The sequence below is a fragment of the Candidatus Izimaplasma bacterium HR1 genome, assembly GCA_000755705.1.
Taxonomy (GTDB): Bacteria; Bacillota_I; Bacilli_A; order Izemoplasmatales; family Izemoplasmataceae; genus Xianfuyuplasma.
This window is the reverse complement of the sequence record CP009415.1, coordinates 692,058-807,400: the sequence shown is the minus strand read 5'-3', so window position 1 is coordinate 807,400 and position 115,343 is coordinate 692,058. Positions and strand designations below refer to the sequence as shown.

At 31.2% G+C, this 115,343-nt stretch carries 98 protein-coding genes and 1 other annotated feature (1 of these 99 only partly in view); of the genes, 17 read left to right on the top strand and 81 right to left on the bottom strand.

From position 1 onward, the window contains the following. Positions 1 to 1,190: the end of a hypothetical protein gene (locus KQ51_RS04030; RefSeq protein WP_038469204.1), read on the top strand. 1,324 nt of this gene lie to the left of the window's left edge; only the last 1,190 of its 2,514 coding nucleotides appear in the window; its start codon lies beyond the left edge, outside the window; it ends in the stop codon at positions 1,188 to 1,190. Positions 1,191 to 1,266: 76 nt separating this feature from the next. Here the strand turns inward: KQ51_RS04030 and KQ51_RS04025 are convergent, their stop codons facing one another. Genes KQ51_RS04025 through KQ51_RS04015 form a run of 3 tightly spaced genes read right to left on the bottom strand, consistent with a single transcriptional unit; the run spans position 1,267 to position 5,455 of the window. Continuing rightward, positions 1,267 to 2,169 (bottom strand): 3'-5' exoribonuclease YhaM family protein, encoded by a 903-nt coding sequence (locus KQ51_RS04025; RefSeq protein WP_052609164.1) that lies wholly within the window; start codon positions 2,167 to 2,169, stop codon positions 1,267 to 1,269. Between the two features lie 9 nt (positions 2,170 to 2,178). Next, the gene (gene pulA, locus KQ51_RS04020) at positions 2,179 to 4,278 is read right to left on the bottom strand and encodes a type I pullulanase (RefSeq protein ID WP_038469201.1); all 2,100 of its coding nucleotides are present in this window, start codon (positions 4,276 to 4,278) and stop codon (positions 2,179 to 2,181) included. Then, positions 4,271 to 5,455: a CCA tRNA nucleotidyltransferase gene (locus KQ51_RS04015; protein WP_052609162.1), complete on the bottom strand. Its 1,185-nt coding sequence runs from the start codon at positions 5,453 to 5,455 to the stop codon at positions 4,271 to 4,273. Before KQ51_RS04015 ends, pulA begins: the two co-directional genes overlap by 8 nt. Positions 5,456 to 5,554: 99 nt before the next feature. Here KQ51_RS04015 and KQ51_RS04010 point away from each other — a divergent pair, with 99 nt between their 5' ends. Continuing rightward, on the top strand, positions 5,555 to 6,166 hold the full coding sequence (locus KQ51_RS04010; RefSeq protein ID WP_052609159.1) for a YigZ family protein: 612 nt from the start codon (positions 5,555 to 5,557) through the stop codon (positions 6,164 to 6,166). Between the two features lie 25 nt (positions 6,167 to 6,191). Here KQ51_RS04010 and KQ51_RS04005 read toward each other — a convergent pair whose 3' ends face one another. Together KQ51_RS04005 and KQ51_RS04000 are read right to left on the bottom strand one after the other, a co-directional pair. After that, complete coding sequence (locus tag KQ51_RS04005; RefSeq protein ID WP_038469198.1) at positions 6,192 to 6,416, bottom strand: DUF1146 family protein; 225 nt, start codon at positions 6,414 to 6,416, stop codon at positions 6,192 to 6,194. Between the two features lie 9 nt (positions 6,417 to 6,425). Next, positions 6,426 to 6,860, bottom strand: a complete 435-nt coding sequence (locus tag KQ51_RS04000; RefSeq protein ID WP_038469195.1) for a NusG domain II-containing protein — start codon at positions 6,858 to 6,860, stop codon at positions 6,426 to 6,428. Positions 6,861 to 7,142: 282 nt separating this feature from the next. Here KQ51_RS04000 and KQ51_RS03995 point away from each other — a divergent pair, with 282 nt between their 5' ends. Beyond that, on the top strand, positions 7,143 to 7,982 hold the full coding sequence (locus KQ51_RS03995) for a rhodanese-like domain-containing protein (protein ID WP_038469192.1): 840 nt from the start codon (positions 7,143 to 7,145) through the stop codon (positions 7,980 to 7,982). 169 nt (positions 7,983 to 8,151) lie between these two features. Here the strand turns inward: KQ51_RS03995 and KQ51_RS03990 are convergent, their stop codons facing one another. From KQ51_RS03990 to KQ51_RS03955, 8 genes are read right to left on the bottom strand one after another with little or no spacing between them, the layout of a single operon-like run. Beyond that, positions 8,152 to 8,463: a (Fe-S)-binding protein gene (locus tag KQ51_RS03990; RefSeq protein ID WP_052609157.1), complete on the bottom strand. Its 312-nt coding sequence runs from the start codon at positions 8,461 to 8,463 to the stop codon at positions 8,152 to 8,154. Further along, a complete protein-coding gene (locus KQ51_RS03985; RefSeq protein WP_038469190.1) occupies positions 8,463 to 9,074 on the bottom strand; it encodes an electron transport complex protein RnfA in 612 nt (203 codons plus the stop codon). The genes KQ51_RS03990 and KQ51_RS03985 overlap by 1 nt, the downstream gene beginning before the upstream one ends. After that, positions 9,075 to 9,719 (bottom strand): electron transport complex subunit RsxE, encoded by a 645-nt coding sequence (gene rsxE / locus KQ51_RS03980; RefSeq protein WP_038469187.1) that lies wholly within the window; start codon positions 9,717 to 9,719, stop codon positions 9,075 to 9,077. Next, complete coding sequence (locus KQ51_RS03975; RefSeq protein WP_038469185.1) at positions 9,719 to 11,728, bottom strand: FMN-binding protein; 2,010 nt, start codon at positions 11,726 to 11,728, stop codon at positions 9,719 to 9,721. The genes rsxE and KQ51_RS03975 overlap by 1 nt, the downstream gene beginning before the upstream one ends. After that, entirely contained in the window at positions 11,728 to 12,831 is a 1,104-nt protein-coding gene (locus tag KQ51_RS03970; protein WP_038469182.1) for an RnfABCDGE type electron transport complex subunit D, read from the bottom strand. The genes KQ51_RS03975 and KQ51_RS03970 overlap by 1 nt, the downstream gene beginning before the upstream one ends. Before the next feature lie 11 nt (positions 12,832 to 12,842). Then, positions 12,843 to 14,063: a 4Fe-4S dicluster domain-containing protein gene (locus tag KQ51_RS03965; RefSeq protein WP_038469180.1), complete on the bottom strand. Its 1,221-nt coding sequence runs from the start codon at positions 14,061 to 14,063 to the stop codon at positions 12,843 to 12,845. Between the two features lie 11 nt (positions 14,064 to 14,074). Further along, a complete protein-coding gene (locus KQ51_RS03960; protein WP_038469177.1) occupies positions 14,075 to 15,763 on the bottom strand; it encodes a [Fe-Fe] hydrogenase large subunit C-terminal domain-containing protein in 1,689 nt (562 codons plus the stop codon). Positions 15,764 to 15,774: 11 nt separating this feature from the next. Beyond that, positions 15,775 to 16,128, bottom strand: coding sequence for an NADH-ubiquinone oxidoreductase-F iron-sulfur binding region domain-containing protein (locus KQ51_RS03955; RefSeq protein ID WP_038469174.1), 354 nt, complete (start codon positions 16,126 to 16,128; stop codon positions 15,775 to 15,777). 174 nt (positions 16,129 to 16,302) lie between these two features. Here KQ51_RS03955 and KQ51_RS03950 point away from each other — a divergent pair, with 174 nt between their 5' ends. From KQ51_RS03950 to KQ51_RS03930, 5 genes are all read left to right on the top strand, one after another. Then, entirely contained in the window at positions 16,303 to 17,109 is an 807-nt protein-coding gene (locus tag KQ51_RS03950) for a hypothetical protein (protein ID WP_038469171.1), read from the top strand. A gap of 94 nt (positions 17,110 to 17,203) precedes the next feature. Beyond that, entirely contained in the window at positions 17,204 to 17,881 is a 678-nt protein-coding gene (locus KQ51_RS03945) for a hypothetical protein (protein ID WP_038469169.1), read from the top strand. Between the two features lie 80 nt (positions 17,882 to 17,961). After that, entirely contained in the window at positions 17,962 to 19,284 is a 1,323-nt protein-coding gene (locus KQ51_RS03940) for an FAD:protein FMN transferase (RefSeq protein WP_038469167.1), read from the top strand. Between the two features lie 295 nt (positions 19,285 to 19,579). Continuing rightward, entirely contained in the window at positions 19,580 to 20,719 is a 1,140-nt protein-coding gene (locus KQ51_RS03935; RefSeq protein WP_038469163.1) for a hypothetical protein, read from the top strand. 155 nt (positions 20,720 to 20,874) lie between these two features. Then, positions 20,875 to 21,366, top strand: coding sequence for a Gx transporter family protein (locus KQ51_RS03930; RefSeq protein ID WP_038469160.1), 492 nt, complete (start codon positions 20,875 to 20,877; stop codon positions 21,364 to 21,366). 31 nt (positions 21,367 to 21,397) lie between these two features. Here KQ51_RS03930 and KQ51_RS03925 read toward each other — a convergent pair whose 3' ends face one another. From KQ51_RS03925 to KQ51_RS09390, 25 genes are all read right to left on the bottom strand, one after another. Further along, positions 21,398 to 22,264 (bottom strand): DegV family protein, encoded by an 867-nt coding sequence (locus tag KQ51_RS03925; protein WP_038469157.1) that lies wholly within the window; start codon positions 22,262 to 22,264, stop codon positions 21,398 to 21,400. Then, positions 22,257 to 22,691: a hypothetical protein gene (locus KQ51_RS03920; protein ID WP_038469154.1), complete on the bottom strand. Its 435-nt coding sequence runs from the start codon at positions 22,689 to 22,691 to the stop codon at positions 22,257 to 22,259. Before KQ51_RS03920 ends, KQ51_RS03925 begins: the two co-directional genes overlap by 8 nt. A 3-nt stretch (positions 22,692 to 22,694) precedes the next feature. Continuing rightward, the gene (locus KQ51_RS03915) at positions 22,695 to 23,018 is read right to left on the bottom strand and encodes a PadR family transcriptional regulator (protein WP_038469151.1); all 324 of its coding nucleotides are present in this window, start codon (positions 23,016 to 23,018) and stop codon (positions 22,695 to 22,697) included. Positions 23,019 to 23,098: 80 nt separating this feature from the next. After that, the gene (locus KQ51_RS03910) at positions 23,099 to 23,536 is read right to left on the bottom strand and encodes a MarR family winged helix-turn-helix transcriptional regulator (RefSeq protein WP_038469149.1); all 438 of its coding nucleotides are present in this window, start codon (positions 23,534 to 23,536) and stop codon (positions 23,099 to 23,101) included. An 11-nt stretch (positions 23,537 to 23,547) separates the two neighbouring features. Then, positions 23,548 to 24,399, bottom strand: coding sequence for a DegV family protein (locus tag KQ51_RS03905; RefSeq protein WP_038469146.1), 852 nt, complete (start codon positions 24,397 to 24,399; stop codon positions 23,548 to 23,550). A 76-nt stretch (positions 24,400 to 24,475) separates the two neighbouring features. Then, complete coding sequence (gltA, locus tag KQ51_RS03900; RefSeq protein ID WP_052609454.1) at positions 24,476 to 25,852, bottom strand: NADPH-dependent glutamate synthase; 1,377 nt, start codon at positions 25,850 to 25,852, stop codon at positions 24,476 to 24,478. Next, on the bottom strand, positions 25,849 to 26,664 hold the full coding sequence (locus KQ51_RS03895; RefSeq protein WP_038469144.1) for a sulfide/dihydroorotate dehydrogenase-like FAD/NAD-binding protein: 816 nt from the start codon (positions 26,662 to 26,664) through the stop codon (positions 25,849 to 25,851). Before KQ51_RS03895 ends, gltA begins: the two co-directional genes overlap by 4 nt. Before the next feature lie 109 nt (positions 26,665 to 26,773). After that, entirely contained in the window at positions 26,774 to 27,970 is a 1,197-nt protein-coding gene (locus tag KQ51_RS03890) for an MFS transporter (protein WP_038469142.1), read from the bottom strand. Then, complete coding sequence (locus tag KQ51_RS03885; RefSeq protein ID WP_038469139.1) at positions 27,957 to 28,274, bottom strand: zinc ribbon domain-containing protein; 318 nt, start codon at positions 28,272 to 28,274, stop codon at positions 27,957 to 27,959. Before KQ51_RS03885 ends, KQ51_RS03890 begins: the two co-directional genes overlap by 14 nt. A gap of 101 nt (positions 28,275 to 28,375) precedes the next feature. After that, positions 28,376 to 28,612, bottom strand: a complete 237-nt coding sequence (locus KQ51_RS03880; protein WP_038469135.1) for a Smr/MutS family protein — start codon at positions 28,610 to 28,612, stop codon at positions 28,376 to 28,378. Next, positions 28,596 to 29,699 (bottom strand): 4Fe-4S dicluster domain-containing protein, encoded by a 1,104-nt coding sequence (locus tag KQ51_RS03875; RefSeq protein ID WP_038469133.1) that lies wholly within the window; start codon positions 29,697 to 29,699, stop codon positions 28,596 to 28,598. The genes KQ51_RS03880 and KQ51_RS03875 overlap by 17 nt, the downstream gene beginning before the upstream one ends. 67 nt (positions 29,700 to 29,766) lie before the next feature. Beyond that, positions 29,767 to 30,936, bottom strand: a complete 1,170-nt coding sequence (gene trpB, locus KQ51_RS03870) for a tryptophan synthase subunit beta (protein WP_038469130.1) — start codon at positions 30,934 to 30,936, stop codon at positions 29,767 to 29,769. 119 nt (positions 30,937 to 31,055) lie between these two features. Next, positions 31,056 to 31,283: a binding site (T-box leader), on the bottom strand. A 113-nt stretch (positions 31,284 to 31,396) separates the two neighbouring features. Next, the gene (locus tag KQ51_RS03865) at positions 31,397 to 32,314 is read right to left on the bottom strand and encodes an NAD(P)-dependent oxidoreductase (protein ID WP_052609154.1); all 918 of its coding nucleotides are present in this window, start codon (positions 32,312 to 32,314) and stop codon (positions 31,397 to 31,399) included. Between the two features lie 11 nt (positions 32,315 to 32,325). Continuing rightward, complete coding sequence (locus KQ51_RS03860) at positions 32,326 to 33,201, bottom strand: radical SAM protein (RefSeq protein WP_038469126.1); 876 nt, start codon at positions 33,199 to 33,201, stop codon at positions 32,326 to 32,328. Next, entirely contained in the window at positions 33,202 to 34,197 is a 996-nt protein-coding gene (locus tag KQ51_RS03855; protein WP_038469123.1) for a phosphotransferase enzyme family protein, read from the bottom strand. Between the two features lie 117 nt (positions 34,198 to 34,314). Beyond that, the gene (locus KQ51_RS03850) at positions 34,315 to 35,943 is read right to left on the bottom strand and encodes a CotH kinase family protein (protein ID WP_038469120.1); all 1,629 of its coding nucleotides are present in this window, start codon (positions 35,941 to 35,943) and stop codon (positions 34,315 to 34,317) included. Further along, positions 35,943 to 36,623, bottom strand: coding sequence for an MgtC/SapB family protein (locus KQ51_RS03845; protein ID WP_038469117.1), 681 nt, complete (start codon positions 36,621 to 36,623; stop codon positions 35,943 to 35,945). Before KQ51_RS03845 ends, KQ51_RS03850 begins: the two co-directional genes overlap by 1 nt. Before the next feature lie 9 nt (positions 36,624 to 36,632). Then, positions 36,633 to 37,310: a polyphosphate polymerase domain-containing protein gene (locus KQ51_RS03840; protein WP_038469114.1), complete on the bottom strand. Its 678-nt coding sequence runs from the start codon at positions 37,308 to 37,310 to the stop codon at positions 36,633 to 36,635. Between the two features lie 26 nt (positions 37,311 to 37,336). Continuing rightward, positions 37,337 to 39,685, bottom strand: a complete 2,349-nt coding sequence (locus tag KQ51_RS03835; RefSeq protein WP_052609152.1) for a helicase C-terminal domain-containing protein — start codon at positions 39,683 to 39,685, stop codon at positions 37,337 to 37,339. A gap of 16 nt (positions 39,686 to 39,701) precedes the next feature. Next, positions 39,702 to 40,358: a class I SAM-dependent methyltransferase gene (locus KQ51_RS03830; RefSeq protein ID WP_052609150.1), complete on the bottom strand. Its 657-nt coding sequence runs from the start codon at positions 40,356 to 40,358 to the stop codon at positions 39,702 to 39,704. Beyond that, positions 40,342 to 40,830 carry an LURP-one-related/scramblase family protein gene (locus KQ51_RS03825; protein ID WP_038469111.1) on the bottom strand — a complete coding sequence of 163 codons (489 nt, stop codon included), beginning with the start codon at positions 40,828 to 40,830 and terminating at the stop codon, positions 40,342 to 40,344. Before KQ51_RS03825 ends, KQ51_RS03830 begins: the two co-directional genes overlap by 17 nt. A gap of 9 nt (positions 40,831 to 40,839) precedes the next feature. Continuing rightward, positions 40,840 to 41,313 carry a hypothetical protein gene (locus tag KQ51_RS03820; RefSeq protein WP_038469109.1) on the bottom strand — a complete coding sequence of 158 codons (474 nt, stop codon included), beginning with the start codon at positions 41,311 to 41,313 and terminating at the stop codon, positions 40,840 to 40,842. A gap of 10 nt (positions 41,314 to 41,323) precedes the next feature. After that, positions 41,324 to 42,493 (bottom strand): ATP-dependent nuclease, encoded by a 1,170-nt coding sequence (locus tag KQ51_RS03815; RefSeq protein WP_038469106.1) that lies wholly within the window; start codon positions 42,491 to 42,493, stop codon positions 41,324 to 41,326. Positions 42,494 to 42,551: 58 nt separating this feature from the next. Further along, positions 42,552 to 44,987 (bottom strand): ABC transporter ATP-binding protein/permease, encoded by a 2,436-nt coding sequence (locus KQ51_RS09395; protein WP_052609148.1) that lies wholly within the window; start codon positions 44,985 to 44,987, stop codon positions 42,552 to 42,554. Between the two features lie 8 nt (positions 44,988 to 44,995). After that, complete coding sequence (locus KQ51_RS09390; protein WP_052609146.1) at positions 44,996 to 47,257, bottom strand: ABC transporter ATP-binding protein; 2,262 nt, start codon at positions 47,255 to 47,257, stop codon at positions 44,996 to 44,998. Between the two features lie 201 nt (positions 47,258 to 47,458). Between KQ51_RS09390 and KQ51_RS09640 the strand changes: the two genes are divergently transcribed. Further along, complete coding sequence (locus KQ51_RS09640; RefSeq protein ID WP_052609144.1) at positions 47,459 to 49,480, top strand: HD-GYP domain-containing protein; 2,022 nt, start codon at positions 47,459 to 47,461, stop codon at positions 49,478 to 49,480. 93 nt (positions 49,481 to 49,573) lie between these two features. Here KQ51_RS09640 and htpG read toward each other — a convergent pair whose 3' ends face one another. Further along, a complete protein-coding gene (htpG, locus tag KQ51_RS03795; protein WP_038469103.1) occupies positions 49,574 to 51,463 on the bottom strand; it encodes a molecular chaperone HtpG in 1,890 nt (629 codons plus the stop codon). 1,842 nt (positions 51,464 to 53,305) lie between these two features. Here htpG and KQ51_RS03790 point away from each other — a divergent pair. Further along, on the top strand, positions 53,306 to 53,509 hold the full coding sequence (locus tag KQ51_RS03790; RefSeq protein WP_038469099.1) for a hypothetical protein: 204 nt from the start codon (positions 53,306 to 53,308) through the stop codon (positions 53,507 to 53,509). Positions 53,510 to 53,543: 34 nt separating this feature from the next. On the opposite strand, the gene KQ51_RS03785 is transcribed toward KQ51_RS03790, so the two are convergent. The 4 genes from KQ51_RS03785 to KQ51_RS03770 all read right to left on the bottom strand — a co-directional run bounded on the left by KQ51_RS03785 (position 53,544) and on the right by KQ51_RS03770 (position 56,771). Further along, positions 53,544 to 54,113 (bottom strand): hypothetical protein, encoded by a 570-nt coding sequence (locus KQ51_RS03785; RefSeq protein WP_038469097.1) that lies wholly within the window; start codon positions 54,111 to 54,113, stop codon positions 53,544 to 53,546. Positions 54,114 to 54,202: 89 nt separating this feature from the next. Further along, a complete protein-coding gene (locus tag KQ51_RS03780) occupies positions 54,203 to 54,901 on the bottom strand; it encodes a hypothetical protein (protein ID WP_038469095.1) in 699 nt (232 codons plus the stop codon). Positions 54,902 to 54,911: 10 nt separating this feature from the next. After that, complete coding sequence (locus tag KQ51_RS03775; RefSeq protein ID WP_038469093.1) at positions 54,912 to 55,607, bottom strand: hypothetical protein; 696 nt, start codon at positions 55,605 to 55,607, stop codon at positions 54,912 to 54,914. Positions 55,608 to 55,616: 9 nt separating this feature from the next. Continuing rightward, complete coding sequence (locus KQ51_RS03770; protein WP_038469090.1) at positions 55,617 to 56,771, bottom strand: SPFH domain-containing protein; 1,155 nt, start codon at positions 56,769 to 56,771, stop codon at positions 55,617 to 55,619. Positions 56,772 to 56,986: 215 nt separating this feature from the next. Between KQ51_RS03770 and KQ51_RS03765 the strand changes: the two genes are divergently transcribed. After that, positions 56,987 to 57,853: a phosphatase PAP2 family protein gene (locus KQ51_RS03765; RefSeq protein ID WP_038469087.1), complete on the top strand. Its 867-nt coding sequence runs from the start codon at positions 56,987 to 56,989 to the stop codon at positions 57,851 to 57,853. Between the two features lie 11 nt (positions 57,854 to 57,864). After that, a complete protein-coding gene (locus KQ51_RS03760; protein ID WP_038469084.1) occupies positions 57,865 to 58,488 on the top strand; it encodes a rhomboid family intramembrane serine protease in 624 nt (207 codons plus the stop codon). A gap of 54 nt (positions 58,489 to 58,542) precedes the next feature. Here KQ51_RS03760 and KQ51_RS03755 read toward each other — a convergent pair whose 3' ends face one another. The 4 genes from KQ51_RS03755 to KQ51_RS03740 all read right to left on the bottom strand — a co-directional run bounded on the left by KQ51_RS03755 (position 58,543) and on the right by KQ51_RS03740 (position 61,932). Continuing rightward, positions 58,543 to 59,247 (bottom strand): tyrosine-protein phosphatase, encoded by a 705-nt coding sequence (locus KQ51_RS03755; protein ID WP_038469081.1) that lies wholly within the window; start codon positions 59,245 to 59,247, stop codon positions 58,543 to 58,545. A 39-nt stretch (positions 59,248 to 59,286) separates the two neighbouring features. Continuing rightward, on the bottom strand, positions 59,287 to 59,955 hold the full coding sequence (locus KQ51_RS03750) for a CpsD/CapB family tyrosine-protein kinase (protein WP_052609142.1): 669 nt from the start codon (positions 59,953 to 59,955) through the stop codon (positions 59,287 to 59,289). Position 59,956: 1 nt separating this feature from the next. Beyond that, the gene (locus tag KQ51_RS03745; RefSeq protein ID WP_038469076.1) at positions 59,957 to 60,655 is read right to left on the bottom strand and encodes a YveK family protein; all 699 of its coding nucleotides are present in this window, start codon (positions 60,653 to 60,655) and stop codon (positions 59,957 to 59,959) included. Between the two features lie 173 nt (positions 60,656 to 60,828). Next, positions 60,829 to 61,932 carry an Ldh family oxidoreductase gene (locus KQ51_RS03740; RefSeq protein ID WP_198763745.1) on the bottom strand — a complete coding sequence of 368 codons (1,104 nt, stop codon included), beginning with the start codon at positions 61,930 to 61,932 and terminating at the stop codon, positions 60,829 to 60,831. Between the two features lie 117 nt (positions 61,933 to 62,049). Here KQ51_RS03740 and mscL point away from each other — a divergent pair, with 117 nt between their 5' ends. After that, a complete protein-coding gene (mscL, locus tag KQ51_RS03735) occupies positions 62,050 to 62,502 on the top strand; it encodes a large conductance mechanosensitive channel protein MscL (RefSeq protein ID WP_038469073.1) in 453 nt (150 codons plus the stop codon). 77 nt (positions 62,503 to 62,579) lie between these two features. Beyond that, positions 62,580 to 63,461 carry a type I phosphomannose isomerase catalytic subunit gene (locus KQ51_RS03730; protein WP_038469070.1) on the top strand — a complete coding sequence of 294 codons (882 nt, stop codon included), beginning with the start codon at positions 62,580 to 62,582 and terminating at the stop codon, positions 63,459 to 63,461. 48 nt (positions 63,462 to 63,509) lie between these two features. Here KQ51_RS03730 and KQ51_RS03725 read toward each other — a convergent pair whose 3' ends face one another. The 26 genes from KQ51_RS03725 to KQ51_RS03600 form a co-directional block, all read right to left on the bottom strand. Next, positions 63,510 to 66,464 (bottom strand): hypothetical protein, encoded by a 2,955-nt coding sequence (locus KQ51_RS03725; RefSeq protein WP_038469067.1) that lies wholly within the window; start codon positions 66,462 to 66,464, stop codon positions 63,510 to 63,512. Positions 66,465 to 66,555: 91 nt separating this feature from the next. Beyond that, on the bottom strand, positions 66,556 to 67,455 hold the full coding sequence (locus KQ51_RS03720) for a hypothetical protein (RefSeq protein ID WP_038469064.1): 900 nt from the start codon (positions 67,453 to 67,455) through the stop codon (positions 66,556 to 66,558). 81 nt (positions 67,456 to 67,536) lie between these two features. Continuing rightward, positions 67,537 to 68,403, bottom strand: coding sequence for a glucose-1-phosphate thymidylyltransferase RfbA (gene rfbA / locus KQ51_RS03715; protein ID WP_038469061.1), 867 nt, complete (start codon positions 68,401 to 68,403; stop codon positions 67,537 to 67,539). A gap of 82 nt (positions 68,404 to 68,485) precedes the next feature. Then, a complete protein-coding gene (locus KQ51_RS03710; protein WP_038469059.1) occupies positions 68,486 to 70,408 on the bottom strand; it encodes an NAD-dependent epimerase/dehydratase family protein in 1,923 nt (640 codons plus the stop codon). A 75-nt stretch (positions 70,409 to 70,483) separates the two neighbouring features. Further along, a complete protein-coding gene (locus KQ51_RS03705; protein WP_038469057.1) occupies positions 70,484 to 71,752 on the bottom strand; it encodes an amidohydrolase in 1,269 nt (422 codons plus the stop codon). A gap of 26 nt (positions 71,753 to 71,778) precedes the next feature. Then, entirely contained in the window at positions 71,779 to 73,317 is a 1,539-nt protein-coding gene (locus KQ51_RS03700) for an oligosaccharide flippase family protein (RefSeq protein ID WP_038469054.1), read from the bottom strand. Further along, positions 73,310 to 74,341 carry a hypothetical protein gene (locus tag KQ51_RS03695; RefSeq protein ID WP_144242081.1) on the bottom strand — a complete coding sequence of 344 codons (1,032 nt, stop codon included), beginning with the start codon at positions 74,339 to 74,341 and terminating at the stop codon, positions 73,310 to 73,312. The genes KQ51_RS03700 and KQ51_RS03695 overlap by 8 nt, the downstream gene beginning before the upstream one ends. Positions 74,342 to 74,540: 199 nt before the next feature. Continuing rightward, positions 74,541 to 75,509 carry a hypothetical protein gene (locus KQ51_RS03690; RefSeq protein ID WP_038469049.1) on the bottom strand — a complete coding sequence of 323 codons (969 nt, stop codon included), beginning with the start codon at positions 75,507 to 75,509 and terminating at the stop codon, positions 74,541 to 74,543. A 97-nt stretch (positions 75,510 to 75,606) separates the two neighbouring features. Continuing rightward, the gene (gene wecB, locus KQ51_RS03685) at positions 75,607 to 76,722 is read right to left on the bottom strand and encodes a non-hydrolyzing UDP-N-acetylglucosamine 2-epimerase (RefSeq protein WP_038469047.1); all 1,116 of its coding nucleotides are present in this window, start codon (positions 76,720 to 76,722) and stop codon (positions 75,607 to 75,609) included. A 2-nt stretch (positions 76,723 to 76,724) separates the two neighbouring features. Continuing rightward, positions 76,725 to 77,828, bottom strand: a complete 1,104-nt coding sequence (locus KQ51_RS03680; RefSeq protein ID WP_038469045.1) for a polysaccharide biosynthesis C-terminal domain-containing protein — start codon at positions 77,826 to 77,828, stop codon at positions 76,725 to 76,727. Further along, the gene (locus tag KQ51_RS03675) at positions 77,825 to 78,847 is read right to left on the bottom strand and encodes a polysaccharide biosynthesis protein (protein ID WP_038469042.1); all 1,023 of its coding nucleotides are present in this window, start codon (positions 78,845 to 78,847) and stop codon (positions 77,825 to 77,827) included. The genes KQ51_RS03680 and KQ51_RS03675 overlap by 4 nt, the downstream gene beginning before the upstream one ends. 2 nt (positions 78,848 to 78,849) lie before the next feature. Then, positions 78,850 to 80,067: a glycosyltransferase family 4 protein gene (locus tag KQ51_RS03670; protein WP_038469040.1), complete on the bottom strand. Its 1,218-nt coding sequence runs from the start codon at positions 80,065 to 80,067 to the stop codon at positions 78,850 to 78,852. A gap of 10 nt (positions 80,068 to 80,077) precedes the next feature. Continuing rightward, on the bottom strand, positions 80,078 to 80,947 hold the full coding sequence (locus KQ51_RS03665) for a fumarate hydratase (protein WP_038469038.1): 870 nt from the start codon (positions 80,945 to 80,947) through the stop codon (positions 80,078 to 80,080). A gap of 2 nt (positions 80,948 to 80,949) precedes the next feature. Further along, positions 80,950 to 81,453: a fumarate hydratase C-terminal domain-containing protein gene (locus KQ51_RS03660; RefSeq protein WP_038469036.1), complete on the bottom strand. Its 504-nt coding sequence runs from the start codon at positions 81,451 to 81,453 to the stop codon at positions 80,950 to 80,952. 18 nt (positions 81,454 to 81,471) lie between these two features. Further along, the gene (locus tag KQ51_RS03655) at positions 81,472 to 82,608 is read right to left on the bottom strand and encodes an HpcH/HpaI aldolase/citrate lyase family protein (protein WP_038469033.1); all 1,137 of its coding nucleotides are present in this window, start codon (positions 82,606 to 82,608) and stop codon (positions 81,472 to 81,474) included. 18 nt (positions 82,609 to 82,626) lie between these two features. Continuing rightward, entirely contained in the window at positions 82,627 to 83,523 is an 897-nt protein-coding gene (locus tag KQ51_RS03650) for a hypothetical protein (RefSeq protein WP_038469030.1), read from the bottom strand. Then, positions 83,510 to 84,667 (bottom strand): phosphonopyruvate decarboxylase, encoded by a 1,158-nt coding sequence (gene aepY, locus KQ51_RS03645; protein ID WP_038469027.1) that lies wholly within the window; start codon positions 84,665 to 84,667, stop codon positions 83,510 to 83,512. Before aepY ends, KQ51_RS03650 begins: the two co-directional genes overlap by 14 nt. Next, positions 84,664 to 85,632 carry an aldo/keto reductase family protein gene (locus KQ51_RS03640; RefSeq protein WP_038469024.1) on the bottom strand — a complete coding sequence of 323 codons (969 nt, stop codon included), beginning with the start codon at positions 85,630 to 85,632 and terminating at the stop codon, positions 84,664 to 84,666. The genes aepY and KQ51_RS03640 overlap by 4 nt, the downstream gene beginning before the upstream one ends. After that, positions 85,625 to 87,007: an MmgE/PrpD family protein gene (locus tag KQ51_RS03635; RefSeq protein ID WP_038469022.1), complete on the bottom strand. Its 1,383-nt coding sequence runs from the start codon at positions 87,005 to 87,007 to the stop codon at positions 85,625 to 85,627. Before KQ51_RS03635 ends, KQ51_RS03640 begins: the two co-directional genes overlap by 8 nt. After that, a complete protein-coding gene (locus KQ51_RS03630) occupies positions 87,004 to 88,263 on the bottom strand; it encodes an ATP-grasp domain-containing protein (protein WP_038469019.1) in 1,260 nt (419 codons plus the stop codon). Before KQ51_RS03630 ends, KQ51_RS03635 begins: the two co-directional genes overlap by 4 nt. 14 nt (positions 88,264 to 88,277) lie before the next feature. Beyond that, positions 88,278 to 88,844 carry a sugar transferase gene (locus tag KQ51_RS03625; protein WP_038469016.1) on the bottom strand — a complete coding sequence of 189 codons (567 nt, stop codon included), beginning with the start codon at positions 88,842 to 88,844 and terminating at the stop codon, positions 88,278 to 88,280. After that, positions 88,837 to 89,970 carry a DegT/DnrJ/EryC1/StrS family aminotransferase gene (locus KQ51_RS03620; protein ID WP_038469014.1) on the bottom strand — a complete coding sequence of 378 codons (1,134 nt, stop codon included), beginning with the start codon at positions 89,968 to 89,970 and terminating at the stop codon, positions 88,837 to 88,839. The genes KQ51_RS03625 and KQ51_RS03620 overlap by 8 nt, the downstream gene beginning before the upstream one ends. Positions 89,971 to 89,981: 11 nt before the next feature. After that, positions 89,982 to 90,599, bottom strand: coding sequence for a winged helix-turn-helix domain-containing protein (locus KQ51_RS03615; RefSeq protein ID WP_038469011.1), 618 nt, complete (start codon positions 90,597 to 90,599; stop codon positions 89,982 to 89,984). Between the two features lie 112 nt (positions 90,600 to 90,711). Further along, positions 90,712 to 92,583, bottom strand: coding sequence for a polysaccharide biosynthesis protein (locus tag KQ51_RS03610; RefSeq protein ID WP_052609138.1), 1,872 nt, complete (start codon positions 92,581 to 92,583; stop codon positions 90,712 to 90,714). 68 nt (positions 92,584 to 92,651) lie between these two features. Continuing rightward, positions 92,652 to 93,950, bottom strand: a complete 1,299-nt coding sequence (locus KQ51_RS03605) for a hypothetical protein (RefSeq protein WP_038469010.1) — start codon at positions 93,948 to 93,950, stop codon at positions 92,652 to 92,654. 176 nt (positions 93,951 to 94,126) lie between these two features. Further along, positions 94,127 to 95,200, bottom strand: a complete 1,074-nt coding sequence (locus KQ51_RS03600) for a hypothetical protein (protein WP_038469007.1) — start codon at positions 95,198 to 95,200, stop codon at positions 94,127 to 94,129. A 409-nt stretch (positions 95,201 to 95,609) separates the two neighbouring features. Here KQ51_RS03600 and KQ51_RS03595 point away from each other — a divergent pair, with 409 nt between their 5' ends. Further along, the gene (locus KQ51_RS03595; RefSeq protein WP_038469004.1) at positions 95,610 to 101,621 is read left to right on the top strand and encodes a DUF5011 domain-containing protein; all 6,012 of its coding nucleotides are present in this window, start codon (positions 95,610 to 95,612) and stop codon (positions 101,619 to 101,621) included. 68 nt (positions 101,622 to 101,689) lie between these two features. Here KQ51_RS03595 and KQ51_RS03590 read toward each other — a convergent pair whose 3' ends face one another. Both KQ51_RS03590 and KQ51_RS03585 read right to left on the bottom strand, forming a co-directional pair. After that, on the bottom strand, positions 101,690 to 101,911 hold the full coding sequence (locus KQ51_RS03590; protein WP_038469002.1) for a hypothetical protein: 222 nt from the start codon (positions 101,909 to 101,911) through the stop codon (positions 101,690 to 101,692). 271 nt (positions 101,912 to 102,182) lie between these two features. Beyond that, the gene (locus KQ51_RS03585; protein WP_038468999.1) at positions 102,183 to 106,325 is read right to left on the bottom strand and encodes a hypothetical protein; all 4,143 of its coding nucleotides are present in this window, start codon (positions 106,323 to 106,325) and stop codon (positions 102,183 to 102,185) included. A gap of 163 nt (positions 106,326 to 106,488) precedes the next feature. Between KQ51_RS03585 and KQ51_RS03580 the strand changes: the two genes are divergently transcribed. Then, the gene (locus tag KQ51_RS03580) at positions 106,489 to 108,867 is read left to right on the top strand and encodes an ABC transporter permease (protein WP_038468996.1); all 2,379 of its coding nucleotides are present in this window, start codon (positions 106,489 to 106,491) and stop codon (positions 108,865 to 108,867) included. Positions 108,868 to 108,888: 21 nt separating this feature from the next. Here the strand turns inward: KQ51_RS03580 and KQ51_RS03575 are convergent, their stop codons facing one another. Then, complete coding sequence (locus tag KQ51_RS03575) at positions 108,889 to 109,365, bottom strand: glutathione peroxidase (protein ID WP_038471665.1); 477 nt, start codon at positions 109,363 to 109,365, stop codon at positions 108,889 to 108,891. Between the two features lie 194 nt (positions 109,366 to 109,559). Here KQ51_RS03575 and KQ51_RS03570 point away from each other — a divergent pair, with 194 nt between their 5' ends. Beyond that, on the top strand, positions 109,560 to 110,177 hold the full coding sequence (locus KQ51_RS03570; protein ID WP_038468992.1) for a TetR/AcrR family transcriptional regulator: 618 nt from the start codon (positions 109,560 to 109,562) through the stop codon (positions 110,175 to 110,177). Positions 110,178 to 110,222: 45 nt separating this feature from the next. Here the strand turns inward: KQ51_RS03570 and KQ51_RS03565 are convergent, their stop codons facing one another. The 5 genes from KQ51_RS03565 to KQ51_RS03545 all read right to left on the bottom strand — a co-directional run bounded on the left by KQ51_RS03565 (position 110,223) and on the right by KQ51_RS03545 (position 115,301). Continuing rightward, complete coding sequence (locus KQ51_RS03565; RefSeq protein WP_038468990.1) at positions 110,223 to 110,555, bottom strand: hypothetical protein; 333 nt, start codon at positions 110,553 to 110,555, stop codon at positions 110,223 to 110,225. Between the two features lie 164 nt (positions 110,556 to 110,719). Continuing rightward, entirely contained in the window at positions 110,720 to 111,823 is a 1,104-nt protein-coding gene (locus KQ51_RS09380) for a DUF1700 domain-containing protein (protein ID WP_052609136.1), read from the bottom strand. After that, positions 111,813 to 112,136 (bottom strand): PadR family transcriptional regulator, encoded by a 324-nt coding sequence (locus KQ51_RS03555; RefSeq protein WP_038468987.1) that lies wholly within the window; start codon positions 112,134 to 112,136, stop codon positions 111,813 to 111,815. The genes KQ51_RS09380 and KQ51_RS03555 overlap by 11 nt, the downstream gene beginning before the upstream one ends. Positions 112,137 to 112,242: 106 nt before the next feature. Continuing rightward, entirely contained in the window at positions 112,243 to 113,097 is an 855-nt protein-coding gene (locus KQ51_RS03550) for a DegV family protein (RefSeq protein ID WP_038468985.1), read from the bottom strand. 71 nt (positions 113,098 to 113,168) lie between these two features. Next, complete coding sequence (locus tag KQ51_RS03545; protein WP_038468982.1) at positions 113,169 to 115,301, bottom strand: GGDEF domain-containing phosphodiesterase; 2,133 nt, start codon at positions 115,299 to 115,301, stop codon at positions 113,169 to 113,171. Between the last annotated feature and the right edge of the window lie 42 nt (positions 115,302 to 115,343).

The following is a 115,343-nucleotide window of genomic DNA, read 5'->3' as shown; positions in this document are numbered from 1 at the left end:
ATATGATGAAAACAATCATGTTATTAAATAGTGATGCTTATACTGAAATCTACGAAGGTGAAACTGATTACTTAAATAGTAGTAACGAAACTATCGTAGGACATAGAGACGAATTCCGTACAATGAAAACTGCATTTGGTAGTGGAGCTTATGCTTCTTATGGATTTGACAATAGTATTTATTCATGGGATGAATTCTTAATCTTAGCATTTGGTGCTGATAATGAGAATGATGCAATCTTCAACTTATTCGTATTAGGTAATTTACAAGCTTACTTAGTAGGAGATACTGTTGATTATGCTAAAGCTGCTAATTTAATCCAAACTCAAGTTGATGAATATTTCAATCTAGATATCGTTCACTTATTAGTTTATACTGATATGGATAATGATTTAACACCTGATGAATTTAATGATTATGTTGATGGTTTAACAGGACAAGATTTATTAGATTATGAAGCAATTAAAAATGAAGTTGAAAGTGTTATCGAAGATAAATTAGATGACGAAATGAATTTCTCTGAAATCGTTGATGAGTTCAATGACAGTTTAATTGGTGATACTGAAAATCCTTGGGCTAATGCTAAAGCATACGGATTCCATATCTTAACTCAAGATTTAAGTTCAACTGATAGTTTAACTAACATTAACACAACTAGCTATGATGAAGACTTTGTAGCTGCTGTTAAAGACTTATATGATGAATATGTATTCTTATTAGGTGCTAGTGCAACTGACGTTGATGAATTATATGATGATGAATTAATCCAAACAAACTTCGGTTTACATTACTTATACTCAGAACAAGGAAGTGCATTTGAAATGCCTACTGCTGTTTATAGTGAAAGTGATGATTTAGATAGTGAATACCCAATTGAAGCAAATGGAGATACTTTAATTCCTAATGCAATTCAAGTAGGTCTTTATATCGAAATTGAAACTGCTGATCAATTAGGTAAAGCTACAGATGCTAAATTACCTACATCTGTTTATCAAGCTATTGATGCATTCTATGGAGCAACTTATGATTCTTATTATTCTTCAGGATATTATCAAGTTGTAGCTGCACAATACATCTTAGATAACAATGGTACTTATGGAACAAATAATACTGATAGCATCGCTTATTTAAATGATGTAATCGGAGTATTACTAGATTCAACATTCCCAGAAGGATTTATTGTTGATTAATTAACTAAAAACCTCAATTAATTTTGAGGTTTTTTTTATACAATATTATAAAAAAAAGACCTTTTAAAGGTCTTTTCTATAGTTTTGATTTATAGTATCTTTCACGGTCTAAGACAGGGATAGAAGGTGTGAATTCACCTGGTTCTATTTGTTCTAGAGTTTCTTTTAAAACTGTCATTTTAGAATCAATATTATCAATAAAGTGAAGAATTAATGCTTCAGGAATATTTGTTTTCTTTGGACTACCATAATTACCATAGTAATGATGAGATAAAATCATGTGTTGAAGTAATAATACTTCTTCTTTTTTTAAGTGTCCTAATTCATAAGCTACTAATTCAATTTCTTTTACACCCATTGTAATATGTCCAAGTAATTTACCTTCTTTGGTATATTCTGGACCAGCGTAGTTCGATAGCTCTTCTACTTTTAAAACGTCATGAAGTAAGATACCAGCGATTAATAGATCTTTATTTAGGAATGGGTAAACATCCATAAATCCATCAATTAACTTCATCATTGTTGAAGTATGATAGCTTAATCCACCAATATACGCATGATGGAATTTTGTTGCTGCTGGATAAAGATAAAAATCTCTTTCATGTTTTTTGTAGATTGTATCTACTACTTCTTTAATAACTGGGTTTTCGATTTGTTTTACATATTTCTCAATAATAGTTTTCGATTCAACTGAATCGACTGGACTATACTCATAGAAAGTACTCATTAATTCTTGGCGTCTTTCAAAAGCAATCTCGCTATCATCAATATGTGTAAACTCTAAAACTTCTAATTGCTCTTTTTCTTTGAAGATGATTGGTTGACATTTAAACTCATAAATTGAACCAACATCTAGTTTTGAGTTTTCATCTACTCGTAATGTGTAACCTTCTTTATTCTCTGCTGTAACACGTAATGTATTTGTATCATATGATGTACTATTTACTGTTTCTAATTTTGCATAAAACGATTGTTCCATACACTTCACCTATTTTCTTTTTAATATGTATGTTGTGATTTCATCTACGTTTATTTTAGCTAATAAACGACGTGATTTCTTACGACCATCAAAGATTAAATTGTATCTTCCTTCTAAGTCAATTGTTTCTTTTTCTTGATTATTTTTGAAGATAACAATTATATCATTTTCAACATCTTTTAATTTATAAATAATGGTTCCTGATTCTAAGCAATGAATCTCAATGTAATCCCTAATTTTTGAAGGAGCAGTTAAGCGGAATAAATCATATTTCTTTCTAATTCGGATTAACTCTTTGATTACTTCAATATCACGCATATTTTCATCAACTAGATTCCAATCAACTAGGTTAATTTTATCTGGTGATTTATAAGAGTTTTCTACACCTTGTTTAGTTCTATAAAACTCCTGTCCACAATGAATAAATGGAACACCTTGCGAAAGGATAACCATTGCTGTAGCTAGTCTTTGACGTTTTTTAATTTCGTCTTCTTTAACATCTACTCCTAAAGCACCAATTGCCTTATCGTAGAATGAGTTATTATCATGACATTCAACATAATTAATTGATTGTGATGGATAACGGAATAAGAATTTATGGTTTGCGCTACCAAGAATTATATTTTTAATATCATCTAATTTAGCATTAGAACCAAGGGCATAACCTTTTTGTTTTGAATCAAAAGTTGCACCTTTAATAAGTTCTCTTGTTTTATCATTGAAATGTCCAATGTTAAATAACAAATGTTTATTATACATATGAGCGCTTCGTTCATAACCAATTTCAGTTGGCATTCTCCAACCTTCACCATAAACGATTATATCTTTTCTAAAACGGTCTAGTTTTTGACGTAAGGTATTCATTGTTTTAATATCAATTAATCCCATTAAATCAAATCTAAAGCCATCTACTTTGTATTCTTTTGCCCAGTACATAACGCTATCAATGATAAACTTTCGAACCATTTTTCTTTCTGTAGCTAGATCATTTCCACAACCAGAGCTATCAGTCATTAATCCTTGTTCGTCAAAACGATATCCGTAACCTGGAATGATTTTCTCAAAAGCAAACCATTTGTGATCAAAGACATGATTAAAGACAACATCCATAACTACTCTTAAATGATTTTTATGTAAGTTATCAATTAGTTCTCTTAACTCATTGATTCGGGCGTAAGGATCGTCAGGATCAGTACTAAACCATCCTTCAGGTACATTATATTGTTCAGGGTTGTAACCCCAATTATAATGTTTTGTTGGATCAGATTCATCTACTCCACCAAAATCATAAATAGGTAATAACTGAACATGGGTAATTCCTAAATCGATTAAATAATCTAATCCAGCTTTATTTCCTTGTTTAGTTGTTAACCCTGGCTCTGTGTAAGATTTATATAAACCGGGATATGTTGCATTTGTCGAATCACTAATCGTAAAATCTCTAACATGTGATTCATAGATTACGGCATCATTCGGTACACCACTAAATTTAGGTCTTTGTTGACGCATTTTATATAGTTTAGCAGGGTCGATAACATAACTATATTCAGCGTTAGCATTTGAACTAATTCCGTATGGATCTACTAATGTATGTTCTTTACCATTTACGTAACTGATATAACGGTATTTATAACCTTCATAATCACCGCGTAAACGTAAATACCAAACACCCTGATTATCATATTCCATTGGAACTATTTCGCTTGCACCTTGTTTATCAACTAATTCTAGTTTCATATACTTAGCTACCGGTGTCCAAATTTTAAATTTAGTACGGTCTCTTCGATAACTAGAACCTAAATCAGTATTTTCGTAATAATAAATATCATCGAATAATTCAGTGCGAACTATTTTCCCTGTGAATAACTCACTAGATTCATTATTATCATCAAAAATATGATACATATGATTTAATAAAATGTACCCGTCAAATCTTGTTATATACTTTCTTTCGTTCCCTAATAACTCTGTAGAGATGATTTCTAAATCAATCTCTTCATCATTCCCGATTACTTTAAATGATTTTACAAAGTCATCACGGTATTTATTGGGAACAATTACCGTTATTTGACTAAAATCATCTAAGTACGAATAAAATTTGCTACTCATTGAGATCTCCCATTTCTTTTTGTAATTCTGCTACTCTTCTTAAAGAGAATTGTTTTAATACTTCATACTCGTTAGGCATTATACCCATAATTACATTATAAAGCAAGTCATCAATTACTAAACTAATTAATCTTCGGTTATTCATCGTTGTTAGAGCTAAGATGTCTTGTCCTTTGAATTTAAGATCACATACATCCATTACTGGCATATCTTTGTACATGTCCATAATAAATTGCTTTTGATCTTTATATCCTAGTAAGACATTGATTCTGTTTGTAAGTAAACATGGATCTAATTTATTTGAAAATAGTATATATTTATTAAATTCGTTTTCTTTTGTTACTTCATGTAAGTTAACTACCTGTTTAATAAGTCGGTAGTTGTTATTACTAAAACGCCAAGTATCTTCTAAATCTCCTAAAATGTCAGAGATAATAAACACTTCTAAAGGATAGACAAATTCTTTTATGTTACTGATGTATTCTAAACCTTTATCTATACCGTATAACTCTTCACTAATACCTGTTTTGACTAAATATTTAATAGCTTTCTTTTGATAATCACCATTAAATATTTTGTCCAGTTCAACCATAATTCTCTCGATTGTTACAGTCTTTACTAAATGTTTTAAAGAAGTTATTGCGGCTAAGGTTTCTAATTCAATATCAAAACCTAGTTTACTGACAAAACGAAAAGCTCGTAATATTCTAAGGGCATCTTCATTAAGTCTTTCTTTAGGGTCATTGATTGTTCTTATAATTTTATCTTCAATATCTTTTAAACCATTAAATTTATCATTGATATTTTCATTTTCATCCATATATAATGCATTCATAGTAAAATCACGACGTTTAATATCATCAAAGACTTCTTTAGAAAAAGATACGTCTTTAGGATAACGATGTTTAGCGTATTCACCCTCTAAACGAAATGTCGTTACTTCATATTTATGATCATCAATTATAACTGTAACTCCTCCAAATTTTCTACCAGTATTTTTGACATTTTCAAATACTTCATCTACTTCTTCAGGAGTTGCACTTGTTGTTATATCGATATCATCTGATTTCAAGCCTATGACTTTGTCTCTAACATAACCACCAACGATATATGCGTCATAGCCTTTAGACTTTAATCTTTTTAAGATTCCTTTTGCATTTTCAAAATATCTATTCACTTAAATCACCAATAAAAATTATACTATACATATAGAAAGATTTCCACAAATAGCGTATTTTTTTCTTTTAAGAAGTGTTATACTTAAATCGGTGATTTGATGAGAAGTGTAAAAGAAACTATTAGTAGCGAAACAGTCATAAACAAGAGTAGCTTTATCTGTTATTTAACACCTGTAGGTAGTGTTAAAACAGTAAATTCTATCCTTAAGGAATTACGTTCTGAACATCCTAATGCAAATCATCATTGCTACGCATATATTATTGGTAAGAATCAAGAAATCCAAAAATATAGTGATGACGGAGAACCAAGTAAGACTGCCGGTATGCCAATGATTGAAGTTTTAAAGAAACAACAACTCACAAATATTCTTGCTGTAACGGTTAGGTATTTTGGTGGTATAAAATTAGGTGCGGGTGGACTTGTTAGAGCTTATACTAAAAGTGTAAGTGAAACAGTTATTGAAGCCACTTTTACCATTTTAGTACAATACACCAAAATGAATATAATTATCCCGTTTGATCAAATTGGAAATGTGGAGAAATACCTGAGAGATAGTTACCACCTTATTAATACTGAATATACTAATGAAGTAATTTATACGATTGAATTGAAAAGTGAAAATTTAGCGAAAATGAAAAACACTATTACTGAACACACTAAAGGTGTTGCTAAATATAAGTATATTGATGAGTACGAAAGATACGAATAAAAAAAGCAGACAATTTGTCTGCTTTTTAATTGGTTAAATTTATTGATAATTCAATAACATGCATTAATGATCTTGTTAGTAAGTATGTAAATATAACAACAACAAAGAAATATAATAATTGCATTCGTCTTGGTTGTGTTCCTTTCTTAAACAATTTATCGAATTGAAGTGTATTAAGAAGTTGTAGATTAATAACTAAAAAGATAAAGAATAATCCTAATTCAAATAGTGTTAATAACAGATCGTTCATAAGCGTCTCCTAACTAGTTGTATCATCAACTGGTGGTAATACATAAGCTCCAGTTTCAATAGCAATTACGATATTATTTGGAAGGCAAGTTAGAGGGTATAAAGTTGAGTTTGTCCACCCTTGAGTTTGACAAATATGTTTTGGACTTTCCTCATCAATTACCTTTACTCTATTATTATCATATTTAATGATTACTCCGTATGGATTAGATCCTTCAACATGAAAAATAAATTCATCCTCATCAATCTCAATAATTCTAGTATTATCGAAGATTTTATAAGAACCATCTTCTAATTTAATCTCTAATATCTTTGTACTGTTATAGTAAACAGCTGCAACACCATCTTCGATTGTGTTCTCACTATTTAGCTGTCTAAATATTAACCAACTACTTAATGCAGCAATTAATATAACAGTAATTAATATAATATCTGATTTCTTCATATAATCACCTTTTTATTTTGTCATTATATTATAACATATCTATAAGATAAGAAGAAAGAATTCGAATAACAAACACACTTTTTTTATTTTCTTTATTTACTTTACTTTTTTAATACATTTAGTTCTTATACTAACTTTATATTAATTTAATTTTTTTTATTTAGAATATTCATTAACGGCTTTATTAAAGGGTTTCGTATTAACTGAAAACATTGACATTTAGTAAACAAACTATTATAATTATAGAGAATTAAAAAAAATAATATTAGGAGGAATTTTTTAATGAAAAAGTTATTAGCATTATTTGCTGCTATCGCTTTAACACTTACATTAACTGCATGTGGTGGAGAAGCAAAATTACCTGCACAAGGTGAAATTGATATGACAAATGTTGATGAGTACTTAAACAGAGAAAACGTACAATACGTTGACTTAAGAAACTTTGATGACAAATTAAACAAAGGGTATATCGCAGGATTCGAATTTATTCCATTCTTCGATTACTTACAAGCTGAAGGAATCATTACTGGACAAGGTGACACTACTGCTGTTGGTGATGCAACTAGATTAGAAGCTTTATTTGATAAAGACGCTGAAGCAATTTTCTTAATGTGTCAATCAGGAGGACGTGCTGGTTGGGTTAAAGCTGCTTTAGAATCATTAGATTATACTAACGTTTATAACGTTACAGGATTTGGAACTTACGAAGGTAACAACGTTGTTACTGGAGACGGATCTTACGTATTAGAAAACGAAGTATATGGTACTTACACTCCTGGTGTATATGTTGCTTCTGCTCCTGCAGATTCACACGGGAATGTTTACTTTGTAGTATTAACTATTAGCGCTAACGGTGGAATCGAAGCTTTATACATTGATTCAGCTGTTCCGGGTGAAGAAGGTTCTACAAAACAAACTTTAGGTGATGCTTACAACATGGTTGCATTTAGTGATCCTACTGCAATCGCTGAATGGTATGTTCAAGCAAACACTTTATCTGCTGCAATCGTTGCAAACCAAGGTTTCGACGCTGCATGGGCTACTGATGGTTTAGCTGGAGTATCAATCGGATATGACGAAATTGAAGTAGCATTCAATGCTGCATTAGTTTTAGCTGAATAATTACTAACTTAAACACAAAACTAAAAGAGAAACTTAATTGTTTCTCTTTTTTCTATGATTTTTTTAGTTCTAAGCAATTCTAAGGCTATACTATCAATCTATACTCATATGCGAAGTAAATCAAATATAAGGTAAAAAAAAGAACGTTCAAATGAACGTTCTTTTACTATTACATTTTAACTTTTATTGCATCTACTCCATTAGCATCGTTATCATATGTTTCTAAGAACTCTGCGATATCTTCTCTCATTTCTGCTGTACCTGGTTTGCATTGTGATAATTTAGAATCTTCATTAAGAATAGCTTGTGCCATTGCTTTACAACCGGGATTACCACATAAACCACAGTTTTGGTTTGGTAGTAAATCAACGATTCCTTGTAGTCTAGGATCTTCTTCTACATGAAGGGCAACACTTGCTCCCCATAGTAATAAGGCTAAGACAACACTAACGACAGCAGCTAAAATAATTACATATACCATTATACAATTCCTCCAAATCCAACGAAGATCATAGCCATGATGAAGGCAGTGATTAACGCGATTGGAATACCTTGCCAGTTACGTTTGATTGGATAAGCAGCCATTTCTTCACGGATAGCACTGAATAAGAATATTACAAGTGCATAACCGATTGAAATACCTAAAGCATAAACAGTTGCTTCAAAGAATGTTGGAACTTGTCCTGCAGCCATTAAGATTTTACTTGAACCTGTACCATTAACAGTAACATCAATTGCTACCCCTAATACCGCACAGTTAGTTGTAATTAATGGTAAGTAAACTCCAAGTGCACTGTAAACAGTAGCACTAAATCTTTTGATAACCATTTCTACTAGTTGAACAAATGAAGCGATTACTAAGATAAATACGATTGTTGATAGATATTCAATACCGTTAGGTACTAATACTTTATGATAAATTACATAAGCAATCATTGTACTTAATGTGATTACGAATGTTACAGCCATACCCATTGATAAAGCACTTGATTTCTTAGTTGAAACTCCTAAGAATGGACAAAGACCATAAAACTGGTTTAATACAACGTTACTAACGAAGATTGCACCAAATGCGATTGCGAGAACACTCATCTATGCCACCTCCTGTTGTTGTTTGTCTTCTTTGTTAAAGCGGATCTTATTAACTTGTGCTACTAAGATTCCGAATACCAAGAATGCACCAGCTGGAGCTACTAAAATTGAAATTTGATACGTTTCAGGGATTAATTGTAATGCTAAGTCTCCCCAAATTGTAATAGAACCTGAACCTAGTAATTCACGGAAGAACGCAATTAATACGATACCTCCTGTAAATCCTAAAGCCATTCCAAGTCCATCAGCCATTGATTTAACTGGACCATTTTTAGAAGCAAATGCTTCTGCACGTCCTAAAATTAAACAGTTAACTACGATTAAACTTAAGAATGTTCCTAGTGATGCTGCTAAATCTGGTACAAATGCATTCATTAACATTTCTAATACTGTAACTAATGAAGCGATTACTACGATATAAATCGGAATACGTACTTCATTTGGTACAAAGTCTCTAATTAATGAAATTATTAAGTTTGATAATACTAATACGAATATAACACCCGCACCCATTCCAAGTGCATTCTCAACACTACCTGTTACAGCAAGTGTTGGACACATTCCAAGGAATTGGACAAATGTTGGATTTTGCTTGAAGAATCCAGCTGTGAACACTTCTTTTAATGATTTTGGTTTTCTAGCCATTAAGAAGCACCTCCTACTGAATTGTCTGTGTGGAATTTAAGAATTTGATATACACTATCGATTAAACCGAAGTGAGTATCGTCTCCACCTGTTGTTGTTGATACACCTGAAACTGCATCAATGTCTGTTGAAGTACCAAATGTCGGATCTGTAGCTGGTGTGTAATTAGCAACAAATGTTCCATCATCTAAGCCTTCAAAGTTTAGAAGCCAATCACTTGTTCTAAAGTCATCACCTTCGCTACCATCATAGAAACCAAATCCAGCATTAATCCAAGTTTCGTCTCCTGAGTAAACATTAATTTTTACAGTTGTTCCTGTTAAATCAACACCAATTGTATATAGTATGTCTGAATTGTTTCCAACATATTTTCCGGCATATACATATCCAAGTAATGCTGCTTCTGCATCATATGCTTCATATACATTAACAATTCCGTTTTTATAAGTATAATCACTGTAGATAGTTGTGAATGAAACTGCATCAGGGAATGCTGGAAGTAAATTAGCATCAGCTATTACAACGTCATCACGTAAAGGATATTTCTCATCGTGGTATGTTCCTACTTGATTTAAAGTAGCTTCGATACTAGCGATTTGTGTTTCATATCCTACTATTACATCTAAAGTTATATCTTCAGTTACTGTTAAACCTACGATTTCATCTGCGAAATAATCAGTTCCATCAAATACTGTTGGATCAGTAATTAACAATTCAGAATCTAACAACACTAAATCTGTAGTTTCTAGAACTCTTAAACCTGTATAGTTACCATCAGGATCAACTCCGACTAAGAATTGAATAAATGTTGGACCGTTATTGTAGGCTCCTAAAGTATTAACGTAGTAAACAGTTCCTAAGATATTTCCTAAGTCATCTTTAACATCATAAATGTTTGAGATATTTAAGTTTGCTACTTTTTGTTCTTTTACATCTTCAATTACTGTATTATCTGTAAACTCTACTGATAATTGTTCTTGGTAGATATCTAGTAATTCTAATGTTGTATAACGAATGATTCCCATGTATTCTCCTTGATGGAAAATTGAGATTCGTTGCATTGCATCTTGCCAAGTACTATATGAAGTTGTAGCTCCACCTAAATCATCAAATGCACCTTCGAATAAGAAGTCTTGATTTTCACCTTCTAATTGTGCCCATCTTGCAGAATCTAAAATTACTCCACCCCAATCAGCGGTATCGCTATTTTTAGTTGCTTGGAAGTTGAATACTGTATTATCAGCTAAATCAACAACTAAGAATACTTCTGCGTCTGGTTTATATGATTCATATACTTCAAAGTAAACAGCGTATTCAGTAGTACCGTCAGTTGCTGTATAAGCTCTGTCGATTTCAAAATCTTCTAAAGATTTGAATCCTGTAACTACCATCTCTTCGACTACGAATGAATCTCCAAGTACACCATTTGTAAATATTTTGTCTTTATCTGCTTGTGATAATTCTGGGAATACTCCAGCTGAAGCATGAAAAGCTTGAACATCAGCAAATGATTGTTTCCAAGCACTTGTTGTTACTGAAGCACCGGTTAAACCATCAAATCCACCATTACCAACAGCTTCTAATAGTAATCCAGGGAATTGTGTCCAGTTTGCAGAATCTGCAATTTGTGCACCATAACCTGCTGTATCATTTTGTGATATTGTTTTGTATCCTGTGATTGTTCCTTGGTTGTCTAAACCAACAACATATGTAATATCAGAACTAAATCCTCTAAATACTACAGTATAGACTATACCAACTAAGATGTCTCCATTCTTAATCTCTTTCGCACCAGTGATTGGTGAACCAGAGAAATCAAATTCTGAATCTATTACATCCCAGGTAGTACCTGTAATAGCAGGGAATACTTCTTCGACTGCAGCTTGTATTTCTAATCTTTGTCTTTCATCTATAATCGGGGTAGTTAGGTCTTCTACAAAGTAAACAGCAACACTACTTAAGATTACTACTAATGAAAGCATAAATACGATTTTCAATCCTTTAAACATTAGAATAACCCTCCCATCAATGCTGTCGCATTAAATAGTTCAATAAATCGACCTTGAAGGATAAATCCTAAAACAAGTCCAGTTAAAATTACAACAAAGAGTGAAATAACCACTGTTTTAATAAATGTTGATTTGTTAGAACGTTTAACTGTTCTATTTAGGAATGGTGTAATCATATTACCGAATAATACGGCAAATACAATACCTTCTGGGTTTGTACCAAGTACACGAACAGCCATTGTAAGAATCGCAATTACTACTGCATAAATGATTTTAGTTTCCCTAGAAGTTGGACTAGATATTGTTTCACTTATTAAGAAGACAGCCCCGAAGAGGGTTAATCCTGTTAACAAGTTAACTAATGTATAAACTAACATACCGTTTAAATCAAAGTTAACAAAACCAATTCCTAAACTAATTAAGATAACTGATAATACGAATACTCCACTACTTCTTAAATCAACAACTTTGTTGATTAATAAGTAGATGAATAAAATGATTAGTAGAACGGCAGCTGTACTACCGATAGCTACTGCTTCGTAGTTACCAACTAATAAATTAGCTAAATTGAAGTTTGAAGCTCCACCAGCTAATGCATCTTTCAACATTAATAACGGAGTTCCTTCAACGATCATTTGGCTAGCAAATGAGATATTCGCAAATAAGACACCGACTAATACTGGATTAAAGATGTAATATCCATATCCACCAAAGACGATTTTACCAGCGTAAACACCAACTACAACTGCTAATACTAATACGTAAATAGGTGTAACTGTAGGTAATAATAATGCGATTAATAATCCTGTGTTGATTGGATCAACAAGTCTTTTATATTTTGTAAATTCTTGGGCTTTACCTTCTGTTAATGCATAAAGCAGTTCAAGTAAGACACTTACTCCAACTCCGACAGCTAACATTAGGAAAGATTTGAATAATTCATCTGGCGCCCATTGTGCACCTTCCTCAAGTAGAGGTATAAATGCTCTGGTAAAGATTGCTCCTAGAGAAACGATGATAAGTGAGATGTGAAGTGTTAAGAGTTTTTTGTATGAACGTTCTTGATTTGTTTTAATAGGAGGTTTTTTCGTAGTAAATTCCATATGTATATCTCCTATCCGACACGACGTTTAGCACGTCGTACCCATTCTAGTACGTTTATTTTTGAAGGACATACGTAAGTACAAAGTCCACACTCAATACATTCACTTGTATTTAAATCAACGATACGTGCATTAACATTTCTTAACTCAGCATCCATGATGTTTTGTGGTAAGATTCCTGCTGGACATACGTCGTTACAGTCACCACATTTGATACACACTTCTTCTTCATCTTCTCTAATAACACCAACGTTAACACTGTCAACGCTTGATGTAATACTAAATTCATCTGTCTCTAATTGGTATCCCGTTAAGAATGAACCAATGTGTAAGTTTAAGCTATCTGTGATTTGGTAGTTTTGTAAATCTTCTACGATATCAGTGAATAACGTTCCTAATCTAACTTCATATAATGCATTTGCTTTAAATGCATCTCCGGTTACAGCAATTTGGCGTTTAGTGAAAGGCAAGCTATTTACTACTGCGTCGTATGTTGCTTTAGCAGCACAAACTGTAGTATATATAACACCGTCATCTAATAAGTTATTAGTAAGAGGTTTCTTAATAAGTTTTCTGATTAGTTTATAATCATCGCCTTGCATTTTTTTAGAATTGATTGTAATAATCTCAATTCCTTTATCGACTGTTGCTTTTCCTAAATTATATAATGTTTCTTCATCCATAAATTTATCAACGATTAAGTACAAGTTTTCGGTATGAGCAGCTCGTCCTAATAATTTAATACCAAGAGCGATTTCTTCTGCGCTTTTCTTGATGTACTCATAATCAGTTGAGATAAATGGTTCATTTGTATATGTAGCGTTTATTACGATGTAGTTAACTGGTTTGTTGAAATCAACATCAGTGTATAAACCATCAACACTGATTTGATTAACACTCATTTCTTCTAAACGGTTTTTAATTTCAGATGGACTAGCATCTAAAGTTAAATCTTTATATTTTACAGTTGAATAGTTGTAGTCATTTTCAATAATGACATGATCAATTTTTTTACCGAAACGATCTTCTAATTCTATAAATCCTTCAACAGTTCCACTTACTGTTGAAATAACTGGTGTTTTGAATTTTCCATTATACTTATCGGCAATTACTTGTCCGACTTTAACTTCTTCAGATTGCTCAACTAGAACGTTGGCAATTTTAGAAGTTCTATCAGTTAATGGGATATATACTTTTCTAGGATCTAGAAATTGTTTATTTTCCGTTATCATAAAAACACCTTCTATTCTTTCGTGAACTCTTTTTGTGAGTAGGTAGTGTGGATTAAGTCTTTTAGTTCTTCACTATAAGTTTCAGTAACTAACTTATTGTGAGTAGGATTTGATAGTTCTAGTTCGTCGTTTTGGTGTAATGCTTTAGCTCTTAGTTTGATTACTTCTTCAATTGGTAATGAATTGAATGGCATTCCGCCACCATTGATACATCCACCTGGACAAGTCATCATTTCAACTAAGTGATATTGTTTCTTAGAAGCTATTTTAGCAAACATTTCTTTGAATGCTGCACCACCATGACAGATAGCAACATTTAATTTGTTTCCTGCGATAACTACTTGAGCTTCTTTGATCATTCCAACTGCTTCATTGAATTTTTCGCCTCTTACTACTTTGAAGTTAATTCCTTCAAGTGGTTTAGAGTCTAATAATTCTGATACTGCGTTTAGGGTAGAAATTAATGCTCCATGTTTTACAAGTGGAGTTTTTTCACCAGTTAATTCGTTTTTATATTCTTTGTTTTCTAGTTTTTTGTAATTAATGTTTTTGCGTTTTAATAGTTTAGCTAATTCACGAACAGTTAGAACATAATCAACTTCGTTATTAAGTTCATCTCTTGTAATTTCGTTTTTCTTAGAAGTACAAGTATCGATTGTCACAACTTTTACATTGTCTTTTACTAATTTTTCTTTTAGTAAAGCAGCTTGTAATGTATGTGGTGATTTAACTGTTGATAAATTATCTAATAGTTCTGGTTTGTATAACTCTAGGTAACGATTAGTTGCAGGACAAGTTGAAGTGATTACTGGGAAGTTTTTACTGTTTTCTAATCTAGTAATAACTTCTTTTGCTGTTGCATAACTTTGCATATCTGTTCCAAAGTCTAAAGTTGTTACCTGATTGAATCCTACTAGTTCTAAAGCACTAATTGTTTTACCGAACGTTTCATCAACATCAGTATCTAAGTCATAACCAAATTCTTCTGCTAATGCGCTATTAGCTAGAGTATTGATTTGAGCAATAACTTTAGTGTCTTTATCGCGTAGTAATGCTTCAACTTCTTTTGTATGATCAGTTTCAAATAACGTACCTGTTGGGCATGCTTTAACACATTGGCCACAGAAAGTACAACCTGCTTCATCAAATGCTAATCCTGGAGTTGGACTTACGATAGGATTAATTCCATCTTCGTCTCTAAATTTTAATACTTTTGCTGTAACTACGTTTGTACAAACAGCAACACATCGTTTACATAAAACACATTTTGATTGATCTTGTGATATTCCACTTCCATATATCTGTTCAGGATTTCTTCCTATTCCTGGTCCAAATTCTTCAAATGTAACATCGAACTCTTTTAATAAGTCGTAGAACTCACATTGTCCATCTTTTGGACATCTCCAACAATCGAAGCGATGTCGAGATGCTAAAAGCTGTAATGTAGCTCTTCTTGAATTGATGACTTTTTCAGAGTCTGTAGCAATAACCATTCCGTTTTTAATTTCTGTGTTACAAGAAGATACTAAGTCTTGTTCACCTTCTACTTCAACAACACAAATACGGCAAAATCCAATTTCATTTATTTCTTCTAAAAAACATAATCTTGGAATTTCTATACCGATGCTTTCAGCAGCTTTAAGGATGGTTGTACCACTTTTGACTTTGACAATTTCACCATTGATAGTAACTTTAGCCATTTTGCTCCTCCTTAATATTTCTTAACCGGGTTGTATAAAATGTTGTAGCTGTTTTCTAGAACAACTTCCATGTTTTTACCAATGTCCAACCCTACACTGCATCGGCTTGCTCGTAAATTATATACGATTCGCTCTATTTCTTTTAAAGTTTTCAAGGTCGCCTCACCTTGAATATATTGTTCAAATAATGATTCTAACTTAACGACACCATCGCGACATGGTATACATTTCCCACATATTTCCGGATGCGTTGATTCTAAGTATGATTTAACATTACTAAATAGTTCTTCTCTATCTAGTTTTGTATCAGCATCGAGAATCCATTTTTCGAACAAAACATTTACTTCTTGAGACTTACTTGTCATTGCGTTCACCTCTTTTCGCGTAATAAAAAAATATAACCTATTTAATTATAACAAAAGGCATTTCAAAAGTGAATATAATTTTATTATATTATTTAGAAATCTTTTGATATAATATTATATACAATTCTGTATAATTTGTTATAATAAAAAACGGCAGTATTAGGAGGCGTTTTTATGAGAAACATATTAATAATTTTGGCATTATCATTGCTAGCTATTACCTTAGGTTCTTGTGAGCAAACTGAGGAACCATTAGTTATAACTGCAGAAAGTGAAATTTCTATGGAAAATCTAGATTTATACCTTTTTAGAGATGATGTTCAATACATCGATCTAAGAAACTTTGAATCTTCATTTAAATACGGAATCATTGAAGGCTTTGATGTTATACCTTTCTTTGATTATTTAGACTTCCGTGCTTTTAATCGCGATCGTACATATGAATTTGACCCTGACCAAATTTTAGATGAGCGAATCTTATTAAGACTTTTCGAACCTGAAAAAGCAATCTTCTTATATGCTGATGGTTGTATTAGAAGTGGTTATTTAAAAGACGTATTAAACTACTTGGGTTACGAAAGAGTATTTGTAATTGGTGGTTACTATGAGTATTTAGGAGAACACGTTATTGGAGGTTCTGGACACTACAATATTGGTAATACCTTCTATGATACTTATATTGATGAGACTAATGATTTAACATATGTTATGTATGGTGACTTCGATGTGGCAAATAATATTACCTATATTAGATTTGATATTTTGAATGACGAGAATATTTCAGTAAGATATGATGTTGAAATGAACATGGATTCTACATTGACCATTGTTGAGAACTTTCTTACTGATGAAATATACAACTTTAATGAAGTTTATGAGGACATCTATGATCACGACACGCTTTTATATCTTCTACTTGGTTCTGAATGGAATAGTTTAGAGAGTCTTGTAGCGCTATTAGAACTTGAATATATAGATTAATTATTATGCAAATTTGTATTGCTTTATAAATTAATATTTTATATAATAAGAAAGAGATTTTAAGTCGATAATAATTTGAGAGGATGAATATTAAATGAAAAGAATAGTTTTATTGATTGCTGCAGTCTTAGTTGTAGTAAGTTTAAGTGCTTGTGAGGACATTTGTGTTGGACCTGAGTGTTTAGGTGAAGTTGGTGCAGGAGAATCTGATGGTTACTCAAATGGACAAGGGGAAGCAGTTCCTTTCGTTCATCTAAATGGTGAAGGTCACGAAGTTGATATGAACGCATACGTTTTAATGGAATATAATAAGTTAGCTGATTATGTAATTTATCAATTAACATACTTATCATGTACTTGTCGTGATGGTGACGTTAACTTCTGGAATACAGTATATGTACAAATTAATAAAGGTACCAATGATATTAGATTAATTTCTTGGCACTATGATTTTAACTCAAAAGGTGACGAAGGTCATTACTTAGCTGGAGCTTGGGGAGACTCAAGTGGAGCTGCTGAACAAGGTGGAATTACTTTAGAAGATCTTGAAGAAGGATACTTCCCATGGTTCTTAGAAAAAACTTTGGCAGATTTAGACGGTATGGTTGTCGCTACTAATGGTACATTACATGGTATGACAAATGCAGGAGCTGTTGATTTTACTGAAACTAATGGTTGGGACGTTGATGATTTCTCAGCAAGTACAGTAAGTACTAATAACTTCTTAAGAGTTATGATTGAGTTATTAAGATATCACGAAGCAAATTATTAAAAATAAAAACTGGGAAACCAGTTTTTTTATTTACAGAGATATATAAAATTGTTATAATCTCTCTTGAAAGGATGAATGACATGAAAAAAATAATAACATTAATTTTAACATTACTTATTACTTTAGTACTCAGTGCTTGTAATAATGGTGATATAACTTTTACTCTTCAAGGCGAAACTCAAGTTAACTACACATTGAATGAAGAGTATGAAGAATCAGGATTCGTCGCTTTAGAAGGTAATACAGATTTAAGTGAATATGTAACTATAACACACACAATAGATACTGAAGTTGCAGCTGATTATTTAGTAACCTATTCTCTTGACTATAATGGCCAAACAAAAATCTTACAAAGAAAGATTATGTACCGTGAAGATGGTTGTTTAGTTATTAATGATACTGGTACAACACAGTGTACTGTTAATTACTCTCAGTATTTACATACATATATCAAACTAAGCATTTTTTACGAAGGTGATGAATACAATAATCAATCAAAAACTATTTTCGAAAATGTCGAAAACATCATAAGTGATTATCATAACCTAAGTGATAAATATGAATTATATGATGGGTTTATTAACGTAAAAACTATTAATGATAACCCAACCCAAACTCATACTATCGATGAAAGACTATTTGATATGATCCAGTTTACACTTGATCATCAAGATGAAGTGAATAACCTATTTAACTTAGCACTCGGACCCGTCTTACAAGTATGGCATGATTATCGTGAATTAGCTGATCCATTCTCAAATGCAGCTTTGGAAATTCCAGCTATGTCATTATTAAATGAAATGAATCAATATACTGATTCAAGTAAAATAGTTTTAGATGATGAGAATTATACAATTACAATGGAAGAGAATATGAGTATTGATTTAGGTGGAATGTCAAAAGGATATATTTCGAATATTTTAGTAGGGTATTTAGATTCATTAAATCTAAGTGCATATTTACTTAATAACGGAAACTCTAATATCTCAATTGGTGGAACTCATCCAATCAGAGATCATGGTAAATTCATCTTAGCAGCAACAGACCCTTCCGGACAAAAGTACCCTGGTTACGCAACAATATTACTAGGTGATGGAGATCAACTTGTTACTAGTGGTGATTACCAACAATACTTTACAGTTGATGGTGAACTTTACCATCACATCATTAATCCTAATACGTTAATGCCTGAAAGATATAGCAGATCTGTTAGTATAGTTGTTAATGGTGATGCTGGACTAGCCGATTTATACAGTACAGCAATCTTTACCATGAGTATTGAAGATGGTATTGAATTTGTAAATAACACTAACGACCTAGAAGCTATTTGGTATGGTCTTGATGGTACTATTCATTATAGTGCCAACTTTGAAGAGTTATACTTAGGTGACATAATAGAGTAATTAAATAAAAACAAAAAGACATTACTACACATACGGGAGTTACCCACTTGTGATAAAGTATTGTCTTTTTTTCTATATTATTTGAACGTATAATAGACGAACCACTTTGACCAAAAGCAGAATATGGTCGAGAGTTATTTGTAATACTTTATAAAAAGAGCTAAATAGCGTTGTTTATAATATTTCATCCTTATCGACCATTATTTGTAAAAGTTATTACTTTAATTGTTTCATTTTCAAACTATGGTAAAATATCTTCGAAACAACAAAATAAAAACTCAATGGAGGAATTACAATGAAGAAAACATTATTATTTTTAACTGTTGCATTAATTTCATTAACTTTAAGCGCTTGTCAACCTGATACTACAGATTTAGATGAGCAAATTACTGAACTTACTTCAACAGTAGCTGATTTACAAGATGATTTAGCAACTGCTAATCAAAATTTAGCTAATGAACAAGATGATTTATCTGGTACTTACGTAGGTTATTCTTGGAAAGGTGAAGCATCTGGAACTTTATTAGAAGATGCAACACAAAAAGTTGAAACAACAATTACATTAGACGCTGACGGTATTGTTACTGATGCATCTGTATTATTTTGGAAACTAAAAGACGGTTCATGGTATACTCGTCAAGACGGTACATCACGTATATCTGTTGATGCAACTATCGAACCTATAGCAGCTACACCTGGTTCTAGTTATGCAAAAGGAACTTCTATGTTTACAATTGATACTCATGACTTTATGTCATTATATGCTGTCGAAGTATACGCTGATGGATCAGCTGTGTTCTTATTTGTAGATCCTACAACAAGATACCAATTTGAAATATCTTTACCTGTTGGTTATAATTATTCAACTTTACTAAGTGCTGTTACTGTTAATGGTGATGCTGGTGGATTTATTCCAACAGTTAGAACTTCTGGTTCAGGTGTTTTAAAACCAAGTTCATGGAGCCAACTAGATGGTAAAAATATGTTTAGTATTGCAGGGTACAATCATGTAATGAGTGATTATGGAGTATTTGAAGGAATCACTGCAGATTCAACTATGCAAGAATTACTAGAAGCAACTGGAGTTACTTTTACAACCACAGTTCCTGATGTATTCGCTTTAGATTATGGTAGACATTCAATCGGTGGATGGGAAGGTAATTATCAAGCAATAGAAGCATTCCTAATCGGTAAAGATGTTACTTCAGTAACTTCATTAGTTGATTGGTCTGTAACTAAATGGGGAGATTCTATTAACGAAGACAATTACTTTGGTATAGATTTAGTTGCTGGTTCAACAAAAACTGCTCAAGATTCATTTGATACAATTTCTGGTGCAACTGTAAGAATGTCAAGAGAAAGCACTTCATTCCAAAGAGCATTAGTTGCTGCTGGAATTCTTGATGAATCAGATGTTATTGTAGGAAGATTCTAGAACTATAGAAATCGGTATTTATTAGAGTGTAGGATATATAATGCGCTTATTTAGCGTTTACTACTCATATTAGATAACATGAGATATGCTCTAAAACTAGTTAGAATACCCTTGCCATAATAAAATTTAAATGATACAATAGCTTAGGTGATTTTATGCGAACAAAAAGACTTACATTACTAGCAATTATGTTATCTGTCAGTATTGTATTATCAATAGTAGAGTCTTTTATACCTGTCTTCATTCCTGGTGTAAAAATAGGGCTTGCAAATGTTGTAACACTAATTATTATGTACTTATATGGAGAGAAAGACGCATTTTTAGTATTAATCTTAAGAATCCTTCTAGTTGGAATACTTAGAGGTACAATCTTTAGCGTAACTTTCTACCTTTCATTATCTGGTGGACTCAGTGCATATCTTCTCATGTTTACTTTTAAGCAATTTCGAGTATTCAGCATGATTGGAGTAAGTATTATGGGTGCATTCGGGCATAGTGTCGGACAAATAGCAATGGCAATATTCCTTATTGAAAGAACAGAATTAATTTACTACTTACCATATATTTTAGTTCTTAGTGTAGCCACAGGAGTTCTAACTGGTATGATTGCAAATAGATCACTAGCAATCGTAAAAAAAGCAATTTAAAACCCGCTAATTTTAGCGGGTTTTTTTTATATTATTTTTTTGTTAGATCGAAATAGGCAATCCCTACTGTACCTACACCAGTATGACAGCCAATTACAGGAGTAATTGGTGCTTCATAGTATTTATAACCTGGGTAAGCTTTTTCCATTTCGTCTTTAATATATTGTAGTCCTTCTAAATTGTCTGATGTATCGTATGTTACAACGAAATCATCTATATTTGCTAGATCGGAAATAACTAAATCAACCATTTCTTTAAGAGCTTTCTTTTGAGTTCTTATTTTTTTAAACGGGACAATATGTCCTGTATCATCAACTTCTAGAATCGGCTTAATTTTCAACATACTTCCGATAAAACCAGCAGCGCCAGTAAGGCGTCCATTAGCAACGAAAAGTCTTAAATTATCAACCATAAAATATTGCTTACGATTAGTTCTTATAAATTCAATGTACTCAATAATTTCTTCTGTTGATTTATCTTCTTTAATTAGTCTTAAGATTTCTAAAGCAATCCAACCTTCACTGATAGCAGCGTTTCTTGAATCAATTACGTGAATTTTAACTTTTCCGTCGTAAGTAGATTGTACTCCAAGGCAAACATCATAAGTCGAACTCATACCTGAACCTATGGTAGTTACGAATACTTCATCATAACCTTTTTCTTCTAGTTCATCAATTAGTTCTAATAATTCACCTGGTGAAGGCATTGAAGATTGTGGGACTAATTTGTCATCCTCAAGTAATCTTTTATAGAATGCATCTGCAGTTATATCTATAAAGTCATTGTATGTGTCGTCCCCCATGATAATTTTCATTCTTAATATTCTTAAATTCTCTTCATTTAAGTCTAAGTAGTCTAAACATCCTGTTGAAGTTGCAATTACAGCTTTTTTACTCATCACTATCTCGCCTACTTTCTCTCTTATTTAAAAGGTTATATAGAACAGCTAATGGCCAAAATAAAACGGCTAATGCTGGTATTACGAACCAGATTACATCTGGTGCATACATTAAATTAATAAAAATTAATGCACCAATAATAATAGTTGCTGATACACTACTAAACATTAAATCATTTCTGTAATGTTTAATCGTTTTTAATCGTTTAGCCTTTTTTTCTTTTTTTTGCTCTTTTAGGAAATAGTCTTCCAGACTACCAAATTCTATTAACGTTTGATCTATAGCTACGTTTTCAGTTATTCCTGAGTCGATTAAGTCTTCTACTTTTTCTAATAGTTGCTCGATTACACCATCAATGATTTCGTCTCTATTTTGCTTGGGGATATCTTTAAATGTATTTCTTACAAAGTTTTCAATTCTGTTCATGGTTTAAGCCTCCAATAGTGTATTTAAGATTTCTTTTAGTTCGAGCCATTCCTGTTTTTTCTCATAGTAATATGCCCTTCCTAGTGAGGTAATCTTATAATACCTGCGTTTTTTCCCATGTGTTTTTTCCCCAACGTAAGACTCAATTAATTCTTTTTTCTCTAGACGACTTACAATACTGTAGAGTGTCGCTTCTTTTATGATAAATTTGTTATCAGTTCTTTTTTTAATACAGCTTGCTATTTCGTAACCATATCTATCTTGTTCAATGATAAGTTTTAAAATAACACTTTCTAAATGTCCTCTAATAACATCAGAATTCACCATAAAAACACCTCTACTTCTCTATATTTTTACTATATAATATAATATCAAAAATATAAGGTAAAGTAAAGGTGTATATTCGCTTAATACTTGTTTTTAAAGTAGGTACTAATATTTTTAAGTGATTGAAGTAAAACCTCATCTTGGTCTAAATTCATGTCTTTAATGACAGAATCTATCATCTCTTCATGAAACTCTTCGTGTACGGCAAGAGCTTCTACAGCTTTTTCAGTTAAAGCTATCAAGACTTTTCTTTTATCTTCTTCTTCACGATATCTAGTGCAATATCCCTTTTCTACTAATCTATTCATAGCTGTGGTTAAAGTCCCAACTGTCACTCTCATTCTTCGTGCTAAGTGAGTCATTGTTGGTTCCTCTGTTTTAACAATAGCTTCTAAGACATGAACTTCATTCATTGACAGTTTAACCCCTCTATTTCTTAAGGCTTCTGCCTCAATACTTAAGATATGATTAAATACTTCAACCAATAGCTCATTAATTACTTGCTTAGGTGTGTCCATCTAATACCTCCCTATTTAACTATATATCCTATTCCTACACACCCAGGTCCCGCATGTGCGCCAACTACTGGTGTTAAAGGATAGGCTTTTATTTCTTTTATATCTGGTCTTGCTTCTAGTATCTTTGATCTAATATATTCTACTCTTTCTTTTGCTTCTGCTTCAATCATAAAGACTTCAACATCTTTATCTCCAAGTTCTTCTAAGAACTTTTCTATTATACGTTCAGTAGCTTTTGAAAGGGTACGAATTTTTTCAATTGCTTCGACTCTACCATCTTTGGTAACTTCTAACATTGGTTTAATTTTTAACATACTTCCAAAAAATCCTGAAGCTCCACTTAAACGACCGTTTTTAACAAGGTATCTAAGAGTTTCAACACTGAACAATATACGATGATTATCTCGCAATTCCTCTAAATGTGCAACTATTTCTTCAGTTGTTTTTCCTTTTTGGACCATTTTAGCGGCATCTAATGCCATTCTTGCCTCTGGGAAACTAACAGTACCAGAATCAAAAACAGTTATTTTAGCATCATCAATCATATTAGCAGCAAGAACACAACCCTCATATGTTCCACTTAGTTTTTGAGAGACTGAAATCACGATTAGTTCATCGTAACCTTTTGCAATCATTTCCTTATATTGTTCTACGATAACACCAGTTGCAGCCTGGGCTGTAGTTGGGGTTAAACTGGGATCCTCTAATAACATTTTATAAAAGTCTCCGGCTTTAATATCTACGTAATCTGAGTATTCAGTATGTCCGACAAATAAAATAGATCTAATAACAGATATATCATACTTATGATCAATATAATCTATTCCAGAATTTCCACATACTAGTAAACCAATTTTTGACATAAACTCCTCCTAAATTTTGATTTGATATTCAAAGTATCTAAGAAAAGTGTATATCTTTTTGATTATTTTGTCAAATTTACTGCAGATTCTTAATATATTTATCCATATAAATACTAGCATCTTTACCAGCACCCATTGCTAAAATAACAGTTGCTGCTCCACTAACAACATCACCACCAGCAAAAACACCCGGTATCGACGTTTGAAAATCATTAACAACTATCCTACCCCACTTGTCTGTTTCTAAATCTAGAGTAGATTTTTTTAGAATTGGATTCGGCTTTTGCCCAATAGATATAATGCATGAGTCAATATCAAAAGTAATATAGTTCCCAGTTGGCATTGGACGTCTTCTACCTGAAGAATCCTTCTCACCTAGTTCCATAATTTCACATTTCACTCGTTTAACAATATAGTTTTCTCCAATAAATTCTACTGGGTTTCTAAGTAGTCTAAAATCTATATCTTCTTCTATTGCATGATGTATCTCTTCAAGTCTTGCAGGTAAACTTTCCATATCTCTACGGTATAAGATAAACACATTTTTTGCACCTAATCTTTTTGCTGTTCTAGCTGCATCCATTGCTACGTTACCACCACCGACCACTGCTACATTACTACCAATTTTTACAGGTGTAGGATTATGAGGAAAATCACGTGACTTCATAAGGTTAACTCTTGTGAGGAATTCATTAGCATAATAAACTCCACTGAAGTTCTCCCCTGCTATATTTAATGCACTTGGTAATCCTGCACCACTTCCTATAAATACTGCTTTATAGTCATAGTCTTCTTTTAGTTGGTCAATAGTTATTGATTTTCCTATTAGTACATTCTTTTCAAACTTAACACCTAAATCTTTAACCTTGTTAATCTCTTGTTCAACAATAGTCTTTGGTAATCTAAAATCAGGGATCCCATATTTTAGTACACCACCATATTCATGTAGTGCTTCATACACTGTAACATCATATCCTAGTCTTCTCATACTAGCGGCATTACTTATACCACTAGGACCACTACCTACAACTGCAATTTTAATACCATTATTAGATATTGTTTCTTCCTTAACGAGATCATTACTTAATGCATAATCGCCTAAATATCTTTCTAGTGCACCAATCGATACACTTTCACCTTTAACATTTAGGATACAAGCCCCTTCACACTGCTTTTCTTGAGGACAAACTCTACCACAAATAGCAGGTAAGATGTTGTCATTATACAGCGTAAAATAAGCATTTTCTATATCATTACTCAATATTTCTTTTATAAATTTCGGTATATCTATATGTACAGGACAAGCATCAACACATCGTGGATTTTTACAGTCCAAACAACGTGAAGCTTCAAGTTTTGACTCGTCTAGCGTGAATCCACATGCTACCTCTTCAAAATTAGATTGTCTTTTAACGCTATCTAAAACATTCATTTTTATTCTTGATTGCTTCATTTTAACTTCATCTCCAGATTGCAAATATGTTCCTCATCATGATAGTAGTTTTGTCTCGCTAAGAGTTCATCAAAATCAACTTCTTCACCAGGAAAGTCTGGTCCATCAACACATGCAAAAAATGTTTTACCACCGATAGATACTCTACAATTACCACACATACCAGTACCGTCAATCATTATAGGATTAAGAGAAACATCGGTCTTAAGATTGTGCTTTTTATTCAATTGGACAACGTACTTCATCATAATTAAAGGTCCAATTGCAATTGAATGGTCATAAGTCTCATGAGTCAAGAGTTCTGAGGCAATCTCAGTCACAAAACCTTTCTCACCAACAGAACCATCATCAGTGCAAAGGTAAACATTATCACAAATATCTCTAAATTTATCAGTTAGAATTAAGTACTCTTTCGACTTTGCACCTAACACCAAATCAATACTGACCCCTTCATTATGATATGCTTTTAATTGTGGATAAATAGGCGCGGCTCCTACCCCTCCTGCTATAGCAAGTATACGTTTAGAGCCTCTAATTTTGATAGCTTCTCCAAGAGGTCCTACTATATCAGAAATAGCATCTCCAACTTCCATAGATCCAAGAAGTCTAGTCGTATATCCAAGCTTTTGATATATAATTTCAACTGTTGTTTCATCATGATTTACAACAGTCAAAGGTATTCTTTCTCCGTCTTCGTCAACACGCAGAATAATGAAATGCCCTGGTTTACAATTTTTAGCAACCAATGGTGCTTCTATAGTCATTTGGTCAACTAGATTATTTATTTCTTTTTTCGCTAGTATTTTATACATCTCTACACCTTCTTTATAAGAAAAGTACACGAAAACGTACTATTCTTTATATATTATTATAACAAATTTGCTTTCTTTTTACCATCCAAGAATATAGAAAAAGAGACTATTATTGTCCCTTTTTAACGACAAATTTATTTGATCTCAACACTAATAGTAACGCAACGTATAGTACTGAAACTAAACCAGCCAATATCAAAAATGATATTTTATAAGATGAATATTTCGCAATAGCTCCTAATATAGGGAAAATTATGATCATAACTATACTAAATGCAAAACTACTAAAACTTAAAACTGTAGCTCTTTGCTCAGATGGTATTATTCTGTTAACGTAATCAGACAAAACTATATAAAGCAATGAATCCAAGAATCCTAAAAGAACAAATGGAACAAAAACGATTAAATCAACTTGGATAGCCCAAAATGAAACTACTAATAAAAGTGGTACGATATACAATAATAATTTCTCTTGAAATTTCTTCTCTAATCGTGATGCCAGGTATCCACCGAGTGCACCTGCCAAAGAATGAACTGCTAAAAGTATCCCAATTAGATATTCTGGATAATTTAGAGATTCTGATAGATAGAGTTGAAAATAAAAAAAGATAGAAGTTACTGGAGCAGCAAGTAAAGCTCCTAAAATTATCAAAAATGTTAGATTTTTATCATTAAATACAGTTTTTGTACTTCGTACAAAGTGTTCGTACACAAGATCATTGAAATTACTATGCTTTTTCACACTATTTTGTTTAGTTTCCTTCATTAGTAAAACAGGGATTAACGCCACAGTGAAGGCGATAAACACTACTAAAAAGTTTAGTTTATAGCTCATTAGAGCAAGATAACCACCAATGAGTAAGGCCAATGTGCTACTCAATTGAAAGATTATTTCCCTATTCCCGTTAATTTTCATGAATTTGTCTTGATCGTTAGTCATAACCAATGAATCATAAATCAATGCCTCACCACTACCAGATTCAAATGCATATGAAGCTCCACAAAAAATAAATGCTAAACCAATAAGTACTACATTATTGCCATAAACTATTAGAATGACATATACCAAATACAGTAAAACACCTATAATACGCGATTGTTTCCTACCAATCAAGTCTGCTAACATACCACTAGGTATCTCAAATAGCAAACTTGAGACATGGAATACACTTTCAAAGATCCCAATCTCAAGAGGATCAAAGCCTTTTAGGAGCAAGTATAAGAGCCATATTACGTTTGTAACATTGAAACTCCTAAGTCCAAGCTGAATATAGTCTAGAATTATGTTATTTTTATATTTTTTCATCGATACTTACCAATATTTCACCACAATGAGTGCAGTATTTGTCCTCTAATACATTATCATTGCCACATTCAATGCATTTAACAATGTGAAGACCTTGCTTCATTAGTGTTTCAATATCTAATTTCTTGTCTTTTCCAAATATTGCTAATGATGAAACCATTATGACCACAAAGACGCTGACCACTAAAGATGTACCACCAATTATTAGCAATATAATCGAGTTTTGATACATAGACAATACAATTACACCAATACTTGCTAAAATCGCTGAGAACCCAAATATTCGTGTATATCTCTCATTCATCTTAATCACCTTCAAATATTATGTTAATTTAATCGGTCAATAGTTTAGTTAACATTTTGATACATTTAAGGGCTATAGCTCTAATATGTATCAAAACGGCTCTATTCACACAATTCAAGGATTGTTTCCCCCTGATTACTTGTATATTTTCTTCTATTAATTCTACGAGATCTGATCCCGTTTGGACTTCTTAGTAATTCTTTTAACTTATCTCCACCATGATATCCATGAATTACAACAAGTTCAGTAACATTTTTATCTAGTTTTACTATAGTTCTTTCAATATACCTTCTTGCTTCTTCTACAGTGTATCCGTGTATATCAATTGTCTTCGTCATTATTACTCTCCATTTTAACTATGTCTAGATCAGCTTTTGTATACACTCTACGTCCATTCTTCTCCACAAAGTCATCAAGAATCTCGTTAATTACCTCTGGTTTGTCTTTAATACTATCTAATTTATCTAAATCTACGCCTTGTGTTAAAGGGCAAGTAGAGATACAAGTTCCACAATCTGTTCCAGATTTTAACCACATATCGTAGCATCTATTATCATGAAATTTATAGAATTGTCGACCATTTACATACCTTGGAAGATGCGTTATAGCCTTGGACGGACAATTACTCAAGCAAAGTGCACATCTCTTACAGAACTCAGTTAAGCCAAAATCGATAGGTTTATCATAATTAACTTCTAAATTTGTAAAGACAGCACCCAATCTTACGTTGTTTCCGTATTCTTTGGTAACAATATGATTACACATTCCTATTTGTCCTAGTCCAGCATCATGTGCTAATGGAACTAATGGTCCTAAGTAGAATTCTGAATTATTAAACATTGCCTTATATCCTAATTCTTTTAGATACATTGTTATTCTACTACCAACAGTTGCTACTTTTACATAAGCTTCTTCGGTAGCTAGTAGTTCTTCATATTGAGGACCTCTATTTATTTGCTCCTTATCCATTAGTACAGTAAAGACTATTGCTGTTTTATATTTTGGTAAAATCTTATTATTATATGTATCCATATTTAAAGCCTCTGACAACCCACCATGAGTAGAATAAAAAGAATAATCATTCAATTTGGTTATCCCTGCAGATGTAGCTCCATAATATTTAGCTATTTCCTTTAAATTAGACGAGAACTCAAGATTAATATCAACCCTATTTGGATTTACAGGTTTGCTCTCAGCCATATCAAAGATAGATTTTATGAAATATTTATTGTCTTTTGTCAATGGGAAAAAGAGTTCTTTAAAGCGATCGCTTTTACGAACATTATTTCTAAACGAAATACCTCTTTGCCTATCATCGTCTTTTTTTGCAGCTCTATTTTTATTATAAAAATCCTTATACTCTTTAGAGCCTTTTTTTAATCCTACTCTAGCGAATAGAACTTCTCTTTCGTCATATTTCTTCATAAAAATCACCCATTTAATTATAACATAAAAATAAGAGAATTAAATTAGCATTTAATTCTCTTATTTATTACATATCTAAGTATTCTTCAATTGCTTCGACATCTTTATCTCCTCGACCTGAAAGGTTTACTAAGATAATCTTATTTTTTGCTAATGTAGGCGCAAGTTTAACAGCATATGCTAATGCATGACTTGATTCTATTGCTGGAATGATTCCTTCTTCTCTAGATAGTTCTAAAAATGCTGCTACTGCCTCTTTATCTGTAGCACTCGTATACTGTACTCGATCTATTGATTCCAGGAAAGCGTGTTCCGGTCCTACTCCTGGATAGTCTAACCCTGCAGATATTGAATATACTGGACTAATGTTTCCATCATCATCAAGAACTACTTTTGTATTCATTCCATGAATAACTCCTTCTTTACCGAGAGTCATGGTAGCAGCGTGTTCTTTTGTATCCAAACCTTTCCCCGCAGCCTCTACACCAACGATTTTAACACCTTTATCGTTAATAAACTCAGTAAATAAACCAATTGCATTACTTCCCCCACCAACACAGGCAATGATTGTATCTGGTAGAATTCCTTCTTCTTTAAGTATTTGTTCTCTTGCTTCTTCACCAATAACTTTTTGAAAGTATTTCACCATAGTTGGGTATGGGTGTGGCCCTACTGCACTACCTAATAGGTAAAAAGTATCTTCGATTCTTTCAACCCATTTACCAATTGCATAATCAACAGCATCAGCTAATGTCTTAGTACCTTGTTCTACTCCTGTTACTTTAGCACCTAGCATTTCCATTCTAAATACATTTAGTTTTTGTCTCTCCATATCAATTGCACCTTGGAAGATTTCACACTCCATACCAAACATAGCTGCAGCTGTAGCTGTAGCTACACCATGTTGTCCTGCACCAGTTTCTGCAATTACTTTAGTCTTACCCATTCTCTTTGCTAATAGAATTTGTCCTATTGTGTTATTGATTTTGTGTGCTCCTGTATGATTTAAGTCTTCTCTTTTTAAGTAAATCTTAGCACCACCGTATTTCTTTGTTAAGTTTTCACAATAATAAATCGGACTTGGTCTTCCAACGAAGTTCTTTAAATAATATCTATATTCGACGTCAAATATTGGGTCTTCAATGGCTTCATTAAAAGCTCTTTCTACCTCGTTTAACGCTTCTATAACTGGTGGAGGTACAAATTGTCCACCAAATTTTCCAAATTCATAATTCATAATAATCTCTCCTTTAGTTTTTTAGTTTTATGTTATGTACTTGTATAATCACCTCTTCAAGGTCCCATAATAATCCTCCTTTTTATTGTATAAAAAAAGTCCTCTACACAAAATATTGTGTAGAGGACGTTATAAACGTGGTGCCACCTCATATTTAGTTCTATAAAGAACCCTTATTTAAGTACTATCATACTCTAGCTCTATAACGGGAGCTCCCGTGACACCCTACTATAATTCAGGTATCCTCTCATAGATCCATTCAGTTATTTAATTATTACTAGTTTCCACCAAACACTAGTTCTCTATAAATAAAATAATAACCTACTACTTCTATTCAATGATTTATTTAATTGTATTTTATAATCGATATTCTGTCAATACTCTTTTTACATTTTTATGCTTTTGAGGGGTCTAAATGGTATATATTTGTGTTTTAGATAGCTCTAAACAGTAAAAATCATTAAATTACATTCTTAAGATTTAGCTTGTCTTCAAAGTTTTCATCACGTATTTTTCTTAGTATTTTTAGTAGATCTTTGTTTACTTCGTAGTTTGTATTTTCAGTAAATCCTCCAGAATGATTTGATAAAACTACGTTATCCAATTCATGAATTGGATACTCTGAAGGCAATTGTGTTTCTTTACCTTTTGGATAGTTAAACCAAACATCTGATGCATAGCCTTTTAAGTTTCCATTTAACAATGCTTCATAAAGGTCTTTCTCATTACATATCTTACCTCTACCAACATTTACAAGAAACTTATGTTTCATTCTTGAAAATTTTTCTTTATCGAAGACTTCCTCAGTGGTTGAGTTAAGTGGTACTGATATAATTACAATATCAGATACTTGAATGAGGTTTGTTAGATTTTTAACCAGGTTTATATCACTCGGATAGTCTTTGTGTCGATCTATAGTATAGAAGTCACAACCAAGACTCTTCATTAGCTGATGCGAAATTTTACCTATTCTACCATATCCAAATAATCCAACACTTAAATTTTGAATACTTACCCATGGTAATCGTTCATCTGTATTACGAGAACCCCAATTTCCTTCTTTTAGTAAGTTATGATAAGTAACTGTGTTACCTAGAAGTGATAATGCAAGTGTTAAAGCCTTTTCAGCTACATACTTTGATCTTGTAGAAGTAATAAATAGCATTAATTCTTTATCTCTTAAGGCCTCTAAATCAATTCCATTATGTCCTGTATAAGGAATAACAATCCCTTTAAGATTGGGATTAAACTTAGTGTTGTTGTATTTCCCAGTTATTATGTAATTAGCTTTCTTTATATCTTCGACGATATCAATACTATCGATAGGGTTTTGCTTTAGGAATTCTTGAATCTTTTCGTGTTCAGCAAATACTTTCATATTAATACCTCCTAGAATAGTGAAACTTGTTCACTCTTAACGCTTTCAGACATACCTTCTATAATGTCTTTCATCTTATATACTATACCATATTTCTTACATAATGTCTCAAACTTATTTTGTAGCAATTTGTGATTTAAAGACGCACAAACATATGAATCTCCATATGTTTTTACATACCTATCAGTTAACTCAGGACCGATTTTATTAAAGAAGTACTGTCTTTGGTTATCTCTTAAAGTTACAGCCCACGAGGCAAAGATAAACTTTGCTCCAACTTCATGTGCTTTGGTAACTATTTGCTCAATGTTCGCTAATGTATCATTAATAAAGGGTAGAATAGGCATTAATGTGATTCCTGTATAGATTCCACTATTAACAAGGTCTTTTACCACTTCAAATCGTTCTGTGCTTGATGGTACATTTCGCTCGATTCTAGCTTGTAGTCTATCATCTGCAGTAGTTATCGTAATACAGATACAAACAGGTGAATGAACATTTATGTTTTGCAAGACATCAATATCTCGTAAAATCAGTTTACTTTTAGTAATTATATTAACTCCGAAGTGATATTTGTCCATCGATTTCAATGAGTTTCTAGTGTAGTTTAGGGTCTTCTCATAGCGATTATATGGGTCATTCATCCCTCCCATGGAAATTACTCCTTTTTTGCGTTTTGTAGAAAGTTCCAGGTCAACCATCAAGTCAGCTTCCTGCTTCGTCCTAATGGTGTCAAAATTTTTTATCTTATAACAACTACTTCTCGAGTCACAATATATGCATCCTTGGTCACATCCACGATAAATATTCAAGTTATGAGTTACACCAAACCAAGATTGACCACTATTTACAGAATGAACAATTTTCTTCGCTCTAATATATTCCATTTATAGAAATTCAGTCACTTTTTCTAGAGTTAAATACGGTGTTTCATTTATGATTCTTTCTCTGTATTTCTCAATATATTGTTTCCCCCAAGGTGAATCTACTAATTCCTCTCCTGCCATATGAATTACAACATACAATACGATTGTACGTAGCATTAGGAAATCGTTCAAATTTGATAAAAACGAAATATCTATTGAATTTTGCTTAAGGTATCCTTTAAAGAAAGGGGCTAACATTAGCGCTATTTCTTTATCTAGTGCATCACCTGATAGCTTTGAATTCATAAAACGATAGAATATCACTATAGCTATATCGCTTATGAAATGCTTATATGCCGCATCATCCCAATCAAAAAACATTAGTTCTCCGCCATATAAGTGCATATTCCCAAAATGAAGATCCGTGTGAATTAGGCCAAAATTATCGATATTTTTAGGTAACTTCTGAACTTTTTTAACTAATTTCTCGTATTTTTCGACCAATATTCGATCATTTTTACCTAATAATTTTCTTGATTTTTCAAGTAGTAATTCTTCATCCCAATCTATTCTTTTATGGATTGGTTTATACTTTTTTGTCAATTTATGTAATTTTCCTACTTCTTCTCCAAACATTTCATAAAACTCATTTGTCAGGTCTATTAACTTTATTTTTTCTCCTGGAGCTTTGACAAATACAGAGATTATGAAATAATCGTCTTGATTGATTTTAATTACTTCTAGCAAGTTATCATTTTCTGAATGGATAACAGTGGAAACACGTGCATTGTTTTTATCTAAGAAATCAATAAACTCTAATTCCGCAAATACTTGTTCTTTTGAGCGATGAGAACTATGAACAAACCTAAGAATGTAGTTTTCACCTTTTTTCTCATACTCATATACGAAATTTTCAAAGCCACCTATCTTCTTAATGGTGTCAAAAGGTGTATCGTATAATCTTGCTGATTCTCTTATAATGCCCTCTGTTAGTGCATTTTGAATGGCTATCTCCATAATTGCTCTCCTTTAAAAGTGTATAATCTAATTTTATCATATATGTTGTGCTATTAAAGTGATAATTTAATTTATTATGTCATAAAAAAAGAAGACTATTGGTATAGTCTTCTTTTGCTAATCTCTTTGATTTCTATAATATATAATGTCTTCTAACACCGCATTTGTCTTTGCGTTTATATAGTAAAACTTGTCGTTAGACATATCAAACTCGTTACCATATGCGCTCTCGAGGGTATTAAAAAGGTCACTATAATAGTTAAAACTAAAATATCCATCATTGATAAACTGCTCCAGATAGTCCTCATACAGGATTTGATACTCTTCAAACTCCAATATCTTGTCAACTAGAGGTGTGTAATCTGAATATGAAGAGAATCCACTACCTTCCCATTCATATATATCATTACCTAGTGTGTAATCTATAAAGACAGGGGAACCACTCCAACCTACACCCATAGAATGATCATAATCAAATGGGATAAATGTTAAATAGTCGCTTTCATCAAAATATAAGTAATAGTTATTAGCGTTACCACGGTAATCATCAGGATTACCTAGTAGAACGTTCACCGCAAGGGATCTAATAAACATATCTACGTCAAAATTGTCTTCTAAGTAGTTTTTCAAAGTAAGACCTGAATAGTTATCGAGATTCCGAGTGAAGTTAATAAGCGAGGAATAATCACTACTGTCTTGATTGGTCTCTTTACCATATGTAGGGCGATAATTACTTTTCCAATCTCTTATTCCTACACTATATAAGTTAGTTATAGGCTGTAAAGTACCTGGCCATATTACTTTGTATAAGTCTCCAACCTCTTTAGTAGGGGTATCTTGTAGGTGTTTCCTTATGAATTCTTCATCAATTACTTCTTGAGCAGTGTAGAGTTCAGTCATTTCAACTTCTCCATTTATCCTAATAATCAGTTTAGTAAGAGTAATATTAGGCATCGCTACACCAGCTTCTTGGAATAATCGATGGCTATATAGTTCATTAATATATGTTTGATCATTGTTTCTATTCCATTTAAAGGCTAGTTTCTCTAAATCAAAGACTTCTCTTGTTTTAAGCCAATCATATTCAGTTGTTCCAAATGTTGTATCAAATGTTTCATTAAACTTCATTACATAATGAATTGGAACAACAACTCCTTCAGAGTTTTCTGGGAGTCGTCTTGAATAGTTATTACCTTTTGATCTAATACCAACATCAGGTATGAAGATTAACTCTTCGTCTCCATAATAAGATACATCTGCTTTAACATATTCATTACTTTTATAGTTTCCAAACATATCATGATACTCATTCATCGAATCTAAGAGATGTTGCCATTCTGACCTATCAAAATCTAGGACAAAGGTGTGTTTGATACTATCATCGAATAGGTTTTGATAGTCTAAAGGCTTATCTCTGTCGCCTAAAGTGTAGTTGTTTTCCATTGCTTCTTCGATAGCTTTTATTCTATCTTCTTCTTGTCTTGCGTTTTCAATTAATATAAATTCTTCTTGTTTTATTATTTGTTCTTGGTAGTATTCTACCATCTTTTCTTGTGCTGCTATATAATCAACTTGTGCTTTTAGAATCTCTTCTTTTTGAGCACGTTGTTGAGCAAGGACATCAATAATCTCTAATTCACTTGGTAAGTTTAATAATAGTGATTCATCAGATAAAGAATCTAACCCAAATAGTACAGTTACTAAGGTTGCGATTATAAGAACTCGTCTTAGTACAAGATTAATCATTATTCTGAGATGTAATCTCCATTATGAGAAAGCAATACGATACTCTTCACAGATGCTATATCTTTAAGTCTATTAACCATTAGCGATTTATCCTCTTTAGATCTAACTTCTAAGGTTAAATCAAGCGAATTGTATTTAACAGTCTTATTTCTTAAAGTATATTTACCATAAATGGCACTTACTTCTGTTAAGATTGCTTCTTCATTTTCTGTAGAATTAGTACGAATTATTAAGAAGTACGATGAAACGAATACTTCTAAACTAATTAATGCAAATATAGCTAGTGCAATAATAACTGTACTAATGAATGCTACCAGGATTAAACCAGCACCTACTTGGATACCCAATCCCACAGCCCAAAACATAAATACTGTATCAAAAGGATTTTTCAAGGCAGTACGGAAACGTACAATAGATAGAGCCCCTACCATCCCTAGAGATAGAATAATATTTGATGCTACTGAGATAATGATAACACTAGTAACCATGGCGACAATTGGTAATCCAATTGCCAAACTACGGTTATAAACGGTAGTTTGGTAGCTTTTCTTATAAGTATATAAGATAAATAAGCTTAATAAAAATACTACGATGATATTGAATATTATTGATTCTAGTCTGATGTTCTGTGAATTATAAAGTTCTAAGATATCTTGGTTGATTAAATCTGAAAATGACATAATGCCCTCCTAAAGTATTATTTGATCATATCCTAAGAAGTACTTAGAATATGCTATTTGATTAGCTGCAATTGATTTTATTATTGTTTTTATTTCTTTGGGAATGAAGTGTTCATACTTTATTTCCATCATTAGCATGGTATCTTTCATTAATTTGATGTTTTCCCCCGAAATTTCTTTATCAAAACGGGAAACTTCTAGAGAGTGGTCAAATGTAATTCGAAAATTATCACTTTCATCACGATAAGCTTCTCTTTTATAGATAATATTACACTTTGGTTCAAGATTATTTCTAAAGAAATCAAGTGTATATAACCTAATCAACTTATCATCGAAGTGCTTCTCTAAAATATCTATATCATTATCAACGATAGCTTTAAACACCTCTTCATTAATAGGTGTTGATATTTTAATACTACTATTTCCTGTCTTTTTCTTTAATTCTAATTTCTTCATTGTTATATCGTCATAGTATCTAATACGGTACTTCTTATGTAATTCATTACCAAATGCTTTATCCTGAGCCCCTGAGAAGTAAATATCATCTAAATATATACTATTTACTTGGTACGATTCATTTGGACCATGTTGATCATGAATCAAAAGAGTTTTAATAGCCTCTCTTACTTTAAAATAATCGACGTAAGAGATTAGATACTTGTGTTCCTGGCGATGAACTTCCTTCATATTACCACCTCAAATTAATAATTGTATTATACACCGTTTTTCTTGTTTTTCCAAAACTGTTTAAGATAGTCTTGAAGATAAGTATTCTTTTTGACAGTTTTATAATGATTCCAGTTTTTAGGGTACAGACTCTTATATTTACGATGAGAATATCTATCATCAAACAATATTCCAATCCCTATATCTTGTTCTGTCCTAATAACCCTACCAATTGCTTGAATAACTTTGTTCATTCCTGGATAGGTATATGCATAATCAAATCCTTCATCAAATTCATCATCAAAATAGTTTCTCAAGATTTCATTATACTTATTGAATTGAGGTAACGCTACACCAACTACTAATACCCCACTTAATTTGTCACCAATATAATCGACACCTTCACTAAAACTCCCACCTAGTACAAAGAATCCAATTTTTGATACCTCTCCGACGGTATCAAAAGCGTCTAACATCTTCTGTCTAGCTCTAAATGACATATTTCTTGATTGGACTAGCACATTGTAATCTTCGCTCTCGAAGTGCTCTAAAACATTATTTAGATACTGGTAAGAGGGAAAGAAAACAATATAGTTCCCAATTTTGGTTTCTAACATTGCATATATACTGTCAATGATTCCATTAACACTTCGGTCTCGATCTCGGTATCTTGTAGATGTAGATTCATCAACATATAATCCTAAATTATTTTGTTTAAACGGAGAAGGGATTTGAATACTCTTTCCATTTCCATTTGTAATAAGTTTCACATAGTAATCAATAGGTTCCAAAGTAGCACTGAAGAAAATTGTTCCTTTAGCTCTACGTTCAAGAACATCTAATATGTACTTAGATGCATCTAAGCATCTTTGAGAAACAACAATGTCTTCTCCTATCACTTCAACCACATACTTATAGCTAAGTGAATAGTAATCAGTTATCCTTAAAAACTGGGTTAGCTCAAAATAGCCATCCAGGACTTTATCTCGGTCCTTAAACCTCTTATTCTCAACCAGGATTTGATCCAATTTATTAACTATTCTTTCAATTAACTTAATTAAATCTTCATCTAATTCATCTTGATAGTAGAATTGCGCTTTGATTATGTCATTTACTTCAACAAATTCATCAATATATTTTATTAACTTGTTAATTTGAGTTTTAACTGCGGGTTTCACCTTGTTAGAACTCTTTCTTAACTCGAATAACGTCGATTTTCTGATAAAACTCGAGTACATTGAACGAGATCGGTCAACCATATTGTGAGCCTCGTCAATTAAAAGGATAGGATTATAGTAATCTTCATCAAAATATCTAATTAAATGTGTTCTTGGATCAAAAGCATAATTATAATCACAGATAATTACATCTGAATAGTTTGAAATTGCTAAGCTAAACTCGTGGGGACATATTGTATGATACTCTCCATATTGCTTAATTAAGTCCATTTCATATACATCCTGGTGAACAAAGATATCATTCAAGCCTTCATTTAAGCGATCAAAGAATCCTTTCGCATAAGGACAAATATCAGGATCACAATCTACTTTATCCATTAAACACATACTCTCTTTAGAGTTAACTACTACAGTTTTACAGACTAATCCCTTTTCTTTTAGTAAATTTACCGTGTCTACAACGATTTTCTTACCAGCATTCTTAGCTGTTAAGTAAAATACTTTGTCTTTTTCATTTTTTATAGCTTTTAAACTAGAAAATAACGACGCTATTGTTTTTCCAATACCTGTAGGGGCAATACTATATAGAATATCTCCCTTAATTAAGGTTTGATAAACAGCACCCATAAATTTGTATTGTCCTTCTCTGTAATCATCGAAAGGAAATGATAAACCTTCTAAAGATTTTAACTTATTTCTTTGATGTTCATCAAAGATTTCAAGCCAATTCGTATATTCTTCGATTGTTTTCTCGAAAAAGCGCTTTAGTTGGCTGTAATTATATCTTTTTGTAAATGATTTAGTCTTGTATTCGTTCACTGTTACATAGGTCAAACGCACAGAAATGGATCTCATTTCCTCTTTTGTCATATACATATATGCATACATTTTTGCTTGTGCTAAATGTTCAGGTCTTGTATTGATTTCCATTAGATTCAAATCTGTTAAAGTACTTTTTATTTCTTCAATTATGTACTTATGATTCTCTTTTAATAGCCCATCCATTCTTCCAGTAACATGAATACTATATTTACCAGTATCATAAAGGGTTTCTACCTTTACTTCTTTACGATCTTCTTCATTATATTGGGACTGCAAAAAAGTATGCGCTTCAATTCCTTGCTTCGCACGCTTATTTGATTTGAATTCACTTGTTAAATCTCCGCCTGAGTAAATAAACTGAACAATTTCTTTGGCAGTGATATTGATTTGTTTCATAATATCACCATTTACTTTATTGTTTTTGTAATGTAATTATATTTTTATGGTTATTTGATATCTCTATTAAGTTATATCTACCTTTTAAGTAATTAAAGGTATTATCATTAAAGAAAGATATGTGAGTGGGATCTCTGCGATACCACCATGTTGTGAAGCCTTCTACATCCATAGTTCTAAAGTTAGTCATTATTACTAAGTATCCTTGATCATTTAGTAATGACAATAGGTGTTCTATTTCCTTGATCGGATTTACAAAATGTTCGATAGCTTCTGTGGTTGTAATTAGATCATACATATTATTTTGGTAAGCTAAATCCTTACTAAAAAATGGGTCGTAGATAGCAACATTGTATCCATCTCTATCTAATATCTTTTTTAGCATTGGATAGGGTCCAGAGCCAAAATCTAAAATGTTTTTTACCTTTTTGAGAGGTCTAACGTGTAAATCTATTAAATTGTTAAACATATTCATATACCCAATATTACCTTCATCATCGTTCTTGTGAGTTGCGTATCTTCCTTGTTCTTCATCAGGTGTCAAAAGGAAAGATTCTTGTTTAGAAATAAAGTCACATTTATGACAAACGTCATATGTGACTTTTAGTTGTTTATCGAATAATTCGTCTGTAGGACTATTACAGATTTTACAGAGACTAATTTCTTTTACCATCTTGTTCATGAATTATTTGATCAATAATGATTACGATAAATAGGTATAATTCTGTATTTAGTTCATCTTCGACACTTATTTCATAAGTATCACCCCATGAAATGTATTTCTTTTGGATAGAAGCTACTTCTTGTCCACCTCTAAATATACCAAAGCTATGTCCAAAGAAACTTCCATCAACTTGAAGTTCCTCATTACCAACAGTAACAACAAATTTAGGTTTAATTGAAAATTTCTTTTGAATTGTAGCTAAATGGTCGTTGTGCGGTGTATAAATATCATAACGTGGAAACAATTTAAATAGTTTCTTTTGCGAGTTTAGTACCTGAGACCCATTCATATTCAATAACTGTAGTTTGTTTTGAATACTAAAGAACTTGCCTTCCACTGTATAAAGTTCTCGTTGAGTTTCATCCATAATACTGAACTTATCTCTTAAAGAGAATACTTTCTGTTTAATATAGAATCTCATAATTTCCTCCTAATTGATAATAGCTTTAATTCTTACTGCTTGCGCTAACAAGAATAATGACAATGGTGTTAAAAATCCACCTTCTAGTGAAGTTATTTTAAAATATCTCTTACCTTTGATCCTATTCACTTCTAATGTGGCTATTATTCTTCTTTTATCATATACTTGATATTTGATTTTCCAGAATGCTGATTTAACAAAGTAGTACTTGTCAGCTTCTATGATTGAGTGAATTATTTTAACTCCAGCGCTAATTTTAGCGACTTGGTTTCCACCTTCGTCATAGATAATGTACTTTGGTTTGAATTTAAGAGGATTAGTTTTAACTAAATACTTCTTAGAATCTAAATTATACATACATGAAATATTATAATCAGAATTTTGCTTATGATATTTGATTTCTCCTATTTCCTCAAACTCATCATTATAGATTAATAAGTCTTTACGGCTTAAAACGTTACGGCATTCGATAAAATAATTCATTAAATCACTCCTACTTCAATAAGATTTTTAGTTCTTGAACGAAATCATTTTGGAGAGTTAGATTTTTCTTTGCCCAACGAGAAAGGACGTTCTTAACAACATCATCTTTAACGTGGAAATACTTAAAGAAAGTATGTTTTCTCTCAGGTAAGTATTCAAATCTTGTGTTAAATCTAGTATTAATAAAGTCTTTGTCTGCATACAGTTCAATTACATCTCTTTGTAATGAACCTTTTTTATGTGTATCACCATCTGTAACAACGATGGTTTCAAAACCTTCTTTTTTTAATTGTTCTTTTACAAAACTAATATTTCCACTACCACCACAAGGGATAACAGTGTACTTATTCTGAAGGTCTAAAAGTTGTAATGCTTTTTCAAACCAATTGACGTCATATTTACCTTCAACAAGCAAATACTTTTTATTATGTTCTTTGAAAGTTCTCTTCTTAATGGTGTCTAAATCGTCAATTTTGTCACCTTTATATAGTGCGGAGACGTAATAATTATAATTCTTCACTATATCTTTATCATTCGTTGTAAAGATTGTTTGATAAGAGAATTTAGTAAATTCATTTAGTGATTTTACATCAAAATTAACTTCAAAATTATCAATACCGATAATCAAATGTTGATATGTAACATTTGATATTAGTCTTGAATAATCTTCTTTTGTGAACCGTACATCATCGGTAATACTCATTTCATATTTAGTTGAGACATTAAATATCTTGTAGTTACTGTTTCCAATGGTACCATCTATATAATCAGACACTTTAAAGATTAACGATTGTTCTTCAGGTGGTACTTTCTTTGTCATGTTAATCGTAAGTAGATCATTCAGCATAGTATGATTATTGATATTTTTAGGTATATATAAATATTTTATATGATTTATCTCAAATATATTACCAATACACTTTGTAAAGTTTACTTCATAAAGTGGTGGGGAATATACTTTTCGGTATCTTTCATCGTTAAGATTGATTTCAATCACGACATCTCTTTTATTATCGATGATGAATTCCCGATTGAGAGCACTGTTAAAAAACAGGTCCAATGCTTCTAATACAGTTGTTTTACCAGAGTTGTTAGACCCGATTAAGAGTGTATTTTTATCTAGTGGGATATTTTCTCTTGAAAATGCTTTATAGTTTTTAATAAAAATATGCTCAATCATCCATATCACTACCTTCTTACTTAATTATAGCATAAAAAAAGCACAAATTAATGTGCTTTTAGAAATCATATTTACTTAAAATTTCCGCTGGTGTTTTTCGTAGCAAGTTAGAAACCGGAATTAATCCAGCAATTACATTAACTACATAAATTATTACAATACCAGCAATAATGCTTAGTGGTGAGATATAAATAAATCCTTCAAAGATATCTTCTGTGAACAATTGGATTCTATAAAGTAAGAATGTTGTAGCAAAATATCCAATCATACTTGTTATCGTTGTTATAAAGATAACTTCAGTTGTAAACATCTTTCTAATGTCACCTTTTGATACCCCTAAGGCTCTATAAACACTTACTTCATAAATACGTGATAGCAAGCTAGAACGTAAGATGAAGAAGTAACTTACTGCTGAAGCAGCAAGTACTACTATTGTAAATGTTATAGTAGGAATACTATTAGCTAATCTATTTGATCTATATTCTTCTAATTGAATATCATAAGAACTCTCAGAAATAACATTATCAGTTTTTAAATGTGCGATAGTTGCTTCTAAATCATTAGAGTGGAAGTTTATCTTAGAGTAATTTCTTAGATAGACACTATTGAAGTATGCTTTTTCAATAGTTTCCATTCTAACCAATACATTAGGCACGTCTTCTTCGGTAGTAAATGATGCTGTACTATTGAAGATTCCATATCCTGTATCAATCTCATTACTAGCAATTGGGTTTAATAGTAAATCATTATCCCTAATTATTAGTCCTGTATCTGTAGTAGGTAGTGAACCATCTAATAAAGTAATATCATCTTCATATACTTCATATAGTCCAACGTTGAATGTTGACATATAGACTAGTTCTTTACTAGCGTAAATAACTTTAGCTTTATCATCAACAATTCCAACAAGTTTTACAGGAATTGTGAAATCAGAATCATATTGTGATTGTACTCGAACGAACATTTCTAGATTCATTAAATCTTCGTATGTAGTAACACCTAACATAGTATAAGTAGAATCAGTTAGTAGGTCATCTACCATATCCTTTTCCATAACGATTTCATGTAATCCAACTGCTGCTCTACCAGCTACTAGTTTTGATGTATCTAAGTACTCTGAATATACTGCGCTTCTAGTAAGTCGTCTTGTATTCTCATAGCTTTGATAGACTGGAGGTAAACTAATTGTTACTGAAACCTCGTTAGCTAGTTGGAAATAATTTACTGATTCATGATCAGCTAGTGTAATAATATCATCATATTCATTGGATCCTTTATCGAAAACGATAATCTCTTCAGGTCCTTGTAAGAAGTTAGAAGGATCCATATTCAAGATACCACTTAACATTCCGACAGCTACAGCGATTAAAACCGCTCCACCAGCAAATCCAACATAGAATAACTTACCAATCTTAGATGAGTCTTTGATACGGTTCCAAGCGAACTTTATACTGTCTTTGATAGTGATAACACTATGTCTTGATACTTCATCGTGAGCTTTCTCATTAATGATTGATTGTAAATTGAAATCAGAATCATCAAATGAAGATTTATCTAATTTTTCATAATTACCATCGTAAATATTAATCTCACTATCTGATTCGATTAACTGCATTTTCTTATATTCTTTTGATTTTACATCAAGATAGATTGTTTTGTTTTTAACAATTAACTTAATATCTAACTGATCTTTAATATCTTCATCTGAATAGATGTCGATATTGTTAAGATTACTAGTATTAATCGTTTCTACTTTGCGCATATCTCCAAGATATATATCAGTCTCATGTTTAACGTCTAAACTACCGTTAGATGAGTTTTCAATGTCACTGACAACTTTCCCATCTTGAAGTTTAATAATACGGTCTGCGTAGAAATTAGCGATGTTTTCTTCATGGGTAACTAGTACTACTAATTTATTTTGTGATATTTTCTTAATTATGTTCATTATTTCTTGAGTGTTTTTACTATCTAAGTTCCCTGTAGGTTCATCGGCGATGATTACTTTAGGGTTTTTAGCTAGCGCTCTTGCGATAGCTACACGTTGTTGTTGTCCACCTGATAATTGCGCAGCACGACGTTTACGGTAGTTAATCATACCCATTGAGTCTAAAATATAATCGACTCTTTTATCAATTTCTTCTTTATCATAAATATTAATCATATTTAATGTTAACGAGATATTATCATAAACAGTTAAATTAGTTAATAAGTTATAATTTTGGAAGATATACCCAACATGTTTATTACGGATTTTATCCCATGTTGTAGCGTTATAGTGTTTAATCTCTTGCTCATCAAATTGAATTGAACCACCTTGGACTTTATCAAGTCCACCAAGTACATTCAACAATGTTGTTTTACCACTACCTGAAGGTCCTAGTAATACAACTAATCCTTTATCTGGTAATGTTAAGTTTATATCATTTATTACATGAATTTCATTTGATTTCTTTCGGTTAAAGTACTTATGTAAATTATTTAGTTTTATCATGATGTCACCTACTCTTGCTTTAAGCTAGTAATTACAGAATTACTAAAGATTTTTTTGTTGAATCTTCTTCCTAATAGTAACGATAGTACTGTTAGTAATAGGAATATAAATACATAACTTCCAACCGAGAAGAAGTTTAGGTATTGTGGGATTGGACTAACAAACATTTCATTTATTGTTAGTAAAACCATTGTAATAATATATGACATAGCCATTGTAAAGAATAGCTCTAATAATGTTACTTTGTTTAAGTCTTTCTTACTTGCTCCAATAGATCTGAAGATTAAGTAATCTTTTTTCTTTGCATTTTGGACATTTCTAAGCACTACATAACTAATGAAGTAAATAATAACCATGAGGATTAACACTTGAAAACCAAAACCTATATTTGAAACTAACTGAATCATTTCTGAAAACTGATCAGTACTATTTGAAGGATACATTGCGTTGTAATCTGTATTGAAGAAGTGATCCAATACTTGATTTCCTTCAAACAAACCATCAACAAACAACGTTATTTGGTATGGTGATTGATCAAACATTAATTCGTAAGTTGCCTGATTCATTTCTACTGAACCATATGTCTTACCATCAGTTAGATCATGAGCACCAATAATTTCAACTTCAATATCATTATCATAGAATGCTGATTTACTTGTAACTGTAAATGTTTCTCCTACATAACAACTAAAGTCTGGTTCTTCTTCTGAGTCGTCATACGCTCTCATACAGAAATTTTGTAATTGTTCTTCTGATAACTTAAGTTCGCCATCAGCTAAATTATTATTGATAACGAAGTCGATACCACTTAGAGACATCATAATTGGTGTTTCATCCTCTAATGTACCCGATAATGTATAGCTAATAAATCTTGATTCACCCCAAACACCAAAGTAACCATAATTAATGATTTCATCATCTGTAAGGAAATCCTCATGGAAATACACTCGTGTATTCCAATCAGAAGGGAATATATTATTAACAATTCCAACTACTGTAAACTCAGTAGTATTGGTTGGGAATGATTGAGTATCATTATCTGCCCATTCAATAAAACTGAATCCCATTTCAACTGTTTCACCAATTACGTATTCATCATCTGCTTCAACGATTACTTCGTATTTACTTTCAGGCATTCTACCTTCTTTTAAATCGCCAGCATCCAGCATTCCTGCGGGATTGATGAAATTATACATTTCGTATTTATAGTCATTTCTTGTATCTTCATGATATGACATAATACGTGAATCCATCAAAACATCGTGGTCTAAAACATAATTAACATCAGCTATACCTCTGATGTCTGTTAACTCATCAGCTGTAAATGCTGTTTTATCATATTTTGTAAGAATAATTCTTCTTTCGGTAACATTATTAAAATAACTATAACCCATATAATTTATATTGGAGTTGGCGTTCTTTTGATAACTACCATAACTAAACGTAAAGATTAAAGCGATAAATATCCCAATAACCATTGTAAAAATTGTTCTTCTAGGAGTTCTAAATAGATTTCTTAGAGAAATTCCCATTAAATTTTTTAAAGACATGTTGTAGTTAGCTAGTTTGACACTTTCTACAACATTATGTTTTTTATGCAATTGTTTATCTTCGACGATTTCGCCATCAAATAAACGAATCTTTCTTGTAGCATACTCTGCTACTTCATCATAGTTATGTGTAACGACAATAACTAATTTGTCTTTCGAAATCTCTTCTAGTAACTTCATGATTGTTTCACTTGATTCACTATCTAAGTTACCAGTAGGTTCATCACAAACAATGATTGGACAATCTTTAGCAAGGGCACGAGCAATTACAGCTCGTTGCTTTTGTCCCCCAGAAAGTTTTGAAGCTTTATGGTTTATATGTGTCGAAAGACCCACTTTTTCAATAAGTTCTAAAGCTCGGTCTTTAATTTCCTCTTTTGGATACCCTTGAATGGTTAAAGCAACCATTACATTTTCCAAAACACTATAAGAATCAATTATATTATAGTTTTGGAATACAAAACCAATATATTGTCTTCTATAACTTTCCCATTCTTCACTTGAGAAATATGATGTTTCCTCACCGTTAACATACATTTCTCCATCTTCATAAGTATCTAAACCACTTAAAACGTTTAGTAAAGTTGATTTACCACTACCACTTTCACCGGTAACAGCTACAAATTCACCAAGTTTAAATTCTAAGTTTACTTTGCGTAAACCAAGAGCTACAACTTCGTTACTGTGATAATACTTAGAAATATTATTTAATTTAAGCATTTATATTCACCTCGTAGTACATTTCCCTTCAATATTTTTTTTACAATAACCGACAATATTATACTATATTTAATTTACGTTGACAAACAAAGTGTGTAACTTACGAAAACTATACTCTAGATTACATTATCTTTACTTTCTCTATAATTATTTGTTATATTTAAGAACATAATCTATAATAAAAACAAGAGGTGATGGGAAATGCTTAGAAAATCGAATGACTTTGTAAAGAATATTTATGTATCCGCCTTTATATTAGTATCTTTATACACTCAGGCAGCCTTTTTAACTTCTGATACTCGTTATTATACAGTATTCATAAGTAGTGCAGTTGCTACTGGGTTTTTTATATCTTTTGGTAAAAAGATATTACCAAGTATTTTCTTTACTTCAGTAATAGGAACACCCATTATTGAAATACTTGTTAACGGTACTGCTTTAAGTCATGCATTTTTATATGCTTTACCAATCACATTCATCAATACAGTTACACCTTTAATCTTCTATAATTTATTGAAATTCTTCAAAATTAGTATTCCCAAAACAACTAAGGAAGGATTACTCTTTATTCTTAGTTTATTGCTTACAGTATGGCTTGTTGCGTTACTACCTAGTTTGCAATACTATACTACCAACAACAATAGTTTCATTTATGAGTATTCACGGTTTGTTAAACCTATGTTTATAGGGATGTCGATATTTGCTACAAGTATTATTATGTCTAATTCTTATGATAGTTATTTAGGACGGGACAACATAACCAATTATTGGGATATTTTATTTGCTGTCACCTTTGCTATTATTGCGTACATGATTTTCTCAGGAATGATTGAAGGTTTTAATTTCACTAGATTCGGACCGATTTTCATTATATTATTCATAATTAACGCCTTCGTTTTTAACTATCGAATGTTAATATTCATTTCCTGGTTATATATTTGTATTTATAATGTTGTTTACTTTAAAATATTAGACTTACCTTATAATTCTGTAAGTATTGAATCAATAAACTTGTATTTATTGATTCTCATTATAATCACAATCTTCACAAAAGTTCTAATTTCTGAAATCACTTCAAAAAATCAAGAACTTCAGGAAACTAAAGATCGATATGAGGATATGCTTAGTTCAACGTTTGAGCTCTTTAAAGTTAGGGAAACATTAGCCTATGATGATATCAAATACATTGAGACTAACATAAAAGATATCTTTAGCATCGCTATGAGAATATTTAACGACATAGAGTATGGTAAATGTGTAGTAAGAGGACCAAAGAACATAAAAGTATTAGCAACAAAGGGATATGATCTAGATTTATTCAAATCAATGCAAATAAATAAGCAAAATTTCAACTGGAATAACTTCTCACCTACTTTGAATAAAGATGTTAATAAAAAGTTCAAAATCGCTTTAGGGGAAAGATATGAGCTATATAAGAATGAACTACCTGATGTTAAGGAATCGGTTAGCATTCTTATAAAACTAAATGAAGAAGAAATGGGTGCAATCAGTTTTGATATATTAAGTTCAAATAAAAACAACTTTACTAAAGGTGATATATACAACATTGGAGCTTTCCAAAGTATGATTAATTCATTTTATGAAATGAATGAACTATCCATCAAGAACAATAGTCTTCGTGATGATATCGTATTAAGTCTAATTAGAACATTAGAGTTATACGATCAATATACAGGTGGACATAGTGAGGATGTAGCATTCATTGCCAACCAGTTAAGCAAGAAGATGAATCTCTCAAGTAATGAGCAATATGATATCTACTGGGCAGGTATTGTCCACGATATTGGTAAGATAGGTATTAGTAGTGATATAATCAATAAAACTTCAAAGCTTACTTTAGCAGAATATAAGAAAGTACAAGACCATCCAATCTTTGGATATGATATCCTAGCTAAATCAGAAGATTTAAAAGAAATCGCCAAATTAGTGAAGCATCATCATGAATGGTATAACGGTTCAGGTTATCCTTCTAAACTACAAGGTGATGAGATTCCAATTGGTTCACAAATATTACAAGTCGCAGATAGTGTATCATCAATGGCAACTAGAAGAAGTTATCAAAAAGAGAAAACTTTTGATGAAATCATTGATGAGTTAAATATGTATAAAGGAGTTCAATTTAATCCAGAAATCACAGATTATATGATTGAGTTGATCAATGAAGGTGTCATTAAAGATTACTTCAAAACTCATAAAAAATAAGAAAAAGGAAATTCAATGAATTTCCTTTTTTTACGCGTTTGACCTATCTAAACGTAATCTTTTTTACCGTTTAGAGGTATCTAAGGGGTAATATTACTTATTTCCCTTTATCATTAATTCAACCATTAAATTACTAAACTCTACTGGATTATCTAAAGGTAATCCTTCGATTAATAATGCTTGGTTATATAAAATCTTCGCATATTTCTTAACACTATCTGGTTTAGTTTCATATAGTGTTTCTAGTGTATTGAATATTTCATGGTTAGGATTTATTTCTAATATCTTAGTAGCTTTAGCATCATTAGCATTAGGCATGTTCTTTAGGACTTTCTCCATTTCCATACTTAACCCTTCACCACTAACTAGACAAACAGGACTATCTTTTAGACGTTTAGAAAGTTTAACATCAGTTACTTTATCCGCTAATGCTTCTTTTAATGTATTTAGTAGTGATTCTTTTTCTTTTGATAGTTCATCAAGTTTTTCTTCAACTTCTTTATCTACTAAATCTAAATCTCCTTGATTGATTGATTTAAATTCAAAATCCTCATACTTCATAAGGATATTTACCATAAACTCATCGATATCATCAGTGAATAATAGCACTTCATAATCCTTTTCTTTTACTAAATCCATCTGTGGTAAAGCTAAAATGCTATCTTTCGTCTTACCTGAGGCGTAATAGATTACTTTTTGTTCTTCTGGCATTGCGTTTACATAGTCTTTAAGAGTAACAAATTCATCATTTTTCGTTGTTTTAAACATGATTAGATCTTGAAGTTTTTCTTTATTTACTCCAAACCCTTCGTAAATCCCATATTTTAAATTGATACCATATGTATTATAAAATTCAATATATGTTTCTCTATCATTTTTAAGCATTTTCTCTAACTCAGCTCTAATTTTCTTTTCAACGTTAGTAGCTATTTTCTTTAACTGACGATCTTGTTGAAGCATTTCACGTGAAATATTTAAGCTTAAATCGCTAGTATCGACTAATCCTCTAACGAATCTAAAGTAATCGGGTAGTAAATCTTTGTTTTTATCCATGATAAAGACACCTTTAGAGAATAGTTGTAGTCCTTTTTCGAACTTTTCACTATATAAATCAAATGGTGCTTTTCTTGGTATGAACAATAAACTTGTATATGTAGTTAATCCTTCTACTTTAGTATGAATGACTTTAAATGGCTCTTCAAAGTCATTAAACTGATGTTTATAGAAATCAGTATATTCAACATCAGTGATATCTGATTTATTTCTTTTCCATAAAGGAATCATTGAATTCAATGTTTCTGTTTCTGAATAAGTAATTGGATTTTGATCTTTATCATCTGGATAATCTGTCTTAGTTACGTCCATTTTAATAGGATATCTCACATAATCACTATATTTTTTTACCAAACTCTTAATTTTGTGTTCAGTTAAAAACTCATCATAGTTCTCTTCTGTTTCTTCATCGTTATCTCTTAACGTTAAAATAACAGTTGTTCCATACTCCTCTTTACTTGTTTCACTTATAGTATAAGAGCCAGTTCCACTACTACTCCATTTGAATGCTTGCTCATAATTTACTGATTTCGTAATAACTGTAACGTTTTGCGATACCATAAATGCACTATAGAAACCAACACCAAACTGCCCAATAATATCAATATCGTCATTCTCTACACCCTCTTTAAATTCTTTACTACCACTTCTAGCAATGGTTCCTAGGTTATTAACTAACTCTTCTTCAGTTAAACCGACACCATTATCAGTAATAGTTATAGTTCTTTTTTCATTGTCTAATTGAATAAACACTTCATACTCATCTGCCTTAGAAGCATCTGTTAAAGCTAAATAATGTCTTTTATCTAATGCATCACTTGCATTACTGATTAATTCTCTTAAGAATATTTCTTTATGTGTGTAAATTGAATTAATCATTAATTCCAATAGTTTCTTAGATTCAGTTTTAAATTGTTTTGTTTTTGCCATTTATTTTGTCCTCCTACAAACAATTATTTCATTGTCTAAAAACAATTATACAACTACCAGTTAGCACTGTCAAGAATAGAGTGCTAAAATTAAAGGAATTATTGCAACATTTATTGACCTATTGATTATTCTGGTGGGTAAACGATAAAAAGTAATTGAGTAATGATTATCTTGGAACGTTTCTATTCAGAAGGTTAAAAACTGCCAAAAATGAATAAAACCGGCAAAATAATCATACATTTATATAATGAACTTTTAGAATAATTGATTGATTCAATATATGTTTTAATGGCTCAAAATCAAATATGCTAAGAATTCAAATAATTAGCGTTTGATAGCTCTAAAAGACAAAAATTATATAATATTTGCACTTTAGACCGCTCAAAACATATAAATCATTAAATTACCGATAATAAATACGCCATATTAATCTCGATATCTCTAGTAATTTTTAGCGTTTTCAAGACCTGTCAAATATACTTATTCGTAGAAGCATAAGATTTCGTGTATCTTTCCAATGTAGAAATGATAATAGTTAATGATTTTTTAATGGAAATATGATTTCCGGAGGATTGACTGTATTAATTGAAAAGTTGTATAAAACAACAGATTATATAACATAAAATATCCAAGAAACTAATTTTCAACGATTCAAATATATAGTATTCTTAAAATTCAAGAATTTTTTCCCGCATAAACAATAGCCAAAATGAATCACAATTTACTGTATAATTGTGATGACATTCCTTTATAGATTTTGCACAAAACTGATAGAAAACATGAAAAATCTGTATTTCTTATTACTTATCACACTCTATTTGCTATTATTCAAGTTGAATTAATAATCACTTTATAAAGAATTATGTATGGTGATTTTCGAATTTCTTCCACTTTTTCTTGATCGAGTTCTCAGTTTTTGATGATAAATATAATTCAAGGCAAAACGTATGATTTGTGACAACATAATCGTTTCCAATTTCAATTCTAAAATACTATTTGGCAATTTTTGGCATTTCATATATTTATTGACCTTCATAATATAATCATAAATATACCTTTCTCTAGAAGTATCAAATGTATGTTTTCTATTATTATTTCAGGCATTCTCAAAAAATATAATGCGTCAATTATAGCTTCTTTTATTGAATTTTAGGATTCTCTATTATTGAACAAACCATATTTATTTTGGACTACTAATAATTATCGTTTTAGAGAAGGATTTGTGAAAAATATAAATAGTCTAAAATATGTAATTTTATCTTTTGATAGGTCTAAAGAGTATTTTTTTACTAATATTTTAAGTTTTGATAGGTCTAAAGTGTTATTTTACATATTTCTCATTACTTCTATATATTTAATTTCAATCGATTTAAAATGCAGAATGATTCCTTAATTGTCATATTTATTTTTCAGAGTTCATTCAAATATGACTATATTTGGTTAAAGATCATTAGGTCTTTTTTAGCACTTTTTAAAAGATTAATTACTGTTTTCATTTCAAAAGTTGACCAATTGCTTATGTTTTCACTACTTACAACATATTTACACGATAAACTACTAAATATTAGACTTAACAGGAGAAAGATAATTCCCTTTTGAATGTCTCTTAAATTCTTGCATTATTTTGAATAATCACTTTTCTTTAGATAAAAATTCACCAATAAATAAACTATTATTTTGCAAAGATCAATAATGTATCTGGTAGATTTTGGATTCTATTATAATTATGTAGATCTCTACTCATTTCATAAACTATTAGGTTTATTTTGTAATTTTTTGCTTATTTCTTTCTTATAAAACGTTCTAATTATATAATGTAAGTATATAAAGGAGATGATAATTATGGGTAATTTCTTAGTAATTGCTGGTATCCTATTAATTATAGTTGCTATATATATAGGTTCTTATTATTTAAACGCAAATACAAAAGCACCAGAAGGTGCTAAAGAAGTAGGTTGTGATACTTGCAATAGCTTAAGTTGCTCCCTACGTAAAAAAGATGGACCGGACGATATAGATGATTGTGAAGTAGCTAGATTAGACTAAAAATAAAAGTACAGTTCATTTGAACTGTACTTTTTTAGATCTCATAATCAATATCTACATCGTAACTAATATCTTCTAGGTAAAGTTCAAGTATCTTATCTACTTGAAGCTTTAAATCAACCATACTCTCTGGTTCTAAAACAATTACATTACCGTCTTCTAGAGCAAATTCATATTGTTTTCTATTTAAATTCTCGTACGCTAGGAACTCTGTCGGTACTGTAACACCACAGTCTTCTAGTGTGTAACGTTTTAACCTACTTCTTCTAATCAGTATAGGTACAGTGTTAAAAACCTTTGAGAGTTCTAAATAACCGATGTAATCTATAATACAAACACTAAATCCATCTTCTAATTTACTTATCATTTTACCAAAGTGGTATCCATAAATGTTTTTGAGGCAAATTATTTCTCCTAATTTCTCTTGGAGTAGCATTTTACCTAGGGGTAAGTATTCAAAAGTATCAAATTTAGATTTCTTCTTCTTTGATTTCTTAGTTGTTACGCTCTTATATGGGTGAAACTTGTATGCATCTATTAGATATTGGTAAATTTCGTACTTACCATTACATACGTCACCCATTACACAAAATAGTAGTCTCATATGTTTCTCCTTGTTTATCTCTTAACTAAATTCTACATTAAAACACAAAAAAGATAAAGAAAAAAACAGTTAACATAATGTTAACTGTTTTATTTAGTCTCGTGTAAACTCGTTCCGCAGTAATCACATTGCGCAGGTAAGGTCTCAACAAAGTTGTTGGCACTACATGCTGAACATCTGATCGTTTTTGGTTGAAACGGTTTATATTCATCTTCGACAGGTCTTTGTCGGGTTTGTCTCTCATCACGGTGAGGAGTTGAAGGACGGTTATATGCATCTCTATGTGTAGTACTTGGTTTAGGACGAGGAAATTCGATTCTACCATTGTTTAAGTTTAATCTTGCTCTTCCTAACATACCTTTACTGATCATCCCATTAACATCTCTGATAACGACATCTTGAGAAACATTCATACGACGGGCTAATTCAGCTACGTCATGTACTTGGTTGTTAACGATGTAGTTAATATATGCTTTGTTCTTGTAACCATCGTTCTTTATAACTTTTGATTTCTTTAATAGCCATATTCCAGGCAATGCAAACACTATAGCCATTATGATACCACCAGTCATAACACTACTATCACCACTGGTGAATGTTGTTAACCCCGATACTGCGATAATTAATAGTATAATACCTACAAATTTAACAAGTCCTGATCCACCACCAAAAGATGCAGATCTATCGTTAGATAGTTTACCAATAAGTAAGAATAAACCTACTGGCCAAAACACAATTAGTGCTATAACGACTATCGTCCAGCTATATGTTTGTTTTTGATTATTCATGTTGTTCCTCCTATTTGTTGTCGATTAATGTGCGATTTCTTTTTTCAATTAGGAATAATACGCCGTTAGAGTCTTTCATTACAGCTTTGATTTTTCCAAAATGTTTATTTTTAGCGTGACGTAAGCCTGTTTTTAAACCACTAACGATTTGACGTTCTAATGGATATACACTTTTATGTGATACAGGATCACTGTATTCTAAGGCTTCATCAACTTCTTTTAATACTTTGATTGCTTCAGAAGCATCTTTTTTGTATTGATCAAGAATAAACATTGTTTCTTTTGCTAGTTCTTGCATTTTACTTAAACCATGTTCCCCTTTTGATTGGTTCTTAATAGAATCATTTAATCCTCTATACATTAGTTTCAAGAATAAAATACCTAATACTGCTAATCCAACGACGATCCAGTATAAACCTAAGAACGTAGTCCAATCTAAACTAGCATTAGCATATAAAGCACTCATTACAAGTGAGTGTATATATATGAATGCAACAATTACCGATAAATAAATGTAGAAGATTCCACTTTTTTTACCTTTAGTAAGTTGATATTGCCAAAAGTATAAAACACATCCTAGTCCTGCAATTAACGGATACATGATAACTGCTTCACCGTTAATAAAACTATTAAATAGTAAAATTGTAAGTAGTCCTACTGCTGCAAAAATAACTAATGGTACTAATAATTTTTTAATAAATCCCATAATACCCTCCTATTGTTTTTGTCCACAGTTTGGACAGAATTTTGCACCGGGAGCCAGTTTGTGGTTACAACTAGAACAAACTAATTCCATTTTCCCACCACAAGTGCTACAGAATTTAGCATTTGCAGGATTGTTGGCTTGACATTTTGGACATTTTTTCATCCCTGAAGGTGCATCACCTTCAGCTTTTTTTAAGTTTTTACCACATGTATGACAGAACTTAGAACTAGCTGAGTTCTTAGCATTACATTTAGGACATATAACTTGAGGTTCCTCATTTTGTGTATTACCTTGTAAGTTTGAAGTCATTTTACCCATTTGAGAGCCTACAGCGGCACCCATTGTTGCACCCATACCCATTTGCATACCTGCATTCATTAAGGTAGCTCCGCCACCTTCATTTGATGCAGCTTTGTCCATAGTATCGTATGAACGTTGTTCTTGGTAAGAATAACCCATAATATCCATTTCAGCTTTTTTAGCTAAAGCTGCTTTTAATTTCATAACAGCGGGATCATCTTCTGGTACATTGATTGAGTTAACCATGAAGTCATGTACTTCAACACCATATTTTTGGAATGTTTCGTTGATTTTTTCTCCTACTTCTTCACTAATATCATCGATATATGCATTAACATCTAATATAGAGATTCTTTTTAATACTAAGTACTCACTGATCATATCTTTAATTTTAGTCATAACAATACCACGGAAATACTTAACTAGTGTTGGTTTATCAAATGTTTTTGCTGTCCCAACTAATTTAACTAAGAATTTTCGAGAATCTTTAATTTGGATACCAAATTGTCCGAATGAACGAACTGGTATAAATACACCGTATTTAGGGTCTTGCAATTGGATTGGATCCATTGTTCCCCATTTAACATCTAAATCAACTAGTTTGTTAATATACCAAACTTCAGCTTTGAATGGAGTTTGTCCACCAAATGGTATTTTAGCTAATTTACCTAATAACGGTATGTTTTGTGTTTTAAGAGTATGTCTTCCTGGACCAAACAAATCTAATGCTTTACCACTCTTATAAAGTAAAGCTTCTTGTGATTGGTTTACAATCACTTGTGTCCAAGTACCTAATTCATCACTCGGATATTTCCAAGCTAGGACTTCAGGTTGTCCTTCGTATTTAATTATCTTGATTGCCATATCTTACCACCTTTATATCTTTATTTTAAATAAAACCCCTTTAGTAGTCTTTGCTACTTGATAACAACTAGGTTTTCCCTCATTAAATAAATTATATCATATTAGTATTTATAAATAAATACAAATTAAGTAATGAAGATTTTTGAATTAGTTTATTTCATAAAATCTTCACTACTAAATCTATGGTATAATGTACAATAGATAGGAGTGAAATTATGACAATTAATGTAGTCGAATTCTTTCAATCATTACAAAGTGGCTTTTTTGATTTTTTCTTCAATATGATATCGTTCTTAGGTGAACAATATGTTTATATTCTGATTCTTGGTATAGTTTACTATGCTTATAATAAGAAGCTTGGTGAATACTTAGCTTTTACTTTATTCTTTACTGGGTTATTTAATAATACTTTAAAGTTATTAGTAAATGCCCAGAGACCTTTTCAGAAGTATCCAGACAGAGTTAATAACTTAAGACCGGAAACTTCGACAGGACATAGTTTCCCGAGTGGGCATGTTCAAAACTTTACTGCATTTCTATTTGCTGAAGGGTTTTATGTGAAGAAAGTTAGATTCTTTGTTGTTGCTAGTGTTTTAGCAGCGTTAATGGCTATCTCAAGAATGTACTTAGGAGTACACTTCTTAGAAGATGTACTAGTAAGTATTATCTTAGGTATATTAACTGCTTATGCATTCTCTAAATTCTTCTTTAAATTAGATGATAAGAAACTTCATATCCTTTATATCATTACAATAACCATCTTTACACCATTTGTATTCTTACTTGGTGAAGAAGACTTATTTAAAGCATATGGTTTAATGATTGGTTTATTAGGAGCTATGATGTTTGAAAAGAAATATGTTAAGTTTACTATGGATGTTTCACTTATTAAAAAAGTAATAAGAGTTGTTTCAGGTTTAGTTGTGATGTTATCAATTCAATTAGGTCTAGGAGTTCTCTTTGATATGCTAGCGAGTGAAGGTTCAATGTTGTTATTTGCTCTCGATGCTATCAGATATGGTTTAGTCGCATTTATTGGTTTAGGAGTTTATCCTATTCTATTTAAGAAATTTAACTTCTAGGAGGAACATATATGTTTTCAGTATTTCAAAGATCAGGTGATTGGCGACAGTTCTATAAGAATGCCCCTGTTACCTCAGTAATAATAATATTAAACACCTTATTCTTAATTGTCACTTTGGTAACTGGTGGATTTAGTCCTAACGATTTGATTGAAATCGGGGCAATATATAAACCAGTAATGACTGAAGTAAGTGATTACTGGAGAATTATAACTGCTGCATTCTTACATGGAGGGATTATTCACTTCTTAGGTAATATGATTATCGGAGTATTAACTCTTTCAAGTGCACTTGAAAGATTAATCGGAAGTAAGAAGTTTAGTATTATCTATTTTGGTAGTTTAATAATTTCTGGTTTAGTTGTTGTTTTCTTTAGTGAGGTAAACGCTGTAACTATAGGAGCAAGCGGAGCGATCTTCGGAGTATTAGGTAGTTTACTATATATCACTTTCTATCGAAGAGATATGTTATCACCACGAGATACACAATCGATTAGATCTTTAATCTTAATAAATATTGTTTTTACTTTCTTATCAGCAGGAATTAGTATATGGGGACATGTTGGTGGAATCCTAGCTGGGTTCTTATTATCATTCTTAGTTATTAGAAGAAACATATTTAAAGTACTACATTAAAAAAAGGAGCCTAGGCTCCTTTTTATTATTTAAAATGGTAATTCTTTGTTTAGTTTACACTTCCTTTAAAAGAAGTTTAGCATTATCAATGAATATCTTATTTGCATATTCTGTACCATACTTTTTAAGACAATAAGTATAAGCTTTTCTCATTTGTTGATAGCTCTTTGGATTCCCATGTGAATCACTTGCAACAAAATCAACAAGTTTATTTTTTAATAGGTATTTAACTTTTCGATTAATATCCTTATTTCTTGGAGAAATAATACTTGATGCATTAACTTGAATCAATGCACCTTGTTTTTTAAAACTATCAAAAATGCTTAAGGTCTTGAGATATTTATATCTTTCAATATGAGCAATAATAGTCTTGTACCCAAGCCTATTAGTCTCGTAGATGAACTCCTCAATATCGGCTTTTCTTGCACCAAAATCTACTAAAACATAATGAGAATTATTCAATGTTGTACAGTTTTGATTATCAAAACATACCTTTAAATCATCAATCTCATCAATTTCTCTACCTAAATAGATATTAATGGGCATTTTTAGATTAGTGATTATTTGCTTCAGTTGAGTAAACTTATTGCTCAATTCTTCATATGTTTTAATGTATCCTTTTGTAGGTCTATAATGAGGTGTCATAAAAATATCTGTTACACCACTGTTAACAGCTTCTTCTATCATCTTAATTGATTCATCTATATCCTTACAACCATCGTCTACATCCCACAACAAATGATTATGCATATCTATCATAGTATCTCTCCTTACCTAATACAAAATACTGTAAGATTATTACTCCCCATAGTAGTAATAATAATCTGCACCATAATTTGAATCTCTTTTACTCACTCTTGTTAATACTCCTCCAAGAATGTTAGCTCCATTTTTTTTCAAATCATTTATTGCCTTATTTGCCATATCTCTATTAGTTCTTCTAGATGCTAATACATAAACAGTCCCATCACTAAAGTTTGATATTATTGATGCGTCTGTTACTGCAGTCATTGGTGGACAATCAATTATAATAACGTCATACATATCTCTTAATTTCTCCATCATTTCATTTACTACTTTACTAGCTAACAATTCTGATGGAAATGGGGTTTTCTTTCCTGTTACTAATATATCTAAATTATCAGTACCCTTTTGAATACATTTCTTAATATCTCTTGAATCAACATAACCAGAGATTCCATCTTTATTAGGCAAATTAAAGAATCTGTGAATTTTAGGTATTCTTAAATCCATATCAACTAAGAGTACTTTCTTCCCAGTTTGAGCATAAACCATTGCTAGGTTAATACTTGTAACAGTCTTACCTTCACTTGGAAAAGTACTAGTCAAATTTATTACTTTTACTTTTTTATCAATACTAGAAAAATCTATCGCTGTTCTGACTTTTTTATATTGTTCAGTTACAACCGAATGTGGTTCTTCTTTTGTAATTATTTTATAACTCATATTAACCAGCCTCTCCCGTATCATATTCAGGAATAGTTCCCAAAACACGTAGATTCAAATGATTTTCAATATCTTTATCATTTTTAATGTTTTTATCCAAAAACTCAATCAACAATACAAATACAACACCAACCATTATCCCTATCACCATACCAGTAAAAACATATAGAAATCTATTTGGTCCAGAAGGGTTTAATGGTACATCTGCTTGATCAAACACTTCAATATCTTCTAAACCACTAAATATAGTACTTTGTTCTTGTACAATATCGGTAACAGTATTTGCGACATTTGTAATCATATACTTGTCAGTTCCTTCTACTGTTAGTTTAACAATTAGAGTATCGTGTACTGAGGTTACATTTATCATACTTTCTAACTCAGATACAGAGAAATCATAAGAAGGTAATCTTACAATCACCTCTTCTAATACTTTATGAGATTTTGAAATTTCTGTATAGGTGTCTACTAATCTTTGCCCAGTCATTAGATTTGTATATTCACTATCCAACGTGCTTTCAACTTGCACTATCATACTTGTTTCGGTACTATAAACATCATCCAGTATTACATATGAGTAAATACCCGCTAACACAGTACAAAATACTGTAATTAGAGATATAAAAATCCATTTACGAGATATAATTTTAAGTAATAGCATTATATCAATTTCAAGTTCATTATCTTTTACTTCATTCATAATTTGCTCCATTTCTAAAGTACACTTTCGTACATCAATTATCTTTCCTAAGTATAACATACTTACAACAATTATTTTAGAACTAAAAGTGTAGAAACATTAAGTGATATCAATGTCTCAAATCCGTGATTAATTATTTGATACTAAAAAAGGAGCATAGCTCCTTTTATATTTTAAAATGGTAATTTTTTGTTTAGTTTAAGCGCTTCATTAACCGTTTTAATATCGTTCATCACTGCTTCATTAAGGGGTACACCTTTATCTTTTCTTTCTTGCCAGGCAAGGTATTCTTTTTCTCCTGCAGTATATATTTTTTCTTCACCTGGAGCTAATTCACTATTACGAAGGTCTCTTAAAATATTACCAGCTATCTTCTTAAAACTATCTAACCCCATAAATGCTTCTGTGTCTATTGCTATAAAGAAGTGCCCTAAATGATAAGGTTTTAAATTACCTGATTCATCTTTACCTGATAAAGCTTTTAAAAAGTTACCTGCTTGTAAAGCAGCTGATAGTATTTCAACTACTGTAGCATAACCATAACCTTTATAACCTGCTAGTTCTTCACCAATACCACCAAGTGGAGCTAAAGCTGCTTGTTGAGTAGTTAAATCTTTTAAGATTTGATTACTATCAGTTTTTGGTAACCCATCTCTACCTACTACCATACCTTCTGGAGTATCTTTTCCGATTTTACTGTAATACTCAATTTTACCCCTTTGGGTAATTGAAGTGGCACAGTCTAAAACAAAGGGAAATTCTTCATCTGTTGGTAAGGCAAATGTTAGGGGATTTGTCCCTAACATATTCTCAACACCAAATGTTGGAGCAATGCTTGGTCTAGCATTTGTACCTGTTATACCTATCATTCCTGCGTCACTGGCCATTGTCGCCCAGTAACCAGCAATTCCGTAGTGAGTTGAGTTTCTAACTGCAACCATACCCATACCGAATTTCTTAGCTTTTTCAATCGCCATATCCATAGCTCTTTTACTAGCTACCATACCCATACCATCATTAGCATCAAGTACTGCTGTAGTTGGTGTTTCTCTTAATATATCTATTTTAGTTACAGGTAATTGAATTCCTGCATTAATACGATCTATATAAATAGGTTTAAACCTATTACATCCATGAGATTCAATTCCTCTTCTATCACTTTCCATTAATACATCAGCACATACTTTAGCATCTTCTAAAGGTACACCAATTTCTACAAATGCACTTACCATAAAATCTTCTATAAATTCCCATGATACCCAAGTTCTTTTATCCATAATTTATGCCTTCTTTCTTTATGTGTTATACACCTCTATAACCATTATATCACTTATATTATTTGAAAGATATATCGTTTTATTATAAACTTATCATAAGAAAGTTAAGGTGGAGTTATGAAAAATTTTATTGGTGAATTTAAAAAATTCATAAACAGGGGAAGTGTAATAGATCTTGCTGTTGGGTTTATTATTGGGGCAGCATTTAAGGATATCGTTAATAGTTTGGTTAAAGATATCTTAACACCAGTAATTAGTTTAGTTGTTGGTGATGAAGGCTTCAGTAATTATAAGTATGTAATTACTGAATCTAATGAAGCTTTAGGAATTATGGAGAACGCTATTTATTATGGTAATTTCATTCAAGCAGTTTTTGATTTCTTTATTATCGCTTTTGTAGTTTTCTTAATCGTTAAGCTTATCAACAAGGTAAATGATACAATGGAAAAAGCTAAAGAAGACGCAGTTGGAGAAGTTATTGAAGCTGTTGAGGATGTTAAACCCAAAATGGAAGTGATATTATTAGATATTAAAGAATTATTGAAACCAGGAAGAAAAAAAGAAGAGTAATTTTCTCTTCTTTTTTTTGTTTCTATAATATATCATTTTACATACTAAATATGATACAATTCTATTAGGTGATAATTATGATTATTAAAATGAAACCAGTATTAGTTCAAAAAGAAGTATGGGGAGGACATAAAATCAAGGATAACTTTGGTTATATCGATGCTCCTGATAGATGTGGTGAGGCATGGGGTATTAGTGCTCACAAGACATTCAGTAGTGTAATTGCAAACACTTCTTTTAAAGGAATGACTTTAAGAGAACTATTCAATAACAATAAAGAATTATTTGGTAACTATGAAGGGGAAGAGTTCCCCATCTTAGTTAAGATAATCGATGCTAGAGATAACTTAAGTATTCAAGTTCATCCTAATGATGATTACGCTAAGCAATTTAAAAGTTTAGGTAAAGAAGAATGTTGGTATGTTTTAGATACTAATGAATATACAGAAATCATTATTGGACATAAAGCTAAGACTAAAGAGGAATTACACAAAGCGATAGATCAAGATAGGATAGAAGACTTAGTTAATGCTTTCCCAATTAAAAAAGGTGATTTCTTTTATATCAATGCAGGTACCCTGCATGCGATATGTAAAGGTACTACATTATTAGAAGTACAACAATCAAGTGATATTACATATCGAGTATATGATTATAATAGATTACAAGATGATGGTACTTTGAGAGAGATTCATAAAGGAAAAGCTAAGGATGTTATTACAGTTCCAGATAATAGAGTCAATAAAATACACCGAGATAGATACTTTACTTATGATATTATTCAAAACAACACCTTAACAAAAGAAGTATCACATAAACATGGTGATTATATCTTTATATTAGAAGGCGAAGGGCTATTTGATAAAGTACCCGTAAGAATAGGTGACTTCTTAATGGTATCTAGTAGTACAGAATATAAAATATATGGAACATTAAAATATCAAAAAACAACATTTTAAAAGGAGCTAATTATAGCTCCTTTTTTTATAATTTAATCTAGTAGAAAATCACTTTTCTACTCTTAAGGTATAATCTGTCAATGTCATTATTTCTGTATCTTCATTGTATATTGTATATAGTAAGTAATAATCTCCTGGTTCGAAAGCAAATGTTCTTCTTAACCTAAAGTCCTCCACTAAGACACCATCACTGGTATATAGTTCACATGCATACTTAACTGAATAGAATTGGTAATCTACATCCATATTGTAGGTGCTTGATTGTGAGATAGTAAAATGTACTTTCACTTCATTTTGGTATTGATTTAAGAAAATGTCAGGATGTTCTGTTAGATCATTTATATTGATATCCGTAATTTTCGACTCACTTGTTGGAACATCTTCATATTGATAATATAAAGTATATGTTCCTGCGATGTTTGTGTAAAACCTTAATAAGTAGTATGAGTTAGCTTGGATATAAAGATATGCTTCAGGATAACTATCAGCATCAACACCACCTGAATATGGGTTATGAGGCATTAGCCCAACACCAAGATATTCACCCATTTCTTCGCTAAGACCTACATCTAACAAAGACAGTTTTAATAGTTTATCTGAATCTTCTTTAGGTATTTTAATATAACTAAAGGTATCTTCTGTTAGTTGAATTGAGACTGAAGTTTGATTTGGATCCAAAGTTATGATACTTGATGGTTCAACATCAAGTTTTTTAATGACAAATCTTAAACCATCAGATGTGTATGATTGATTTGTGACCCTAATGTAGTACATTCCACTATTATCTATTTCAAAGACTTCGCTATAAGTTACAGTTTGTTGATCAGAATTCATTAGTTCAAAAGTAAGAGAATCACCATTGATATTATGATCTAGTTCATATATCCCTGGCTCTAAGTATATTTTTGTATATCTAGTCTCTAGACTTAAACTGGTTACTGTAAATGTATCTACTTCTGTAGGAAAGATAATATCTTCGATAGTCTCTGAGAAATTACATCTTGCTAGTTCATTATCCATCGGATAATAATGATCAAACTCTTCAAGAGTATTTGCTATTGTTCCACTAAAAGGAACTTCTTCTGAAGATGAATATCTGACAATTCCAGCAACATCAAATTCAATTGTCATAGTTTTATAATCAGCTGTGAATTTGATTGTTGCAGTTACTGTTGAATCTAAGAAGTTAGAATATGCACGATCATTATCAGCAAATAAGAACTGATTCTCATACCCTAATATACGATAGTCTCCAGTAACATCAAATTCAGTATCAGATACTTTAGTTACTGTATCTATTCCTGTTAGAGGATCATAAATATTATTATCACTTGTTACTAATTGTTTGAAGTTTTGATCGGTATCATCTTCAAAGATAGTTTCTGCTTCATAGACATTATTACTACCAATAAGTTCTATTATGCTATTATCATATGGATAAACAGCATATCGCTTACTAGGACCTCCACCCATGATATATCGATAAAAGTATAAGTAGTGAAGATCATTGTCGATATATGTTTTTCCTAAAACCTCAGAAGTACCTAAAGTTGAGACTTGTTCAGTTCTTAGTAGTCCATACGATTCAAACTCATCTTCAAATAAATCCATTGCGGCCACTAAGAAAGTTCCATCATCGGTGTTGATAGGATCATCTGGATTATCGGGAATACTTGGAATATTAGTTCCTTCAATTGAAGCTCTAATATCAATATCTAAGAAATTATATAAGTCTTCTTCTAAGGTTGAACCAAAGAAGTCGATTCCATTAACTGTAAAATGTTGTTTTACAGTTTCTATGTCATTTATTTGAATTGAATTAAAGTAGGATAGAGATGCTCTTGTATGATCTAAATTCATTCCTAACGAATTTAGATCAAAATGTTCATCTGTTAATAGCTCTTTGGTTATATTTTGTTTAACAGATGCAAATGCATACAAAGGGTTATAAGTAAAGTTTAGGAACCCTACATAAACAGGAGTTCCACCATTTTTGTAAACACCCTCTTCTTCTTCAAAATATCCCGATGATGCTACTTTTACGTAATCATATCCAGTAGCTTCAATAAAGTTAGTAGCTAACTTTATTGATGAGTCACTAATATCAGTATCTTCATAACGATATAGTAAACCATTTTCTGTCATTACATCATATACTTCTGAAACGACTTGATTATCTACTACTGTTATAAATACTTGTAATAGTTCTTCATTATCATAATAATTGATATGATATCCGTCTTCACCACCATTAAACTCTAAATCATTAGTACTTTGGATTGTGAAATACATGTCTTCTTCAATAGAAGTATAAGATAGGATATGACTTGAATCATATTGATTGACATAAACAGCTTCTTTATCTTCAATAAAGCGGAAGTAATTATACGACAGTTCTGTTTCACTCATCAAACTTGGATTAAAGTCTTCTTGGCTATATAGTAATTCTGAGTACTCTAGCTTGTCATCACTCATACCAATTTTTATGAAGCGATTCTCGATGCCGTTATTAGCATCAATAATTAGGTAACCTTCTCTTCCTGTTAGGAAAGTATATGTTAAATCTAAGTTATCTGGGTCAGGATTAAACTCCACACCAAACTTTTGGTATAGATCATCAAATATCAATTCTTTTATTCTCGAGACAAAAACTTTGGCATCAAAAAGATTTTCCATATATCTCGATTCTATTTGTGCTGGAGTATATGTTTGTAGCCTATCATTCAGTTGTTCTCTAGTGTAAATGTCATACTCTATTGTAGTCGATGACATTCTAGTCCCAATTGGTGCTACATAACTATCCGATTCTATCAAATCGTTATCTGTTAAATCGTTTAGTCTGTTCTCATACATTTCTATATCTTGATATATCTCAGATATTGTTTTGTCAGCATCTAAATCATTGGGAGTATCATTCCCATCATTATTGTCTTTTTTGCAAGCAGTTAGACCTAGAATAAAGATTAGCATTGCTACTATTAAAAGTATTTTATTAGCTTTCATTCTATTCCTCCTAAAATTTAAAAAGACACCCAAAGGGTGTCTTTTTTTCCCTTCAAGTATTATTATACTACTTGAAGTTTACTTTTTAAACTCATTTCTTAGTTTCAACTTCGGTAAACTCTATCCCAAAATCTTTTTTAAATTTCTTTTCATATAGTCTAGTTTTACTTGGTTCATCTAAGAACTTTAAATAATAATATAGTTTCTTATAGTAGTTTTTCTTGTTTGTACTATCTTTTAAGTTTCTATACGATAATGCCAAATAATAATAGAAAAAGTCGAAATTGAAGTGAATTTTAGGTCTTTTACTTAAATCTATAGCATTTAAGCATAATTCTATTACTTTATCATCTTGTTTACTTACACCATATTCTCTAGCAAGTCTTAATGTTACATATTGTCTAGCATAAAACTCAGTACCTATAGTTATCTTATCTTTAAGTAATTGCTTACTAAGTTTATCCATTAGCTTTATTTTATCTTCACCATCTATAAACATAAGTAATAGAGCTAAGACTAATAACTCACTTTGGTGAAATAAGTCTTTTTCTAAGATCCTTGGAAAATCTATTATTCTATATATTTCAATACGACAATCTTTTTTTGGTTTATCATCTCTTAAATAGTGTAATAATACAACAGTTGCTCGAAAGTATACTTCAAGCTCTGGTAGTAAAAAGAAGTCTTCATCAACTTCTTTCATGTATTCCTCTGCTTTTTCATACTCATGTCTAATCACAGAGTTATAGAAGTTTTCTATCTTCTCATTCTCTGTTACTTTACTTTCCTCTAAATCCCCTTGAATTTTTGTTGGATTAAATCCTAACTTCTTGGAAAAAGAAATAAAAGTGCGATAAGGCATTTCTGATGTTCCACTTAGATACCTTTTATATTGTCTCACTGAGACAATATCAAAAGTAAAATCATCAATTGAAATATTTCTTCTTTTCCTTAAAGATTCAATATATTTACTTAACTCTTTTGAGACCATAGCTATCACCCTTTTTGTTAGTATATCTATTATATCATAAAACAAAAAAATACCAATTGAGTTTCTCAATGGGTATTTGATTTATAATAACTTCGTTAATTGTTTTTGATAACCTGACTTAATCATATTATCAGCAATCTCTTTTAAATTATCGTTTGATAAGTATCCTTTTCTTAGAGCTATTTCTTCTAATTGTGCAACTTTCTTAGAAGTTCCCTCTTCATAGGCTTTAATTTTGATAGATGCTTCTAACATACTATCGTATGTCCCGGTATCTATCCAATTAATGTCGGTACCCATTAATTCGCATTTTAGGTTTCCTTCATTTAAGTATATCTTATTTAAATCAGTTATTTCAATTTCACCACGCGCTGATGGTTTCAATGTTTTCGCATTATTAGTAGCCCCTGGAGTATAAAAATAAAGCCCGGTAGCAGCATAATTAGATTTTGGTTCTGTAGGTTTTTCTTCTAATGACACTACTTCTTGTTTATCATTAAACTCAATTACTCCAAATCTTTCAGGATCATCTACTTTATATCCAAATACTGTGCTATATCCGTTTCTTAAGTTCTCTTTAGCGTTTACCAGATTCTTTCTTAGTGATTCACCATAGAAGATATTATCTCCTAAGATCAATACTGATTCATCGTCACCGATGAATTCTTCAGCGATGATGAAAGCATCACTTATTCCTTTTGGTACATATTGAATAGCATAATTCATTTTAATACCAAATTGTGAACCATCACCTAATAAATGTTTAAAGTTATCTTGTTCTCTTTCACTTGTTATTAGTAGGATATCTTGAATACCAATCTCCATAAGAGTACTTATAGGATAATAAATCATTGGTTTATCATATATTGGTAATAATTGTTTATTAACACTTCTAGTTATTGGGTACAGTCTAGTTCCTGCACCTGCTGCTAGCACAATACCTTTCATAATCAAATCTCCTTTGTTTAAGTTTCCTTTATGATTATACTATACTATTTATTACTTGTCCATATGTTAAGAACATGTGGTTTTATTTAATCATTTCAATATGTCTTATTAAAGATTGTTCTAATTTATGTTTTGGCTTCCATGAAAGTAAATCATAAAAAGATTTAGAATCAATCTCCTGAGTTTTATAGCCAGGGTTCAAGTTTACATCAACCTCGGGTTCAATGCTAGAATCAGTGATTTCAGTTATTCTTCTTATTACTTCTTCATATGAATAAGAGTTCGGTGCACCAAAGTTGTAAATCTTATTCCATTCGCTACTCGATGTACTTAACAATCTTATTATTCCCTCAGTAGCATCTCGAACGTCTAACCCATTAAAACGATTACCACCATTTACTATTTTTATAGGTTTTCCTGAATAAATGTTGCTTGTAATCCTAGATATAAAATCTATAGGAACTATGCCCTTAGATGGGCCAAAAAGGAATCCTAGTCTTAACGATGTATATTTAAATGTAGGTCTAATACTTGATGCTAATTCTAACATCTGTTCTACAGCATATTTTGCTTCTGCGTAAATTGATTCTGGGCTTACTTGTTCTTGTTCTTTGACGCTAACTATTCTATCAGTTCTATAAACTGATTTTGAGGAAATATTTACAAAAACTGGTACTTGCCTTAAAACTGTATTCTTGATTAATTCTTTCGATAAACGGATACTTTGTGCAATTTGTTCGTTTGATTTGAAAGGTCTTGCAAAAGCACAATGTATTATAGCATCAATTAATTGAAAAGGAATCTCATTAACTGATGTCTCATTAGCATTCAAGAACACTAGTCTATCTGACTCAACAAGATTATTTGCATTGAAATCATAAACATAAACTTTATGACCAAAATCCAATAATTCCTTCACTAACAAGTTTCCCAAATACCCATTACCACCAGTAACTAATATTGCTTCTAGTTTCTTAGTTTTTTTAATGAATAAAGCCATATTTTCTACTTGTCTCACTCCACACTTATTGTAACTGAATTCTAAAGGTAATATTTTATTATTAGGCAAGTTCAAAACATCCAAAATACAATGTTCAACTTCGTTAAATCCCACCATAGATCTCCATCCTGTAATACCAGTAAATCGAGCATTAATCTCAAATATTTTGAATCCTTCATCTGTTAATCTTCCTTGTATATTTAATGGTCCTGAGTACCCTAATGAGATAAATGATGGTAGCAACTCATCTATAACTTTCCATACTTTTTTATCATCATATGGAATCATTTTAATAGGCACGCCATTCTTCAATTCATTCTTAGTACACATTCTTCCTAAAACATTTCCATTCTTACCAACTACTATCTGAGCTGATATTTCCGAAATTTGACAAATAACTCCTTTATCAATACTTTGACAATACAACTCAAAGTTTTCATCTAACGACTCAGGAAATGCAATTTCCTGATAGAAGTAATTATCATTATCTCTATTAATTTCAGTTTTATTAAATATGATACTAACACCATTTGATCCTGAACCTTCATTTGGTTTACAAATGACTGGAAATTGAATTTCTTCATTTTGCAATTCAGTGGTAGAAAATGATTTTACAAAGTGACAGCAAAAATTGCTAAATACACTCGCATAATCCTTCTTGGCTCTGACAACACTCACAAAACTGTGATCAGCTACGATTATTTTTATACCTTTGTCTTCAAAGATTTTCTTGTTCCTAGATAAAACTAAGACTTCAAAATCTAGACCTGGTATCAAAACATTAATAGAATATTCATAACATTTCTCAATTAGTACATCTAAATATTTTGCTTCCTTAACACCAGGAATAATATCAAACTTATCACATAAAAAGCCCCCATATGATAGGTGAGAGTTACTAAGTCCCACAGTAAATAAATTTAGATTAGATCTAAGACAAGAATCTACTACAGATTGTCCTATACCACTTCCAACACTTAAAATACCAGCAACTATTTTTCTCATTCTAACCCTCCTTTTTTATAATTCTATAATAGCATATTATTTGTAATAAATAAAAAACTGTCCAAAGGACAGTTCTTATTCATCGTAAGACAACCATAAATTACTAGTCGTATAACACTCTATAGCTTCTTCATATGTGAATTTTTCTTCAGGTAAAAACTCTCCCAACTCAGGATTCTTAATACTTCTTCTATTCATAGCACAATAGATATTCTCTTCTGGACTAACACCTTCAACAGGAGCATCAGTACTAAAGCCAACTTTGATACCTTCATTGTACATTGTTTTAAATAGGTATGTTTCTTTCGCTCTTTCTTCGCCTAATCTTTCTTTTATTATAGCAATATCACTATTTAAGAATATAGGTTGAACAATAACATTTATTCCTAACTTCTTCATCCTTTTAATTTGAAGTCTATCTGCTAACTGTGCATGGATGATTGAGTGTCTATGATCAAACCTTTTTGTTTTATTAATTGATTTCTCAATAGAATCAATTACTATATCTATCATACCATCTCCAATGGCATGAATAGCTACATCAATATTATTACTATCAGCAATATAGATAAGTTTTTCCAATTCCTCATCCTTAAAGACTTTTATTCCTCTATTACCAGGATCATCAGCATAATCTTCTCTAAGATATGCTGTTCTCCCACCTAAACTACCATCAGCTAAGAGTTTTAGTGGTCCCATTCTAAAACCATTAAACTTTTTAATATGATACCCTTTACTAATATAATCTAAAAGCAATTCCTTGGAAGGTAGATTTACTTGCTCATAAAGATTCACTTTCATTCTTCCTTCACTATATAATTCCTCTAAACATTCAATTATCAATTCATAAGATACATTCAATGTACTGAAGTCATCTGACGCACATTTTGTGACATTGTGGTTTAATAGTAAATTATTACCTTTGACAAAGTACTCTTTGATATCTTCTTTTGAAGGCTTAGGTACTATTTTATTGATTAAAATTAAAGTATCTTCTGTGAAGATACCGGTCTTATAATCAAAAGTACCTCCTTCAATTTGAGGTGTTGATTCATTTATACCTGCAATCTCCAGTGCCTTGTCATTACATACTAAAACGTGTCCACAAACACGTGTAAAAATAACAGGCTTGACTGTAGTAATCCTATTGAGATCTTTCTTGTTGATATACCTCTTCTCTTTGAAATTAGACTGATGCCAACCTCTACCCAATATTATAGCTTTATCAGTCCTAATTCCAACTATATCTTCAATACTCTCGAACTCGGATAAATCGAGCATAGATTGAATGTATCCAAGGCCTAATAGATGAAGGTGTGAATCATAAAAAAAATTACTGGACATTCTTTCACCTCATTTTCTCATATGAATTAACTAATTATTTTCCTTACAATCCTTTTCATTGTCTTCAATACAAATCCTTTCTCAGTCTCGTTGATTCCAAAAAACCACATAACCAAGAAATATAATGTAACTATTATTGCTCCCTTAATAACAATACTCATCCATGAAATACCTGAAAATAAGAAGAATGAGGAATATGAGAGCACAGTTACAATGAGACTTTGAATAATAAACTTAAAATGAACACTAGCAAAAAACCTACGCACATTGATTCCACAATACTTATAAAAAAGTACATTCATCAGAATATTTCTAATAGTATTAGAAATCAATATTGAGAATCCAATACCTATAACACCAAATCTAGTCATAAGAATGTTTGACAGTATAATAAATATTACAAATACAATTAATTGTACAATAGCACTATGTTTAATCTTATTTTTCGCAAGAACCACTGCATTCCCAATTTGTTGAGGTAGATATACATACCCAGGTATCAAAATCAACATTAAAAGGTAGTAAGATAATGCATACTCATTTCCTACCCACAAGGAAATAAAATCCCTCCCTAAAAGAAGTAATCCGATATAAATTGGAGTAACAATAAGTAACACAATCCGACCAACCTTAATCATTAAATCCGTAACCAACTGGTTTCCATTCTGCATTATTACTCGCCTAGATATTTTAGGTAAAAACATTCCGTTAATTGCATTAGCAAAAGTATAGACATAATTCTCTATACCACTTGCTATTGAATATATTGTTATACTTACAGAACCTACCCAAGCACCAATTAATGATGGTGATAAAATTGGTACCATACGAACTGAAACCGCAATTATTGAAGTCCAAAAAGTGAATAACAGGATTTCCTTAAATAGTTTCAAATCAAAAAACAAAACATTAATCTTAACATCAATCTTCCTAATAAAAACAATAACTTTTGAAATTATTAATATTAATCCAGATATTATAGGAGCCAGAATCATAATATATAGGTCTTGTTCAAAGAATAAAAATACAACTATAAAAACAACAAGAAAAACCTTTTGAAACAGACCACATATTTTAAGTAAAAACGATTCCTCATAGGACAAAAGGATTCCGTTTAGGGGAATAAATGCAAAACTTATTACTCCATAAGAAGCAACAAGAATAAAGGGTGTCTTAAACCTTTGAATCTCTTCAAATGTAAGTTGAGTGTAGATTGACTCAAGGTTAAAGAAAACTATAAAAAGTATACCTATCAGTAGTATATCTATAAATACATACAATTTAACAATTATACCAAGGAAGTTACCACTTTGTTCTTGATTTCCTTCAGCACGATACTTTGACAAGTATCTGGAAACTGTATCACTTAATCCATAATCAAGCATTAGGAATGTTATTAGAGAAAGCCCCAAGGAATATAATCCATAATCAACTTGTCCTAAATGTGATATAAGTAAAGGAGTATATATGAGTCTAGAAACTATACTGAAAATAACAGAAGCATACGCTACAATAGCTCCTTTTTTTATAGTCTTTGTACTTCTTTTCTCAAGATCGTTACTCATAATTGCCTACCTCGTTCAAGCTTCTATTTTGATTACCGTATAAATACCATAACATGAATTGTGCTACACCAGGTCCATATGGATAAGTATACTCAAAAACACTAATAATTAGTGCTAAAAGCAAAATACCACATAGCAACAGAAAACTAGAATTCCTTAATTTTGATATCATTAGTCCTTTCAGAACTGCAATCCACAAGACTACATAAAAAATCATAATAGGTATAGATAGAAAAACACCAATCTCAGTGATTAGATTTATAACATAATTATGTGGTGTATAGTTTAGTATAGGACCAGTTATCTCACCAAGTAAGTAATTGTCTTTAATGTAGTAAATCCCCTCAATGTATCCCTTAATTCTACCTGCAGAAATAGAATTTAAATCAGAAATATCATAATTTAGAAACAATGCATCATAGACAAAATTAAAGATTTCACCCAAATATCCAAAGACAAACAATCCAAACAATGTAGTTAAACATATTCCAATCAATATTCCTATGTACATTACCTTTCTTACTTTCAAAAGTCTAATAACTGAAAGAATAGATGTAACCAAAAACAAGGCTAGAAATCCACTTCTATTTCTAATTATCAAGATAGTTAGAATCAAAAATAAATATAAAGATAGATACAAAAGACTACGCACTTTAGAAGTCCTAAACCCTAATTTAGAAGGAAAGAACAATATAAAAATTGAAATTATAGCTCCATAGCCAATAAGTGGTCCAACTTGATTCTTTGTAGGAAGAAAATATGTTGTAGTTATTGTAAATCCCGTTCCGCTATATAGAATAATTGATAATGATAACAGTACACACAGAAATACATAAGTTCTTAGATAGATACGAAGTTTTTGCCTATTCACACTGTTAGCGTAACTATAAATAAATATACCAAAGGGAATAACAAAATTTATTATTCCAAATGATGAATTTGTACCATATGCTAATACTCCGATGATGATACTATATACAACTACAAAGCTAAAAAGAATTAAAAAAGCATTGCTAGATTTCATTCTAAACTTTCTGAGAGAAAAAAGGATAGAAACCGACAATAGTATATACAAAATATTTCTTAGAAAACTATATACTGATGCGTTTAGATAAGGCACTTGCTGTGTAAAAATAATAAATAGAATCACAAAAAACAAAAACTCAGTTTTAGTAAATCTACCAATTTTCATTTTGCTTATACTCATCACATTACTCATACAATCACATCTGCTTTTCTATTGAGAAATCCACCACAAAGTTCTTAAAAATTGAATCCTCGTGCATAACTTTACTTATGAATTTATCTCTATTTATCATGTATTCAGTTTCCTTTAAACCATTTATGTACTCAATCATCCTGTCTCCCAAACAATTGAAGTCTTCAACAACAAGTCCAAGTCTATATTCCTCCACAACCTCTGCTACAAATGTTCCTTTTAGACAAACTATAGGTTTGCAAAACAACACCGCATTATATAACCTATTCGGCATCAAAGTAAGACTATTTGTATTGGTCTTTGGAATTAGGATATTAATTATATCAGATTCCTCATATATTCTATCAACATTATTATTGTCATATCTCCCAAAAAAACGAACATTCTTAATCTGTTTATCATTAACAAACTCACTTAGATTTTTAGTGGCAAACCCGAAGCCATAATAATGGACAGAGAATTGTGAGTAATCTGATAAATTGTTAATCAACTCTCTATTTATTTGAGAATCCCTAATTGCACCTATATATGATACATTTATTTTTGATTTAAAATCAAACTCATTAAGCCTATACTCTGTTGCATTGAACATCCCAAAAAGTGAAGAATTGTGTGATACAATATAATTTCCGTTTGGTAGCCACTTCTTAAATCCCTCAGATGAGATAACAATAGCTGATGCACTTTTATTAATCTTATGCATATTTATGCTACCTAAAGATTTATGGTAATCTCTGATATCTACAATAAATCTGTCCGTAAAATGTTTGCACAGATATCTCCACATAAAAGCAAGTAAAGGAATACCAAAAACGATTACCTTCTTTGGTTTTTTTCTCTTTAAAACTTGCTTCACAAACAATGAATACCTAATATATCCAAAAAGCGACTGCCTATACGACTTTTGACTTGTTCTGAACAAAATCCTCTTTTCCGATTTTTCTTCCTCATAGAGTCTGTCCCAAATAATCATCGAATACTCCACTTCATTATTATCTAGCAGCTCTAAATAGTTCGATAAATATGGCATAACACTTCGATTAGAGGGACATATCAACACAATACCCATTTTACAAATCCACTGAAACGTAGTTAATATATGAAAGGATTATTTTCACTACCTTCTCAGAAACATTCGGAACTTCGTAATCTTTGACAATGATATGCTTTCTATTTTTTTGCTCACCTATAATACTTAATCCCTGAAGAATCCTCTCCTTTTCGAGACCAACCATCATAACAGCACCCTCTTCCATAGCCTCAGGTCGTTCATGTGCTTCCCGAATATTTAATGCGTTAAGATTCAAGATTGACGTTTCCTCACTAATAGTCCCACTATCACTTAGTACTGCAAAAGAGTTAATCTGAAGATTTATGTAATCATTAAATCCTAGCGGCTTAATGTTCCTAACAAGATCATGGAACTTTATGCCAACTTTCCTAATACGATTCATTGTTCTCGGATGAGTACTGAAAATAACAGGATACTCATACTTATTAGCTATTTCGTTTATACTGTCAACTAAATTATAAAAATTTCTATCAGACTTTATATTCTCCTCTCTGTGAGCCGAAATCACAAAATACTTCCCTTCTACTAGATTCAGTTCGTCTAATATATCTGACTGATCAATTTCAGATCTCATATTTGTGATTACCTCATACATAGGACTTCCTGTCTTAATAATTTTGTCAGGAGATAGTCCTTCCCTCAACAAATATTCTCTTGCTATATTACTATAAGGAAGATTTATGTCAGCGATATGATCCACAATCATTCTATTTGTCTCTTCAGGAACTCTTAAATCAAAACATCTATTCCCAGCTTCCATATGAAATATCGGTATATGTCTTCTCTTAGCTGCAATTGCACTTAAACAACTATTTGTATCGCCTAATATAAGTATTGCATCCGGTTGCTCATCTTCTAGAATCGGATCTAAACTAATCAAAATATTCCCTATGGTTTCCATAGGTTTACCGGTAGCAGCTTCAAGGAAATAATCAGGTTTTCGTAAGGAGAAATCTTTAAAAAAGACTTCGTTCAATTCATAATCGTAGTTTTGTCCTGTATGAACCAAAACATGTTTTATAGCTGAATACTTTTCAAGTTTTTTAATGACCATAGATAATCTAATTATCTCTGGTCTAGTCCCAACGACTGTCATTATTTTCATCTTTTTCATCCTTATACCTCCAAATAATATGTATCTGGATTATCTTTATCATAAGCTTCATTAGCCCACATAAAAACAACCATATTTGATGCTCCTAAATTTTCAATATTATGTGTATACCCAACTGGAATATCCAATACTTCATACTTAGATTCAGATACAAAGTACTCAATGATTTCAGTATCTAGTACATTTCTAAATCTAATTACACCTTCTCCTGCAACAACAAGAAATTTCTCATTTTTAGTGTTGTGCCAGTGATTCCCCTTAATAACACCAGGTTTGATTATATTGACAGAGAACTGTCCTTTTGATTTAGTTCTAATAATCTCAGTAAATGAACCTCTTTCATCAGAGTGTCTTGTCAGATTATATGAGAAATCATTCTTGTTTAGATAACTTAAGTAAGTGCTATACAATTTCTTCTCAAAGTCATTATCAAAATTGGGTAAACCTCTATCATCTCTCGACAATTTGAACTGTTTGAGAGTTCTTGCCAAACTCCCCAAAGTTACAGTATACACTTCTTTAATTTCATAAAAACTATTAATTTCATTGTACTTCTCAACAAGTTTCTCTTTAAAACTCATAACCACATCATCTATATATGCAAGAGATATTTCATAACTACTATCGTTAACTTGAATTGGTAAATCATTTGCTATATTATGACAAAATGTAGAAACTACAGAGTTATAATTTGGTCTAGACCACTTTCCAAAAAGGTTTGGAAGGCGATACACATATATGTTATTATTTGTTTCATCTTTATATTTTATGAGTATATCCTCTGCCTCTTTCTTACTCTTCCCATAATCATTATTTATTGTTGCCTGAATACTAGAAGTATATATTATAGGTATATTTCTCTCCAATTTCCTAATGTGATTCACTATTATTTCAGTCAAATCTCTATTTACTATTGCGAAGTCTGCTTTACTTTTCGGTCTATTAGCACCTGCTAAATGAATAATAAAGTCTGCCTTTTCAATCATTTCTAGCAATTCGTCGAAAGTGTTATTTATATCAAAACATAAAACATCATATTCATCTTTTAAGTTTACATATAGGTTACTACCTATGAAACCTTTGCTACCTGTAATCAAAACCTTCATTTTGTTTCCCACCCTATAAGTTCTTCCTTTACTATATCTAATTCTAATAGTTTCTCTTTCATCTCGTTAATTGAAAGTCTTTTTGTATTGTGAGAATGATAGTCCTGAATTTCTAGTAATTCCTCATTTCCGTCTTTGAAGAACTTATCATAATTTAAATCTCTTGTATCTGCTGGAATACAAAAATACTCCCCCATATCAGTGGCTGCAAAATTCTCTTCTTTTGTCAGCAAAGTCTCATAGAGTTTTTCACCATGTCTTGTTCCAATTACTTTTAATTTACAATCAGAACTAAACAACTCCAATAATGCTTTTGCAAGTACTTCTACTGTTGCAGCTGGTGCTTTTTGCACCATTATGTCTCCTGATTTGGCGTGTTGAAAAGCAAATATGACCAGTTCAACTGCTTCATCAAGATTCATCATAAATCTTGTCATATCCGGATTGGTAAGAGTCAATGGTTTATTCTTCTTAATCTGAGAAATAAACAAAGGAATCACAGAACCCCTAGATCCCATCACATTACCATATCGAGTTCCGCAGATTAGTGTTTTCTTTGGGTCGATATTCCTAGATTTTGCAACAAACACTTTTTCCATCATAGCTTTTGAAATCCCCATTGCGTTTATAGGGTATGCGGCTTTATCAGTAGACAGACAAATAACTTTCTTAACTTTATACGCAATCGCCGTATCCAAAACATTGTTTGTCCCCAATATATTTGTTTTCACAGCTTCTAAGGGAAAAAACTCACAAGATGGAACTTGCTTTAGAGCTGCTGCATGAAAAACAAAGTCAGTTCCTATCATTGCAGGTACGATGCTTGACGCATCTCTTACATCACCAATATAGAATTTAAGCTTAGGATTATTATATTTTTTTCTCATATCGTCTTGCTTCTTCTCATCTCTAGAGAATATTCTTATTTCTTTAATACTTGTGTTAAGAAACCTTCTCATAACAGCGTTTCCAAAAGATCCAGTTCCACCGGTTATTAGTAATATTTTTCCTTCAAACATTGTTACACCTCTTTCATATGATTTAACATGATTCCAACTGTATTAGATATATTGTAATTACTTTTTAATAGTTTTATGGAGTTAATTCCCATCTTTATTCTTAGATCCTTATCCATACTAACTCTATTGCAATTCTCAATAAAATCATCAATTTCTCCTGCAAGACTCCAATACCCGCAGTTGCTACTCACAATAACTTCTCCCATGTCAGTTACATTATCAGTTGCAGCAATAACAGGTAAACCATTTTCTAATAGAGAATTAAATCTTGATGGAAAATTAGGAATTGTGAATCTTTGATCTAGGAAAATAAGTCCAACGTCTACACTTGCAGCTAACGAATCATATTCTAGTTTGCTTAGTCTTTCAAGTAATAATACTTTACGAATATTACTATCAATCATAGTTTCTTGAATTTTTTTAAATTCTGTACCATTCCCAACAATAACCAAGAAACCACCATTTACTTTCTCAAAATTTTTGATAACCTCTATAAGAAAATCAGGCCCTTGTGGCTTCCCTAAGTTCCCCCCATACAAAAATATGCATTGTTCCTTTGGTATCAAATATTTCTCTAAAACATCTCTGGATTTCTCAGAAACTCTATCTATTGGTTTGATTGCATTAGGAAAAACTTCCACTTTACGAGCATCAACGAAGCAATTATGTTTCACTAAGTAGTGCTTGTTCGCTTCAGACATGCATCCAATATAATCAGATAAATTGTATAATTCTATCTCTTTTCTTCTAAAATATCGCCAAATACATCCTTTTTTCTTTAACATCCCTAAATCAACTGCGTTTTGCGGGAAAATGTCTTTTAACATCAAATATGTCTTAGCTTTATTCCTCTTTCTATACTTTCTAATTATTTTTGAGAAGGTAATTGGAGGAGTTGAATAGATTATCAAGTCAAAATCAATGGATCTAAAATATTTCTTCATTGCTTTTAAATATAATCTTTGCAAGAATATTAATGATAATCCTCGCTCGATTTTTGAGGGTGTTTTCGTCAAATTACCCGTTTTCACTTCTAAAACACTTATATTTCCAAACTGATGGTACTTCGTATCCTTATTAAACCTTTTTTGAATAGGCGAAACTACAAAAACGTTATTTTTTTTATCTCTTAACTCCCTAACCAAATCGATATATAATCCTCTGTTATTAGGATTATTGATGTCTGACAGGTTTGACATTGTCAAAAATAGTATATTCATACACTTTCCCTTAGACCTTTATATCAATCGAGGACAATCGTGGTTCAACATTACAACTTAACCTCAATGATACTATTCTGACTCCACTTGCTCTTTGTGGGCCTGTTTTCAGAAAAGTTGCAATGGCTGTAGTGTTACCACCCAGACCTAAAGGTCCTACATTTAACCTATTTATTTCTTCTGTTATTCTTGTTTCAGTATCGGATTGAATATCAAACTTTCCTTCAATCATAGACAATAACATCATTGCTGTCGCTTCATAGTGTGATCTTCCTATTCCAATACAAGGAATGCAAGGAGTGCAACCCAAATTTGATACTTCTTCTTTTGCCCATTTAATAATCTCATCTATTACATTATTATAAGAGTGTTTATGAAAAACCCTATAAGTTTTCGATCTAATTTCTGGCCCTCCCCCTTGTAATAGAATGTGTAATCTCAATTGTTTTATTTTCGATTTCACAATCATAATCGGAGCAGATACCATCATTGCTGGATCTTCAAATAATCCTTTTGATTGCTCCACCCGCTCAACTTCATTCCCTTTTACAGCCATAGGTCGACCAGGTAACCTACGCAAACCTGTGGCTAATCCCTCTTGTATTGCTTCTAGATACTCAGTTGTTAAAACTGCTTTTTCACCCATTTCAAGAATAAGGTGAGGAATTCCTGTATCATCGCAAAGATTAAATTGTGTATTTCTAGCAACTTTCTCATTATCTAAAATATTTCGAATCACCCATTTAGACAGATCATTTTTCTCATTGCTCATATATTCTTCGTACAATTGCACTTTTTTTGAACTGAATGTAGTTCCTGCTTGTATTACACCCTTTGAGACCTGTTCGATGATTGATTTAATCCTATTTTTCTCTTCCATATTTATATTAACCTTCTTCCATGTGCAATCACAACTATTGCCGGAAAATCAATAACTATAAGTTCATGCAAAGCTTCAATACCTTCTTCTTCAAAAGCGACTACTCTCTTGGACTTTATTTTACTTTCTAGTAAAGCAGTTACAGGAGGTATTATTGCGTAAACGGAATTATTGTGATTTAGTGTACTCACAGTGTTATCAGATAATCGGCCTTTCCCTAAATGCATTTTGACACCCGCCGATGACAATACTTCCATATTTGATTCTATTTCAAATTTATTGCTAGAAGTTGGTCCAATACCAGCATTACTAACTGCTGTATGGAAAACAACACTTCCAGTCAATTCTAACTGACTTGTGTCAATTTTGTTAGTTCTAATAATCTTAGCAAGTTTCGGTATAGCTGCATCTCTTCCAGTAAAAATTTTTCCTGATAGCAATAACATATCTCCAACTTCTAAATCTCTAATATCCTCTTCACTAAAAGGTAACTTTATCTTCTTCATTTTTAGATTCCATCAAAATCAACTCCAAAATAATTTGAAGTAATCTTTCTCACTTTCTACTACACCATAGGCTCTTGCTTTTAATATAGTTTTTCTAGCCCAATTCATATGAGGATTAATTTCATTCATCTTATTACTATTAGAACTCTTAACAACTCCACCGTCATTCTCAGTAATTTGAAGAGCATCCTCATATTCTTCTCTAGTAATAGTGAATAAAGAATTAACATACTTGACATGAGAAGGATGAATCACGGTCTTTCCAATAAATCCATTTGCTTTATCAAGGATTATCTCTCGAATAAGACCATCAACAGCATCATCGATAAAGGGAGTTCTAGTAAAAAATGATTTTTGAAGACGTTCAGGAAGATTGTCCTCAATTTTCATATTCTCTGACACAGAAAAATACTCCCAAACAGGTCCAGATAGAATGTATCCATCAGCTCTTCCAAGAATATTAATTATATCTGCTAAACAGTCTCTCACAGTTATAATATCATAAATTGTATAGTCAATTCCCCTTCTCACACCAAAATAGGAAGAGAAGTCTGTACCTCCGACACGTACATTCAATATTAGCTCTTTATGAATATTTAATTGAACCTTAATTTTCATTAATTCGCCAATTCTTGTTTCCACAAACGCAATATCCTCACTCTCTAAAATAGGCATACCGTAAATTATCTCACCAAACTTATCATTTAAACGGCGCAATTGAGTTAAATATAATGATGCATTTTCACTTGAAAACTTTGGAAAATTAAATGCGGTGAGCAGCTTTACCTGACTTTTTGTTAAACGCTCTGAGAATGATACGAATTGCTGATAGTTTCTTACCCTTATTACTATCAAAGGTACAAGATTAGCATCAAACTTATTAGATTCAATCAAATCAGATAACTGCTTCAAAAAGTCTAGTACATTTTCTTCTGCCTCATCTATTTGATTCTCAGCTATAGAGTCTTCAAAACACATAACCATTGATGTTAACTCAGGCCATCTACTAGTTAGGATCTTACTTAAGAATTTCTTTGTTCCAGGCATATACATTGTCGCTCCCAAACAATATTGAAGAAACTCCTTCTTAGAATACTTATTAAACTTTTGTGGCTCAACCACAAATTGAACATTACTTTTACTATGATGTTTCATAAATGTCGCTCTCCATTCTTATAATCCAATAGACCCCATTTTTGAACATTTCGCCTCTGGATAGTATTCATCTATCATACGCTTAACTAGCTGAACTTGTTTTGCTCTTTTAATAGCATCAGCTTCAGTAGTATCCCAACTATGAGTTTTTGCCACAGATCCTCCTGTTTTCAAATATATAGGTGCACTTACTCTAATCATTTCAGGTACTTCATAATGTCTTATAAATCCGCCTGTAGACTTGGGATTCTCAGTATGAATATCAATTGGAATATCAATAGCTTGACGTATTCCTGCTAGCATTTGCAATTGAATATCTCTAACAGGATTAAAAGAATTAGCTCCAATTTCTTGTAATAACATTGCTGAACATGGATTTCCATGTCCCATATGTGCAGATACTTTGAATTTACATTCTTTTGGAATATCAAGATTACTCCTCATTTTATTGAGCAACCATAAAAGACCTTCATCATATACTAAAAAGGATCTTCCACCAAGTTTGATAGCCCTTTTAACATCTTCAACAGCTCGAACTATCTGTTCTTGCCCTCGTAATCGATATCCCATTCTTACACCTTCAACAGTGTGTACAGAAGCGCTGGTATCATAAGTTGCTCTTGGACCAACAGCAAGAACTAAATCCACTTCCCACTTTGATGCAAGAGAGACCATTTCTTTAATTTCTTCATCTGTTAACATCATAATACCTTTGGTCTGAGTAATTCTATGAATTGGAATATCAAGTCTTTGTAATTCTTCTAATAAAACCTTCATAGGTTTTGGGCCCTGAATTCCAGGGACTTCAAAACGATATTGAGCTCCATCCTTAAAGGTTTTTTTTGATGTAGGTAAATCGTATAAGTCTCCATTTGGTTGGTTAATTGTCTTTAAAAAATCTCTAGTTACCTTCATTAGATTCCTCCATTACATTTTTTTTCATAAAATTCGTTTTAACTTGCATTAAATTTGCCTCAAACGGTGGTAAATCCTCTCGGATACCCGGTTTAATCCATAGATCCATAAATTTAGGTCCTGACACAGATTTAAATAATGATATTTGTTTTGTTAATCCATCGTTACTCTTAATCTCATTATTGCATACCTTGTATCCAAAACTCTTTGCAGAATTTGTAAAATCAATCATTTGTCCAACAGATTTTTGTCCACCAACAGATTCATGTACCCCATTGTTTAGAACGATATGTAGCAGATTACACTCTTGTACACTTGCATTAATTGTCATTGAACCCATATGCATTATTGCTGAAGCATCTCCATCAAAACACACTACTAATCTCTTTGGGTCAGAAATAGCAATCCCAAGTGCGATAGAAGAAGCATGCCCCATAGCACCTACATTCAGTATATCGAATTCTTGTTTAATACCTTGATTCTTCCGAATATGATATAGTTCTCTAGCAGCTCTACCTGTTGTAGCTACATAAATTGTATTTTTAGGTAATAAATCAATTACCCTTTTCATAGCCTCTTCTCTTGTAAAATCTACAGATTCATCAACATATTTCTTCTCAATCTTAACTTTCTTGGATAGAACACCTTTTTTGACAATTATTGCTACGGGCGAGCTATTCTCTATTGCAGTATTTTTTGCCCAGGAAATAATACTACTAACTTTAGATTCATCATTTTCTAAAATTTTATAAGGAATATTGATATTTTCCATTAAAACTGGTGTCAATTGTCCTTGTAGACTATGATGTAAATGATCCTTAATACTTGGATCGCCACGCCACCCAATTAATAATACTAATGGGATTGAATATACATCTTTTGATGTTAGGGAAATCAATGGATTTAACGCATTTCCAATTCCCGAATTTTGCATATATACAACTGGAACTTTCCCAGTCAATAAGTAATTTCCACATGCTATCCCTATTGCATTCCCTTCATTAGCTGCTAACACATGATTTTTTATTTCAAAACTACTCTGAAGGTGTAAGCAAAAATCATTTAACAATGAATCAGGTACGCCAGTATAGAAATCAATATTCTCATTCCTGAATTGTTCAATAAAATTTCTTAAATCAATCATTTTTTCACCTCAGAATTTACATATCTATAATATTCAGGACTTGAATCACAAATTCTCTTCCAGACTTTATCAATAACACTTACAATTTCTAAAGGTAAATCCCCCTTAGATAAACTGCAAATATTATCTTTCAATTGCTCTACATTAGAAGCCCCTAAAATGATAGAATCACCATCTTTTTGTGATAAATACGAATTATGAGCTAGCCATCTGTATGCCATTTCTCGAATTCCAATATTATATCTTTTACATACTTCATTTAATTCATTTAATGCTATGAAATTCTCTTTTTTCCAATATCTGTTTTTGTAATTTGGTCTATTTGCAAATCTACCAGTTTTAATATCTTCTTCAAAGTTGTCATATCTCCCACTTAATAACCCTCCTGCTAAAGGGTTATAAGCATAGAATTTCATTTTATTCTTACGTAAAGTATCAAATAGAGTTTTTTCTACTTTTCTAGCAAATACATTGTACATTCCTTCATAAACAGATGGTGTTACCCAATCCATTGTTTCACATAAATCACAAACATCTTGCACCATTTCAGCAGAAAAATTGCTTAAACCAATGCTTTTAACTTTTCCAATTACAAATAGATCATTACATGTACTTAAAATCTCCTCAAGAGAAGTATTTCTGTCCGGAAAATGTATATATAGCAAATCAATTTGCCTTGATTGCAGCCTTTTCAAAGACTCTTCTACTTGCATAATGATCGCTTCTCTATCTAAAGAGCCAGTTACTCTCGGATTTACTTTTGTGGCGATTATAAGACTGTTTTTTGATTGTTTCAGGTATCTTCCGAGAAACTCCTCGCTAAGACCATCATTATAAACATAAGCAGTATCTAATATTTGCCCACCTTGCTCAGCAAAGTAATCAATCATTTTGAAACTTTGCTTTAAATCTACTTTTTCTCCAAAAGTCATCGTTCCCAAGACCAAATTTCCATACTTACTCATGTATATCCTCCTCAATCAAAGAGTTTATTCTTCTAATACATTTAGATAAATCTGCTAATTTTAGATTATCATTCAAAATTTGAAAACTAAGGTTTTCAATATGTTTCTGAGGTATGTTAATGATTTTCATATTGTTATTATACTTCTCAATTATATTCTCGATAGTGGCAGGGTTTTCCGGTTCACCGAGTGGAAAATCAACTATATCACTTATATTTGAGCCATTTATCATATAGATAGTTACTTTAGCTATTTGCTTTAATGGAAACTCATCAGAATACTCAGTTGAAGATAGAACTTCCACTTTTTCTGTTAAACTTTTTATATCATTGTTTTGTATATACTGTTCTTCAAATTTGTCAAACGTTGCATTCCCACAATTGAGTGCAATAGACACACAATAAGGTATACTCATTCTACCCGAACCAGAACTTTCAATAACTGTATGGTCATGATTTTTCACAGCTAATGAATACGTTTCGACTTTTACCTTTTTTATAACTTTATTATCCAAGCCATGTTCCTTTTTCAAGTTTAAAACAGCATCTATTGCTGGATGAGTATATCTACATGATGCATGTACTTTGATATATGTCTTGTTTATTGCTAATCCATTCTCCAAAAATAACTGTTCTAAATCTACCTTTGAACTCATCATTCTAAGAAAACCAAAATCACCACTCAGTATATCATCAGGAGTATCAAACATGCAATTTGAGAACTTGAATGAATTAATTGCTAGTGAAGATGCTCTGGCAACATTTAAAGGTTTAAGTTCTGATTTTCCCTCTAAAACCTTCAAAGTTGCAGATGTATTAATCGCTGTCAAAGTAAAAGCATTCACCATTTGTGAAAAACTTGTTTTAGCAGCAACGCATAGTGCAACAGTTGCTCCCAAAGCACCGCAGGTTCCGGTAGCATGATATCCACTCAATTTATGAAAAGGTTGAATTGAGTTAGCAAGTTTATATGCAATTTCATACCCAAAAATAACTCCTCTGTAAAAATCAATCGAACTTACTTCCTCATTATCCAAAAGAACCATCAATGATGATAAAATTGGAGCAGCTAAATGAATAATACCAGCGTTCGATCCATCGTCATAATCTGCTACATGAGCAGAAAATCCATTAATGAATGCTGTATCCTCCATAGATGTTTTTTTATTGTATCCAATCAAAGAAGATTTCGAATCACTTTTATCGAGTCGTTTTATAAACTCTTTCATCTTATCATTGATCAATCTGCTACCTAAATAAGTAACACCAATATAATCCAAAATAATTTTTCTACACTGATACAAATCTTTCGTTTTAATTTCACGATCAATATATCCCAAATTTCTTTTAAGAAAGTCTTTTGTTAAATTTCTCATTGTATTTTACCTTCCTCAAAAATTTTTACGCCTCTCATGTACATTTCCTTTAGTAAAATAGAATTCCCAGATATATCTATAACGTCAAATTGTGTATATAAGTTTAGAATTTGAGATAGTAAACCTTCAATCCTGCTATCCTTCAACACAAAAGTTCCAACCCTATTACTACTTGTTAAATCATGAATAATTCTATCCCCTCTCTTTTTGTGAAGTGTAAATGAAATAACATTATTTGGGATTTTTGAATTTCTAAAACTAAGTTCCCCAAAAATAGAAGGCTTACAATAAATAATATTATCTGAGAGATAATTTTTATAATCCTCGCAATCGGTATTAAAATCCTCTCTCAAATACATATCAATCATTGTGTCGATTATATCAAAATTCTTTCCTAATTTTATTACATTGAAGTTCTCACCACCACCAATGCGTAATGCAAACTCAATAATAGATAAATCACCTGTATTTGTTAAGATTAATTGTATCATAATAGCTGAGTTAGAAAGACTCAATGCATCAACTAAATTTTGTATTGTTTCGTGAATTTTTTCATTAATATCTTTAGGTAATTTAGCAGGCCAAATAGAACCGTATATTTGCTGAGTTTTATCTTCACTATTAAGAATTTTCACTCTTTGTCTGGTAGTTATAACATTTAGTACTCCATTTTTAACAATGCAATCCATACCAATTTCTATTCCTTCAATGAACTCCTCAACAACTACATTTCTCTTTTTTGAATATTTGAGTGCTAAATTGAAATACTCCAGTAAAGTAGCATAATCATCTGCTCTTCGAACACCTTTTGAACCGTATGTATCAACAGGTTTTACAATAAGAGGATATCTCATATCTTTGATAGCCTTATGAGTTAGATTGTCTAACACAATATATTTAGCTGTTGGAATCTTATAATCATACATCAACTTCTTCATGTATGTTTTATCAGCAATCAGTTCACAAAGAGAACTCTTTACTGGACTGTACTTTTCTAATTTCTCCATGACAAATGCAGCCACAATATACGCTTGATCTGCAGCAACACTGATAACTAAATCTACATTGTTATTTAATGCTATTTCTAGAACCTTATCCTTATTAAATGCATCCTCTACAATATGTAGATCACAAAATTCTTTTGCTATTGGATGTTCAGCAAAATCTACAAGAATTGTAAAATATCCTCTTTTCTTTAGATTCTTTATTAAATCAATATGCGGTCTTGTTCCACATAAAACAATTGCTTTTTTCATATTAATCCTCAGTTTCATCCCTTTATAACAGTTAGAACTGTTTTATAGAGTATTTTGATATCTAAAATTATTGAAGCCTCTTCTATATATTTTAAATCTATATTAATTCTTTCTTCCCATAATATTTTTGTTCCTCCGCTTACCTGTGCTAACCCCGTCATTCCTGGTTTTAAATCTAATCTATGCATTTGTTCTACGGTGTATTTCTTAACTTGTCTTTCAATCGTTGGTCTCGGTCCTATTAAACTCATGTCTCCCATTAAAACATTTAGCAATTGAGGAATTTCATCAATTTTTGTTCTACGGAGAATCTTCCCTAACCTTGTAGTTCGCTCAATATCCTTTGAAGTATCAATTCTATTTTCTAGTGATTTATCTACTTTCATGGATCTATATTTCACAATCATGAATTTCTTACCATTTTTCCCTATTCTTTCTTGTAGAAAAAATATTGGTCCTGGCATTAAAACTTTGATTGCAATAGCGATAGTTAAATTGAAAGGAAGTAATATGACTACTCCAATGAGAGAAACAAGAATATCTGAGACTCTTTTAAATAATAGATATATTTTCCTACTCATTATTAGCACTTCTATTTTCTTTGTATAATTCAACAATTAAACTACAAATAAGCTTAAGTGTTTCTTCACTCATTTTTGTATCTGACGGTAAACATACCCCTTGGTTGTAAAGTCCTTCACAAATACCCGTTCCAATAAAATCATAATTCTTAAATACCGGTTGTAGATGCATGGGCTTCCACAAAGGTCTAGCTTCAATATTATGTTCTTCCAATTTCATAATCACATCAATAGGTTTAACATTTCCTTCACATATCATACAAGTTAACCAACAGTTTGATTTTGAGTTCTCAAGAATTGGCATGAAATCAATTCCCTTTAATCCACTTAAATTCGTTTTATAGTAATTATAAATGAAATTTTTCTTTTCAACTCTTTTGTTCAACACCTTTAGTTGTCCTCTACCTATCCCGGCTAAAACATTGCTTAAACGATAGTTATATCCAATTTCGGAGTGTTGATAATGCCTAGCTTGATCCCTAGATTGAGTAGCCCAAAACCTAGCTTTTTCAATTTTCTTAGGATGTTTTGAAACTAGCATACCACCACCTGAAGTTGTAATGATTTTGTTGCCATTGAAGGAGTAAATTCCAAAATCCCCAAATGTTCCTGGATGTTTACCTTCATGTGTAGAACCCAACGATTCTGCAGCATCTTCTATCAAAGTTACATTGTACTTCGTACACAGGTTAACAATTTCATTTATATGAGCTATTAACCCATATAAATGCACAACAATTACAGCTTTTGCGTTTGGATATTTTTTCAAAGCTTCTTCTAAATCAATAACAGACATATTCCACGTATCTTTATCACTATCTATAAATACTGGTGTAGCATGTTCGTATAAAATTGGATTTACTGTTGCTGCAAAAGTTAAGCTTTGAACCAAAACTACATCATCTTTTTTAACATTAGAAGCTTTCAAAGCCAAATGAATAGCAGCAGTTCCAGAAGCCAAAGCTAGAGCACAGGGAGAACCAACTAAATCCTGGAACTCCTTCTCAAATCCATCAACATTTGGTCCAAGGGGAGCAATCCAATTAGTATCAAATGCTTGTTCAACGTATTCCATTTCATATCCTTCTTCACTCATATGAGGAGAAGCCAAATAAACTCTTTTCATTATATTCCCTCTTATCTAAAAAATTTAATTATATTTTTCTTACTTATGTTAAGTTGTTTTAATTTCTCTTCAATTTCTCTCTGGTTAGTAAAACTAGAAACTACAATAGCATCAAACGTTTTGTCCAACAATACTTCATTACTACATATTCTTATGCCCTGCAATAGTTTACCCTGTTTATTAATATCATCATCAATTACTCCAATAATCCTAATTCTATCAGCATGTTCTAGTATTATTGAACCCAATAAAATTTCAGCTACTTCTCCAGCACCATAGAAATATATATTACGATAACCTTTTTTTGAAATACCTAGTACAAAACTATCAATATTCTTTTTAGCCATTTCATAAATTTTTTGAGCGGATTTAAGGAACCCAATATTTAAATACTTTTTCCTGCTGACACCTTTTCTAGTTAAAAAATAAAATACTACCTTAGAATTTACGTATTCACGTCTAACATAGTCAAGTTCCTCATAGTTCTTCAAATAACTATTAACCATAGAAACTGATATATGCAAAAAATCACTTATATACCTTTGAGTGATTTTTTCATTTTTCTCTATTAAATCTAGAATTTGAAACTCCTTGTAATTAGGAGCTGGTTTAAAGAATGTATTTGTCATTATTTACCTCGCGAATTGTTCGATTACCGAATAATTATATTCTACAATAATATTAATATAAAAACAACCTAAAAAGGTAACTTTTACAAAAAAAAGAAAGAAATAAACTAATCTATTTCTTTCCAATATAACTTCTTACATTTTCTTTAACAAATTTAATTACATCAATGTGATTTATTGTCTCCTTCAAACTAATAACGTTATCCAAAGTTTCAGTAAATCCATTATTATTCTTCTCAATGAATATCTTATTGTTTGTTGTTTTTGTTATAGTACTAGAATCAATTAACAGCTCTTCATACATTTTTTCACCAGGTCTCAAACCTGTAAATTCGATTTTCATTTCTACGTGCGGTTCTTGTCCAGATAATCGAATCATTTTTTCTGCTAAATCCCTTATCTTAATAGGTTCTCCCATATCTAATACAAACAAATCTCCACCTTGAGCATATGCTCCAGCTTGAATTACCAATTGAGATGCCTCAGGGATTGTCATAAAAAATCTAGTGATTTCAGGGTGTGTAACCGTTACTGGACCGCCCTCTAATATTTGCTTTTTAAACAAAGGAATAACTGATCCGTTAGATCCTAATACATTACCAAACCTAACTGCAGAATATTCTGTTTTTGAGTTTTGATTTAGTGACATTACAATTTTCTCAGCTATTCTTTTACTAGCTCCCATAATATTCGTTGGTCTTACAGCTTTATCAGTAGAAATCAAAACAAATTTCTCAACTGAGTAGCTATCAGATAACAATGCAACATTATATGTTCCCAAAACATTATTTTTCAAAGCTTCTCTTGGTGAAATTTCCATTAGAGGTACGTGTTTATGTGCTGCGGCATGGAAAACAACATTTGGCTTAAACTCATTCATAATTTCGTCTATTCTTGTAAAGTCTCTAACATTTGCAATTCGCACTACAATTTCAGGTTTATGTTTAACTTTGTTACTCTGATATAATCTTTCAAGTTCTTGCTGTAAATCATAAGTAGTATTCTCATACATATCTATAATTACAATTTTTGATGGATTGAACCCTCTAAGTTGTCTAACTAATTCAGAACCAATAGATCCACCACCACCAGTAACCATTACAATTTTCGAATCAATGTATTCTCGTATTCCAGTTTTTTCTAGTTGTATTTCTTCTCTACCCAATAAATCCTCAATTCTAATATCTCTAAGAGTTACATTTGAACCGCCTTCAATCATCATTTCATAAAAAGGAGGGAACAATTTAATTTGCACAGATGCACTCTCAAGAACATTTAGAATTTCTGAGACTCTTTTTTTAGACGCATTTGGAATAGCTACATAAACAATATTAACATTGTATTGCGAGATTATATGTTGAGCATCAGTTATTGTTCCTAATACCGGAACAGAATGAATTGATCTCCCTTGTTTAGTTTCATCATCATCTAAAAATCCTATAATCATACTCTCAAATTTCATATTCTTTTGAATTTCCTTCAAAACTAAGGAACCCGCACTCCCGGCTCCAACTATTAAGGCTTTCATATTTTGATCTTCGTACTCAAATAGTTTCTTAAAAACTCTTAGTATTCTATAAAACATTCTTGTTGATAATGTGAAAAAAGCTGCGATAAATAATGCTGTAAGATAGAATCCAAAAGACAAATGGTCGCTAAATATCAAACGGACTAGAAGATAAGCAATTATTGTTGCTACCACATTTGCGATTACCCCTTTTATAACTTCCTCAAATCCTGCAAAATCCCATAACGACTTATACATTTGAAACAGTTCAAAAACAACCCAATATATTAAAATAATAATTGGTAGTTCGCTAAAAAAGGAATTAATAAGTTCAACTGATATATTTAAATCATTTTTAACAAGAAGAGCTATAAAAAATGAAATACCAATAGCAACTGCATCAATAAAAAACAGTGCTATTGTCTTAATATTTAACCTCTTTATAAAATCATTTGTTCTTTCTTGTAAGAATTTCATATAATCACCCTTATTCTATTCTATAATATATACTAAACAAAAAGGTTAGCACATGCTAACCATTTTAATTAGTTCCAGTCATGTTTAAATAAAACTACAACAGCACCTATACCAGCACCCAAAACTAATCCGATAGCACTTATCATTACAACACTTACACTTGATTGATACTCAGGTGCCATCAAAGTTTTAATTACATTGCTTGTTAAGAATGTATTATATTCTACAAGTAGGATATTCGCATCATTAACAATAACTGCCAATTTATCATCAGCATCTGTAATATTTCTTTCCACAATTACTATTTCATCGGCCTGTTGTTGAGGAGTTACATTAAAATCACCATCAGTACCCTCAAGACGAGAAATTTGTAGTTCATAATACTCTATATCATAAGTTAACTCAGCAATTTCATTTTGTAATTCAACTAAATTTGCTACTAGTTCACTATAATATGTATCAACTTCAATACCTTCAACATCTAATCCAGGTATTAAAATATTATTGATTTCCCTATAATTTGTTACCAGTCCTTGAATTTCTAACCCTTTTGCAGTAGCCTTGCTTAAATTAAATTCAGCTTGCTCTACTTTATACTTATAATTAGCAATTAAATAATCCACATCTTTAGTTAAAAGGTAGTTATTAGTTCTAGTAATAATTTGTGTTAACTCAATTCTTGATAAGACATCAGTTCTTACCAAAATATCATTAAAAGTGTATCCCAATTCTGATGTAAAATTAACATCACTTCTAGGTTCCATCAATGATTCAATAGCTTTTACTTGAACATCTAAGATATCATAAATATCTAAATAATCATAATCATCATAATCTGTATCAGTAAAGTCTAGAATAGTCATTTGATGGATATATTTTCGCTCAAAATCAGCTCTAAACTGTTCTACAATTTCATTAATTAAATCTACGGATTCTTGAACACTAATACCTAAACTTCCATTATCTAAAGTAAGTCTGTAGTTAGTAGCGTAATATGTAAGTTCCTCCCCATTTTCAATAGCCACTTGAATCTGAGTCAAAACATCACTTGGTACAATTGGAGTAAGTGTCATTACATTTCTTACTTCGTTTGCATTATAACTTAACTCTTCTTCTACTAAAGCCAAAGTTATTACATGTGGTTGAATAGCTGTAGAATACTCAAATCTAGAACCATCCGGATATTCTCCATCTGCTACTCCATCCCATTGCATAGTAACAATAGTACTAACTTTAGATTGTGTACTGTCATAAATAAAACCACCAGCTGCAGCTACAACAAACGCTGCAACGGCTGCAATACCAATAATCCATTTACCTTTCCATATAACATCAAATAGTTCTTTTAAACTAATTTCTCGTTCCATACTCATTCTCCTTCAATCATTATAATGTAATTACATCCCTAAAATGTAAATTTTTTCAATTAAAAAATCGTTTTCAATACTACTGTATATTATACACAAAAACGGGTAATAATCCTAGCCTTTTTAATAAATTAAAAAGAAAGCATTTACACTAACAATGTGTAAATGCTAATTGTTTAATTACTCATAAAAAGCAAACTATAGTCTGCAGAAGAACAGTCACTTAAATTCCCTGAAACAAGAACATAGTATGTTCCTCTAGTATAGTTCCAGTAGCTCGTTACTGAGTCCTTGCTGTTTAAAATAAACGTTCTAAATATATTATGATTACTATCTAATATTGTTACTACTAAATCATCTACTTCTTCGTATGATCTTAGTGATAATTGATATAATCCTGAATCTTCAAACTCAACTTTTAGTAAATCCTTATCTTCATTATAATCTACGCATCCTTTGATTAATTCAAAAGAATAAAGTTCAGTCATTCCAATGAATGCTTCTTCATCAAAATCATCAATAAAATCATCAAATATATAATCCGAAATTACTATTTCGAAACTTTCGTCAATTTTCGTATATTCGAAAGAAACCTTCCAATAATCATCTTCTAATGTTTCGATACCTTGATCAACATTCATTGCTTCCATTACAGGTTTAAAGTCTAATTCAAATTTTACAAATCTCTCTTCTGTTGTACAAAAAGTGATTGTGATAGGTATATCAATATCATAATACTCTTTAGATGTATTACCACCTAAAGCAGTATAACCACTATCTTTGATATTATTAATAGATATATCAGCTGAATAGATGATTTTACCATCAATATTCTCAGTAGTAGCATTTTTAAAATACTCAAACACAGTATTCTCAAATTCTACAAAATTCAACAATTTCGAATCAATTTCGTGTTTGATCCAAACATCATTGTAAATATAGTTATATAACTTACCATCTTCATATTCAAATACTAAGTCTGTTGTTAATACAGAATAATCCTCTTTATCATAAACAGAAACCGCAAATGTATCATTTACGTTATCAACGTAAATGAAATTAGTATTTGTAGTACTTGAGCCTTGAATATTCTTATCTACTTCAAACTTAATTGTATAAGTATCTAAAGCACCTATTGTGTTAAAATGTGACTCTAAATTTGAGTCACCAATAATTGGTGGATTATTCTCACAACCACCTAATAGAATAGCACTAATAACACTTAAAAAAAGAATTGTAATTTTTTTCATTTCTAACACCTCATATTTAATATATAAATGTTTTAACATAATTAAATATCTTTTAATATAGTTAAAGATTAACTTGCATTTTTTACTACCTAATATGCAAATATCCCATAAAAAAATAGCGCAATTCGAGCACTATAACAGTACTCCCCATGTCCTCTATCATCCTGTTCTTTACATAACACATATGATTATACACGCATTTATATAGAAAGGCAAACACAAATGTTTGCAAGAACAATAGTGCAAGAAGATATCTCAGATTTACGAGATTTCTATCAAAATAGTCAAAATTTAGATTACTTTAATTGCCTTTTTGTAATATAATATAAATAAGGACAGCAAAGGACTACTAAAAGGTAAAAACATTCGTTTTACCTTTTTTGTTTTTTAAAATATATAGGAGGATACTATGAAAAAATTAGCAATTTTACTTATAGGTATACTCACAATAACTACTCTCACAGCCTGTAATGCAGTTGAACCAGAATTAAACGGAGAAGCAACAATTACTTTGGAAGTAGGCACTTCGTACGTTGAAGAAGGAACTACAGAAGACGATGAAGTAACAATTGCCGGTAGTGTAGATCACACTACATTAGGTAGTTATATAATCACTTATTCTTATACTTTTAAAGGTGATGATAAAACCTTAACAAGAACTATAACAGTAGTTGATACTACATATCCAGTTATTGATAAAATAACAGGTGATGACATCATCACTGTGGGTGAAACCCACATTGATAGTGGTGCTACTGCTACTGATAATTATGATGGTAATATCACAAGTGATATTACTGTTGTGAATAATGTCGATAATACAACACCTGGAGTTTATACAATAGTATATAGTGTAGACGATAGTTCAGGTAATTCTGATACCGCAACTAGAAATGTTACTGTAAATGAAGTAAATGACAATCCAATTATAACTTTATTAGGTGACAATCCACTGACAATCAATGTTGGTGAAACATATACCGACCCAGGTGCTAATGCATCAGACGATGAAGACGGAGATATTACTGATGATATAGTAATAACTGGTACTGTTAATAATAACCTTGTTGGTACCTACTACATTACTTACAATGTAGTAGATAGTACAAGTTTAGCTGCTACAACAGTTACAAGAACTGTTATAGTAATAAACCCACATGTTAATCAAGCTCCAGTTATTTCTTTAACAGGTGACTCTGAAGTTAGTATCTTAGTTGGAGAACCTTATACTGAATTAGGGGCTGACGTCACTGATTTAGAAGATGGTAATCTTTCTGGAGAACTACTAGTAACTGAGTTACTTGATACTAGTACTCCTGGTACTTATATTCTAGAATACAATGTTACCGATAGTGATGGCCTAGCGGCCACAACTATAACTAGGACTGTTCATATTGTAGAAATTATTGATGGATACATAAATCGAATCTACCTAGAACACGGTCTAGATTACGATATCAATGATGCTTTTACAGAAATCGGGGTAACTCCAGATGCTGCAGTTGTAGTTGATACAATGGTAATAGGAAGTACTTATACTTCAACTAATATGGGATCTGTCGAAATCATTGTATACGATTCTCTAAATATGAGCCAAGTATTTTTCCCAAGTAGTTTAATCCTAATGGGAGGTACCACATTTTATGCTAGTACTCATACTTTATTAGCATTTCCTGATAATTATAGAATAACCATGACTATAAATAGTCCTGGTCATTTAGATATTTCTATATATGATTTAGGCTGGCGAACACTCATTACATCAAATATTGAATCCTTTACAGAAGAAACAACATTCATTGGTGTTGAAGGAATATATCAAGTTGAGATATATCAATATCACAATACTGATGGTATTGTTCAAATTAGACTAGATATAGATGAGACTATTACAATAAGCAATCCTATTGTAATAGACATTAATAAGGAAACCACAATTTTAAACAGTGTCTATGAAACTGAGTTTGCATTTACTCAAACAATAACAGGACCTTTAGAAATTGATATATTCAGTTATTCAGACTATATCGTTGAAATTTATGATGTGACAGATACTTTGATTTTATATAAATTTGGTGGCTATCAAAATCAATTCCAACACACTGGAGTATTTGCCCCAGGTACCTATAAGATAAGAGTAATCCAATCAAATTATATCTCACGAACTCAAATACTAATCAATGATATTGATGCAATCAATAATCATGCACCTTATCAAGCTGATACACTATTACTTGATACAAACAATGAAACTCATATTCTTTACAATAATAACTGGTATCAATTTGAAATACCATCTGAAGGTATCTACAGTTTAACTGCTTTATATAATGAAGGATACCAAGTAAATTATGAAATCTTCAATGCAGAATTAGAGTATATTTATTTTAATGACGGCCAGGTATATTTATATCCTGGTACACACTACATGAAATTCATTTACAATAATGGTAAAGCAATTGTTAGAATCGAAGAAATACCAACAACTACAACTACTAACAATACATCAGATACAGCAATTCCTATTTTATTAGATCAAGACTATGATATTTACTTCAATGGTAATAATATCAATAAATGGTATGAATTTACTTTAGTTGAAGATACTATTATAATCTTTAGATCTACTAATGATTATAATAGCTTTGATATGTCACTATACTCTGGAAGTATTCTCCTAGAGTCAGATGATGGACACTATATAAAAGAATTATCTGCTGGTACATATAAAGTATTAGTTGAGGGTGAAGGAAACACTGTTTCAGGTCTCCACCTAGAAACAATTCTCCATGATAATGGTCCAAACGACAATACCACACCACAACAAGTAAATTACGTAGAACCATATGAGTATTACTATCATGGTGGAGATTATCATTATTACGAACTCAACATAACAGAAACTACACTAGTTGAAATAGCAGTTAGTTACTCTGGTTCATTTGGATATCTTGTATATGATAGTCACGAGACTATACTCTACAGTAATCGTCTCGATCACTATGAACCTAATTATATTTATTTAGAACCAGGAACATATACCGTTAGATTAGATAGTTCAAGTGAATATAACTTCATCTATTCATTAAGTTTCTATGACTCTACACATGTTTTAGATAGATATAGTTTAGACAAAAATAATCCAGTAGAAATAGATTTAAGTGATTTCATCCATTACTATGTAATCGATGAAACAAGTAATTTCTACAATTCAATAACTTTAGATGAAACAACACTTATCGATGCTTACATCAATAATCTATATGCCTTAAATGTTTATCAAAATAATACCATTGTATATCAATGTAATGATGATGATGGCCATATGTTCCCCCTTGTTTTAGAAGCCGGAACATATGTATTTGAATATATACCATATGATAAAGGTATATTCTTTGTTGATGAAATCTCTTTTGACCCAATCGAAGATATTGGTGGTACTTTGATACTTCCAACACAACTTGAATATTTAGCACCGATTACAGTTTACAATAGTGGTAATTCCTATATTGATGTTTATGAGTTAATCGTAGAAGAAGGAAGTTATTATGAGTTAGAAGACGACTCTGATGATGGTGTTGATTACTACATCCTAGATGAAGATAATAATGTTGTACATTATTTTGATTCATCTAGCAATGTTAAATTCATTGAAGCGGGTACTTACACTCTATTAGTAAATACAAAAGAAATTGTTTATGAGTTTGAGTTTGTCAATATGTCTCATAGAACTCCTGGAGTTGATTTTGCAACTGCAAAAGAACTTATCGTCGCAGATTCTACTCCTGTACTCTACGACCTATATAATGATAACTACTTTAAATTCACAATTGACAAAGATTCTTATCTAGAATTCTTATTTGATTATGATTCTGCAGTCGCATTCTATGACTCTAATTATGATCCTGTTGAGGGATACTTCTTTGAAGCAGGAACATACTATATTAGCGTTTCTCTTTATTATGAGTTTTCAGCTGATAATAGAACTCTCAGAGCAACAATATACATTGATGATTTTACCAATATGGTTTTCACCAATACTATCGGTACTGCTAGAACTTTAATTGATAGAGGCTATGAACATGGTAGAATTGTTGATCCATTAGATGAAAGATGGTATGAACTTGTAATGCCATTTGATGGAATCCTGCAAACAGAACAATCATTCGCATATGGAAGTTTTGACTTATATAATAGTGATGGTTCACTTAATACTACAGAATTTAATTACTTAACTCCGCTTTCTGCAGGAACATACTATATCAAAGCTCATGGTTTAAAAGGTAGTTATACTTTATCTGCAAGATTTGTTCCATATACAGATATAAGTCCACTATTTACCGAAGCTCAAGAACTATCAGTACAAGAAGAATCTAGATTTTGGACATATCGTGTTTCTTCAGCTGATATAGATATGTATACATTCACACTAACAGAAGAAACACTATTATATTTCCAACAATACTCTTTCACAATGAAATTGTATGATTCAGAATATACAGAAATTACTACATTATCAAGTGATGAATTTAGATTATTACAAGCGGGAACTTATTACTTAGAAGCTTCTGGTAACGGGATTGCTCATTACAATTTTAAAATTCAAAATCACACTTATATGTTAGCTCCTGATACCATAGAAACAGCTAAAAGTATATTCCTTGATTACCACTATCAATCATTTGAAGATGAAGACGGATTTATGGACTATTACACATTCACAATCTATGAAACCACGGAAATAGAAGTTAACTATATAAATGATTACTACATTTATGATAGTACAGAAACGTTAGTAACAAACTATGTCTTAACTCCTGGAGTATATTACTTAGAAATAGATAGTATCTTTGATGGCGTATATTATTTTGAGGTTAATGTTGCTCAATTGCCTGGTGGTGGAGGTCCAATTGATATAATCAATACCTATGAAACACCAGAAGAGATTATCGGAATAGGCTTCATCATTTATTACTATTCAGAATTTGATACTGATTCTGATTATTTTGAATTAACAATACCTACTGATACTTACTATCTAATCGAAACAGATGATGCAGATGCTACTCTATTAATATACGATGATTCTGATACTCTAATCTTTGATTCAACAATTACGGGAATTACTTTTATCAAACTAGATGCAGGAACATATATCTTAGAATTTACAGGTGTACTTGATGATTACTATCAACTATTCTTTGAACCACTGGAAGGTCGTGAAGTTTCCTCAGATGATCAAAATCCTTCAGAATTTGACATTAGAGAAACAATGATAGTTAATTCACCAGGTGAATATAACTATCTATCATTCACTGTAACTGAAGAGAGAACATTTGAAATAGAAGCTAATGGTGATATGTACTTAGAAGTTCATACTTCACTTCTATACAATGATATAATCTTTGATTCAAGAAGTGACTCTTATCTACATGTTGTGCCAGGAACTTATTATATTATCGTTACCCCAGATAGTTTCACAGATGTACATAACTACAATTTCTATCTAGATGAATATCTAGTAGATTACTATCCAACTAATCCAGCAGAAGCTCCTGTTATTGAATTAACAGATAAATGGCAAGAGTTATCATACTATGTTGGAACAGTTAACGATCGTTATGTAAAATTTAATATCACAGAAACAATGATCCTACAATTTGATGATATGTACGATATTGATATATTAGACGCTTCACTAGTAGTTCACCCATCAAGCACCTTAACAATTGGAACCTACTATCTAAGATTAAATGCCAATAGTGAAGTCACTATTGAACAAGCATTATATCGTGATATCTTACCTTATTATTACTCTGACACAATCCCTACACCTATTGAGTATGGCGAGTTAATTCATGCTGTCGGAGACTCATCACTATCTTACACCTTTACATTCTCACCAACAGAAGATATAACTGTCCTACCGGTCTTTTATGGTCCAGGTACAGCCAGTATCATAATTAGTACAAGTGGGGGCGAAGAACTATATATTACTAGTTGTAATGGTGGTTGTGAGAACAACCTTATGCCACTAGTACTACCAGGTCTTATGACTTATGAGATTGAAATAACTAATAGTGATGAGTTCTACTTCACACTACAAAGACTTGATGATTTTACTGAAGAAGGAGATATTCCACCACTTGCAGTTCCGATTGAAACAGATATATTGGTTAATGGTTTTATTCATCATTATTTAGATACAGATATGTTTGTCTTCACTGTAACTGAGCCAACAGACTTCACTGTTTCACTAGACTTCCCTTACGGTCTTGAAGTAACAGACTTTATGGGTGTCCCAATACCTTATTCAATGGGAGTATATTCAGCTCCTCCTGGTGAAGTATATATTACAGTTTTTGCAATAATGCCTGAAACTGGTGAATACGAGTTTATTGTCTTAACAGATTTAGTATAGCCAATACAGAGCACAAGTTAATTACTTACATAAAAAAAAGATGTTGCGAAATCGCAACATCTTTTATCTTACCCAAATAATCCTGAAAAGTTTTCGAATGTAACACTAAATACACCGAAGAACGACAATAGCCAAAATATAATATAAGCAGTAAAGAAATTTTTAAGAGTCTTATTTACTCGGTGACTAAATAGTGCCCAAATAACAAATATAACATTTAGAATTGGTATATTTAGAATTAAAATTAAAAATACCCAACCTAATACTCCAATATCTCTTCCTTTAAACATTTTAACACCTCCGTATATTTAATTATATCATAAAATTGTGAATATATTATGAATAGGGGACTCAAGAAGCTAAAAATAAAACCGCTAAAAATAGCGGTTTTTACCCTATATAAAGGAAAGAACCGGCTCTCGCCGGTCCAAGGAAGGGGATGTGTGAATAATATAATTATTCACCATGCTATGTAAGGGATAAGTTGCGACTAAGTCGCATCTTTAATATAACATAGTTTATATTATTATGCAAACCCATATGCTTATTTTCCTTTAAATTCTAGTCCATTTCTGGGCTATTAAATTCGAGATCTTGCCACAAGTAATATGTGAACAATTTCATCATATGCCAGTTAGTTTCATTAATTGCTGCTACCATTAGATCGTATGACGCTTGAGAAACTAATTCGCCATCTAACCATAGTGGTAATATCTCTTCTAATCCTACACCATCGTCATGTACTAAAGTACCGTCGATCCAGTATAGAACTACTTCAAAGTCTAGTGTAGTTAAGTCAGGTACACCTGGACTAAGTTCATCTACTGAGATAGTAATATATGACATTGATTGTTCAAATGCTGCAGAGAAATACATAAACTCAATATCTTCTAGATATACATCAGTATTGAGTAACGCTGTTAACATTGATGGATTCATTTCGTAATAATATGCATATTCTTTTAGAATTTCATATGCTTCCATTGTCATAGCGAATTTTGCAAATTCTTCAGCAATCTCATTAACATTATCTGGATTTGTTGGAAGAGTAATTTCTGACTCATTTTCAAGTGTAACAGTGAATGTTAACTCGTTAACACCTGTAAGGTCATCATTATCTTCATGAGGAACATATTCAGAATCATCTGAGATTCGTTCATACTCATCTTCAACAAGATCGTTTAAGAAATCTGTTAAATCTAATTGGAGTTCTATCCAAGTTAGATCATTAGGATCATATAAAGCATGAGCTTCAATTGAACCTAGAGTTGTTAATGTTGCAATGATTGTAGCAAAGTCTGGTTCTTCACAATCAACTGGTTCAATACAGTTCCATTCATCATCAAATGGGAATGGTAATGTTTCGAATCCTTCTAAATAGATTCCAGCTTGATCTACAATATCACTAAATAATTGTGCATAAGCAATACCGTCAACTTCGAATTCTAATAATAATTCTGCGTCTACAGTTCTTGATGGAGTTACATCTACGATATCATCTAAGTAATATTCGAGATCAATAAATTGATCGAATAAAGATAGATTGTCTATTGCGTAGTTGAAATCATCTACATAAACCATATACTCTTCAGCTGATAATACAGCAGGACTTAATATTTCTAAGAATAGAGCGATATTTGGTTCAAGTGTTAATCCAGCTACATATAGATCATATGCAGTTTGTCCATCATAAATTGCTTGTCCTAATGCTTCAAAATCAAATGTTTCAAATTCTGCTTCTAACATATCGAAATCAATAGCAACCATATTTGCTGCAATGATAGTTTCATCAAATACAGGGTTAGGTCCGATTTCTAATAAGATAGCAGTCATATGAGGATTATTCATTATTTTTTCTACGAAGAATTCTACAATTTCAGGATCTTCAGCTGTAGCAGCTGCGTGGAATTCTTCTAATACTGGATATAGAAATTCTTCAAATAAGAATTCTACATCTGTTTCATCAACATAATTCATCATGTAGTGTTGAATACCATATGCTTGTAAGTCAGCTAAGTGACTCGTACCACTGAATCCAGCTGCATTTAATTCAGCTTCATGAATTTGTAAGAAGTTAATTAAATCTTCTTCCATTTCAATTATATCTTCAATAGTCCACATAATTTCATATGTCCAATATGATTGTTCAGCAATTTCTAATAATGCTTCTCTAGTCATTCCGTCTGCTTCATATAGATAGAACTCTACAGCACCAGAAGCTTCAATAGCATTAACTAAAGCAGGTACATCAATACCATACTCTATACTTAAGTGCATACTGTAATCATTTACTAAAGTAACAAGTTCTTCAGTCATATCATCAGCATTGTTACAATAGTTCCAGTTACCCCAACATATATCATAGTTATAAGGTTCGTCTTCTAAAGTCATCATATTGTCTACTGGCCATCTATAACTACTATATTGGTGAGCATCTAAACTATCATGTAATGCTTGTTTTTCACCTATATCTAATTGCATATACCATTCATAGAATCCCATATCGCCTATTTCATCATACCATACAGATCCAACGTAAGATGTATTTGCAGTTAACCAAGGAGTAATTTCAGTTGCATACATTTCACCATAATAATCAAAGTCTTCTAATTGATTAATCTGATCTTCGCGTCCAAACCATATATATATATCTCCTTGAGCTTGCAAGAATCTATCTAGGTTTTCTACAGCCCAATCATTAGGACCATATTCTCCTTCAAATCCTGATATTTCTCTAATTGCTTCTCTTTGGAATTCAGAAGCAACATTTAACCACCATTCAAGGATTCCATCAGCTTCGATGGCAGCGATTAAAGCTGAACCATCAATTGAATATTCATCCATTAAATAAGTAGTATGATTGTTAATTAAATTGATAACATCATTTTGGAACCAATACTCGTTGAAGTTTTCATCATGGAATCTGATATGATAATCATATTCCCATGGACTATCAGCAATTCTCTCTAAAGCAGCTATTGCTGTATCGCTCCATTCAAATCCAGGATGTTCAGAAGCTTCAACAATTGCTTGTCGTTCCATTCCACTACGTGTTGTATACCAATCGAATACACCTTGAGCTTCTAAATCAAGTTGCCATTGGGGAACATCATAACCATAATGATCATAGATATAAGAAACACTACCATCTAATAAACTAGTTAAATCTGATTGTAACCAAACTAGATCAACTTCTTCTCCAAATCTTCTGAAGAACATAGAGTATTCCCAAGGGTTTGCTAATGAATTTTCTAATTCATGAACAACCCATCCGTGATATCCAACATCAATAGCGCCGTGGATAACCCATTTCTCATCTTGAGATAATGATTGCCAATAAATAACGGCACCATCTGCAGCAATTATTGCCTGCTCTGTAGCTAGAACAAATGAACCACTAGCTACTGGCCAATTTGCATCTAAGAATGTTTCATACATTCCTAAAATATTATGTAAGTCGGATTCTAACCATTCAGGATTAGCATCACTATTAAGTTTTTGATAAACCATCATTTCAGCCATTGGTTTTACAACAACTTCAATTAATGCATCAAGATCTTCTTCATCCATTGCTTGGAAGAATGCTTCTGTTCCATCTAGAGGATCTACAGGTAAGTATGGTTCCCACATTTCGGTAGTAGGGTTCCATTCTGCAACATCTAGCATAGGAAGTAGTAACTCAGCATTAAATCCTGCTGTTACTAAATCTGCTTCATTTTCTTCTAATATTTCTAGTAACCTTGGAGCTAAGTACATAGCATCAATGTGTAATAGAATGTTTTCATATTGTACACCATTAATTTGCGCTTCTACTTCAGTCCAGTTTTCTTCAATAATGTAATCAACTAATAATCCTAAATTGACATCATATTGCGATAAATCGAAACCAATTGCTGGTTCAATTAAATTCTCTTGTACTTCAATGAAGAAATCTTCTCCCATTTCACTAAAGAATAACGCAACTACCATATCTTTTAAGACAGCTAGTTCAACTACATTTTGTAGTGAATCATCTAATTCTAATACTGCCCATTGATTATCAAATCCAACCCAGTTTAAAGTTTGAATCATATCTGGATCTCCATCTGTTATTAAATCAATAAGTGGTGCTGCTTCTATATAAACATGAACACCAGTAGGCACTTCGTGTAATATTACAGAAAAATCAATTGTTACTTCACCATCAACATCAATTGAGATATCTCTTTTTACCATATCTCCATTTGTTTCATCATAAACAATACTATCAATTACTGTTGCTTCTATATAATGAACTTCATCGATATCTTCGGTGACTTCAAAACTCAATTCCGATGTCATAGTTAACGCCTCTTCAAAATGCATGTTAACTAAGGCTGTAGAAAGGAAGGTCATATCACCATCATAATTAGCTATAAGAAAATCTATAGCCACTTCTTCGGGTGTTCTTGTATCATCTAAAACACAGATTCCATCGTTCTCATGTTGCCCAGAAGGACAATTAATAGTATCGATAACACAATCTGTACCATCTCTGTGTTCCCCATCAGGACACACAGCTAAACATTCCGTTCCAACAATTTCCTGCCCTTCAGGACAAGCTGTTTGACACTCAGGAGCACTAGGGTCATCTAAGCAAGCTTGTAAATCACTTATATCCCTATTACATGCCGCTAAACCTAAAGCTAAGACAAAAGCTGCTAATAAAAGTACTAACTTTTTCAAAATCTTACACCTCTTTCTATATTTTTTTTGCTTATTCACTTCTATTCTACACCTTGTTTATGAATATTTTATGAATTATTTGGAATATCAAACAAAATTATAAAAATGTAACACAATTTCAAAAATAAATTAAAATAAGTTATAATTAAATAGAGGTACTATTATGAAGTTACTTTATAAAGACCAACTCAGAAAAATAAAAGCTAATCTTTTTAATTTTATAAGTCTTTGTTTATTAGTAATAATCATCACTTTAACTTTTACAGCAGTCAAATCTTCTGTCAGAAGATTAGATGCTAATTATGATGATTATTTACAAACACAACAAATTGAAGACTTTTATTTTAATATGGGTGAAGTAGATGTTAACTATGTTGGCGGGAATACAGTAATGGAACTTTGTACTGAACTAGATATCTTTAATGAATGTCTTATAAAGCTATCACTTTCAGGAAACGATCCTAGTTACTTAAATGAACTTAACTTCTTAATCAATGAGAAAATACAAGATTATCCTCTTGTATATGAGAATTTAATAGATAATTATGTTAATGATTTCGTTGATAGATATGATTATAAAGTTGAAAAAGGACATATCGTAAATATATTAGAAAATGATTTTGTTTATAAGTTTATAAGTATAACCGAAGAAATAAACATACCTTATGTTGTTGAAGGTAGATTACCTGAAGAAAATTTTGAAATATCTATCTTTCCAGAATTTGCAGAAATCAACAATATCGAACTTGGTGATGTCTATACTATTAATAATAAAGAATACAACATTGTTGGATTCCACTATCAACCTGAATTCTTATTTCCTATATTTAGTATGAATACAATCTCGTTTGATCCAGCATATCAAACTCTAGTTCTAACAAATAAAGCAACTATTGATGATCTTGATCAATTTATCTTTACTAAGTATTTTGTCCAAGGTGATTTAGATATAGTACTTGGCGATGTCGGATACTCAACACTACAAAGTGGAGATTTAAGTTTATTAGGTAAGAATATGCAACTAGTTAATATCATCATGCCTGCTGATATTAACTTTAGAATCATATCACTAGAAAAAGAAGTTGATACCGCTAATGCTTTTATCAACATCTTTTTACCATTATTTATCACTTTTATAACAATCCTATTGATTGTGTTTATGAAAAGGTATATTGATAAAAACAAAAAGGATATTAAAATTCTCCATGCATTAGGTTATACAGATAACGAAATAACACGTTCAATTTTAATATATCCTTTATTAATATCATTAACATCAATAATTGGTTATATCCTTGGTCTTCTAGTATCAAATGAACTTTTTAATATCTACTCTTCGAGATACCTATTCCCAAAAGCAGATTTCATTATAGATGTGGATTTATTACTTCTTACAACATTGCTACCAATTATAGCAATTACAATACTTAACTATCTATTCATTCTTCTAAGTTTGAAAAGAAGAGAAAAAACAATACATAAGTTTAAATTAAGAATATTCAAATTCACAACTATCAGAACGGTCCTAACTACAACCTTGCTTTTTATCACAATTAGTACAATGATTACATTCGGTTTAAATGGTAACTCGATGTTCACCTCATTTATTGAGACTACCAAGTTAGGAAACAACTTCTATGAAATGGTAAATTTGCAATATATGACCAATACCGACCATTTTGATAACTACGAGGAGTACACAAAAGTACCCGGAAAAATCATAGAGGTCAATTCTACAAGGCTCAAAATCATCAAAAATACGAATATTTACGGAATTAATCCTGAGAATGATTTGAAATTACTAATTAACAATTCCTTAGCAAATAACTATCTATTAGAAGACGGAATAATTGTATCGGACTATCTGCAAACTTCACTAGCTCTAAAAATAGGAGATACCATTACTTATGAAGTTGGAGGAGTAGAAACCACAGAAATTATTCAAGGATTTTCAAATGAATTAATTGAAAATAATTTCTATACAATGAAAGAGAATCTTAATCGAAATTTCAATCTTGATAATACATATTATAATGGATTATTTGTATCGGATGATCAATATGACGATCCGTTTATTACATCAAGAATTGATTACCAAAATTCTCTAGATGAGTTTAAGAATATCTTAAATATTTCTACTGTCATTTTGGACTTTTTGATAGCTCTATCTATTGTCCTATCATTATTTATATTTGCCCTAATTCTCGTCAGTTATTTTATTGACAACAGATTCAATATAGCAATCCTAAAATCAGTAGGATATAACAATAAAGAAATAAATAAGAAGTATTTATCTATTATCTATATCTTACTGGTTGCTAGTTACATTGTTTCGATACCAATTACTAATACATTACTGGAGCATATGCTTAAGATGTTAATGGATAGTGTAGGGTTTAAATTAATTCTAGACATCTCTATTATTAATATCGTTCTAGGCTTTATTGTGCTAAATATTATCTTTGTATCTATTATTTATTTCGTTAATAAATACTATGACAAAATCAATATCTCTGAAGTCATGAAACACATCACAAAATAAAAAGAGCTCACGCTCTTTTTTTTATAGTTCCTTAAGTATATCTTTTTCTATATCAAAAGGCCTAACACCTGATCGATATCTGTTTTTGACCTCTCCAGAACGAGAGATCAGGAATTTTTCGAAGTTCCATTTAACTTTCTTTTCGTTTAAAACAGGTGTGTTGTTTATTAAATACTTATACAGTTCGTGTTGCTCTTTTCCTTTAACATTAATCTTACTAAACATATCAAAACTTACACCATAATTCATTTGGCAAAACGACTGAATTTCATCATCACTACCTGGGTCTTGATGTAAAAACTGGTTACAAGGAAAACCTAAGATTTTGAGTCCCTTATCTTTATACTTTTTAGATAACTTTTCTAGGTCCTCAAACTGTGGGGTAAATCCACATTTACTAGCAGTATTTACTATTAGTAGTACATCATCCTTGTATTCTCCTAAAGTTGTATTATTACCATCAATCTTTTTGATTTCTATATTATATATACTCATAATATCACTCCTTACCCAAATTATAACATTTACAATCTGATAGGCAAAAGTTATACACATTTTTGTGGATAATGTGGATAACCTCGTCCAAATTGTGGATAACCTTACTAATTTACATAAAAATTTGACAAAGCGGTCAAAATGTGTTTATAATGTTATTGACCAGTTTTTTATTACACGTAAGAAAGGGTGATATTATGAGTGAATTTTTACAACATGATGACGCTAGAAAGAATAGAATCTTAGAAGCTGCATTAATTGAATTCTCTGATAAAGGATACAAAAAGGCATCAACTAATACTATAGTTAGAGAAGCAAAAGTATCTAAAGGTCTATTATTTCACTATTTTATCAGTAAAAAAGAATTATATATCCATATCTACAATTTTGCATTAGACACTATCACAAATGAGTTATATGCAGGAGTGAACTTTGCTGATCGCGACGTATTAAGTCGTCTTTATGCTTCTACACTTCAAAAAATCGAGTCTTATACAAAACATGATTTGTTTACAAGTCTATTTGAAAAACATGCTTTTGTTGAAGATGAAGAAATTATTGAAAGAACTGCATCAGCATCTGTTAAGTACTCAAATGAGTCTTATACAAAGATATTTACTGACATTGATTACTTCTTATTCAACGAGAAAGTAAATATTGATCGTAGTTTAGATGTAGTTAAGTGGACTATTGATAGAATAAGTTTTGATTGGATTAAAAAGCATGGTAATACTTACCAAGCTGAAGCTTTTGATGAATTACGAGAAGAGATCGAAGTTTACTTAGATCTGTTTAGAGATGCTTTATACAAATAAAAAAATAGTAAATAAAAAAAAGTCCTACAATGTAGGGCTTTTTGTTTATAAAAATGGTAATAGAATTATCATTGCTCCAGCAATTAAAGCAAAATAGAAAAATCCAAATACAATTGTAATAACTAAAGCAAATAAGAAATTAATAAGATGAAATCCAAAGTTAGCTCTTTCTTTATCTCCTAAATACTTCAATATATTTAAAACTGAGACTACCAACATAAATACTAGGAAGAAAGCATTTATTACTGTGAGAATTATTGCAATTACTAAACCAACAGTACCTCCGCTAGATAAAAAAACTAGTAAAACAATATTAACTAGTGTTAATAAAGTAAGTAATAAGAATCTTACAAAAAACCTTTTAGGGTTCAAATACATCTACAACACCTCCTATTTATATTGTATCTTAAAAAGAGTAAATTAAAAAGACCTTCAAAGAAAGGTCTTTTTTCATCCCTCGTTCCAACATCTTAAATTCCCTCGTGTTAGAACTACTTAGATTCTATCAAATAAAAGTTGATTAGTTGTGAATTAAATGTGAATTAGCCTTCTTTTATAATTGCTGTAACAGGAATTATAAGAAACGCTATCCAAGAATAAGCCCATAAATCAAGGAAATATCCTAGGGTAAAGAATATGACTATTGCTATAAACGGAGTAATAGCTATTACTCTCTCATTACCTTTAGTTTCTTTCAATATTGCGAATACAGGTATAACTAGGAATACTATCCAAACGTAACCCCACATACCAGTTAAGAATCCAAGAATAAAGAATGATGCAATAACACCTAAAGTTAATATTCGGTATTCTTTTGGCATTTTTGTTATACCTTCATCATCTTGTAAAACTCCAAATATCACAAGTGGGATAAATGCTAAAAGAGCAAGATTCCAACTATCAAATGTATAACCATAATAGATATAAGCTGCAGTTCCTCCAATAATTAGTACTTCCCATAGCAATATTTTGAATTTGCTTTTTATATTCAAAACTCCTAGAGCAGGAACGATTAAGAATATTGTCCAAGTTGGAACCCACATACCCATTTCAAGTCCAATATATAAAACAGCTACCAAAGCAACAAGTGGACTCAATGATACCAAAGTATTTAAGAACCCAATTGATTTTCTCTCTGTTACTATAGCAACTAATGGTATAGCTATAAATATTAGCCATCCTGGATGCCAGAGATCAAACACAAAACCTAGAATGAAAAATGTTATTAAACAAATAAACGGCATCAATGCAGTAAGCTTATGAGGTTCATTATCCATTTCAAGGAAAATTGCAGATACAGGAATGATTAGAAATACAAGCCATGCATATGTCCAACCTTCATATCCAAAACCTAGAATGAAGAATATAACTAATGAAATAAATGGTGTAATGGCAATTAGTTTACCATTCTTTTTACTTCTTTTAGAATGAGTAACATGTTTAATAGTTTGATACCCTTCAACTAGTTCTTTAATTATAGTAGATGGTTTACCAAGTTTTTCTTCTACCTCTTCTTCACCCATACCATAATCACGCCAGTTATCATACATCTCGTTGTAGTCGCTTATAATATCGTCCTTTTCATTTTCACTCATACTGTAATTATCTAATAATAATTTCAACTCATTTAAATAATTAGTTTTCATAACTATGACCTCCTAAAACTCTAGATACACTTTCCAAGAAACTACTCCACTCAACTTCTGCTTCGTGAAGATGAGTTAATCCTGTATCGGTAATTTTGTAATACTTTCTTGGAGCACCTATGCTCATTGATTCTGTATATGTTTCAAAAAAATCCTGTTTTGTTAATCTTCTTAAGATTGGATAGATCGTATTTTCATTTACTGCTATTTCTTTTGAAATATTCTCAATTACTTCAAATCCATACATATCTTTATTGCTAACAATCTTTAATACACATAATTCTATTATACCTTTTTTAAATTGCGTATTCATACAAAACCTCCTTTATTGTGTAATGCACAATTAAATAATATCACATTACTGTGCGTAACACAATAATATGTTTGAAATAAATAAAAAAGCATCGAAATCGATGCTTTTACTTTTTAACTAAATATCCTAATCCTATTGTTTTAGGCCCTGCGTGAGCACCTACAACAGCAGTTAAAGGCATATCAAATATTTCTAAATCTGGGTTATCTTTAAGTAACACTTCAGCAATATGGTCTTTTGCTGATGGATTATTAGCGTGAATTATATAAGCTTCAACATTTTTACCTTTTGTTTCTTCAAAGTATTTAGCAATTAAACCTTCTACTGCTTTTTTGAAGGTTCTAATTTTTTCTACTGTCTCAACTTTACCATCTTTTGATATTGTTAAAATTGGTTTGATGTGTAGGGCGTTTCCAATAAAGCCACTAGCATTTCCTATTCTTCCGTTTTTTACTAAGTAAGTTAAAGTATTAACAGCGAAATAGATTTGGTGATTGTCTTTAATGAAATCAAGTTCTTCAATAATTTCTGGAATATCTTTTCCATTTTCAATCATTTCACAGGCTTTAAGAGCCATTTTGGCCTCTGGATAAGCAAGTGTTTTTGAATCATACACTGTTACTTCTAAACCTTCAACTTCATTAGCAGCCATTTTAGAAGAGTTTACAATTCCACTCATTTCACCTGAAATAGATATTACAAGTGCTTTGTTGTATCCTTCTTTAACTAATTCTTCATATATCTCAATCATCTGTCCAATCGGCATATAACTACTACTTGGGAACACTGATTTATCTAACTCTAGTCGTTTGTAGAAATCTTCAGCAGAAATATCTACATAATCTAAATAATCCTCATCACCTAAATGCAAAGTCGATCTAAATATTTTAATATCATATTTATGATCCATGTAATCCAAACAAGCATTTGAGCATGCAATAACGGCAATTTTATTTTCCATTTTTTCATCTCCTCTTTCAAAATACATATAGAAATTATACCACTATTTAGATAAAAAGAGTAGAGATTTCTCTACTCTTCAGAATATTCTTTCACGTTCTTTTTGATCATTTTTAGACTTTGCTCAAATGTTACTCCTTTGCTAAATAAGAACCCTTGATATAACTCACAATTATTCTTTCTCAAAAAGTCTAAAGTTTCTGGATCATCTACCCCTTCAGCAATTAATTTACAACCCAAAACTTCAGCAATAGATCTTAAAGTCATGAACAATGTTCTATTAAAACTATTTGTTAAATAGTCTCTAACATATTCCTTATCTACTTTAATAGCATAAATTGGGAATTTTGAAATATAGCTTAAAGAAGAGTATCCACTACCGAAATCGTCAATGGCGGTTTTTATACCAACATTGTTTAATCGTTTAAATAATCTAATTAGATAATCATAGTCTTCAACTTGATAACTTTCGGTTAGTTCTAAAACAATTGTACCGGCAGCTAAATTTTCTTGTTCATAAAGGTTAATAACATTATCTACATAACTTTCATTAAATGATAATGCGCTAGCATTTACACTTAAGAAGAAATCATTACCAGGATAAACAGTATTCAATCTTCTCATCATTCTCAACATCTTCGTAAAGACTATTTCATCGAGTTCTTGTATACGTCCTTTTCTTTCAAGACTGTTTACAACTGTTTCAGTATCGAGCATTTCATCAAACTCATTAAATGCTCTAGTTAAACATTCAAACCCAACAATAATATTTGTTTCTACATCAATAATAGGCATAACATATACTTCAAATAATTCAAGATTTAGATTCTTAACATAGTTATCAAAATCTTGATTTGATAACATATTATTTATAATATCTTTCTCAAAAAATGCAAAAGCATTACTATTCATAATATGCGCATTTGATATTGTCAAATGTGCATTTTTAACCATTTCATCAATACTACGACATTGGGTTGGATAATTAACAACACCCATAGTCATTGATATGTTTGTCCTAATTCTATCCATCACGATATCTCTATCAAATATCTTTAATACTCTTTTCAGGATATTATTTACTTCTGATTTATTTTCAGTCTTAATAATGAAGATATATTCATTTCCACCAAAATGATATAACTCAGTATTAGCTCTCAATACCCCTTTGATCAAATTAATTGCTTCCAAGATTACATTTAGACCTAAATCGTGTCCATACTTATCGTTTATATATTTTATATTGTTAAATGTTCCAAGAGATAAATAGAAAGTTTCGTTGTTGTCTATCAAAACTTTTACTTCATTATAGAAAGACTTAGCATTTTTAAGTTTAGTTTCTGCACTGTAGTTTTGAGAATACTCAACTTCATACATCAATGTCTTGGTTCTTTTTTGATCATCATAGAAAATCATGAAAATAATAACTAGAGGTGCTGTCACTAATAATGTAGCTAATATAACCATGATAATTGTTCTAATATAGTATGCACCATAGAAATTAGTAGCCAAGTAAAAATTATATCCTTCTACTTCTATTTCAACTCTCGTAAAATCTTCTTCATTATATTCTGCTGAAGTTTTTATAAACACTCCGTCAGAAGAGTAAATTACAAACTCGTCATTTGCATAAGCATTTGGAAGACTAGCAACAAATTTATCAACATCAACAACAATCGTAACTAAGCCTTTAAATTCATTATCCACAACGTTTGCTTTATGAAAAAGAATCTTCGTTAAAGTATTACGATCATATTCATATGTAAGGAAGTATGTATCATTATTTAATGCTGTATTAAACCTTGCGAATTCATCTAGATTAAAATCATTGACGATTTCCTTACCTAATAAATCCTCATTTACTGGATAAACATTCCCAACATCACCATGAGGGGAAAACATAATATAATCAATAGTCACATTTCCATTAATTAACGTTTCCGCAAAATCATCAAAATCTGTTTCATTGATCCCTGAATCTGTGCTTATAAACATAGTCGAGAACAAATCCAATCTTTCAGAATAATCTTCAAGTAAAGGAGTTATAGTATGAACAGCATCAGTTTGATCTTGTTCATAATATATAGAGTAATATCTATGAAATCCAAAGACATTCATAAATGCTAATATTATCCAAACAATGAGCGAAATAATGAAAGCAATTCTTATCGTTCTATCTGTTTTTAACATCTTAAAGAATTTCATATATACACCTCCTCTTAATTATAATTATACACCGTAATGATA

Excerpts from the sequence above, each read along its gene's own strand:
- KQ51_RS03820 (WP_038469109.1), bottom strand. The coding sequence starts at position 41,313 with ATGAATTATTTTATCGAATGCCGTAACGTTTTAAGCCGTAAAGACTTA.
- KQ51_RS03945 (WP_038469169.1), top strand. The coding sequence starts at position 17,204 with ATGAAAAGAATAGTTTTATTGATTGCTGCAGTCTTAGTTGTAGTAAGT.
- KQ51_RS03580 (WP_038468996.1), top strand. The coding sequence starts at position 106,489 with ATGAAGTTACTTTATAAAGACCAACTCAGAAAAATAAAAGCTAATCTT.
- KQ51_RS03680 (WP_038469045.1), bottom strand. The coding sequence starts at position 77,828 with ATGAAGGTTTTGATTACAGGTAGCAAAGGTTTCATAGGTAGTAACCTA.
- KQ51_RS03920 (WP_038469154.1), bottom strand. The coding sequence starts at position 22,691 with ATGAACAGAATTGAAAACTTTGTAAGAAATACATTTAAAGATATCCCC.
- aepY (WP_038469027.1), bottom strand. The coding sequence starts at position 84,667 with ATGATTGATTTAAGAAATTTTATTGAACAATTCAGGAATGAGAATATT.
- KQ51_RS03720 (WP_038469064.1), bottom strand. The coding sequence starts at position 67,455 with ATGGTCTCAAAAGAGTTAAGTAAATATATTGAATCTTTAAGGAAAAGA.
- KQ51_RS04010 (WP_052609159.1), top strand. The coding sequence starts at position 5,555 with ATGAGAAGTGTAAAAGAAACTATTAGTAGCGAAACAGTCATAAACAAG.
- KQ51_RS03750 (WP_052609142.1), bottom strand. The coding sequence starts at position 59,955 with ATGAGTTATAAAATAATTACAAAAGAAGAACCACATTCGGTTGTAACT.
- KQ51_RS04025 (WP_052609164.1), bottom strand. The coding sequence starts at position 2,169 with ATGGAACAATCGTTTTATGCAAAATTAGAAACAGTAAATAGTACATCA.
- KQ51_RS03875 (WP_038469133.1), bottom strand. The coding sequence starts at position 29,699 with ATGAAGAAATATGACGAAAGAGAAGTTCTATTCGCTAGAGTAGGATTA.
- KQ51_RS03960 (WP_038469177.1), bottom strand. The coding sequence starts at position 15,763 with ATGGCTAAAGTTACTATCAATGGTGAAATTGTCAAAGTCAAAAGTGGT.
- KQ51_RS03640 (WP_038469024.1), bottom strand. The coding sequence starts at position 85,632 with ATGAGTAAGTATGGAAATTTGGTCTTGGGAACGATGACTTTTGGAGAA.
- KQ51_RS04000 (WP_038469195.1), bottom strand. The coding sequence starts at position 6,860 with ATGAAGAAATCAGATATTATATTAATTACTGTTATATTAATTGCTGCA.
- KQ51_RS03725 (WP_038469067.1), bottom strand. The coding sequence starts at position 66,464 with ATGAAAGCTAATAAAATACTTTTAATAGTAGCAATGCTAATCTTTATT.
- KQ51_RS03710 (WP_038469059.1), bottom strand. The coding sequence starts at position 70,408 with ATGAGAAAAATAGTTGCTGGTATTTTAAGTGTTGGAAGTGGTATAGGA.
- KQ51_RS03705 (WP_038469057.1), bottom strand. The coding sequence starts at position 71,752 with ATGTCCAGTAATTTTTTTTATGATTCACACCTTCATCTATTAGGCCTT.
- KQ51_RS03995 (WP_038469192.1), top strand. The coding sequence starts at position 7,143 with ATGAAAAAGTTATTAGCATTATTTGCTGCTATCGCTTTAACACTTACA.
- KQ51_RS03785 (WP_038469097.1), bottom strand. The coding sequence starts at position 54,113 with ATGAGACTACTATTTTGTGTAATGGGTGACGTATGTAATGGTAAGTAC.
- KQ51_RS03740 (WP_198763745.1), bottom strand. The coding sequence starts at position 61,932 with ATGGATAAAAGAACTTGGGTATCATGGGAATTTATAGAAGATTTTATG.
- KQ51_RS03975 (WP_038469185.1), bottom strand. The coding sequence starts at position 11,728 with ATGTTTAAAGGATTGAAAATCGTATTTATGCTTTCATTAGTAGTAATC.
- pulA (WP_038469201.1), bottom strand. The coding sequence starts at position 4,278 with ATGAGTAGCAAATTTTATTCGTACTTAGATGATTTTAGTCAAATAACG.
- KQ51_RS03665 (WP_038469038.1), bottom strand. The coding sequence starts at position 80,947 with ATGGAAGAGAAAAATAGGATTAAATCAATCATCGAACAGGTCTCAAAG.
- KQ51_RS03595 (WP_038469004.1), top strand. The coding sequence starts at position 95,610 with ATGAAAAAATTAGCAATTTTACTTATAGGTATACTCACAATAACTACT.
- KQ51_RS03990 (WP_052609157.1), bottom strand. The coding sequence starts at position 8,463 with ATGGTATATGTAATTATTTTAGCTGCTGTCGTTAGTGTTGTCTTAGCC.
- rsxE (WP_038469187.1), bottom strand. The coding sequence starts at position 9,719 with ATGGCTAGAAAACCAAAATCATTAAAAGAAGTGTTCACAGCTGGATTC.
- htpG (WP_038469103.1), bottom strand. The coding sequence starts at position 51,463 with ATGGCAAAAACAAAACAATTTAAAACTGAATCTAAGAAACTATTGGAA.
- KQ51_RS03630 (WP_038469019.1), bottom strand. The coding sequence starts at position 88,263 with ATGAAAAAAGCAATTGTTTTATGTGGAACAAGACCGCATATTGATTTA.
- KQ51_RS03860 (WP_038469126.1), bottom strand. The coding sequence starts at position 33,201 with ATGGAATATATTAGAGCGAAGAAAATTGTTCATTCTGTAAATAGTGGT.
- wecB (WP_038469047.1), bottom strand. The coding sequence starts at position 76,722 with ATGAAAAAGATGAAAATAATGACAGTCGTTGGGACTAGACCAGAGATA.
- KQ51_RS03880 (WP_038469135.1), bottom strand. The coding sequence starts at position 28,612 with ATGACGAAGACAATTGATATACACGGATACACTGTAGAAGAAGCAAGA.
- KQ51_RS03550 (WP_038468985.1), bottom strand. The coding sequence starts at position 113,097 with ATGGAAAATAAAATTGCCGTTATTGCATGCTCAAATGCTTGTTTGGAT.
- gltA (WP_052609454.1), bottom strand. The coding sequence starts at position 25,852 with ATGAAGCAATCAAGAATAAAAATGAATGTTTTAGATAGCGTTAAAAGA.
- KQ51_RS03915 (WP_038469151.1), bottom strand. The coding sequence starts at position 23,018 with ATGGTGAATTCTGATGTTATTAGAGGACATTTAGAAAGTGTTATTTTA.
- KQ51_RS03940 (WP_038469167.1), top strand. The coding sequence starts at position 17,962 with ATGAAAAAAATAATAACATTAATTTTAACATTACTTATTACTTTAGTA.
- KQ51_RS03565 (WP_038468990.1), bottom strand. The coding sequence starts at position 110,555 with ATGTATTTGAACCCTAAAAGGTTTTTTGTAAGATTCTTATTACTTACT.
- KQ51_RS03790 (WP_038469099.1), top strand. The coding sequence starts at position 53,306 with ATGGGTAATTTCTTAGTAATTGCTGGTATCCTATTAATTATAGTTGCT.
- KQ51_RS03605 (WP_038469010.1), bottom strand. The coding sequence starts at position 93,950 with ATGGAACGAGAAATTAGTTTAAAAGAACTATTTGATGTTATATGGAAA.
- KQ51_RS03970 (WP_038469182.1), bottom strand. The coding sequence starts at position 12,831 with ATGGAATTTACTACGAAAAAACCTCCTATTAAAACAAATCAAGAACGT.
- KQ51_RS03600 (WP_038469007.1), bottom strand. The coding sequence starts at position 95,200 with ATGAAAAAAATTACAATTCTTTTTTTAAGTGTTATTAGTGCTATTCTA.
- KQ51_RS03660 (WP_038469036.1), bottom strand. The coding sequence starts at position 81,453 with ATGAAGAAGATAAAGTTACCTTTTAGTGAAGAGGATATTAGAGATTTA.
- KQ51_RS03555 (WP_038468987.1), bottom strand. The coding sequence starts at position 112,136 with ATGAATACGCAATTTAAAAAAGGTATAATAGAATTATGTGTATTAAAG.
- KQ51_RS03730 (WP_038469070.1), top strand. The coding sequence starts at position 62,580 with ATGATTATTAAAATGAAACCAGTATTAGTTCAAAAAGAAGTATGGGGA.
- KQ51_RS03910 (WP_038469149.1), bottom strand. The coding sequence starts at position 23,536 with ATGGACACACCTAAGCAAGTAATTAATGAGCTATTGGTTGAAGTATTT.
- KQ51_RS03895 (WP_038469144.1), bottom strand. The coding sequence starts at position 26,664 with ATGTATAAAATACTAGCGAAAAAAGAAATAAATAATCTAGTTGACCAA.
- KQ51_RS03670 (WP_038469040.1), bottom strand. The coding sequence starts at position 80,067 with ATGAATATACTATTTTTGACAATGTCAAACCTGTCAGACATCAATAAT.
- KQ51_RS03650 (WP_038469030.1), bottom strand. The coding sequence starts at position 83,523 with ATGAAGGTAACTAGAGATTTTTTAAAGACAATTAACCAACCAAATGGA.
- KQ51_RS03815 (WP_038469106.1), bottom strand. The coding sequence starts at position 42,493 with ATGATTGAGCATATTTTTATTAAAAACTATAAAGCATTTTCAAGAGAA.
- KQ51_RS09395 (WP_052609148.1), bottom strand. The coding sequence starts at position 44,987 with ATGATAAAACTAAATAATTTACATAAGTACTTTAACCGAAAGAAATCA.
- KQ51_RS03955 (WP_038469174.1), bottom strand. The coding sequence starts at position 16,128 with ATGACAAGTAAGTCTCAAGAAGTAAATGTTTTGTTCGAAAAATGGATT.
- KQ51_RS03985 (WP_038469190.1), bottom strand. The coding sequence starts at position 9,074 with ATGAGTGTTCTCGCAATCGCATTTGGTGCAATCTTCGTTAGTAACGTT.
- KQ51_RS03695 (WP_144242081.1), bottom strand. The coding sequence starts at position 74,341 with ATGAAATCTAGCAATGCTTTTTTAATTCTTTTTAGCTTTGTAGTTGTA.
- KQ51_RS03925 (WP_038469157.1), bottom strand. The coding sequence starts at position 22,264 with ATGAGTAAAAAAGCTGTAATTGCAACTTCAACAGGATGTTTAGACTAC.
- KQ51_RS09390 (WP_052609146.1), bottom strand. The coding sequence starts at position 47,257 with ATGCTTAAATTAAATAATATTTCTAAGTATTATCACAGTAACGAAGTT.
- rfbA (WP_038469061.1), bottom strand. The coding sequence starts at position 68,403 with ATGAAAGGTATTGTGCTAGCAGCAGGTGCAGGAACTAGACTGTACCCA.
- KQ51_RS03845 (WP_038469117.1), bottom strand. The coding sequence starts at position 36,623 with ATGTCATTTTCAGATTTAATCAACCAAGATATCTTAGAACTTTATAAT.
- KQ51_RS03570 (WP_038468992.1), top strand. The coding sequence starts at position 109,560 with ATGAGTGAATTTTTACAACATGATGACGCTAGAAAGAATAGAATCTTA.
- KQ51_RS03930 (WP_038469160.1), top strand. The coding sequence starts at position 20,875 with ATGCGAACAAAAAGACTTACATTACTAGCAATTATGTTATCTGTCAGT.
- KQ51_RS03840 (WP_038469114.1), bottom strand. The coding sequence starts at position 37,310 with ATGAAGGAAGTTCATCGCCAGGAACACAAGTATCTAATCTCTTACGTC.
- KQ51_RS03865 (WP_052609154.1), bottom strand. The coding sequence starts at position 32,314 with ATGAAAGTATTTGCTGAACACGAAAAGATTCAAGAATTCCTAAAGCAA.
- KQ51_RS03635 (WP_038469022.1), bottom strand. The coding sequence starts at position 87,007 with ATGAGAAATTTAACAAAAGACTTTCTTAAAAGAAATTTGGGATATATT.
- KQ51_RS03775 (WP_038469093.1), bottom strand. The coding sequence starts at position 55,607 with ATGGGATTTATTAAAAAATTATTAGTACCATTAGTTATTTTTGCAGCA.
- KQ51_RS03745 (WP_038469076.1), bottom strand. The coding sequence starts at position 60,655 with ATGAATGAAGTAAAAGATAATGAACTTGAAATTGATATAATGCTATTA.
- KQ51_RS04005 (WP_038469198.1), bottom strand. The coding sequence starts at position 6,416 with ATGAACGATCTGTTATTAACACTATTTGAATTAGGATTATTCTTTATC.
- KQ51_RS03760 (WP_038469084.1), top strand. The coding sequence starts at position 57,865 with ATGTTTTCAGTATTTCAAAGATCAGGTGATTGGCGACAGTTCTATAAG.
- KQ51_RS03655 (WP_038469033.1), bottom strand. The coding sequence starts at position 82,608 with ATGAAACATCATAGTAAAAGTAATGTTCAATTTGTGGTTGAGCCACAA.
- KQ51_RS03830 (WP_052609150.1), bottom strand. The coding sequence starts at position 40,358 with ATGGTAAAAGAAATTAGTCTCTGTAAAATCTGTAATAGTCCTACAGAC.
- KQ51_RS03835 (WP_052609152.1), bottom strand. The coding sequence starts at position 39,685 with ATGAAACAAATCAATATCACTGCCAAAGAAATTGTTCAGTTTATTTAC.
- KQ51_RS03855 (WP_038469123.1), bottom strand. The coding sequence starts at position 34,197 with ATGGAGATAGCCATTCAAAATGCACTAACAGAGGGCATTATAAGAGAA.
- KQ51_RS03885 (WP_038469139.1), bottom strand. The coding sequence starts at position 28,274 with ATGAATGAGAGATATACACGAATATTTGGGTTCTCAGCGATTTTAGCA.
- KQ51_RS03935 (WP_038469163.1), top strand. The coding sequence starts at position 19,580 with ATGAAGAAAACATTATTATTTTTAACTGTTGCATTAATTTCATTAACT.
- KQ51_RS03690 (WP_038469049.1), bottom strand. The coding sequence starts at position 75,509 with ATGATTATTTGGGACAGACTCTATGAGGAAGAAAAATCGGAAAAGAGG.
- KQ51_RS03905 (WP_038469146.1), bottom strand. The coding sequence starts at position 24,399 with ATGTCAAAAATTGGTTTACTAGTATGTGGAAATTCTGGAATAGATTAT.
- KQ51_RS03675 (WP_038469042.1), bottom strand. The coding sequence starts at position 78,847 with ATGTTTGAAGGAAAAATATTACTAATAACCGGTGGAACTGGATCTTTT.
- KQ51_RS03545 (WP_038468982.1), bottom strand. The coding sequence starts at position 115,301 with ATGAAATTCTTTAAGATGTTAAAAACAGATAGAACGATAAGAATTGCT.
- KQ51_RS03825 (WP_038469111.1), bottom strand. The coding sequence starts at position 40,830 with ATGAGATTCTATATTAAACAGAAAGTATTCTCTTTAAGAGATAAGTTC.
- KQ51_RS03965 (WP_038469180.1), bottom strand. The coding sequence starts at position 14,063 with ATGATAACGGAAAATAAACAATTTCTAGATCCTAGAAAAGTATATATC.
- KQ51_RS03620 (WP_038469014.1), bottom strand. The coding sequence starts at position 89,970 with ATGAAAAGAGTTTATTTGGCTTCTCCTCATATGAGTGAAGAAGGATAT.
- KQ51_RS03765 (WP_038469087.1), top strand. The coding sequence starts at position 56,987 with ATGACAATTAATGTAGTCGAATTCTTTCAATCATTACAAAGTGGCTTT.
- KQ51_RS03950 (WP_038469171.1), top strand. The coding sequence starts at position 16,303 with ATGAGAAACATATTAATAATTTTGGCATTATCATTGCTAGCTATTACC.
- KQ51_RS03780 (WP_038469095.1), bottom strand. The coding sequence starts at position 54,901 with ATGAATAATCAAAAACAAACATATAGCTGGACGATAGTCGTTATAGCA.
- KQ51_RS03615 (WP_038469011.1), bottom strand. The coding sequence starts at position 90,599 with ATGACAAATACATTCTTTAAACCAGCTCCTAATTACAAGGAGTTTCAA.
- KQ51_RS09640 (WP_052609144.1), top strand. The coding sequence starts at position 47,459 with ATGCTTAGAAAATCGAATGACTTTGTAAAGAATATTTATGTATCCGCC.
- KQ51_RS03610 (WP_052609138.1), bottom strand. The coding sequence starts at position 92,583 with ATGAAATTCTTACAAGAAAGAACAAATGATTTTATAAAGAGGTTAAAT.
- trpB (WP_038469130.1), bottom strand. The coding sequence starts at position 30,936 with ATGAATTATGAATTTGGAAAATTTGGTGGACAATTTGTACCTCCACCA.
- KQ51_RS03755 (WP_038469081.1), bottom strand. The coding sequence starts at position 59,247 with ATGATAGATATGCATAATCATTTGTTGTGGGATGTAGACGATGGTTGT.
- KQ51_RS09380 (WP_052609136.1), bottom strand. The coding sequence starts at position 111,823 with ATGAAAACTAATTATTTAAATGAGTTGAAATTATTATTAGATAATTAC.
- KQ51_RS03700 (WP_038469054.1), bottom strand. The coding sequence starts at position 73,317 with ATGAGTAACGATCTTGAGAAAAGAAGTACAAAGACTATAAAAAAAGGA.
- KQ51_RS03890 (WP_038469142.1), bottom strand. The coding sequence starts at position 27,970 with ATGAAAAAATATAAAAATAACATAATTCTAGACTATATTCAGCTTGGA.
- mscL (WP_038469073.1), top strand. The coding sequence starts at position 62,050 with ATGAAAAATTTTATTGGTGAATTTAAAAAATTCATAAACAGGGGAAGT.
- KQ51_RS03590 (WP_038469002.1), bottom strand. The coding sequence starts at position 101,911 with ATGTTTAAAGGAAGAGATATTGGAGTATTAGGTTGGGTATTTTTAATT.
- KQ51_RS03770 (WP_038469090.1), bottom strand. The coding sequence starts at position 56,771 with ATGGCAATCAAGATAATTAAATACGAAGGACAACCTGAAGTCCTAGCT.
- KQ51_RS03625 (WP_038469016.1), bottom strand. The coding sequence starts at position 88,844 with ATGAGTAGGAAAATATATCTATTATTTAAAAGAGTCTCAGATATTCTT.
- KQ51_RS03850 (WP_038469120.1), bottom strand. The coding sequence starts at position 35,943 with ATGATTAATCTTGTACTAAGACGAGTTCTTATAATCGCAACCTTAGTA.